The following is a 113,046-nucleotide window of genomic DNA, read 5'->3' as shown; positions in this document are numbered from 1 at the left end:
CTGCGCAAGGACGTCCCGCGCCACATCTTCCAGCAGCTCATTTCCAAGGCGTCGGAAGACGTCCGCCGCCGCCTCGCGAGCGAGCGGCCCGAAATGATGTCGCAGATCCAGAGCTCGGTGACCGACGTCACCGGCGATCTCCAGTCCAAGTTCGGTCCGTCCTCGCGCAGCTATTTCGTCGCCAAGCGCGTGGTGACGACGCAGTACCGCCAGGGCAACCTCAACCAGGACTCGATCTCGAACTATGCGCGCCAGCACCGTTTCGACGAGGTGCAGATCGGCCTGTCGCTGTTGTCGTCGCTTCCGGTCGACGTGATCGAGCGCGCGATGATGGACCGCAATCGCGAGATACTTCTGGTGCTGTGCAAGGCGCTCGACTTCTCGTGGGACACGACCATGTCGCTGCTGTTCCTCGGCGCCAAGGATCATCTGATCACGGCGCGCGAGCTCCATGACAGCGAGCGCGAGTTCGGCAAGCTCAAGATCGAGACGTCGCGCAGCATTCTGAAGTTCTACCAGTCGCGCAAGACCGGCGCGGGTGCCGATACGGGCCGTCAGCCCGAACTCCAGGTGCACTGAGCGAGAGGGGAGTATTTGCAATGTTGCCTCAATTCGGCACCGCAATTCGCAAGAACAAGAGCCTGCCCGTCGATGCCGGCGGTTCGGCTCCCGAGAAGGCTTCCGTCGACGCCGCCTGGCTCGTGCTCGAAGCCGCCAACGATCTCGGCGATCACGCCGCGATCGCGGCCTGCCGCCGCGTCATCGACGCCGAACTCAACGGCACCGTGGCGGGCAGCGCGGATATCGATCTCGTGCTCGGTTATTTCAGGTAGCGACGATCACCCGCGTCTAGTGCGCCATCGCGATTTCGCCGGACACTTGCTCGCGCCTTGCATCGATGCGTAGCAGCACGACTACGACTGCGCCCACCAGCGCGCAACCCGCCAGCAACAGAAGACCTGCGGTAAAACTGCCGGTTAAATCCTTCAGGTAGCCCATTGCGTAAGGACCGGCGAAACCGGAAAGATTTCCAAGCGAGTTGATCGCGGCGATGCCGGCGGCAGCCGATGCTCCCGTTAGAAAGCTCGCCGGCAGCGGCCAAAACATCGGGGGGACCGCGGAGACGCCGATCTGTGCGAAGCAAAGCAATGCCATGACAAGGACGGAGTTGGAAACGAGGCCTGCCACTCCGATCCCCACCGCTGCCATCAACAGTGCCGCGGCGACGTGACCCTTTCGTTCCATGGTCCGATCGGAATGACGACCAAGCAGCACCATGCCCGCGGCCCCGAAAATAAAGGGCAGCGCTGCGAGCAGGCCGGTCTGGGTATCGCTGACGCCAAAACCCTTGATGATGGTTGGCAGGAAGAACGCCACGCCATAACTTGCAGCATTCAGGCAGAAGTACACCAGAGCGCACAACAAAATGCGGTAATCGGTGAGCGCCTGCCCCAATGACAGGTGTTCGACCTTCTCCTTGTTCCGCTTCTCGGTGGCCTGCACGTCTTCCAGCCAGGCAATCTCGTCTTGTTGCAGCCAGCGGGCCTGGCGCGGAAAATCGGTCAGATAGAGCAGGACGCAGATGCCTACCACGACCGAGGGCAGCGCCTCGAGAATGAACAGCCACTGCCAGCCTTCCAATCCCCAACCGGTCACGCCGAGCAGAAGCCCGGAGATGGGCGATCCGATGATGGACGAAATCGGGATCGCCAGCATGAACAGGCTGATGACCCGAGCCCGGTAAACCGCCGGGAACCACAGGGTCAGATAGAAGATGATGCCTGGAAAGAATCCCGCCTCGCAGGCGCCGAGCAGCAAACGAAGAGAGTAGAAGACGCCCGTTGTCGGTAGTCCCGTTGCTGCCGATATCGATGGGATGAATGCGAAGGCCGCCGAGACGATTCCCCACGTAATCATGATGCGGGCGATCCAGACGCGCGCGCCGACTCGTTCCAGGAAGATGTTGGAGGGGACTTCAAACAGGAAATACCCGACGAAGAACAAGCCCGCGCCCAGTCCGAACGCTGCTTCACTTAAACCCAGCGCCTGGTTCATGTGCAGCTTGGCAAAGCCGACATTGACGCGGTCAAGATAGGCCACGAAATAGCAGACGATCAGGAACGGTATAAGCCGCCACATAACCTTGCCAATGACACGCTTCTCGACGTCTTGCATGGCAAGGCCTCCCGTTTGATCACCGGAACCCGCTCAACATCCGGGCGGCGTTGCGAAACAATGACGGGTACGAACGATGAGTGCAAACGGCATTTTGACGTTCAAGCCAAAGTGACAGTCGTGCTGTCATGCTCGAAGCTGGACGAGGGACGAAGCACGCGACACGCTCCATCTAACGCTCGCGGGGCGGCCGAGGCATCGGCCGCCCGCCATGATGATCGCGAACATCATCTTATTTTGCCATCGCAGTCATCGCCAGCTTCTCGACCTCCTGTTGGACGAACACCAAGCGCCGGAATGTCTACGCGTTCGCGCCGCCGTCGACGGTCAAGGTCGAGCCGGTGATGTATTTTGCCTTCGCGCTCGCCAGGAACGCCACCGCGTTCGCGATGTCATCCGTCGCGCCGTACCGGCCGAGCGCCATGAACTGCTTCAATGTCTCGGCGGTCGGGCCGTGCGCCGGATTCATGTCGGTGTCGATCGAGCCCGGTGCCACGAGGTTGACCGTGACGTCCCTCGGGCCAAGCTCCCGCGCCAGCGCCTTCGTGAATGCGGTTAGCGCCGACTTCGACGCCGCGTACACGCCGAGCGCCGGCGAGGGCACGCGGTCCGCGAAATAGCTGCCGATGGTGATGATGCGGCCGCCCTTGCCAAGGTGCGGCAGCGCCGCCTTGCTCGCGGCGATCGGCGAACGCACGTTGACGTTCAGCATCGCGTCGATGTCGGCGAGCGAGATGTCGTTGAGGCCGCCCAATCGCAGAATGCCGGCATTGTTGACCAGGATGTCGAGCCCGCCCAGCTCCTTGACGGTCTTGTCGACCGAAGCCTGAACGGCAGCGACATCGGCGCTGTCGGCCTGGATCGCTACGGCTTTCCGGCCCGTCGCCTTGATCGCGTCCACGACCTTGGCGGCGATCTCCGCCGACTTCTCGTAAGTAATCGCGACATCGGCGCCTTCCGCGGCGAGCGCCTTCGCGATGGCCGCACCGATACCCCTGCTTGCGCCCGTCACCAGGGCCCGTTTTCCTGCCAGTGTCATGTGATCTCTCCAATTCTGTAATGATCGACACAGAATATGTGGAGTCTTGATTGCCGCGGTCAAGTGAATTATGTGTTGATCATTACAGAAAGACGGGCGATGGCAGGTCGGCCACGGGAATTTGATCGCGACGCGGCGTTGGAGGCCGCCATGCTGCTGTTTTGGCGCAAGGGCTTTGCGGCAGCCTCGATGCACGACCTCTGCCACGCCATGGGCGTCAGCTCGCCCAGCCTCTATGCGGCCTTCGAAAGCAAGGAGGCACTCTACCTTGCCGCGATCGAGCATTACGTCGAGACCCAGGGCCAGCCGGTCTGGGACCGGCTTGCGGAAGGCGCGACCGCGCGCGCCGGCATCGAGAATCTGCTGATCGGGGCGGCCGAGACCCTGCCGAAATCCCGGAGAGCGCCGGCCGGCTGCATGGCCGTGCTGGGCGCCGTCAGCGACGAATGGCCGGCCACCATTGCCCGCGAGATCAAGAAGGTCCGGCTCGACATGCTTGGCAATTTGCGCGGGCGGCTGGAGGCTGCGGTCGCGAGCGGCGAACTGCCTGCCGCAACCGACATCGATGCGCTGAGCCGGTTCTACCTCAGCGTCTTCGAAGGCATGGCGATCCAGGCCAAGGACGACGCGACGCCTGAGGAGTTGAGAGGCGTAGCGAAGGCGGCCATGGCGATGTGGCCGGGCGAGCGGTAGCTCGCGGCCTGTACGATGGGTAGAGCGCAGCGAGACCCATCGTTCCATCCAGGCGTGTTGATGGGTTTCGCTCCGCTCTATCCATCGTACGAGCTGGGTCGAGAGATTGATCTATCTCAAGACCGCATCCGAAACGCGGGCCCAGCTTACATTCGGAAGGCAGCGATACGTCCAGACAGGCGGGAGGTGAAGCATGTACCGGCATATTCTCATTCCGACAGATGGGTCGGAGCTAGCGGAGCACGGAGTGGCGCATGGGTTGGCGCTGGCGAAATCCCTTGGAGCCAAGGTATCTCTAATCTTCGTTGTGGAGCCGTTTTCAGAAATGACAGGGCGGTTCCGTGAAGCAGTCGCAACATATGCCGAGCTGCGCAAGGAACAGGCCACGAGCGCGTTGGATCGCGCGGCAAATGCGGCCAAGGAGGCCGGCGTTTCCTGCGAACCGATTCAAGTGGAGAACGGGCAACCCCATCAAGCCATCATCGCAGCAGCCGAGAATAAAGGTTGCGATCTCATCGTGATGTCATCCCATGGCCGCAGCGGACTCTCCATGCTTCTCATCGGTAGCGTGACAAACAAGGTGCTGGCACAGGCGAAAACTCCCGTACTGATTTGTCCGTGAATGTGCGGATCTGCTGACAGAGTTCTCGCTCGCCGCGAGGACTAGAAAACTCAACGGCCGCATAAACCGCCTTGTCTGCTTTCGTCATCTGCGGGCCTTACCTGCCGGTCAGGCCTTGTCGGCCCGGCACCCGGGTAGCCGGTGACAGTGCACTTAACTCGAAGCAGGAGACCCCGTGCGCATCAATTGAATGCACTGTCACCGCAATTGCGGCGACGGCTAGAGCCTGTCGATCCGAAATGCGCGAGTCTCGACCGCGGCGCGAACACGCGCGTTGCACGCAGCTGTGATCGTGGAACCCCGCCGCGGATGTAACGACAGACGCTCCCCTCCGAATAGCCCGTAGCGGACGCTTCGTTCGCCAATAGATGGATGCGCAATCCGGGGAGAAATCGTCGCATGATGGGATTCAACGTCGCGGAGAATGGTGGAGGCTCTTATCGTCCGCTCGCCATTCTGCGCTGGGTCATGGTGGTCATATTCGTATCGTTTGGAATGCAGAAATTCACACTGCAATCCGCACAGGGTATCGCCCAGTTCATCAGCCACAGCCCGTTCATCTCCTGGCTGTCGGTATTCGGCCTGAGGGGCGAGGCCTATGTTCTCGGTGTCGCCGAATTCGTGATCGCGGCGCTGCTCGTGGCAGGCAGCTTCAGTCCGGTCTTGTCGGCGCTGGGTTCGTTCATGGGCACGATGACCTTCGCGATCACGTGGTCGTTCTTCTTCACGACGCCGGGCGTCGTCACATGGAGCCTTTCAACCGATCCGATGGCGTGGAATCTGGCCGGCGAGTTCCTGTTCAAGGACATCGTCCTGCTGTGTGTGTGCGTTGTGCTGTTTCTCGCTTCGTTGCCGCAGTCGGTTGTCCGGCTCCGCACCGGCTGAGCGTAAAGCGGCTTTGCGATAGCCCGTAGGACGGGGAGAGCACAGCGAAACCCATCACGCTTCAACGCGCCCGGAAGCAAGGATGGGTTTCGCTTCGCTCTACCCATCCTGCGAGACGCATCTCACCGCCGAGCGCGGTAAATCACGACATCATTGCCATGACGCGTCGTGCTCTTCTCGAGGATGTAATTGGCCTTCTCCAGCACGCGGCGGGATGCGCCGTTGCTGACATAGACAAGGCCGATGAGAGACGGCAGTTCGTGGTGCGACAGCCCAATGTCCGTCAGCGCGATTGCGACCTCGCTCGCAAATCCGCGGCCCCAGAACTCGCGCTTAAATGCGTAGGCAATCTCGATCTCGTCGATGTCGTCCACGAGGATGTGCCGGATGCCCGCTCGCCCGGCGAAGGCGCCGTCCTTCGTTCGCAGCACCCACAGCCCAAAACCGTGCTGGTCCCAATGCGCCATGTTGGTCGCGAGATAGGTCTTGGTGACCTCGGGTGCACGCACGCCGCCGAGATAGCGGGACACCTCGGCATCGAGATGCAGCGTGACGAGGTCGTCGAGGTGGTCTTCGCGAAGCCTCTCGGCGGTCAATCTGTCGGTGCTGAAGCGGTCCATGGAGACTGATAGCCGCTTTGGAGGCCGGTCGTCGATCGCTTTCGCGATGCGACACCGCACGCGTCAGCAGCGGCTGGACCGCTTGGACTCCATGTCGCGCCCGGGTTCTGCCTTTGCCGCGCTGAGCGCCGCGGCCAGCTCGTCGATATGGTAGGGTTTCGGCAGAATCTGCAGACCGGCCAATTCGGCGTCGTGAACTGCGGCTTCGGAGTATCCGCTGGTCAGAAGCACGGGTATGTCGCTTCGCCTTCTCTTGATCTCCCGCGCCAGCTCGACCCCATTCATGCCACCGGGCATCATGACATCGGAAAAGACGAGGTCGACGGCGCGGCCGTCCGCCAGGGCACCGAGCGCGGCCGCGCCACTCGCCGCGTGCGTGACCTCGTAACCGAGCTGGCCCAGCATCTCGCTCACCAGTGCGGCAACCTCGTCATCGTCCTCGACCAGAAGGATGCGGCCATGATTGCTCTTCTTCGGCCGCACCATGTTGAGATCGATCAGGTGTCGCTCCCTGGAAGGAATGCTGAGCGACCGCGGCAAATAGAGTTCGATGCTGGAGCCTCGGCCGACTTCCGATCGAATGCGGACCGTCCCCCGTGACTGCGTCGCGAATCCATGGACCTGGGCGAGCCCGAGCCCCGAGCCCTTTCCGACCTCCTTGGTCGTGAAGAATGGTTCGAAAACGCGTGACAGGATCTCCGGACTCATGCCGACACCGGTATCGACGACGGACAGGCGCACATAGTCTCCGGCGATCTGCTCGTCATTCAGATTGGGCAGATTTTCCCCGCGCACGAGAATCGTGCCGCCATTGGGCATGGCGTCGCGGGCGTTGACGGCGAGGTTGAGGATCACGAGTTCGAGCTCGCCGGGATCGACCTCCACCGGCCAGAGCGTGTCCGGAAAATCGAACTCGACATGGACGTCGCCTCTCAGGCTTCGATCGAGCAATTCGCGCATGCCGCCCATCTGTGAGGCTACGTCGACAGGCTCCGGCCGGAGCGTCTGCCGGCGGGAGAACGCGAGAAGCTGCCTGGTCAGGCTGGCCCCGCGCTGGGCGGCCTGGACCATCCCGTCCATGAGCCGGCGACGACGGTCCGGATCGGTCTGGCGGTCGAGCATGTCGAGGCCGCCGGAGATCACCATCAGCAGATTGTTGAAGTCGTGCGCCACCCCGCCGGTCAGCTGTCCGATGGCTTCGATCTTCTGGGCTTGCCGAAGCGTCTCCTCGACCCGGGCACGCTCGTCCATCTCGACGCGCAATTGCTCGACGGCTTCCGCAAGGGCCCGCGTGCGCTCGACCACCAGCGTCTCGAGCTCCTGAGCCGCCTGTTCGCGCGCCGCGAACAGAGCCCGGATTTCGTATTGGCGCCGCCGCGCGCGCAGTGCCGATTGAACGGCGCTAGTCAGCGTCATTGGCTGAACCGGCCGCTCGAGCAGCGAGACGTTACGGAGAAGCGCGACAATGCTGCGGCGCCAGGCAAGGACGGCCGGCTGCTCGCGATGGCTGGTCAGGACGACGAAGGGCAGGTCGGACCAGGGCGGTTGGCTCTCGATCCATTGTGCCAGCGGCGAGGTGTCTTTCCCGAACAGAGCTTCCTCGGCAACGAAAACGGCGCCGACGCCGGCTGCCATCTCGCTGACGAGTTCGGGCAGACTGCGGCAGCTGGTCGCTTCCAGGTGCGAACTCCGGAACAGCTCGGCGGAGGCAAGTCCGTCGCGCCCGATCGGAGCAAAGACGAGAACATGGTGATCTCGCTCAACGCTCATTCAACCGACCCTTCGGGCTTAGGTGCCCCGGTATAATGCGGATTGCCGGAAAAGATGCCGCTGAACTCCCTCAGGGGCGGGCCGAGCGTGATGCCGGCGCTGCTAAGCCGAAATTCCCGGATGGTATGCTCGTGTCGGCCGCTGCGCTTCTTGACGACAGACAGAGCGCGCCGCACCGTTCCGCCGACCTCGAAATAGCGCAGCATGACCACGGAATCGCTGAGATAGCTGATGTCGAGAGGCGTATCCATCGGACCGACGAGGCCATGCTGGGCGAGGACCAGGATGGTCAGCACACCCTGCTGCCCCAGGTAGCTCAAGAGTTCGTGCATCTGCAGGATGAGAAATCGCTCGTCGGGCATCGCGGCCAGATAGCCGTTCAGACTGTCGATGATGACGAGGCGGGCATTGTCGGCCTCGACGCTCTTTCGCACGTTTGCGGCGAACTCACCCGGCGACAGCTCGGCGGGATCGATCTGCTGAAACCGGACAAGCCCCGAATCGACGTGTTCTTGCAGGTGCAGGCCAAGTGTCCGGGCGCGCGCTTCGACCGTGCCGCGGCCTTCATCGAACGCGAAGAACACCGCGTGCTCGCCACGTTCGGCCGCCGCGATCGCGTAGGTGAGCGCAACCGATGATTTGCCCACGCCGGCGGCGCCGATGAGCAGCGCATTGGTGCCGCGCTCGAGGCCGCCTCCCAGGAGCTGGTCGAGCTCGGCGTTGCCGCTCGGGGTGAAGTCGCCGACGAAGGTCTTGTGATGTTCGGCCGCCACCAGGCGGGGGAATATCTGCAGGCCGCCTCGCTCGATCGTGAAATCGTGAAACCCGCCGCGAAACCGGATGCCGCGCATCTTGATCACGCGGAGCCGGCGCCGCTCGGCGCCGTAATCGATCGCGACCTGTTCGAGCATCACCACGCCGTGCGCAATGGAATGGAGCTGCAAATCGTCCTGAGATGACGAAAGATCGTCGAGCAGGACCACTGTGCAATTGCGGTTGGTGAAAAAATGTTTCAGGGCCAGCACCTGGCGCCTGTAACGAAGCGGGTTCTGGGCAAGCAGGCGCAGTTCGGACAGGCTGTCGAGCACGACGCGGTTGGGATTGACCCGCTCGACTTCCCTGAAGATCAGGCCGGTCGTCTCGCTCAGCTCCATTTCGGCGGGATGAAACACCGTGAGCTCGCGCTCCGGATCGAGCGTCGTCTCCGGCGGAACCAGTTCGAAGATGTCGATGCCGTCCAGCGTCCAGCCGTGCCGCTGCGCCACGACGTCCAGCTCGCGCTTGGTTTCGGACAGCGAAATATAGAGCACGCGCTCTCCGTCCCGCACCCCCCTCAGCAGGAACTGAAGCGCGATGGTGGTCTTGCCCGTGCCGGGCTGCCCCTCGTAGAGATACATCCGGTTGGCGTCGAAGCCGCCACCCAGGATGTCGTCCAGCCCGGCGCTGCCGGTCGATATTCTGGACAGCTCTCGGGGCGCACTGTCCGTAACAGTGCTGGATGGACTGCTCATTGATCCCCTTTGACGCTTCGAGAGAAGGGCGCCACCGCCCCTGCGCGAGTCCCAGGGCTCGCGCCCGGTTAAGCCGAACGGCCTTGGAACGAACTCTCAGATCGGCGCCGGGTTCCCTGCTGATGGGGTGGCGGTCGGCCCTGATCACGGCGCCGATCCAGCCCGAAGACGGTATCGCATCGCCATTCGCGGGACGGAGAAGGTCGGGAGCCGGATGTCACTGAAGCCGATGATGCCATCGTGCTCCTGTGTTGCCCGACGGGTCAACCGACCCTCAGTTCGCGACCCGGCGCGTCAAGCGTTCGCAGTCAAGTCGCTGCTTGATCTGAATCAAACAGGCGGATGACAGCCGCACCACAACGCGAGTCCAGGGACTGGTGACATGTTGGTGTGCGCAATGAGTCCGACCTGGTACGTCACCTTCGAAGTGCAACGGCGAGGCGTTCTGCCGAGACAACGAAGTCCGCGCGAGACGAAGACCTTCGCGACTGAGCATGAAGCCAAGCTGTTTGCGCGCGCCAAGCGCGATGAGGGACTTTCCGTCTTTGCAGGCACGATCAACCCGCACCTGCCGAAGCGGGTGATCCCATCCTCCGGCATCGGCGCGTGGCTTGCTGACGAACAGGACGGTGCTGGAGCGCACGGCACTTCAAAGACTGACTAAGCACTCTTCTGTGCATAGCGATGGCGTTTGAGTGTTGCCATTTTGGTACGGGCCCAAAATCCCCTCGCGCGTAAACTTCAGGATGTTCGCAAGCTTTATGCACGCCAGCCTGCATTAGGGCTCGCTTCTGACGAAAGAAATTTGAGCAAAGGGGACGAAACGATGAAAAAGCTTTCGATCGCGGCGATCGGCTTCGCGGCGCTGAGCATGGCGGCTCCGGCCATGGCGGCCGATATGGCCGTCAAGGCGCCGCCGCCGGCACCGGTGGTGGCGGTTTACAACTGGACCGGATTTTACATCGGCGCCAACGGAGGCTGGGGGCAGAGCCACGGTTGCGTCGATTTGATAACGCCCGCAGGCAACGTCGCAAGTGGTTGCGCCGATCGCTCCGGAGGCCTCGTCGGTGGACAGATCGGGTATCGCTGGCAGACCAATCAGTTCGTGCTCGGCCTGGAAGCTCAGGGTGATTGGGCCGAGATCAAGAACACACGCGTCAGCGTGATCGATCCGTTTATCTCGACCACGGGCAAGACCGATGCGATCGGGCTGTTCACGGCTCAGCTCGGTTGGGCATGGAACGCCTCACTGCTCTACGTGAAGGGCGGCGCCGCCGTGACGCGCAATCGCTTTGACATCTTCAACAATGTCACCGGCGTCGGCCTCGCCTCGGCAGGTCACACGCGCTGGGGCGGTGCCCTGGGTGTCGGCTGGGAGTATGGCTTCAGCCCGAACTGGACGGTCGGTGTCGAATACGACCACCTCTGGATGGGGCGTGACAACACCTCCTTCGCAGGCGTGGTCACACCCGGTGGGTTCACCCTCACCGGCAGCGGTGTCACCCAGGATATCGACATGGTCACGGTTCGCGTGAACTATCGCTTCGGCGGTTATGGTGCTGGTTATGGTGCTCGCTACTGAGCCTGTGTCTTCCCAGTGACTTCAGGCCCCGGCATGGACCGGGGCCTTTTTCATGGGAAGCGCGAAAACGCGAGGATGTCCGCCGCTTCCGGCGTCAGTTCCGACGGTCGAACCCGGCGAGTTGTTGTCTGTCCAAGAGCACGATGTGACGCTGGTTCTTGTCGATGAAACCGAGGATCCCAAGCGCGCGCAAATGCGAGAGAGATCGCGAGACGGTCTCGAGCGTCATACCGAGATAATCCGCGATGTCACGCCTCGACATCGGCAGCGCGAGGACGCCTGCGGCCGTGAGCCGCCTGTCCATTTCGATCAGAAAGGCAGCAACCCGCTCCAGCGACGTCTTGCGTCCAAGCAGCAGCATGTGGTCCTCGGCATGCCGGAGATTCGTCGTGGTCATATGGAGCAGGCTTCCGGCCAAGGTGCCGTCGCTCCCGGCAACAGCGTCGAGGCTCTCCCGCCTGATCAGCCGCACGGTCGTGTCCGTCACCGCTTCCGTCGTGAAGCGATGGACACCGCCATTCGTCAGCCCGAAGGTGTCGCCGGGAACATGAAACGCATTGATCTGCCGGCGCCCGTCGGACAGCAGCTTGTAGCTTCGTACTGTGCCTGACTTGACCTGGTAGATGTATTCGGCGGGCTCCTTCTCGCCGTAGATCTCGCTGTCGCGCCTGTAGGTGAATTCGCGCAGGCTGACCACCGGATTCGAGGCGGCGGTCATTCCGAGTTCGCTAAGAGAATGCGGGCGGGGAAGGGAGACCGGGGTTGCGTGCATCAGCATTGGACCAACTCCTCAATCTCATAGCGATCGGGTTCGTCAGTCGCGGAGCATGTGCTGAAACGGGGACAGTGTCGCGCGGCTCTTGTTGTTCCTGATATCGAGCTTGTTCGAAAGCGGGACGAGTGACTATCGTCCTAAGGTTCATTGTACCAACGGACAGGACGAGGTTTGGCATGTCGCGATACGCCGCCTTGATCTAGCGCAACGTGAGGCCTCGTAAGGTTTCCATGCTTCGATGGCTGGACTTCACCAGCTCACGGAGACAACTATGGATGCAAGACGACTTACTGCGGCAGCAGCCGCATTCGTGTGTGCGGCCTCGTGCCCCCTGCCTTAGATCCGTTGATTTTCGTTGGGACCGCGCGCGCCCAATTGGGTTTGATGTTCGCAGCCAGAAGGCAGGTTGGCGCGCAGCATCCGACGGAACTTAAATCAGGAGATGAAGATGACCCGCCTGCTTTTCGCAATTCTATCGGTTAGCTCAATTCTGGTGTCGGCAGCCTCGATCTCGTCCGCGGCCGAACGCCAGTATCGCCATGGCAACGTCGCCCCGGGTGTTCCTAATAGCTACTGCTTGCAGGGGCGGATCTGGGGATACCCAGGCAATTGCCAATTCGCGACCTATGAGCAGTGCATGGCAACCGCTTCAGGGATCAGTGCCTATTGCGGCGTCAATCCGAGCTACGCCTTCGCGCATCAGTATGACCCTCGCGGTCAGTGGTATCCGCGCTAGCGGATCTCTATCCCGATCCTGATCCCGGTCTTGGCAATTCTTCGACGATACCATTGTGCCAGTGTTTTGCCCGACGGTGCAACCGGCGCGCATTAGTCCTTGGCCCGGGTGGTTTTTGCAAATGCGTAAGCCATTGATTTCACAACCCACGTCTACTGTGCATGGGGTTGTTTTCGCAGTTTTGGTTTGAGGGGGCCTTATCCCGCCCCTAACGCGACCGCGACGTTGTAGGTCAGGAGGCTCGCGGCATAGGCGAGCACCAGCATGTAGAAGAAGGTCACGGCCATCCAGGTCCAGCTTCCGGTCTCGCGCCGGATCACGGCGAGCGTGGATGCGCATTGCGGGGCGAAGATGTACCAGGCCAGCATCGACAGCGCGGTCGCGAGCGACCATTTCGTCGCCAACACCTGGCCGATCTGCTCGGCCGCTTCCTTGCCGCCTTCGATCGCATAGACGGTGCCGAGGGCTGCGACCGCGACCTCGCGCGCCGCCATGCCCGGGATCAGCGCGACCGCGATCTGCCAGTTGAAGCCGACGGGGGCGAGCAGGGGCTCGAGCGCCTTGCCGATGATCGCGGCCAGGCTGAAGTCGATCGCCGGCTCGGTGGCGCCCGCGGGCGGCTGCGGGAACGAGGCCAGAAACCAGATCAGCACCATCATCGAGAAGATCGTGGTGCCGGCGCGGTGCAGGAACATTTTCGCCCGCGTGTAGACGCCGATCGCGATCGATTTCAGCCGCGGCATCTTGTAGTCCGGCAGCTCCAGCATGAACGGCGCCGGCGCATAGTCGCGCAGCATGAAGAATTTGATCAGGAACGAGACGACCAGCGCGCTGGTGATGCCGGCGGCGTAGAGGCCGAACATCACGAGGCCCTGGAGGTTAATGAAGCCCCAGACGTCCCTGGCCGGAATGAAGGCCGAGATGATCAGCGTATAGACGGGAATGCGCGCCGAGCAGGTCATCAGCGGCGCGATCAGGATCGTGGTCAGCCGGTCGCGCTTGTTGTCGATCACGCGCGTCGCCATGATGCCGGGAATGGCGCAGGCAAAGCTCGACAGCAGCGGAATGAAGGCGCGGCCGTGCAGGCCGGCGCCGCCCATGATGCGGTCCATCAGGAACGCGGCGCGCGCCATGTAGCCGAAGTCTTCCAGCAGCAGGATGAACAGGAAGATGATGATGATCTGCGGCAGGAACACGATGACGCTGCCGACGCCTGAGATCACGCCGTTCTGAAGGAAGCTCTGCAGCAGGCCGGCGGGCAGGGTGGCGTGCACGAATTCGCCGAGCGCGTCGAAGCCGTTGTTGAGCAGGTCCATCAGCGGCTGCGCCCAGGCGAACACCGCCTGGAACATCACGAACAGGATGAGAGCGAGCACGATCAGGCCGCCGACCGGATGCAGCACAACGGCATCGATCCGCGCGGTCCAGGTGTCGGGCCGGCTTGGCAGGCTGACGCAGTCGGCGATGATGCGGTCGGCCTCGCGCTGGGTGGCGCGCAGCTCGGCGACGCTGAGCGCGCGCCAGCTGTTCTCCCGCGGCTCCGCGGCGAGTTTCGCCGAGATCTCGTCCGTCAGCGCCAACAGGTCGGCCGTGCCGCTCTTGCGCACCGCGATCGAGGTGACCACGGGCACGCCGAGCTCCTTGGCGAGCCGCTCCACGTCGACGGTGATGCCGCGCCGGCTCGCGATGTCGAACATGTTGAGCACGAGGATCATCGGCCGGCCGGTGCGCTTCAGCTCCAGCAGCAGGCGGATGGTCAGGCGCAGATTGGTCGAGTCGGCCACGCACAGCACGAGGTCGGGCACGGTCTCGCCGGACGCCTTGCCGAGCACGAAGTCGCGGGTGATCTCCTCGTCCGGGCTGCGGCCGCGCAGCGAGTAGGTGCCGGGGAGGTCGACCACCGAGACCTGGCGTCCCAGGGGCGTAACGAAGAAGCCTTCCTTGCGCTCGACGGTGACGCCGGGATAGTTCGCGACCTTCTGTCGGCTGCCGGTCAGCGCGTTGAACAGCGACGTCTTGCCGCTGTTCGGCGTGCCCACCAGGGCGAGATGCAGCAGAGGAGCTTCCATGGGATCAGATTTCCGGTCGCTATCTAGGCGACAATGATGGCCATGGCTTCACGACGGCGGACCGCGATCGTGATGTTGTCGACACGGACGGCGATCGGGTCGCGCCCGACCAGGCCCTCGTGCAGGACCTCGACCCGGGCGCCCTCGACGAAGCCGAGCTCGATCAGCCGGCTCTCGAGCTCGATGTCCGAGAGCGCCGAGCCGGCATCCCCGGCAGAAAGGTGTTGGATGACGCCGATATAGCCGCGCTGGGCCAGGCCCAGCGGCATCCGCGAACGCGTGTCATTGGTGTCGGTCATGCCCTGTATTTTCAACGCAGGGCAGTGAGGTCAAGCGCGCGGGTCGGCTGAAACTGCACCTTAGAGTGATTTTAAAGTGCAGAACCGTGAGGCGCCGTTGGAGGACGCCCAACGGCTACTGGGCCGGGACCTTTTCCGGCTGGATGGCGGCCATGGCGCGGCTCTTGAAGTAGTCGAGGACGAACAGGCGGATCGCCGAGGACAGATTGCCCTGCTGGCGGTTGCCGTCGATCTCGCCGACCAGCTCGGACAGCGTCATGTTGCGCAGGCCCGAGATCTCCTTCATGCCGTTCCAGAACGCCTCTTCCAGGCTGACGCTGGTCTTGTGGCCGGCGACCACGATCGACCGTTTCACCACGGGCGACTTCATGACTGATCCTCGCGATCGATCTGATGCTGGTCCAGATGCGCCTTCGCCTGGTCCGCGCGCGTCTCCTCCGCCGACCGCTCCGCCTTCGTGCGGCCGAACTTCGCCCGGTTGACGTCCGCCTGCTTCGCCGTGGCTTCCCGCTCGGCGCGCTTCCTGAAACGATTCAGGTTGATGACGTTCCCCATGCCGCGTCTCCATCATCCGCTCCTCTTCTGGCAGGATGAAACATTCAGAAACTGGGTGCCGTGTTGCGCCCTATGAGACTTGATCGCCATTCGCTCGTCCTCGTCAATTGGCCCCTCGGGCCATCAAACGATGAATTAGCCCCGTCAAAGGGCAGAGAGGCCTGCGTAGCACGCCGCCTCGCCACAACATTGACGGTAATCAAATCCCGGCCCTTAGGCCTTATATTTATGAGCCCCAGGGCACCGTATCATTACGGATGACTATCGGAATTCGGAATTCATCCAGGCCGCGTCATTTTCTCCGGCTGCACCAGCCGGTCGAACTCGTCGGCTGAGACGAAGCCGAGCCGCAGCGCCTCCTCCTTCAGCGTGGTGCCGTTGGCATGCGCGGTCTTCGCCACCTTGGCGGCGTTGTCATAGCCGATCTTCGGGGCGAGCGCGGTCACCAGCATCAGCGAGCGCTGCATCAGCTCCCTGATGCGCTTTTCGTCGGCACGGATGCCGCTGACGCAATGTTCGGTGAAGGAGCGCGCGGCGTCCGCCATCAGCCGGATCGAGTGCAGCATGTTGTAGGCGAGCACGGGCTTGTAGACGTTGAGCTCGAAATGGCCCTGGCTGCCGGCGACTGTGATCGCAGTGTGATTGCCGAACACCTGGCAGCACACCATCGTCATCGCTTCGCACTGCGTCGGGTTGACCTTGCCGGGCATGATCGAGGAGCCCGGCTCGTTCTCCGGCAGGATCAGCTCGCCGAGGCCCGAGCGCGGGCCCGATCCGAGCAGGCGGATGTCGTTGGCGATCTTGAACAGGCCTGTCGCGACGGAATTGATGGCGCCGTGCGCCAGCACATAGGCGTCGTTCGAGGCCAGCGCCTCGAATTTGTTGGCGGCGCTGGTGAAGGGCAGCTTCGTAATCCCGGTAACGTGCTTTGCGAACAGTCTTGCGAAGCGCGGCTTGGAGTTGAGGCCGGTGCCGACGGCGGTGCCGCCCTGGGCCAGCGGATAGAGGTCCTTCACCGCGACCTTGAGGCGGGCGATGCCGCTTTCGACCTGCGCGGCGTAGCCGGAAAATTCCTGGCCGAGCGTCAGCGGCGTCGCGTCCTGGGTGTGTGTCCGCCCGATCTTGACGATTTTTGCGAACTCTTTCTCCTTCTTGCGGAGCGCGCGCAACAGCTCGCCGAGGGCAGGGACGAGATCGGCATTGATGCGGCTTGCGGCCGCGATGTGCATCGCGGTCGGGAACGAGTCGTTCGACGACTGGCTCATGTTGACGTGATCGTTGGGATGCACCGGCTTCTTGGCGCCGAGCTCGCCGCCGAGCAGCTCATTGGCGCGGTTGGCGATGACCTCGTTGAGGTTCATGTTGCTCTGCGTGCCCGAGCCGGTCTGCCACACGACCAGCGGGAAATGATCGTCCAGCTTGCCCTCGATCACCTCGCGCGCGGCGCGGATGATGGCATTGGCCCGGCGCTGGTCGAGCAGGCCGAGCGCGAGGTTGGATTGTGCGGCGGCGAGCTTGACGATCCCGAGCGCATGCACGAGCTCGATCGGCATGCGGTCGATGCCGATGCGGAAATTCTGGCGCGAGCGTTCGGTCTGCGCCCCCCAATAGCGATCGGCGGGGACCTCGATGGGACCGAAACTGTCGGTCTCGGTGCGGCTGGCGGGGCGGGCAGTCTTCGAGCGAGCAGTCTTCGAGCGAGCAGTCTTGGCCATGAGCACATCCATTCTGCGGCGCGGAATTCCGCGCAGCCTCTTCATGTGCTCTTCTATATCGGCAGTTTGGCCGGGCGCGACCGTTTCGGGTCCAACCTAGATCATTTCTTGCGGAAACGATCGAGCCGCACCACCTCAGCGCCGCCCTGGTTCGGGGCGGTCGGCTCCTCGGCGCTTTCCGCCGGTTCACTGGCAGGTGCGGGCACCGCGACGGCCGACGGCGCGGGAGCGGCCGGCAATGTCTCGGGCGAGACCTCGGCGACATCGGAGGTGTCGAACTGGAGGCCGAACTTCACGGACGGATCGAGGAAGCTCTTGATCGCGCTGAACGGCACGATCAGCCGCTCCGGAATGCCGCCGAAGGACAGGCCGACCTCGAAGCGGTCCTCAAGCACGGTCAGATCCCAGAACTGGTGCTGGAGGATGATCGTCATCTCTTCCGGATATTGCGCCAGGAGCCGCGACGACAGCTTCACGCCCTCGGCCTTCGACATGAAGGTGATGAAGAAATGGTGCTCGCCCGGCAGTCCATGGGACGCGGCATCGGTCAGCACCTTCCGCAGCACGCCGCGCAGCGCGTCGCGGGCCAGCACATCGTATCGGATATGATCGGTCGCCATGGTGGTCCTGTTGCATTCCAGGAGTTGGGCCCTGCCGGCCCGACTCGCCAAGCCGCAATAGTACCGCGCCTGACGGGTCAGCAGGAGTCCCCGCCGGAAAGGAAATAAGAGGTAAGTGGAGGCTTCTGTTGCCAGGTGCCTCCGAACCCCGCCTAACGGAGCTTAACCCGTTAGGACTTCAGAATGGTCTTTCAAACTGCGTTACGCAGCCTGAGCAACCGGAGCAAAGTTGTCGTTGGCAACTATTGCATAGCCCGATAACGGCGGAACAATACCGAGAAAAAGAACGCCCTTTACGCCCTCGTCGATCCTATTTCGCCCCCGCCAAAGCCCGCTCTGGGTGAGCCCGCTGGTGGGCTTTGGTGGAGGCGCCGGGTACCGCCCCCGGGTCCGAATGGTTTATTGCGACGACCGTTTATTTCCATAGCCGGCGAACCGGCACCCCCAATATAGGGGGCAAAGGTTTCAAATGACAGGTGTTTCGAGCGGCGATCCCACGGTTCCCTTTGGATAGGTCCCGGGCGGGCCTCGGTATGATCTTGGCCCTGGGACGGCCAGCGTTCTAAGCTCCTGACATGTCCACGGATTCAGCACCGGCCGCCCAAGAGCCGGATCAAGAGCCAGATCAAGAGCCGGACCATCCAGCCGCCCACGCTCCTCCGCCCGGCCTCGTCGCGTTGTTCCTGGCCTTCGCCCGGATGTCGTTGGCCGGCTTTGGCGGGGTCCTGGTGTTTGCCCGCCACGCCATTGTCGATCAGCACCGCTGGATGACGGCGGACGAGTTCAACGAGACCTTTGCGCTCTGCCATTTCCTGCCCGGGCCCAACATCGTGAACCTGTCGATGGTGTTCGGGTCGCGGCTGCGCGGCATCGCCGGCGGCGTTGCCGCCTTTACCGGGCTGTTGCTGCCGCCGACGGTGATCATGACCGTGCTTGCGATCATCTACGCCCGGTTCGGCGATGTGGAGGTGCTGCGCCGGATCCTCGCGGGCATCTCCTGCGCGGCGGTCGGGCTGCTGATCGCGGTGGTCTTCCGCATGATGATGCCATTGCTCAAGCGGATGGACGTCGTCGTGCTCATTCTCATGCTCGGCGTGTTCGTTGCGATCGGCGTGCTTCGCCTGCCGCTCCAGGCGGTGCTGCTGGTCGCGATTCCCATCAGTATCGGCGTCACATATTGGGTGCGGCGGAAGGTAGCAGTATGAACAGCGAAAACCCGATCTGGGCGCTGATCTCCACCTTTGGTCTAATGTCGTTGTTCGCAGTCGGCGGCGCTGCGGCGGCGGTGCCGGAGATGCACCGCATCGCAGTCGACGTGCATCACTGGATGACCGAGAAGCAGTTCGCCGACGCCTATGCGATCGCACAGCTCTCGCCAGGTCCGAACGTACTTATCGTCACGTTAATCGGCTATGCCGTCGCCGGCATCCCCGGCGCGCTGGCGGCGACGCTGGCGATGTGCCTGCCGACGGCGCTGCTTGCCTATTATGTCAGCCGTCTGCTGAGCCGGCCCAGCCAATCGCGCTGGCCCGCCTTGATTCAGACTGCACTGGTTCCGCTATCGATTGGATTGATGGCAGCCAGCGCCCTGATCCTGGCCCAGTCGACCGATCGCACCTTTGCTGCGCTGCTTCTGACCGCGGCGGTTGCAGTGCTCGCGTCCGTCTCGCGCATCAATCCACTCTGGCTTCTGCTCGCCGGAGGCCTGATTGGTTTTGCTGGCATTGTGTAATGAAAATCGCTAGGCAGTGATCCGGGCGGGGGATCCTTTTCCAGCCGATTAGAACAACAGTGCTCGTGACTTAGGAGTCGCGGAGGAGACAAGCATGGCCGACACGATGGGCCACTCGGCGACTGCCACCCGAAACACCTCGGTGGCGATCGGCTTCTGCCTGCTGGCGATCGCGCCGCAGATTTTCGAATTCATCTGGTCGATCGGGACGATCTTCGGCTGGGGTGCCGGGCGCGGCCCACTGCAGGTCGTAACCGGCCATGCGACGGCGCTGCTCGCCGGCGCGCCCAGTGCCATATTCGGATCGTTCGGTGCCGGCACCAAGAAGGCATCATCCGATGTGCTGCTGGCCCTGATCTATTCCTATCCACTGTTTGCAGTGGCGATCCTCACGCTGTTCATGACGATCCGGTCGGCGCAGGACTATGTCGGCGGCGTCATCCTGATGGCGCTCGCCCTGTTCGCGCTGTGGGCGTCGAGCGATCTGCAGGGCATGCGCGGCTTCTCCTTCGGCGCCGGCACGGCGCCGCGGATGTTCGGTGGATTGCTGGTGGCCTTGTCGGCCGGCATCGCCTTGACCGGCCTTTTGACCGATGGGCCGGCGATGGCCCATTATTCCTGGCGCGGGCCTCTGTTCGTGATGGTCGCGATCCTGTTTTTCGCGCTGGCGATCCGGCCACTCGGCCTCGTGGTCACGGCCTTCGTGAGCTTCATGATTGCGGCGCTGGGCTCGCATGAGACGCGCTGGCTGGAGGCCGCCATCGTCGGCGCCTGCCTGACGCTCGGCTGCGCAATCCTGTTCCCGTACGTGCTCGGGTTGCCGATGCCGATGTTCCCGCGTTTCCTGGTTCAGTGAGGGTGTAATGGAGCTCTTTGCCAACCTCGCTCACGGTTTTGCCGTCGCGTTCTCTCCGATCAACCTGCTGATGTGCCTGATTGGTGCCCTCGTGGGCACGCTGGTCGGCGTGTTGCCGGGCATCGGCACCATCGCGACGGTCGCGATGCTGCTGCCGATCACTTTCGGCCTGCCGCCGGTCGGCGCGCTGATCATGCTCGCCGGCATCTATTACGGCGCCCAGTATGGCGGCTCGACGACGTCGATCCTGGTCAACATACCCGGTGAGGCGACATCGGTCGTCACCGCCATCGACGGCCACCAGATGGCCAAGCAGGGCCGTGCCGGCCCGGCGCTGGCGATCGCCGCGATCGGCTCGTTCTTCGCCGGCTGCGTTGCGACCGTTTTGATCGCCGTCCTCGGCGCGCCGCTCACGAAGCTCGCGCTGGCGTTCGGTCCGGCCGAGTATTTCTCGCTGATGGTGCTCGGCCTGATCTTCGCGGTGGTGCTGGCCAAAGGCTCGGTGCTGAAGGCGATCGCGATGATCGTGTTCGGCCTGCTGCTCTCGATCGTCGGCTCGGACATCGAGACCGGCGCCTCGCGCATGGCCTTCAACATTCCGGAGCTCGCCGACGGCCTCGGCTTCGCGACGGTAGCGATGGGTGTGTTCGGCTTCGCCGAGATCATCCGTAACCTCGACGCCGGCGCCGAGATGAACCGCGATCTGGTGCAGCAGAAGATCACCGGCCTGATGCCGACCAGGAAAGACCTGGTCGATTCGGCGCCTGCGATCCTGCGCGGCACGGTGCTCGGCTCGATCCTCGGCATCCTGCCCGGCGGCGGCGCGGTCATCGCGTCGTTTGCGGCCTATACGCTCGAGAAGAAGCTCGCCAAGAACCCGTCGCGGTTTGGCCGCGGCGCGATCGAGGGCGTGGCGGGGCCGGAAAGCGCCAACAACGCTGCGGCGCAGACATCGTTCATTCCGCTGCTGACGCTCGGCATCCCGCCGAACGCGGTGATGGCGCTGATGGTCGGCGCGATGACCATCCACGGCATCGTGCCGGGCCCGCAGGTCATGCAGAAGCAGCCGGATCTGGTCTGGGGCATGATCGCCTCGATGTGGATCGGCAATCTGATGCTGATCATCATCAACCTGCCGCTCGTCGGAATCTGGGTGCGGCTGCTGCGCGTGCCTTACCGGCTGATGTTCCCCTCGATCGTGATCTTCTGCGCGATCGGCATTTACTCGGTGAACAACGCACCGGTCGACGTCATTCTCGCGGGCGTCTTCGGTCTGGTCGGCTACTGGCTGATCAAGCACGATTTCGAGCCGGCGCCGCTGCTGCTCGGCATGGTGCTCGGACCGCTGATGGAAGAGAACCTGCGTCGTGCGCTTCTGATCTCGCGCGGCGACTGGAGCGTGTTCCTGACGCGTCCGTTGTCGGCGGTGCTGTTGGCGATCGCGGCGTTTCTGCTGATCCTCACGGTCCTGCCCGTGCTGCGCGCCAAGCGCGACGAGGTGTTCACCGAATCCGAGAACTGACCGCGCCTGCGTCGTCGCGGCGCCCTGCGTCCGCACGCCGCATTCGGAAGTCGAATCGACTTGTGTGACCGCTTCGTGAAATGAAAATGCCGGCCCTGTGGCCGGCATTTTTGTTTTACGTCCGAGGGGATCGAGATGACTTCCATTCGCGCGCTTGCGGGCGCATGTGCCGCAGCGTTCGCATCGTTGTGCGGCTTTGTCGCACCGGCGGAGGCGCAGACCTATCCGACGCGCAGCATCACCATGATCGTGCCGTTCGCGGCCGGCGGACCGACCGACGTGATTTCGCGCATCGTCACCGGGCACATGGCGCAGACGCTCGGACAGAGCATCATCATCGAGAACGTGGTCGGCGCCGGCGGCACCACCGCGACCACGCGCGCTGCGCGCGCGGCCAATGACGGCTATACGCTCATTACCGGGCATATGGGCACGCATGCCGCCTCCGTGCCGCTCTATCCGAAACTCGCCTACCATCCCGAAAAGGATTTTGAGCCGGTCGCGCTGCTCGCGGGCACGCCGATCCTGATCCTGGCGCGCAAGGACTTTCCGCCGAAAGACCTCAAGGAGTTCGTCGCCTACGTGAAAGCGAACGCCGAGAAGGTCAATGCCGCGCATGCCGGCGTCGGCTCGGTCTCGCACGTCTCCTGCGAGCTCCTGCACTCGATCCTCGACATCAAGCCGGTCGGCGTGCCCTTCAACGGCACGGGCCCCGCGATGAATGCGCTGGTGGCCGGACAGGTCGACTACATGTGCGACCAGATCGTCAATGCGGTGCCGCAGATCAATGCCGGCACCATCAAGGCCTATGCGATCGCGACGGCCGAGCGCAATCCGTCGCTGCCGAACGTGCCGACCACGGCGGAGGCCGGCCTGCCTGCGTTCCAGGCCCAGGCCTGGAACGCGATGTTCGCGCCGAAGGGAACTTCGCCCGCGATCATTGCGAGCCTGAATGCCGCCGCCATCAAGGCGCTCGACGACGAGACCGTGAAGAAGCGCCTGCTCGAGCTCGGTAGCGTCATTCCGGGTCCCAAGGACCGGACGCCGGAGGCGCTGGCGACCCTCGTCAAGAACGAGATCGCGAAGTGGACCCCGGTGCTCAAGCCGGCAACTTAACGAGCACTTTCAAGCCGATAGGCGAGGGGCGGGACGCAAGTTCCGCCCCTTGTTGTTTGCACCGGGAACAGTCACTTTTCGGGGTATAATGGGGTTAAACAGCGAATCGCTGCTGTCGTAGCGCGGGGCGCGCCGTTAAGTTCGCCGCCTCCCCAAAGGCTCAATGGCACATGCACCAGTATCAGGACCTGCTCGAGCGGATTCTTTCAGACGGCGCCGAGAAGACCGACCGGACCGGCATCGGCACGCTGTCGGTGTTCGGCCATCAGATGCGCTTCAACCTGTCTGCCGGCTTCCCGATGCTGACCACCAAGCGGCTGCCGCTGAAGGCGATCGTGCATGAGCTGTTGTGGTTCCTGAAGGGCGACACCAACATCAAATATCTGCGCGACAACGGCGTCACCATCTGGGACGAGTGGGCCGATGCCAATGGCGATCTCGGGCCGGTCTATGGCCATCAATGGCGTTCCTGGCCCACGGCCGACGGGCACAGCATCGACCAGATCGCCAATGTCATCGACATGATCAAGCGCACCCCGGATTCTCGCCGGCTGATCGTCACCGCCTGGAATCCCGCCGACGTCGAGAAGATGGCGCTGCCGCCCTGCCACCTGCTTTTCCAGTTCTATGTCGCCAACGGCAAATTGTCGTGCCAGCTCTATCAGCGCTCGGCCGACGTCTTCCTCGGCGTGCCCTTCAATATCGCTTCCTACGCGCTGCTCACCATGATGGTGGCGCAGGTCACGGGATTGAAGCCCGGCGACTTCGTGCATTCGCTCGGCGACACCCATCTTTATTCCAATCACCTGGAGCAGGCGAAGCTCCAGCTCACGCGTGCGCCGCGGACGCTGCCGGTGATGCGGATCAATCCTGATGTGAAGGACATCTTCTCCTTCCGTTACGAGGATTTCGAGCTCGTCGGCTACGATCCGCATCCGCACATCAAGGCGGAAGTCGCGGTCTAGCGCAGATGTCGTTGACCATCCGCCGCGTGCGCGCCGGTGAAGCCGGGCTGGTTCTTGCTCTCATCCGCGAGCTTGCCGAATACGAAAAGCTTTCGCACGAAGTCGAGGCGACCGAGGCGATGATTGCGGAAGCGCTGTTGGGCGAGCGTCCGCAGCTCTATTGCGCGATTGCCGAGTGGAACGGCGAGCCGGTCGGCTTTGCGGTCTGGTTCGTCAATTTCTCCACTTTCAGCGGCCGTCACGGCATCTATCTCGAAGATCTCTATGTGCGGCCGTCGCATCGGGGCAAGGGCCTTGGCAAGGCGCTGCTGGTCTATCTCGCCAGGGAGTGCGTCGACAACGGCTGGTCGCGGCTGCAATGGGCGGTGCTCGACTGGAATGCGCCGTCGATCGCGTTCTACAAATCGCTCGGCGCCGTCATGATGGACGACTGGACGCTGTGCCGCGTCACCGGCCCCGCGCTGACACGACTTGCAGGGAGCGCGTCCTGATGGAGATCATCTTCGTCGTCGCGATCGCGGAGAACGGCGTCATCGGCGCCGGCAACGGGTTCCCGTGGCGATTGAAATCCGACATGGCGCGCTTCAAGGCGCTCACGATCGGCAAGCCCGTGATCATGGGCCGCAAGACCTTCGAAACCCTGCGCCGGCCGCTTCCTGGCCGTACCAACATCGTCATCACGCGCGATGCGGATTATCGCGCCAATGGCGCCATCGTCACGACATCGGCTGCCGATGCGGGCGCGGTTGCGCTTGGCGATGCCCTGCGGCGTTCGGTCGCCGAGATCGCGGTGATCGGTGGCGCCGAGATCTATCGGCAATGGCTCGATCGCGCCGATCGCCTCGAAATCACCGAAGTGCATGCGCGTCCCGAAGGCGACACGCATTTCGACATCGACAAGGCAGAGTGGGATGAGGTTGGGCGCATCCGGCATCCTGCCGGCCCCGACGACAGCGCCGACTACTCCTATGTGACATATCGTCGGCGGGCGGGCAATTAACCGCATTCGTCAATGTTTACATTGACTTTTTCGTGCCCGAGCATAGCTCGAAGGACAGCCCGGGCCGCGTTGTAAGGGACTTGCCTGTCCCCTATAAAGCCGGACCGGACAAAGCGGGCGGGGGCGATTTTCACCCTGCCGAGGAGAGCGTCGAATGCCGTGGAAGAATCAGGGCGGTGGCCCATGGGGCTCGGGTCCGAAGGGACCATGGGGCAACGGCCCGCAACCGGTCGGGCCAAGGCCGCCGGATCTGGAAGACCTTCTGCGGCGCGGCCAGGACCGCCTCCAGCAGATCATGCCGGGCGGCTATTTCTCCGGCATCGGCATCACGCTGATCGTCCTGCTCATCATCGCGTTCTGGCTGCTGTCGGGCTTCTTCCGGGTGCAATCCGAAGAGCTCGGCGTCGTGCTGCGCTTCGGCAAGCATGTCCGCACCGTGCAGCCGGGTCTGAACTATCATCTGCCCTATCCGATCGAAACCGTGCTGCTGCCGAAGGCGTTGCGCGTCAACACGATCTCCATAGGCATGACGCTGATCGACGATCCGGCACGACGCGGCCGCTCCATTCGTGACGTGCCGGAAGAGAGCCTGATGCTGACCGGCGACGAGAATATCGTCGACGTCGACTTCACCGTGCTCTGGCGCATCAAGCCGGACGGCGTCGGCGACTTCCTCTTCAACATCCAGAATCCCGAAGGCACCGTGAAGGCGGTCTCCGAGAGCGCGATGCGCGAGGTGATCGGCCGCTCGCAGATCCAGCCGATCCTGACCGGTGCGCGCAACGTTACCGAACAGGGCGTGCAGGAGTTGATCCAGAGGACCTTGGACAGCTACGGCGCCGGTATTCTCATCAGCCAGGTGCAGATGCAGAAGGTCGACCCGCCGGCGCAGGTGATCGACGCGTTCCGCGACGTCCAGGCGGCGCGCGCCAATCTCGAGCAGTTGCAGAACGAGGCGCAGACCTACGCCAACCAGGTCGTGCCGCAGGCACGCGGACGTGCGGCGCAGATCACGCAGGCCGCCGAAGGCTACAGGGAGCAGACGGTCGCCGAGGCCAAGGGCCAGAGCTCGCGCTTCCTGAAGGTTTACGAGGAATACAAGAAGGCGCCCGACGTGACGCGTGAACGGATCTATCTTGAGACGATGGAGCGCGTGCTCGGCGGCGCCGACAAGCTCGTCTATGACGGCGGCCCCTCGGGCCAGGGCGTTGTGCCCTATCTGCCGCTCAGTGAGTTGACGACCAAGCGGCCGCCTACCACCGGTCAGCAGTCGAGCGGAGGCAACCGATGAGGTCTCCGGTCACAGGTATCGTCACGCTGCTCGCCCTCCTGCTCGTCGTGATCGTCGGCTACATGTCGCTGTTCACGGTGCAACAGACCGAGCAGACCATCGTGCTGCAGTTCGGCCGTCCCGTCGACGTCGTCACCGCGCCCGGCCTGCACTTCAAGGCGCCGTGGAATTCGGTGATCAACATCGACAAGCGGATCCTCGATCTGGAGAACCCGTCGCAGGAAGCGATCGCGTCCGACCAGAAGCGGCTCGTGGTCGACGCCTTCGCGCGTTACCGCATCAAGGACGCGCTGCGCTTCTACCAGAGCGTCGGCTCGATCCAGGCCGCCAACATCCAGCTCACCACGCTCCTGAACGCGGCGCTGCGCCGCGTGCTCGGCGAGGTCACCTTCATCAACGTGGTGCGCGACGACCGCGAGAAGCTGATGCAGCGCATCCGCGACCAGCTCGATCGCGAGGCCGACGGCTACGGTATCCAGGTCGTCGACGTCCGGATCCGCCGCGCCGACCTGCCGGAGCAGAACAGCCAGGCGGTCTACCAGCGCATGAAGACCGAGCGCGAGCGCGAAGCCGCCGAGTTCCGTGCGCAGGGCGGCCAGAAGGCACAGGAGATCCGCTCCAAGGCCGACCGCGAGGCGACCGTGATCGAGGCGGAAGCCAAATCGCAGGCCGAGCAGATCCGCGGCGTCGGCGACGCCGAGCGCAACCGCCTGTTCGCGGAAGCCTACGGCAAGGACGCCGACTTCTTCGCCTTCTACCGGTCGATGACGGCCTATGAGAACGGGCTGCGCGCGAACGACACCCGCTTCCTGCTGCGGCCGGACTCGGATTTCTTCCGGTTCTTTGGTAACCCGTCCGGCAAGACGGCAACCGAGACGCCGGCGAAGCCGTGAGCTAGACAGAGGGCGGCAGTTCTGCCGCCCTTCGTCCAGACAAGAACAGCACTACGGGAGGTTCCATTCCGATGAGGTCCATTGCGTTCGCCGACTTCCTCATCGGCTTAGGCATCCTGTTCGTGCTGGAAGGCTTGATGTTCGCGGCAAGTCCGAACTGGATGCGCAAGGCCATGAAAAGCGCCATCGCCACGCCGGACAATATCCTGCGGGCGGTTGGGATCGGTTCGGCCGTGGCCGGCCTGGTCTTGATCTGGGTTATGCGCCGTCCGATTTAGGCGTCACGCCAACGCCAAAGTGAAGGCGAGAGACTGGTTTTCGCCGTATTATCCGGGTCTTGAGGCCCGTTAAGCTCCGCGCTTGCGCCGTCCCCCCGTTCGAGCGCAGTCTTGGGGGCGAATCCTTGGCGCCTGATCCTTTTCTCTGGAGATACCAATGACCGCTGCCACCATTGCCCCGACCCGCTTGCGCTTAGGGCTGGCCGCGCTCGCCGTCAGTGCATTCAGCGCGTTCGGCACGCCGGCCCTTGCGCGTGGCCCGGACGGGATCGCCGACGTCGCCGAGAAGGTGATCGACGCGGTCGTCAACATCTCGACCTCGCAGACCGTCGAAGCCAAGGGCGGCGGCGGCGGCAGCAACACCATGCCGCAACTGCCGCCCGGCTCGCCCTTCGAGGAGTTCTTCGACGACTTCTTCAAGAACCGCCGCGGCCCCGGCGGCGGCAGCAAGGGCGGCGAGCGCGGTGACAACCCGCCCCGCAAGACCAACTCGCTCGGCTCCGGCTTCATCATCGACACCGCTGGCGTCGTCGTCACCAACAACCACGTCATCGCGGACGCCGACGAGATCAACGTCATCCTCAACGACGGCACCAAGATCAAGGCCGACCTGGTTGGCGTCGACAAGAAGACCGACCTCGCCGTGCTGAAGATCAAGCCGCCGAAGCCGCTGGTGGCGGTAAAGTTCGGCGACTCCGACAAGTTGCGCCTCGGCGACTGGGTGATCGCGATTGGCAATCCGTTCAGCCTCGGCGGCACGGTGACGGCCGGTATCGTCTCGGCCAAGAACCGCGACATCTCCTCGGGGCCGTATGACAGCTATATCCAGACCGACGCTTCCATCAACCGCGGCAATTCCGGCGGTCCGCTGTTCAACCTCGATGGCGACGTCATCGGCGTCAACACGCTGATCATCTCGCCCTCCGGCGGCTCGATCGGCATCGGCTTTGCCGTGCCCTCGAAGACGGTTGTCGCCGTGGTCGATCAGCTCCGCCAGTTCGGCGAACTGCGCCGCGGCTGGCTCGGCGTGCGCATCCAGAGCGTCACCGACGAGATCGCCGAGAGCCTCAACATCAAGCCCGCGCGCGGCGCGCTGGTCGCCGGCGTCGATGACAAGGGCCCGGCCAAGCCCGCCGGCATCGAGCCCGGCGACGTCGTCGTCAAGTTCGACGGCAAGGACGTCAAGGATCCCAAGGATCTCTCCCGCGTCGTCGCCGACACGGCGGTCGGCAAGGAAGTCGATGTCGTCATCATCCGCAAGGGCCAGGAGGAGACCAAGAAGGTCACGCTCGGCCGTCTCCAGGATCCCGACAAGGTGCAGGCCGCGGTCAAGACCGACGAGCCGGCGCCCGAGAAGCCGGTGACGCAGAAGGCGCTCGGTCTCGATCTTGCCGCGCTCAGCAAGGATTTGCGCACGCGCTACAAGATCAAGGACAGCGTCAAGGGCGTGGTCGTCACCAATGTCGACGCCAATTCGGATGCTGCCGAGAAGCGCCTCTCCGCCGGCGACGTCATCGTCGAGGTCGCGCAGGAGGCCGTCTCCAGCGGCGCCGACATCCAGAAGCGGGTCGACCAGCTCAAGAAGGACGGCAAGAAGTCTGTGCTGCTGCTCGTCTCCAACGCCGACGGCGAGCTGCGGTTTGTGGCGTTGAGCGTGCAGTAGTCGCCGCACAATCCAGTAGGGTGGGCAAAGCGAAGCGTGCCCACCATCTTTCCACCATCGCGACAAGAGTGGTGGGCACGGCGCAAGCGCCTTTGCCCACCCTACGGCCGCTGGGCGTGCCGCAAGTGCTGACGACGGGAGAGGCTAAGCCTCCACGAACTCGTCCCGCCGATACCCCTGAGCATAGAGCAGCGCGGTGAGATCGCCATGGTCGATCCGCGCGGCAGCCGCAGCCGCGACCGCTGGCTTGGCGTGATACGCCACGCCCAGGCCCGCCGCCTGGATCATCGCGAGATCGTTGGCGCCATCGCCGACCACGACCGAGTCGATGTCGTCGAGATCGAACGACTCCATCAGATCCACCAGCGTCGCGAGCTTTGCCGCGCGGCCCAAAATCGGCTCCTTGACCTCGCCGGTGAACTTGCCGTCGCGGACGACGAGCTCGTTGGCGCGGTTCTCCTGGAAGCCGATCTTGGCGGCGACCGCGCGCGTGAACAGCGTGAAGCCGCCGGAGACGAGACAGGTATAGGCGCCGTGGGCGCGCATGGTCGCGACCAGTTCGCGGCCGCCCGGCGTCAACGTGATGCGCTTGGCCAGCACCTCGTCGACCACGCTGGCGGGAAGGTCCTTCAGCAGCGCGACGCGCTCGCGCAGCGCTGGCTCGAACTCGATCTCGCCGCGCATCGCGCGTTCCGTAATCGCCGCCACGTGGGCCTTCATTCCGACGAGATCGGCGAGCTCGTCGATGCATTCCTGGCCGATCATGGTGGAATCCATGTCGGCGAGAAAAAGCTTCTTGCGCCGGAAGCCGACTGGCTGCACCACGATGTCGATGGGAAGGTCGCCGCGAAGCTCGCGCAACCGCTGTTCGATGGCGTGACGGTCGCCTTGGAGGTTATCCTGCGCGCCGAAGGGAATGTCGACCGCAACCCCGTCAAACAGCCAGTGCGCAGGTTGCGCCTGGGGCAGCACGGCGCGGGCGCCGTCGACGATGGTGCTGTCGAGCGCGGGATTGTCGGGATTGCAGATCAGCGTGGCGACGAGGGACATTTGAGGTTTTCGTGAGCGAGGGACAAGTCAGCAGAAGACATGTTGGCAAGGCCGTGCTTATCGCAGGCCCGACCGCCAGCGGCAAGTCGGCGCTGGCGCTCGAGCTTGCCCTGAGTACGGGCGGAATCGTCATCAATGCCGATTCCATGCAGGTCTATCGTGACCTCCGCATCATCACCGCGCGCCCCACACATGGCGAGGAAGGACGCGCGCCGCACCGTCTCTACGGCCACGTCGATGCGGCCGTGAATTTCTCGGCCGGCGCATGGGTGGTCGACGCGACGAAGGCGCTGGACGAGGCGAAAGCCGAAGGCCGCCTGCCGATCTTCATCGGCGGCACGGGCCTTTATTTCAAGGCGCTGACGGCGGGCCTCTCCGTGGTGCCGCCTATTCCCGCCGAAATACGTGAGGACGTGCGCGCGCGGCTGGAGCGGAACGGCGTCGAGGCGCTGCATGAGGAACTTGCACGCCGTGATCCGCGCGCCGCCGAACGATTGAACCTGCGCGACCGCACCCGGATCGCGCGCGCGCTCGAAGTGGTCGAAGCGACGGGCCGTTCGCTGCTCGACTGGCACCATGAAGGCCAGCCGCCGCTGCTGCCCAAGGACAGTTTTCGCGCGGTGTTTCTCGCCCCCGAGCGCGACGAGCTCTATGCCCGCATCGATGCCCGTTTCGATGCCATGCTCGGTGCCGGCGCGTTGAGGGAGGTGGAGTGGCTCGCCGCCAGACATCTCGATCCGCTGCTGCCGGCGATGAAAGCCCATGGCGTGCCGGCCCTGATCCGGCATCTGCGCGGTGAGATCGGCCTGGACGAGGCGGCCACGATCGGTCGCGCCGACACCCGCCACTACGCCAAGCGGCAATTCACCTGGTTCCGGCACCAACTGCCCGAGTTCGAATGGGTGAAGCCGGAGGAGGCGAGGGGGTGGCTTGCCGCCATCGTGAATGCGGAGCGGGACCTCCGCTGACGCGCTTTTGTACCCGGGTTCCCGAATTTACCTCTCGCCGAACCCTGGGAACACCGCTACATTGCCAAAATCGCGCGGGAACGGTCGCATTGCCTTGACATCCGGGCTTTGACCGTTATGTTTCGCGCAACCTTTGGGAAGCCGGGCACCTGCCATGCGTAACATTATTACCAAACTCCTTATCGCCGTCGTACCCAGGCACACCGCCGGGGGTGGCTAGCTGCCATCCACAAGACAGGCGGTGTGCATGGGCCCTCTTCGGGGCCTTTTTTATTTCCCGAACCCGACACGAACGAAGCCGCTGACAACAGCGCATCCGGAGCAAGACAATGAGCGACAAGAGCCACGATCCGAACCAGATGACCGGCGCCGCGATGATCGTTCGCGCGCTCATCGATCATGGCGTGACCGACATTTTCGGCTATCCCGGTGGCGCCGTGCTTCCGATCTATGACGAGATCTTCCAGCAGAGCGAGGTCCAGCACATCCTGGTCCGGCACGAGCAGGGCGCGGGCCACGCCGCCGAGGGCTATGCGCGCTCGACCGGCAAGCCGGGCGTTGCGCTGGTGACCTCCGGTCCCGGCGCCACCAACATGGTGACGCCGCTGACCGACGCGCTGATGGACTCGATTCCGCTGGTCTGCATCTCCGGCCAGGTGCCGACGCATCTGATCGGCAACGACGCGTTCCAGGAGTGCGACACGGTCGGCATCACGCGGCCCTGCACCAAGCACAATTGGCTGGTGCGTGACGTCAACGATCTCGCCAAGGTGCTGCACGAGGCCTTCTATGTCGCGACCTCCGGCCGTCCCGGCCCGGTGCTCGTCGACGTGCCCAAGGACGTGCAGTTCGCGACCGGCACCTATCATCCGCCGCGCAAGTCGGACGTGCACCGCTCGTACGCGCCGCGCGTGAAGGGCGACGCGACGCAGATCCGCAAGGCCGTGTCGCTGCTCGCCAATGCCAAGCGCCCGGTGATCTACAGCGGTGGCGGCGTGATCAATTCCGGCCCCGAGGCGACCAAGCTCCTGCGCGAGCTGGTCGAGGTCACCGGCTTCCCGATCACCTCCACGCTGATGGGCCTGGGTGCCTATCCGGCGTCGGGCAAGAACTGGCTCGGCATGCTCGGCATGCACGGCACCTATGAAGCCAACATGACCATGCATGATTGCGACGTCATGCTGTGCGTCGGCGCGCGCTTCGACGACCGCATCACCGGCCGCGTCGATGCGTTCTCGCCGGGCTCGAAGAAGATCCACATCGACATCGATCCGTCCTCGATCAACAAGAACATCCGTGTCGACGTGCCGATCATCGGCGACTGCGGCAACATCCTCGGCGACATCCTCCAGGTGTTCAAGGCGGAAGCGAAGAAGCCCGACATCAAAGCCTGGTGGCAGCAGATCGCGCAGTGGCGCGCCCGCAACTCGCTCTATTACAAGAAGAGCAACGACGTGATCCTGCCGCAGCACGCGATCCAGAGCCTGTTCGAGGCGACACGCGGCAAGGACACTTACATCACGACGGAAGTCGGCCAGCACCAGATGTGGGCGGCGCAGTTCTTCGGCTTCGAGGAGCCGCATCGCTGGATGACGTCCGGTGGTCTCGGCACCATGGGCTACGGCCTGCCGGCCGCGGTCGGCGTGCAGGTTGCCCATCCCGACAGCCTCGTCATCGACATCGCGGGCGATGCCTCGGTGCAGATGACGATGCAGGAGATGTCGACGGCGGTTCAGTACGAATTGCCGATCAAGATCTTCATCCTGAACAACCAGTACATGGGCATGGTGCGGCAATGGCAGCAGCTGCTGCACGGCAACCGGCTATCGCATTCCTATTCGGAGGCGTTGCCGGATTTCGTCAAGCTCGCCGAAGCCTATGGCGGCGTCGGCATCCAGGTGCACAAGCCCTCTGATCTCGACGGCGCCATCCAGGAGATGATCTCGGTCAAGCGTCCGGTGCTGTTCGACTGCCGCGTCGCGGCGCTCGAAAACTGCTTCCCGATGATCCCCTCCGGCAAGGCGCACAACGAGATGCTGTTGCCCGAGCAGGCCAACGACGAAGCCACGGCAAAGGCGTTCGCCGGCGGCAAGGCGCTGGTGTGACGTCATGTTCGACCTGACGGAGCTCGAGCGCGCACATGCGATCGTGGGGCAGGCGGTGCCGGCGACGCCGGCACGCGGCTGGCCGCTGCTCGCCGAGCGCCTCGGGACGCAGGTCATCGTCAAGCACGAGAACCACACGCCGATCGGCGCCTTCAAGGTGCGCGGGGGTCTCGTCTATCTCGAACGGCTGAAGCGCGAGCGGCCGAACATTCCGGGCATCATCTCGGCGACGCGCGGCAATCACGGCCAGAGCCTGGCCTTTGCCGCGAGCCGTCACGGCGTGCCGGCAGTGATTTACGTGCCGCGCGGCAACTCGGTCGAGAAGAACCGCGCGATGAAGGCGTTTGGCGCCGAGCTCGTCGAGCATGGCGAGGACTTTCAGGCGGCCGCCGAAGAGGCGCAGCGGCGCGCCCAATTTACCGGCCTGCACATGGTGCCGTCGTTCCATCCGGATCTCGTGCTCGGCGTCGCCACCTATGCGCTCGAACTGTTCCGGACGGCGCCGGATCTCGATGTTCTCTATGTGCCGATCGGGCAGGGCTCTGGCATCTCCGGCTGCATCATGGCGCGTGACCTGCTCGGCCTGAAGACCGAGATCGTCGGCGTGCAGTCGACCGAAGCGCCGTCCTACGCGCTGTCGTTCGCGGCCGGCAAGGTCGTGACGACGAAGACCAGCAACACGCTGGCCGACGGCATGGCAACGCGCATTCCCGACGCAGACGCGTTCGCGCTGATCCGCAAGGGTGCCGCGCGCATCGTGCAGATTTCCGACGACGAGGTCGCCGCCGCGATCCGCGCCTACTGGACCGACACGCACAATCTCGCCGAAGGCGCCGGCGCCGCCGCGCTCGCCGCGGCGCTTCAGGAAAAGACCAAGCTGTCAGGCAAGCGCGTCGGTCTCGTGCTGTCCGGCGGCAATATCGATTTCGATCTGTTCCGCAGTTGGGTCGGGGCAGAGGCGCCAGCGATGGCGTGACGGAGAGACAAGAGGGGACGACCATGAACCAGCCGGCATCCGCCTATTTCATCGAGGACCGCCACGATCCCAACGAGACGCATACGCTCTCGGTGCTCGTGCAGAACGAGCCGGGCGTGCTCGCGCGCGTCATCGGGCTGTTCTCCGGGCGCGGCTACAACATCGAAAGTCTCACCGTCTCGGAGACCGAGAGCCAGAAGCACCTGTCGCGCATCACCATCGTCACCACGGGCACGCCGATGGTGATCGAGCAGATCAAGCACCAGCTCGACCGCATGATCCCGGTCTATCGTGTCGTCGACATGACCCTGACCAAGCGCTCGATCGAGCGCGAGCTTGCGATGGTGAAGGTGCGCGGGCAGGGCGAGCATCGTGTCGAGGCGCTGCGGCTGGCGGATGCGTTCCGCGCCCGCGTGATCGATGCCACCACCGAGAGCTTTGTGTTCGAGATCACAGGCAATACGGACAAGATCAACCAGTTTATCGACCTGATGCGCCCGCTCGGCCTTGTCGAGGTGTCGCGCACCGGCGTTGCCGCGATTGGCCGCGGGCCTGAGGGGATGTGAGCCATGCTGGCGCGCGACTGGTACTATAACGAGCGCAACCGGATGGGAATCGAGCCCGCAGTGGCCTCGATCTACGACGCCCATGACGATGCCGATCTGCGGGCGCGCGCCGCGCTGAAAATGCTCGGGGTGCAGCGCGGCTGGCGCATCGCGGATATCGGCTGTGGCAACGGCGTGCTCGCGACCGAAGCGGCGCTGATGGGTGCCGAGGTGGACGCCATCGATATCTCGCCGGCGATGCTGGCGCTCGCCGAGATCTACGCCCGCGACCGTAAGGCGCCCGTGCGCACACAGTCCGCCGGCTTGCTCAGCTTCGCCTACCGCCCGGAATCCTACGATCTGATCGTCAGCGAGTTCACGCTGCACCATCTGCCGGATTTCTGGAAGGCGGTGGCGATGTCGCGGATCTACCGTGCATTGAAGCCGGGCGCGAGCTTCTATCTGCGCGACATCGTCTACGCCTCGATGCCCGACGCCATCGAGCGCGACGTCGAGCAATGGGCCGACTTCCATATCAAGAACCACGATTTTTCGCGCGAAAGCGTCGTCACGCACATGCGCGACGAATATTCCACCTTCGGCTGGGTGATGGAGCGGTTGCTGACCGATGTCGGCTTCACGCTGGTCTCGGTCGATTACCACGCGCCCATGCACGGTACTTATCTGCTGCGGAAACCGAAAGCCGGCGAGCAAGGCTAGAACAGAACAACAAACAGGGCTGCACGACAAAGCAGAACCGAGAACAACAATGAAGCCGGCCGATATCCTCATCGCCATTCTGGTGGCGGTCATCTGGGGGCTTGCCTTCGTGGCGAGCCGGATCGCGCTCGACGAACTTTCGCCGGAGCTGATGACGGCGATGCGCTTCACCATTGCCGCGGTGCCGTGCCTGTTCATTCCCAAGCCGAAGATCGCCTGGTCGCTGCTGATCGCGATCAGCTTTACGCTGTTCCTCGGCCAGTTCCTGAGCCAAGCCTATGGCATCGCGCACGGTGTGCCGGTGGGGCTCACCAGCGTCGTCGTGCAGAGCCAGGCGCTGTTCACCATCGGCTTTGCCGCGATCGCATTCGGCGAGCGGCCGACGCCGGTGCAGACCCTTGGCATCGTCGTCGCCGCAGTCGGCCTGCTCTTGATCTGCGGTACCGTCGGTTACGATTTCAGCGTTGGTGCCTTCGCGGTGCTGATGATCGCCCCGATTTGCTTTGCCGTCGGCAATCTCCTGCTGCGCGGCGCCCGTGGCGCGCCGATGTTCGACCTGTTCGCCTGGCTCTGCCTGACCGCCGCCGTGCCGCTGTTCGCGCTGGCGCTGGTCGTCAACGGGCCGGCGCCGACCTTCCAGTCGCTGATCCATATGTCGCCGACTGGCCTCGTCTGCCTGCTGGCGATCGGCGCCATCTCGACCAGCATCGCCTATTGGCTGTGGGGCCGGCTGCTGCGTGACTATCCCGCAGCGCAAGTGGTGCCGTTCGCGCTGCTGGTGCCGTTCGTCGGCTCGGCTGCTTCCAGCATCGTGTTTGGCGAGAAGTTCGGCCCGTTGCGGCTGGCCGGGATGCTGACGGTCATCGGCGGCATCGCGGTGATGGTGCTGGCGAGACGCCCGCAGCCGCTGCCGAAGACCGCGTGAGGTGAGCATGTCCCAGTCGCTGCTCTATGCCTTCATCATCTTCGCCCTCGTGATGTTCTTCACGCCGGGGCCGAACAACATCATGCTGCTGTCGTCGGGACTGACTTACGGGTTCCGCCGCACCATCCCGCATATCGCCGGCATCACGATCGGCTTCGCCTTCATGGTCGGCGCCGTCGGCCTCGGGCTCGGCACGGTGTTTCTGGCCTATCCGATCCTCCAGACCATCCTGAAATATGCCGGCGCCGCCTACTTGATTTACCTCGCCGCGGTGATCGCCTTCTCGGGGCCGGCCAAGCGGGGCGAGGAGGACGGCCGCGGCCCGATGACCTTCTGGGGCGCGGCGATGTTCCAGTGGATCAACGCCAAGGGCTGGGTGATTGTGATCGGCACCATCACCGCCTATGCCGCCATCGCCCAATTCCCCCTGAACATCGCGATCCAGACCCTGATCAGCCTGCTCGTCGGCACGGTCTCGACGGTGGTCTGGGCCCTGTTCGGCACTGCACTACGACCGGTACTGACCTCGGAGCGGCTGGTCCGCGCCTTCAATATCGTGATGGCGCTCCTGCTGCTCGCCTCCCTCTACCCCGTTTTCATGGATGCATGATGTCGCGGATTTCCATGCAGAAACGGGTTTCCCTAGGGGCTGAAAATGCTCTAGACAGCCCCCGAAATCCGCAAATTTCACCCTTCGGACACTGACCTTTGGCCGATTCTGGCCCTGAACGAGGAAACGACTATGCGTGTTTATTACGATCGCGACGCCGACCTGAACCTGATCAAGGGCAAGAAGGTCGCCATCGTCGGCTATGGCAGCCAGGGCCACGCCCATGCGCTCAACCTCAAGGACTCCGGCGTCAAGGACGTCGCCATTGCGCTGCGCAAGGACTCGGGCTCGGTCAAGAAGGCGGAAGCCGCCGGCTTCAAGGTGATGGAAGTCGCCGAAGCCGCCAAATGGGCCGACCTCGTCATGATGCTGACCCCGGACGAGCTCCAGGGCGACATTTATCGCGAGCACCTGCACGACAACATGAAGAAGGGCGCCGCCCTCGTGTTCGCGCACGGCCTCAACGTCCACTTCAACCTGCTCGACCCGCGCGCCGACCTCGACGTGCTCATGATCGCGCCGAAGGGCCCCGGCCACACCGTGCGTTCGGAATATCAGCGCGGCGGCGGCGTGCCCTGCCTGATCGCGATCGCCAAGGACGTCTCGGGCAACGCCCATGACCTCGGCCTCTCCTACGCCTCCGCCGTCGGCGGCGGTCGTGCCGGCATCATCGAGACCACCTTCAAGGAAGAGTGCGAGACCGACCTGTTCGGCGAGCAGGTCGTGCTCTGCGGCGGCCTGGTCGAGCTGATCAAGGCCGGCTACGAGACCCTGGTCGAAGCCGGTTACGCCCCGGAGATGGCCTATTTCGAGTGCCTGCACGAAGTGAAGCTGATCGTCGACCTGATCTATGAAGGCGGCATCGCCAACATGAACTACTCGATCTCCAACACCGCGGAGTACGGCGAGTACGTCACCGGTCCGCGCATCGTCACCGCGGAGACCAAGGCCGAGATGAAGCGCGTTCTCGCCGACATCCAGGGCGGCAAGTTCGCCCGCGACTGGATGCTTGAGAACAAGGTCAACCAGACCTCGTTCAAGGCGACCCGCGCCAAGCTCGCCGCGCATCCGATCGAGGAAGTCGGCGCGAAGCTCCGCGACATGATGCCTTGGATCAAGAAGGGCGCGCTGGTCGACAAGAGCAAGAACTGACGGCTGCGCCGTCATTCCGGGTTCGCGACCTCGTCGCGCCCCGGAATGACGAGCGAAACACAAACTTCGCTCGCCAAACCAAATTTTAAACCTTCTCGACTACATCGGAGCGAGATCGCGAACGGCGGTCTCGCTCCTTTCATCTCGCGCGAAGCATTGCGGCTTCATTCAAATTCTTCGCGAGCTGACATGCCCTCTGAGCGCGAAGAACTGACGCTTAAACCACATTCTTGGTCTCGCGTCGTTTTCATAACTTCTCCAGAAGCTCGCGTTCGCCAAAAGCCCAGCGTCTTCAAGATCGAGGATTCGGATCTTCATCTGCATCTTCAGGGCGCAATCAATCTCATGTCGCGAAGTTCGCGCGCCGCTTCATCTTAAGAATCGACACCCGCGACGTCCCTTTGAGCGTTGGTGGCATTGCGCTGACACATCCTTCTCTCCATGATCGCGGGAACTTGAGGGGGAGGGGTCTATGCGATCTGTCGTCGTCACCGGCGCGTCCACCGGCATCGGCTGGGCCATTGCGAAATTTCTGATCGGGCGCGGCTACCGCGTCTTCGGCAGCGTCCGCAAGCAGGCCGACGCCGACCGGCTCAGGGGTGAGTTCGGCGCGAACTTCACGCCGCTCCTGTTCGACGTTACCGACGAGGCCGCCGTGCTCGCCGCTGCGCGCCAGGTTCGCGAGGCGCTGGCTGGCGACACGCTGGCGGGGCTCGTCAACAATGCCGGCATTGCGGTCGCGGGGCCGGTCCTGGAATTGTCGGTCGACGATTTCCGCCGCCAGATGGACATCAACGTCATCGGCCCGGTCATCGCGACGCAAGCCTTTGGGCCGCTGCTCGGCGCGGACCCATCGCTGAAGGGGCCGAAGGGGCGGATCGTGATGATCAGCTCGGTCGCCGGCAAGAACGGCAATCCGCTGTCGGCGCCTTACTGCACCTCCAAGCACGCCATCGAAGGCCTGTCGGAGAGCCTGCGGCGTGAGCTGATGCTGTTCGGGATCGACGTCATCATCGTCGCCCCAGGCGCAGTGAAGACGCCGATCTGGAGCAAGGCCGAAGAGATCGATCTCTCCGTCTACCAGAACTCGCCCTATCTGCCGGCGCTGAACAAGGTCATGGCGTTCATGATGGACCTCGGTGCGAAGGGCCTGCCGGCCGAGCGGATCGCCGAAATCGTGTTCGAGGCGCTGACCGCCGCGAGCCCCAAGGTGCGCTACCAGATCACGCCGGATCCGTTGCGCCATCTGGTCGGCGCATTGCTGCCGAAACGGACGGTTGATCGCATCATCGCAAAGCGCCTGGGGTTCCTGCCGCAGGGCTGATCGACGTTCAGCTCGCTTCGGCCGTCCGTCGGCGGGGGTGGGCGGCCATCGCGATCAGCCGCAGCGCCATCACGGCGAACAACGGAATGAGGAAGGCGGCATGGAGCGGCATCGCCTGCACGCGCTTGCCGAACGACACCATGAACTGGAACCAGAGGTAATAGCCGCCCACGAGGTGCAGCACGCGCCAGGCCTGCGGTCCGAGCAGCGCGGCGGTGCGGTCGAACGAGGTCGCGCTCATGGCGATGATGAATGCATAGCCGATGCCGCCGAAGATGTAGGACGCGGCCGAAGTCGCCTCCACAAAGCCGGCCGGGTCCATTTTGGCGAAGGCAACGATCGCGCCTGCGTGGATGGCGTGGGAGGCCGCAAAGCTCAAGCCCAGATAGCGACGGTTGCGGCGCTGCCAGCGGGTCCAGGCGTTAGGCCACAGCCGTGCGAGCGCCGCAGCACTGAAGGCAAGGCAGAACAGCAGCAGCGAGCTTCGCGCCGTGAAACGGATCACCATCCGTACGCCCTCGACCTCGAACTGCCGCATCGACGCGATCCACAGGCTGAGCGCGATCAGGCTCAGGGTGAGCACGGCGAGCAGCCGCCAGCCCTCGAACCAGTTTTGGCGTTGTGACATGGCGGTCTCCTCCTTAATGTAAGCATCGATTACATTTCAGGCTGACGAAGTCGTCAACGGTGTAATCGATGCTTACATTCACGTTGAGGTGATGCTAGGAAGCGCCATGCCCGCCCGACAGCCGTCCAAGCCGCGCGCCCGCCGCCAAACGCCAGAAGCCCGGCCCTATCATCACGGTGACCTCCGCCGCGTGCTGATCGATGCTGCGTTGCAACTGGCGGCGGAGGGTGCCGAAGTCTCGGTGCGCGAGGCCGCACGCCGGGCCGCGGTTTCGCCGGGGGCGCCGTTCCGGCACTTCCCCAACCGCGACGCGCTGATGGCGGCGGTGGCCGGGGAGGCGCAGCGGCGCTTTCGCGCCGAGATCGAGGTGGCGCTGGACCAGGCGCCGGCCACCGACCCGCTCGGCCGCTTCCGCGCCTTCGGGCTCGCTTACCTGCGCTGGGCGATGCGCAACCCCGCGCATTTCGAGATCATCTCGACGGGGCGCTACTTCGCTCATGGCAGTTCCGCGGAGCTGACACGCGACAATGCCGAGCTGATCGCCCTGACCGAACGGATGCTGGCAGACGCGGCGGAGCAGGGTCTGCTGCGGTCGGTCGATCTCAAGCGCATCCAGATCGCCGGCCGCGCCCTGGTCTACGGCTTTGCCCGGATGAATCTTGACGGCCACTTTCCGCGCTGGGGGGTGGAGGAGGGCGAGACCGAGCGGATGGCGGAAGGGGTGATCGACCTGTTTATCGCGGGGATCGCGAAGCCGGGCCGCGGCTCCTGAACTGACTGACCCTCATGGCGAGGAGGCGCGTAGCGCCGTCTCGAACCATGCAGGCCCACTCGGGCCTCGCCCTTCGAGACGCCTGCTTCGCAGGCTCCTCGGGGTGAGGGGATGGAGTTGGCCGTGCGGCTGTTCGCCGCCTGCTAACATTAAGCGAAGGTCGGACCGCGACACGCGTTGCTTGTCCGTGACCATTCAATTACAGTTTTATGACACGGTGCAGGCTTCCGGCTGCGCCGAACGCCGCAGGCCGGCCCGACGGCTGGGTATTCATCGCGCCGGACCAGAAGTTGCGTGCCGTCGATGGCGTCCGCGCCGAATCCAGGTCCTTCTGCCACCACCGCCGTGCTGGCGAGCGTTGCCGCGCTCGGCATCTGGCGCCTGCTTGCGGTTGCCGCGCCGCATCTTGCCGCCCTCGCGCTCATGTACGAGACCGAGACCGATTTCGGTTCGCGGCTTTCGTTCGTGCTCGCTTGGGGCATCCTCAATTTCTTCTGGATCACGCTCTTGCGGCGGCCGGCACTGTCGGGTGCGCTGTCGCTGACCATGGTCGTCGTGCTGGTGCTGCTGTCGCGTCTCAAGCACGACGTCGTGCAGATGACGGTCAACTTCATCGACCTGATGATGATCGACCGCGACACCGTGGCGTTCCTGTTCACGATATTCCCGAACCTGCGCTGGTCGGTGATCGGGGCCGGCCTCGTCACGCTGCCGCTGATGTATGCGCTGTGGTGGCTCGATCCGTTTCGCATCCGCCGCCTGCCGGCGTTCGCGTCCACGCTCGCCTGTCTTGCCGCACTGGTCGGCTATTCGCTCTATCATCCGGACGAGGCCTGGCGCGGCTATTACGATGACGGCTATCTCTCGAAATTCTTCCGCTCCGGCGTCAGCGCGGTCTCCGACTTCGCGCAATACGGCTTCATGGAGTCGGCCGCCTCGACCAACGAGCGGCTCAACATGCCGCTGGTGGATGCCTGCCACCCCGCGGGCCGCCGGCCGAACATCATCATGGTCCATGATGAATCGAGCTTCGACATTCGCGCTGCCCAGGGCATCAAGGTGCCGCCGCGCTATGGCGATCATTTCAAATCCTTTGACGGCAAGCAGCGCACGTTCCTGGCCGAGAGCAATGGCGGGCCGAGCTGGTTCACCGAATACAACGTGCTCGCTGGCCTCTCCTCGCGCTCGTTCGGCCGCTTCGCCTATTTCGTGACGCGCATCGCCTCAAACCGCGTCGAGCGCGGCCTGCCGCTGGCGCTGCGCCGCTGCGGCTATGACACGCTATCGCTCTATCCCGCCTATGGCGGCTTCATGGGCGCGCGCAGCTTTCAGGTGACGACCGGCGTCGAACGCTTCCTCGACTCGAAGGATCTCGGCGCCAAGGACGTCGAGCCGGACTCCTTTTTCTACGACAAGGCGCTCCAGCTGATGGGCCAGCAGCCGCCGAACAAGCCGCTGTTCACTTTCATCTATCTCGGCGCCAATCATTTCCCCTGGGAGACGCGCTTCCGCCCCGATCTGCTGCCGAACTGGCGCGCGCCGGGCAATAATGTGGCGTCCATCGACGAATATCTGCGCCGGCAGGCGATGAGCGCCGAGCAGTACAGAGCGTTTGTCGCGGGCCTGAAGAAGAATTTTCCCGGCGAGCCCTTCCTGATCGTGCGCTACGGCGATCATCAGCCCGAGTTTGCACCGAACCTCCTCGAGCCCGGGCTCGACGAGGGCGCCCTCGGCAAGAAGCTCGACGCTTACGATCCGCGTCTCTACGCGACCTATTACGCGATCGACGCCATCAATTTCGAGCCGGTGAAGAGCGAGGCCGTGATGGACACGGTCGACGGCCCCTATCTCCCGCTGGTGATCCAGGAAGCCGCCGGCATTCCGCTCGATCCCTCCTTTGCCGAGCAGAAGCAGATCATGCTCCGCTGCAAAGGCATCTTCTACGGCTGCAAGGACGGCGCCGAGGCGCGGCGGCTCAACCGGCTGCTGATCAATGCCGGGATCATCCGGGGGCTGTAGCGCTGATCGCTACGCAGACCCAGATCGTAGGGTGGGCAAAGCGAAGCGTGCCCACCATCCCGTTGCTCGTGTTGAGAGACGGTGGGCACGGCGCTTACGCGCCTTTGCCCACCCTACGAAATCCGGGCCTACCGCTTGCCCACCTTCTCCCAAAGCCACTTCGCCACCGCATCCGGCGATGAATTCGCGTCGTTGCCGCTGGCGCGTAAATTGGCCTCGCGCATTGTGGCGATGTCGATCTTGCCGAGCAGCGGCCCGAGCGCGGCCCGTAGTCGCTCATCGCCGGCCCGCTTCGGCGCCAGCAGCAGGACCGCGTCGTAGGGCGGGATCGCGTGCCTGGGATCGTCGAGCACGACGAGATCGTACTTTGCAATCAGTCCGTCGCTGGTGTAGCCGGCGATCACGTCGACCTCGCCGCTGGCGACGGCCGCATACATGAAATCCGGCTGCATCTGGCGCTGGGCGCGGAACGAGAGGCCATAGGATTTTTGCAGCGCCGCCCATTCGGGGCGCGAGAAGAACTCGTAGTCGCCGGCGATGGACAGCGCCGGTGCATGCGCGGCGAGATCGGCGATGGTGCGGATGCCGAGCGCCTCGGCGCGCTTCTTCGGCATCACCAGCGCATAGGCGTTCTCGAAGCCGAGCTCGCCGAGCAGGGTGATATGGTCCTTTGCGAGCGCTGTCTTGAGCTCCGCCAACAACTCCGCGCGCGGCTTGATGTCCGTGCGGTGCAGCTGGTTGGCCCACAGCGTGCCGGAATAATCGACATAGAGATCAATGTCGCCGGCCTTGAGCGCCTCGAAGATCACGCTGGAGCCGAGACCCGACCGCGCGGTCGCGGGGAGACCGGCGGCCTGGAGGCGATCCCTCAGCAGGGCCGACAGCACATATTGCTCGGCGAACGTCTTGGCGCCGACGACATAGCTCTGCGACGAGCGTCCCATCGTCGGCACCAGCGTTGCGAGGACCAGCGCCGCGATCCCGATGCCGCCGAGCGCGGCAGGCAGGCGGCTGCGGTGGCGCAAGCCGCTCTCGATCAGGCCGAGCAGCTGATCGACGGCGAGCGCGAGCAGGGCCGAGGCAAAGCAGCCGAACAGCACGAACACCCAGTTCTGGGTCTGAAGCCCGGCAAAAATATAATTGCCGAGGCTGGTCTGCCCGATCGGCGTTGACAGGGTCGCGGTGCCGATCACCCACACCGCCGCGGTGCGGATGCCGGCCATCATCACCGGCAGCGCCAGCGGCAGCTCGACCATGATGAGCGACTGCCGCGCGGTCATGCCGACGCCTTTGGCGGCTTCGATCAGCGCGGGATCGATGCCGTTGAGGCCCGTGATGCCGTTGCGCAGCACCGGCAGCATCGAATAGAGCGCAAGCGCCAGCATCGCCGGCAGGAAGCCGAAAGCCGAGAAGGAGATTCCGAACCAGGCGAGTGTCACGGACGCGACCAGCAGCAGCAGCGGATAGAACAGCGCGAGCAGCGCCAAGCCGGGCACCGTCTGCACGATGCTTGCGAGCGCGAGCAGGATAGCGCGCGGCGCCGGGCGGTTGCGGGTCAGGATCGCCAGCGGCAGGCTGACGGCAAGGCCAAGCGCGAGCGCGGCGAGGCTGACCCGAACATGGTTGCCGAGATAGTCGGGCAGATGCGACAGCGCCTCGCCCCAGCGCGGATCGGCGAACAGGCTCATGCCGCACCGCTTTGTGGCAGCAGCGCGTTCAGCCGCTCGACCTGGCGCCGCGGCGTGCGCAGCAGCTCCAGCACATAGGCGTCGCCGCTCGTCGAGAGCTCCGCGGGCGTGCCCTGCGCCAGCAGCTCTCCGCTGCGCATCACCGCGATGCGGTCGGCGAGCAGGATCGCCTCCGTCATGTCGTGGGTGATCATGACCGTGGTCAGGCCGAGCTTGCGGTGCAGTTCGCGAAAATCCTCGCCGAGCGCATCGCGGGTGAGGGGATCGAGCGCGCCGAACGGCTCGTCCATCAGCACGATGCGGGGCCGTGCCGCGAGCGCCCGCGCCACCCCGACGCGCTGGCGCTGGCCGCCGGAGAGCGCCTCGGGCAGGCGATCGCGATGCGCGCGACGGTCGAGTTGCACGAGCTCGAGCAGCTCGTCGACCCGCGCGGTGATGTCCGCTGCCGGTGCGCCCAGCAGCCTTGGCGTGATCCCGATATTGTCGGCGACGCTCAGGTGCGGAAACAGCCCGCCGCTCTGGAAGACGTAGCCGATCCGGCGCCGCAGCGCGACCGGATCGACGGCTTGCACATCCTCGCCCTCGACCGTGATCGTGCCGGCATCGGCCTCGATCAGCCGGTTGGCGAGCCGCAGCAGCGTGGTCTTGCCGGAGCCGGAGCCGCCGACGATGGCCAGAAATTCGCCCTCGGCGATGTCGAGCGACACATCGTCGACGGCCGTGAGTGAGCCGAAGTTCTTGCTGACGCGGGAATAGCCAATCATCGGCCTGGAAGGCATTGGGCGGGGCTCACTCTCTTACCCTCCCCTGGAGGGGGGAGGGTCGCTTCGCATGTAGCGGCGCGGAGTGCGAAGCGGGGTGGGGTGACCTCTCCACGCGGGGACTGCCTCAAAGGAGAGACTGTCACCCCACCCCGTCTCACATTTCGCTGCGCTCATGCGAGCCGACCCTCCCCCTCCAGGGGAGGGTAAGAGCACGGCAGGACCCATGCGTAGCACGCTTGGCGGCTCGATTGAACTTGGCCGCGCGAGCGGCTAAGGCATCGGGCCAAGTTCGGAGGGAATACATGACGACGCCCACGGCAGTGGCGCTGGAAGACGCCAAAGTCGCGTTCCGGCTGGGGGACGACCGGGTCTATACGGCGGTGGAGAAGGCCCATCTTTCGGTCGCGCAGGGCGAGTTCGTCGCCATCGTCGGGCCGACCGGCTGCGGGAAATCGACCCTGCTCAACGTCGCGGCCGGCCTGCTCAAGCCCGCCGCCGGCAGCATCAAGATTTTCGACCGGCCGCTCGCGGGGCTGAACCGGGACGCCGGCTACCTGTTCCAGGCCGATGCGCTGTTCCCCTGGAAGACCGCGCTCGACAATGTTGCGATCGGGCTCGAGATCGCGGGCACGCCCCGCGCCGAGGCGCTGCAACGCGCGCAAAAATGGCTGACTTCCGTCGGCCTCGGCGCCTTCGCCAACCGTTATCCGCACATGCTCTCGGGCGGCCAGCGCAAGCGCGTGGCGCTGGCACAGGTGCTGATCCGCGACCCAAAGATACTCCTGATGGACGAGCCGTTCGGGCCGCTCGATGCGCAGACCCGCCAGGTGATGGGCAATCTGCTGCTCGACCTCTGGAATGCCGACCGCAAGGCCGTGCTGTTCGTGACCCATGATCTCGAAGAGGCGATCGCGCTCGCCGACCGCGTCGTGATCATGTCGGCGGGGCCGTCCTCGCGCATCATCGGCGACTGGCGCGTGAGCTTGCCGCGCCCGCGCGATATTTTCGAGGTGCGGCTGGATAAGGAGTTCCATGCGCTCCACCGCGAGATCTGGAGCGTGCTCAAGGACGAGGTGATGAAGGGCTACGCGCAATCGACCCAAGCGGCGGAGGCGATCTGATGTCGCGCGTGACGCTGCTTGCGCTGCAGGTCCTGGTCGCGGTCGTCTGCCTCGCACTGTGGCAGCTCTTTGCGACCGTGCCGGTGTTCGGAAAAATCCTGTTGCCGCCGTTCTTCTTCTCCAACCCGGTCGACGTGTTCAGCCAGATCGTCAAATGGTTCTCGTCCGGCGTGATTTGGAAGCATCTCGGCATCACGTTGACGGAATCGATTCTGGCGTTCGTGATCGGATCGCTCGGCGGCGTGCTGGTCGGCTTCTGGTTCGCGCGCCAGCCGCTGGTTGCCGCAGTGTTCGACCCTTACGTCAAGATGGTCAACGCGCTGCCCCGCGTCGTGCTTGCGCCGATCTTCGCGCTGTGGCTGGGCCTCGGCATCTGGTCCAAGGTCGCGCTCGGCGTGACGCTGGTGTTCTTCATCGTGTTCTTCAACGTCTATCAGGGCGTCAAGGAAGTCAGCCGCACCGTGCTCGACAATGGCCGCATGCTCGGCATGAGCGAGCGGCAATTGATGCAGCACGTCTATTGGCCGTCGGCGCTGTCGTGGATGTTCTCCTCGCTGCACACCTCGGTCGGCTTCGCCGTGGTCGGTGCGGTCGTCGGCGAATATCTGGGATCGGCGGCAGGGCTCGGCTATCTGATCCAGCAGGCCGAAGGCATCTTCGACGTCGCGGGCGTGTTCGCCGGCATGTTCGTGTTGTCGGCCTTCGTCATCCTGATCGACTTCGGGGTGACGCTGGTTGAGCGCAGGCTGCTGGTCTGGCGCCCGACCGTGGACGGGCGGGGGTAGTCCGCCTCGTTTGGCTGCTGACGTTTATGTGATTGACCGCCCGGAATAGAACGCGCGGCCATACGTCATACCCCCATGCAACCACCTGCATGGGAGTTCAGGATGCCCCCCTCACAGTTTCGCCGCGCCGTAGCGGCTCTTGCAAGCAGATACCGATGGCCCAGGCCCGGCCTCGGCACGGCGTTCCTTGCCGCGCCAATTCTGGTCGCGTCCGTACTCCCGCTGCTCGTGTTCGCGCATGAAGCCCATCCGGCCGCCCCACCGGCCGCGGTGAGCGCGGAGGAGCGTGCGTTTTTGGAAGAAAACGAAGCGGCGATGACCAAGATGATGAACGACATGGCGGCCAAGCCGACCGGCGACATCGATCGCGACTTCGTCGCGATGATGAACCCGCATCATCAGGGCGCGATCGACATGGCGGTGATCGAGTTGCGTTACGGCAAGAACGAGCAGCTGCGGCGCATCGCCCAGGAAATCATCGTCGACCAGATGCAGGAGATCGCGGCCATGAAGCTCGCGATCGGCGAACCGGCGACTGACACCACGCCCGCCCCGACCCAACCGCCCTCAGCTCCCAACACAATTGTTCATCATCATCCGGGCATGCAGATGGATATGTCCACGGGAATGAAGAAGTAGGAGCCGCAGATGACCACGTCACGAAGCATGATGATGAAGAGCATTTTCCTGGCGGCCACGATGCTTGCGACCGGTTCGGTCGCGTGGGCAGGGCAGGCACCGGGCGCGTTGTCCGCTCCCGATATTCCGGTGAGCCACCACGACCGCGTCTACGCCGCAGAGCAGTTCTCGAATACGGTCTCGGTCACCGATCCCGTCGACAACAAGCTGCTTGGCGTGATCCGGCTGGGCGACCCGCAACCCGGCAATTTCAGCCCGCTCTACAAGGGGCAGGTGCTCGTTCATGGCATGGGCTTCTCGCCCGATCACAAGACGCTCGCCGTGGTGTCGATCGGCTCGAATTCGGTGAGCTTCATCGACACCGCGACCAACGCGGTCAAGCATATCACTTACGTCGGACGATCGCCGCACGAGGCGTTCTTCACGCCGGACGGCAAGGAAGTGTGGGTCACCGTTCGCGGCGAGAACTACATCTCCGTCATCGATCCAATCAGCTTCAAGGAGAAGACCCGCATCACGACCCCGAACGGGCCAGGCATGCAGATTTTCTCGCCCGACGGCAAATACGGCTACATCTGCTCGTCGTTCAATCCCGAGACCGACGTCGTCGCGGTGGCCGAGCACAAGATCGTCGCCACGGTGAAGCAGGAGAGCCCGTTCTGCCCGAACATCGCGGCGACGCCGGATGGAAACCAGGTGTGGTTCACGCTGAAGGACGTCGGCCGGACACAGGTGTTCAACGCCAGGCCACCGTTCAACGCGATCAAGACGATCGATACCGGGCCGATCACCAACCACGTCAACTTCGCGCACACCGCCAAGGGCACGTTCGCCTATGTCACCATTGGCGGCCTGAACGAAGTAAAGGTGTTCCGCACCGACGATTTCTCGCAGGTCGCAACGATCCCGGTCGGCAATCTGCCGCACGGCGTCTGGCCGTCCGGCGATGGCACACGCATCTATGTGGGGCTGGAGAACGCCGACGCGCTCGCGGCCATCGACACGGCGACCAATAAAGTGGTCGGGAACGTTCCGATCGGCCAGGCGCCGCAGGCAATCGCGTATGTTCCAAATGCCGCGCCTAACCCTGATGACCGCCAGAATTTGCAGGCCCTCGGCGTCGCCGGGCAGGTCGCTCATCTCACGCTTGCGTCGAAGGACGGTGCGAAGGACGGCATGGCGCCGACCAGCGTGTCGCTGTTCGATCAGGGCCTGATTCAGATCTTGCAGGCTTCGGTGACGGGACTTCAGCCCAAGCAGAAATATGTGCTTGCCCTGGCGGAGCATGGCGACGGCAGTGGCCCGTTGCAGCCGTTGGCGGCGTTCATGACCAATCCGGCTGGATCTGCCATCGTCAACGTGGCCGGTCCGATCCGGCAGATCGTCGACCAGTCCGCCGCTGAAGCAAGGCGGTACCTGGTGATTGCGGCCGGTGACGCGGCCATGCCTGGTGAGGCGGTCCAGATCGAGGCGCGATGACGCGCCGTCCGACGTCGGCAAAGGGCAGGTGGAGCGCCTCGTGAAGGACATGCTGGTTCAGGTCGAGCCGCTTATCCCCGCGCTCCGCCGCTACGCGCGCGCGCTTTTGCGCGATCGCGTGGCTGCCGATGATCTGGTTCAGGATTGCCTGGAGCGTGCCGTCAGCCATTGGCATCAGCGGCGCGACGGCAGCGTGCGCGCCTGGCTGTTCAGCATCCTCCACAATCTGGCGGTCACGCAATTCCGCCAGGCCACGACGCGGGGCAGGCATATGCCGATCGACGATGCCGGCGAGCGTGAGCTCGTCAGTGCCGCCGCGCAGGAGCACAGGCTGATCTATCAGGATGTCCTGAAAAAGCTTGCGAGATTGCCGGAAGAGCAGCGTGCCGTGTTGTTGCTTGTTGCGGTTGAGGATCTATCCTATGCGGACGCCGCGGGAGTGCTGAAGATCCCGGTCGGGACCGTGATGTCACGCCTGTCGCGCGCGCGGGAGAGGCTATTGCAGGAGATGGAGGGCGTGGCTCCAGGGAACGTCGTGGCATTGCGGGGCGTGAAATGAACCGCCGGCCGATCACCGAGGATGATCTCCACGCCTATGTCGACCAGGCGCTCGAGCCTGAGCGGCGCGCGGAGGTCGCATCCTATCTGGACGATCATCAGGATGTCGCCGCGCGCGTTGCGGCCTTCGCCACCCAGCGGGAGGAGCTGCGCGGGGCATTTGCGTCGATCGCCGACGAGCCGTTGCCGGCCGAGCTGAATCTGTCGCACATCATCGAGAGCCGGAGGCGGTCTCCCATGCGGGCGTGGTGGGCGATCGCTGCGATGTTGCTTCTCGGCATCGGCGGTCTCGGCGGATGGACCATGCGCGGCGTCTTGCAGGAGGGCTCGAACGGACTGTCTGCGCTGGCACAGGAGGCGGCCTATTCGTATGGCGTTTACGCACCGGACCGCGTGCGGCCGGTCGAGATAAGGGCGTCCGACAGTGCCGAGCTCACGCAATGGGTCTCCAGGCGGTTGAAGCAGCCGGTCAAGGTGCCGGATCTCTCTGTATCCGGCTATCGTCTGATGGGCGGTCGCCTGGTTGCGACGTCGCACGGCCCGGCCGCGATGTTCATGTACGATGACGATCGCGGCGACCGGCTTGTCGTGCTGACGCGTCCGATGAGCAACCGCAATCTGGATACGCCGATGATGCCGCAATCGACCGGCGATGTCGCGGGCTTCGTGTGGGCGGATGGCGGCATGGGTTACACGCTCGTCGGCCAGCTTCCGGGAGACACCCTCAAGCCGATCGCGAACGAGATCCGGAAGCAGACGCGCCCGATCTAGCGCCGGGATTCACGGAACGGGCCCGCGCGTTGGCGCGAGCCCCAATATTGCGAAAGCTTAATCCAGCAGCTTGGTGTCATCGGGCGCCTGCGGCGGCGTCTTGATCGCGATGGCCTTGACCTGACCGCTGATCGGCTTGGTGCCGCCATGCGGCGTGCCCTTGGGGATGATGACGAGGTCGCCAGGTTTCACCGTCACCTCCTTGTCGCCGAGCCAGATCGTCCCGGTTCCGTCGAGGATGTACTGGATCTCGTTGGTGTTGGGATGCATGTGCTTGGGCACATTGCCGACCTGGATCGAGATGGTGGCGCCGTCGGCGCTGGCAAACATCTTGGAACGGTAGCCGACATTGTTGGCGGGCCCGAGCGCGTCGCCTTCCATCTCGCCGGTATGGATGATCTGCGCGGTGACGTTCTCCGCGGCCAGCGCCGGCCGGAGCAGTTGGTTTGCGCCGCATCCGGCGGCAAAGGCGGCGGCGATCGACAGCCCGATTGCAAGGCGATTCATGGATGATCCTCCCCATCAAGAATTGTTCTTGTCTGAGCATGTTATTGCGCCGAAAGGCCAATGGCCAGTGCCACTTAAGCGGTGCTTCTCAAGCCAGTCCCGCTGCTCTATGGTGCCGCCGGCCGAACGGAGGAAACCAATGAAGAACACGATTGCCAGGCTCGCCGGCGCGCTGCTCGCGCTCACGCTCACCACCGGTCTTGCCGCGGCGCAAAGCAAGGTCACCATCGCGATCGGCGGCGGCGCCTGCCTGTGCTATCTGCCGACGGTGCTGGCAAAGCAGCTCGGCGAATACGAGAAGGCGGGCCTCAATGTCGAGCTCGTGGACCTCAAGGGCGGCTCGGACGCGCTCAAGGCCGTGCTCGGTGGCAGCGCCGACGTCGTCTCCGGCTATTTCGACCATTGCGTCAATCTCGCCGCCAAGAAGCAGGAGCTTCAAGCCTTCGTGGTCTATGACCGTTATCCCGGCCTCGTGCTGGTGGTCTCGCCGTCGCACACGAACGAAATCAAGTCGATCAAGGATCTCGCCGGCAAGAAGGTCGGCGTCAGCGCACCGGGCTCCTCGACCGACTTCTTCCTCAAATATTTGCTCAAGAAGAACGGGCTCGATCCCGCCGGCACCGCCGTGATCGGCGTCGGCCTCGGCGCCACCGCCGTGGCCGCGATGGAGCAGGGGCAGATTGACGCCGCCGTGATGCTCGATCCCTCCGTCACCGTGCTCCAGGGCAGCCACAAGGATCTGCGCATCCTCAGCGACACCCGGACCCAGAAGGACACGCTCGAGACGTTCGGCGGCGAATATCCGGGCGGCGCGCTGTACTCGACCGTGGCCTGGATCAACGGCCACGAGAAGGAAACGCAGGCGCTCACCAACGCAATGCTGGCCACGATCGGCTGGATCCATTCGCATTCGCCGGAGGAGATCATGGCGAAGATGCCGGAGGAGATGGTCGGCAAGAACAAGGAGCTTTATCTCGCCGCGCTGAAGAACACGATCCCGATGTTCTCCGAAACCGGCAAGATGGACCCGAAGGGCGCGGACGCGGTGCTCGCGGTGTTCAGCGTCGGCTCGCCCGAGGTGGCCGCCGCCAAGATCGACGTCAGCAAGACCTTTACCAACAAGTATGTCGATCAGGCCAAGAAGACCACGGGGAATGCCAAATAACTGACGCGAAGGCATTGTAATCAGCTGTCATGACGTCATTGGTCATTCATCGCGTCACGACGCTTGATCTTGCCGTGCGGCCAATCGCCTGGCCGTTCGCCGAAGAGCGCCGCGCCGAGATTGCGGCGCATTTCGCCGAGAAGCAGCGCGAGCGGCCGAAGATGTGGAACGGCCGCGTCCTGCTCGGGCGCGATGCCGTGTTCACGGACGGCCATCTCGCCGCGACCTATTTCGAGACTGATTTCGCGAGCTTCCTTGCCTGGCGCGACTGGGGCTTTCCCGACAAGGCCGTGTTCAACGGTTTTGGCATGGGCGCGCTGCGCGCCTCCGACGGCGCCTTCATCATGGGCGAGATGGCGCAGCACACCGCCAATGCGGGCCGCATCTATTTCCCCTCGGGCACGCCCGATCTGGACGACGTCAGTGACGGCGCGCTCGACATTCCCGGCAGTGTCATCCGCGAACTCGGGGAAGAGACCGGCTTGACCGCGGCCGACTACCGGACCCAGCCGGACTGGCACTGTGTCGTCACTGGTCCGTCGATTGCAATGATTCAAATTATCAACCTGGACATGCCGGGTGACGTGGCCCGGGCCCGGATCGAGGCCAACCTCGCCCGCGAGGACGATCCGGAGTTGTCGGCCATTCATCTCGTGCGCGGGATGAGTGATCTCACGCCGACCATGCCGCGATTTGTCACGGCCTTTATCGAGCAGCAGTTCGCGTCGCGCTGAAGCGCGAGGCTTGACATCGCTGCCCCCAGCCCATGTGATGGGCCAAAAAGCAAAAGCAAGAAGACTGCAATGCACAATCGTCCAGGGAGGTTTTGATGCGCCTGCGCATGGCTGCCCGCTTGGTACGTGGGCTGTTGGTCGCGATATCAGCGACGGGCTTGATGGCTTCGGCTCAGGCTCAAGAGAAGAAGATCAAGATCGGCGTTGTTTTCGACCTGACCGGGCCTCTCGCGGGCGGTGGATCTGAGCTCGGCTATATCGGCGCAAAAATTATTCTCGACCATTTCGCCAAGACCGGCGTCGAAGGCTACAAGATCGAGGCGGTCTACGCCGACGCGCAGAGCAAGCCCGACATCGCCATCAACGAATCCGTCCGCCTGCTCGAGCAGGAGAAGGTGGACATGGTGCTCGGCTTCTTCTCCTCGGCACAATGCGTGCCGGTCGCCGCCCGCGTCGAGCAGCTCAAGAAGTTCATGTGGATGACGACCTGCATCTCGTCGGCCGTGTTCAACGACAAGGGCTACAAATACGTGTTCCGCCCGCAGGCGAGCGGCGACCAGTTCGGCATGATGACGATGGATTTCATCGCGCAGAATGCCAAGGCGAAGTTCGACAAGGAGCCGAAGGACCTGCGCGTCGCCATCATCCACGAGGATGGCGCCTATGGCGTCGACGTCTCCAGGGGCAACGAGGCCGGCGCGAAGAAGGCGGGCTTCAACGTCGTGATGAAGGAAGGCTATTCGGCGACTGCGCCCGATCTCTCCGCGCTGGTGACCAAGCTGAAGCGTGCCAAGCCAGATGTCATTTTCCACACCGGCTACAACCCTGACATCACGCTGCTGCTGCGCCAGGCCCGCGAGCAGGGGCTGAAGTTCGGCGCGCTGATGGGCCATGGTGCCGGCTACGGCGTCTACGAGAAGCTGAAAGAGGGGATGGGAGCTGACGCCACCTACATCTTCAACACCGACCCGATCTCGATCTGGCTCGCCAACCAGAAGACCATGGATCCGAAGCTCCCGCCCGTGATCAAGATGGTCGGCGAGGAGTTCGACAAGATCAGGCCCGGCGTTGCCATCCGCTCCGCGCATGTCGGCATCGGCGCGTCCAACACTTACGTGTTCATGAGTGATGTGCTGCCGCGCGCGATCAAGAAGTATGGCGGCGTCGATCCCGACGCGCTGCGCAAGGCTGCGCTCGACACCGACATCCCCGAAGGCGGCACGATGCTCGGCTTCGGCGTCAAGTTCTACGGCGAGGGCACGCCGATGGCCGGGCAGAACGAGCGCTCGTTCCCGGTCGTGATCCAGTACATCGACGACAAATCCTCTGTGGTGTGGCCCAAGAGTCAGGCGCAGCGCGAGGCCGTGCTGCCGCTGCCGAAGGGCACCACCTACAGCAACCAGTAGCGGCGGAGCAGGGCGGTGCTGGAAGTCAGCGGGCTGGTGAAGCGGTTTGGTGGCTTCACCGCCGTCAACAACGTGTCGTTTCGGGTTGATCAGGGCGAGATCCTCGGCCTGATCGGCCCCAACGGCTCGGGCAAGAGCACGATCTTCAATATGCTCTCCGGCACGCTGGCGCCGACATCCGGCTCGATCCTGTTCGGCGGCGCCGAGATCGCGGGCCTTGCGCCGCACCGGATCATCAACAGCGGCATCGGCCGCACCTTCCAGATTCCGCGGCCGTTCCGACGCCTGACAATCTTCGAGAATGTCGCGCTGGCCGGGTTCTACGGCCAGGGCCGCCACAGTCGTGCCAGGGCGGAGGAGGCGGCCGAGCGGTCACTTGCGATGGTGGGCTTGCCGACCGATCGCCATGCCAGCGTCGATGGACTCGGGGCGGCCGGCCTGAAGAAGCTCGAATTGGCGAAAGCGCTTGCCACCGCGCCAAAACTGTTGCTCGCCGACGAGAGCCTCGGCGGTCTCGACGAGACCGAGATGGACCAGGCGGCGGACATGCTGCGCAACATCCGTGACGAGCTCGGCATCACCATCATCTGGGTCGAGCACATCATGGGCGTGCTGATGCGCGTCGTCGACCGCGTGATGGTGCTCGACCATGGCGAGAAGATCTCGGAAGGGTTGCCGAGCGCGGTTGCCGGCGACCCGCGCGTCATCGAGGTCTATCTCGGCACCGATGCCGAGACCACGCAGGCCGCGGCGGCGGAAGCGCGCCGCCGCTCGGGAGGCTAGACGATGCTGGAGCTTCGTTCGGTCAGCGCGGGTTACGGCACATTCCAGGCGCTGTTCGACGTCAATCTCGACGTGAAGGCCGGCGAGGCCGTCGGCGTCATCGGTCCGAACGGCGCCGGCAAGACCACCCTGATGCGCGTCATCTCAGGCCTGATCCGTCCCACGCGCGGGTCGATCAGGATGGAGGGCGTCGATGTCGTAGCGACGCCGCCGCACAAGATCGTTAGCCTCGGGATCGCGCATGTGCCGGAGAACCGGCGGCTGTTTCCGCAGCTCACGGTCGACGACAATCTCAAGATGGGCGCCTTCATGAAGGAGGCGCGCGGCCACTATGCCGAGCGGCTGGATGTCGTGTTCGACCTGTTTCCGCGCCTGAAGGAACGCCGCCACCAGATGGCCGGCACCATGTCCGGCGGCGAGCAGCAGATGTGCGCGATCGGCCGCGCGCTGATGTCGAATCCAAAACTCCTGCTGCTCGACGAGCCGTCGGCGGGGCTGGCGCCAGTCGTGGTGCAGCAGGTGTTCGAGCTGGTGAAGCGAATCCGCGCCCGCGGCCTGACGGTGCTGATCGTCGAGCAGAACGTGCAGCAGGTGCTGAAAGTGGTTGATCGCGCTTATCTGATCGAGGCGGGCACGATCCGGGCGTCCGGCACCTCGGCCGAGATGCTGGCGAGTGACACGGTCAAGGAAGCGTATCTCGGGGTATGAGGTTCATGCAGGCATGCAAGCTTTTTTGGGCATTTTCGACATCTATCTGCTGGAGGCCGTGATCAACGGCATCCTGCTCGGCGGCGTGCTGGCACTGCTCGCGCTCGGGCTCAACTTGATCTTTGGCGTCATCGACGTGACCTGGATCTGCTACGCAGAGCTGGTGATGATCGGCATGTACGCCATGTATTTCATCGTGCAGTATTACGGCCTCAGCTACTTCATCGCAGCGCCGTTCACCATTTTGCTCGTCGCGATCCTCGGCGCTGCGCTGCACTACCTCGTGATCGCGCCGCTGCTCACCGCGCCGCCGATCAACCAGCTGCTTGCGACAGGCGGGGTGCTGTTCGTGCTCCAGAGCTTCGCCACCGTCGCCTTCGGCATCGACTTCCGCAATCTCGGCATCCGCCTGCCGGTGCTCGCCTTCGGCGACATGAATTTCAGCTACGCGCGGCTGCTATCCTTTCTGGCCGCGCTGGTCGGCATGGTCGCAGTGTACCTGTTCATGACCCGCACCTTCACCGGCACCGCGATCCGCGCCATCTCCCAGGATCGGCAGATCATGGCGCTGATGGGCGTCGACACGAAGAGAATGTATCTCATCACCTCCGCGCTCGGCGGCGCGCTGGCTGGGCTCGCCGCTTGCCTGCTGGTGCTGCAATATGACGTGCATCCCTTCGTCGGCCTCTCCTTCGGACCGATCACCTTCCTGATCTGCGTGCTCGGGGGGCTCGGCAATTTCATCGGCGGCTTCATCGCCGCCTTTGTGTTCGCCGAGATCATATCGCTCGGCGGCCTGTTCTCCGACCTCGAATGGGGCTACGTGCTCGCCTTCGCCTTCTTCATCGTCATGATGTTCATCCGGCCCGCGGGCCTGCTTGCGAGGCGCCGATGATGGGGCAGGGGCGGCTTGCGGCATGGGCGGTGGGGCTGGCGGCGCTGGTCGCGCTGCCCTTCGTCTATCGCGATCCCTATCATCTGCACATCCTGGTGCTGATCCTGATCTGGTCGTTCGCCTACACGTCCTGGTCGATGATGGGACGGTTCGGTCTGGTCTCGCTCGGCCATGGCGGCTTCATGGGGATCGGCGCCTATGTCACCGCGCTGCTGTGGAATCATCTGGGCTGGTCGCCCTGGATCGGCATTCCAATCAGCATGGTTGCGGCGGGTGCGCTGGCGCTGATCGTCGGTTACCCCTGCTTCCGCTTCCGCATCACCGGACATTATTTCGTGCTGGTGACGCTGGCGCTGTCAGGCATCGTGCTCCAGGTCATCACGGCCACGCGCGACTATACCGGCGGCTCGCTCGGCTATACGCCAAATCGCGCCTCGGGCAACAAGCTGCTGGCGCTGCAATTCGACGACAAGACGACCTGGTATCTGATCGCGCTCGGGGTCTGGCTTTTCGGCATCGTGGTCTGGCACTGGGTCGACCGCAGCATGGCCCGCTACGCGCTCGAGGCGATCTCGGAGGACGAGGATGCCGCGGCCGCCGCCGGCGTCGATGTCACCGCGGAGAAGCTGAAAATCACGCTGCTCAGTGCGGTGATGACGGCGCTCGCCGGCGCAATCTACTGCCAGTACCAGATGTTCATCACCCCCGACACCGTCAGCGGCATCGCGGTGTCGCTCCAGATGGTGTTCGCGGCCATTGTCGGCGGCCTGTTCGTCTCGCTCGGCCCGACCTTTGGCGCTGTCATCACCATTCTGCTGGCGGAAACCCTGCGTATCGGCTTCGGCACCAAGGCGGTCGGCTGGGACAACCTCGTCTATGGCGTGCTGCTGGTCCTTTTCATCATATTCCTTCCCAAGGGCATCCTTGGTAGCCTGCTCGACCGATTGAAGCCGCAACGCAAGGTGCCCCGCGCTCATGAGCAAGAAGCCGTCCAAATCGCTCGCCCAGGAACTTGACAGCTACATCACGCCGTTCCGTTACGACGGATCGGGCAAGTTTCACCTCAAGGATTACAAGACCAACGAGAAGGGCGATCTCGACAAGGAGAAGGCGCAGGAGATTCTCGACGCCAACAAGAAGCGGATGATCGAGTTTCAGGAGAAGCTCTACGCGCAGGACCGCTGGTCGGTGCTGATCGTGCTCCAGGCCATGGACGCCGCCGGCAAGGATTCTGCGATCAAGGCGATCTTCGAGGGCATCAACCCGCAGGGCTGCGAGGTCCATGCTTTCAAGGCGCCGAGCACCAAGGAGCTCGATCACGATTTCCTCTGGCGCCACGCGATCGCGCTGCCCGAGCGCGGCCATATCGGCATCTTCAACCGCTCCCACTACGAGGAGTGCCTGGTCACGCGGGTGCATCCGGAGATTCTTGCCAAGCAGAAGCTGCCGCAAAGGCTCGTGACCAAGAACATCTGGAAGGAGCGGTTCGAGGACATCTCCGCCTTCGAGCGCCACCTCAGCCGCAACGGCACGGTGGTTCTGAAATTCTTCCTCAATCTATCCAAGGAGGAGCAGCGCGAGCGCTTCCTTGAGCGGCTCGAGGAACCGGCCAAGCAGTGGAAGTTCTCGATGGACGACATCAAGGAGCGCGCGCTGTGGCCGCGCTACCAGGCGGTCTATCAGGACATCGTCCGGCATACGGCAACGTCGCACGCGCCCTGGTATGTCGTGCCGGCCGACCACAAATGGTTCGCGCGCGTCGTGATCGGCTCGGCGATCGTCGCGGCGCTCGAAAAGCTGGACCTGCGTTTCCCCCGCGCCGACAAGGCCTCGCTTGGCGAATTCGACGAGGTGCGCAAGGCGCTGGAGCGCGAGGGGAAGGGAGGCAGGAAGCCCGCAAAGTGACCGCCCGTGAGACCAGCAACCAGAAGAACGTCAACTTCGCGCTTCAGGGCGGCGGCGCGCACGGCGCCTTCGTCTGGGGCGTGCTGGACCACGTGCTCGAGGACGGCAGGCTCGCCATCGAGGCGATCAGCGCTACAAGCGCGGGCGCGATGAATGCGGTGGTGCTGGCCTCAGGCATGGCCATCGGCGGAGCCGAGGGGGCGCGGCAGAACCTGCATGCGTTCTGGTACGAGGTCTCGCGGATGGATCAGGTCTATGACCTGTTCTCGCCACTCAACCAGTTGATCCAGGCCCTCAAGCTGCCGCCGGAATATCACCCTGTCCATGCTTTCATCCACACGCTGACGCACACGGTGCCGCCGAACCTGCTCAACCCCCTCCACTTCAATCCGCTCCGGTCGTTGCTGCTACGCGTGGTCGATTTCGATCGGCTCAATTCATCGCCGGACGCACCGCAGCTATTTCTCAACGCCACGAATGTCCGTACCGGCAAGATCAAGGTGTTCCAGACGCCGCTGCTCAGCGCGGAGACCGTGCTCGCCTCGGCCTGTCTGCCGCCATATTTCCAGGCGGTCGAGATCGACGGCGAGCATTATTGGGATGGCGGCTATCTCGGAAATCCCGCGATCTTTCCGCTGATCTATCGAAAAGGTAGCCAAGACGTCATCATCGTGCAGGTGACCGCGATCCGGCGTGACGAACTGCCGGCGAGCGCCGCCGACGTTCTCCATCGCATCAACGAGATCAGCTTCAATTCGTCACTGATGCGTGAGATGCGCGCGATTGCCTTCGCGACCCGGCTGATCGATAATGGCGAGCTCGATCGCAACACGCACAGCCGCATGTTCATGCACTGGATTGGAAACGACCAATTGATGTCGCAGCTCGGAACGGCCACGCAGTTCCATCCCGAATGGAGCCTCTTGTGCCGCCTGCGTGACGAGGGGCGCGAGGCCGCGCGAATCTGGCTGACGCAAAACTTTGACTGGATCGGCAGCGCGTCGACGGTTGATTTGACTGAAATGTTTCTCTGATTTCGAGGTTGTCGTGTACAAGCCTGCTGTCGTCGTTTCCCTGTTCGCCGCGCTCTTGATCGCCGGTTCCGCGCGCGCCCAGACCTATGGGGGCGATGCGCCGGTCTGCCTGCACGTCTTCGGCGAGTTGGAGGGCGAGCGGATGGACTGCATTTTCTCCTCGTTCGCCCAGTGCCAGGCAAGCGCGCAGGGGCGTCCGGCGACATGTCTGACGAATCCGTATTTCGCGCAGGCGCCGTCGGCGAGGACAGGGCGGCGCGTTCGCTAGCGGCGATCCCTAGGGTGGGCAAAGCAAAGCGTGCCCACCAATCTTCATCCGGCGAGAGGTGGTGAGCACGGCGCAAGAGCGCCTTTGCCCACCCTACGATCTCAGCGCGAGCGAAGCTCGTCGCGTCTGAGCAAGCCGACCCTCAATACCCGCGGCCCCACCAGTAGCAGAAGCGCTCGATATTGGCGGGAAGGGCGGTCTCGTAATTCGCCCATTTCTCGTATTTCGGCAGCTTCACTTCCTTCATCGCGGTGTCGAAGCATTTGCCGGCATCGGCGGCCTTCTTCACCTCTGCGGACAGATCTTCCATGTAGGCGATGTCGTCCTCGACGTCCTTCTTGGTGCCGAAGCGCCCGCCGGCATAGGGATGGCCGGGGATCATCCGCTCCCAGTCGAGCGAGGCCAGCTTCTTCAGCGAGGCGATATACTCGATCGGCGAGGCGTTGTCGGGAATGTTGCGGAACTGCACGGACTCGATCGGCGCGAAGTCGACGACGAAGACGATCTTCTCCTTCGGCAGCCGCATCACCAGCGAATTGTCGGAATGGTTGCGGCCGACATAGTTCAGCTCGAGCGTGGTGCCGCCGAGCGTGATGCTCTTCTTGTCGCCGATCACCTGGTCCGGCATCACGACATCGGCGAGCAGCGAATTCTGCTTCTTCAGCTCGAGCAGGCGCTCCTTGGTCCGCCGGTGCGCAATGAAGGTGGCACCGAGGTCCTTGAAGGGCTGGCCGCCGGCGATGTGATCGTAATGGTGGTGGCTGTAGATGACGTATTTGATCGGCTTGTCGGTGACGGCCTTGATGGCGTCGATATAGGGCTTTGCCGGACGCAAATACGAGATCGGGTCGGTCGCGATCACGCCCTGCGGCGTCACGATGAACATCGACTGATGACCGCCATAGCGGAAGACGTAGACGTTCTCGGTGCCGTCGACCTTCTTGGTCGAGGTCTGCGGCGGGGTCTGCGCGAAGGCTGATCCAGTCAGGAGGGCCGCGACAGCGGCGATGCAAAGTAATGCTTTCATGTCTTGCTTTCTGGAAATGGATGGAATGCGGAAGGCGAATGGACTCTCTGACACAAACGCGGCGGGAGGGAATTTATTCCCTGATCCACTGCGATCAATCTATCGCGGTGGAGGGAACACGTCCTCAAATGTGATACCGGCACCATTGATCCTGCTTGACAGTTTTATGTCACGGGAGGAGCATGCTGTTGGTCGCAAACAAGCGACGCGTCGTCCATCTCAGAGCAAGGGGAGGTCTATGACTCCACCTCCGCAGATCCAGCCGCGTTAAGTGCGATGGAGCTCGTTCGGACTATCGCATAGCGGCAGAAACCGCGAACGGCACGCCGGGTAAAGGTTTAGCGGGCTGCATCAGTGAGGCAAAGCCCCTACCTACCCGGCGCTGTATTTTGCATCACACCGATCGTGTCGGATGGCCGTGATGCGGCCGCCATGACAGGCGCTTTGACATCCCGCTTTCTCCTCCTCCTCGCCGTCATTCCGGGCCGACTCCCGGAATGACGGGAGGGTTTTGTCGTGCGCATCGCACTCGGCTGATGTTCGGCCGCGCGGAGCCGACGGTTCCCGTTCCTGCATTGCGGCAAATGCCAAGAGAATGTCGCCTCGTTGGCCAACTTCCGACACAGCGCCGGGGCGAATAGCGTCGATACGACATGACGCAGTGCTTCGGCGGCGACAGTCCCGACTCCGCCGGCGCATGCGCTTTTCCAGGGAATCCTCGTGTCGCACAAGCTTGCCCCGGCGTTCCTCGCCGCTCTCTTCATCGCGATCTCATCTCTTTCCACCGTTCGCGCCGAGCCGCCGGCCGCCAACAGGGCTGCCGCACTGTCGCCGGAGGAAGCCAAGCGGGCGCTGGAGACGCTCCAGGACGACAAAAAACGTGCGCAGATGATCGATACGCTGCGCGTGATCGCGAATGTGCCCGGTCAGCAGCAGCCGGTGCCCGCCGCGCCCGAGCAGAAATCGCCGATCCCGCTCTCGGCCGACGGCCTTGGCGCACAGCTCCTGCTCACGGTGTCGGAAGAGATCGGCGAGATCTCGCGCGAGATCGCCGACGTGGCGCGGACGCTGACGCATTTCCCCGCCTTCTATTACTGGATCGTACGGACCGCCAACGATCCCGTCGCCTACAACCTCCTGATCGAGATCGCGTGGAAGCTCGCGCTGGTGCTCGGCTGCGCCATTGCGGCGGAGTGGGTGATCTTCCGCGCGATCCGCCGACCGGTCGCATTCCTGGAAGGACGCGTTCCGCAAACCGCGCGTCTGCCGGCGCAGGTGCTGCCCATCGCCGATCCGCCGTCATCGGTCGCCGATGTCACGCCCGCGCCCGAACTGCACAAGCGCCGCCACAGTCTCGCACGTGTCTGGCAATTGCTGCTGCGGCTACCCTTCGTGCTCGGACGTCTCCTGCTCGAGCTGCTCCCCGTGTTCGTTTTCATCGGCGTCGCAACCGCACTGCTCGGCACGGAGATCGGCGATCCCGCAACCGTCCGCCTCGTGATCCTCGCCGTCGTCAATGCCTATGCGTTCTCGCGCGGGCTCATCTGCGTCGTCCGCGCGCTGGCGGGGCCGTTTGGCCTGGTTCCGGTTCGGGCAGAAACCGCGGCCTATATCGAGATCTGGGCGCGGCGCATCGTCGGCGTCGGCGTCTCCGGCATCGCCTTCGCCAATGTGGCGCTGCTGCTCGGCCTGCATCGTGCCGGCTATGCCGCGCTGCTGCGCATGGTGTTGCTGGTCGTGCATCTCTTCGTCGTCGTCATCATCCTGCAATGCCGCCGCCAGGTCGCCGAAGCCATCCGCGCGCCGGCGGAGCGGCAGGGGATCGCGGCGCGCCTGCGCAACCGCATTGCCGGCGGCTGGCACTATCTCGCCATCGCGCTCGACCTCGCGCTGTGGGCGGTGTGGGCGCTCAACATCCGCAATGGCTATTCGCTGCTGCTGCAATATTTCGTCGGCACCGTCGTGGTCGCGCTGATCACGCGCGTCGCCATCATGGTGACGCTGAGCCTGATCGACCGCGGCTTCCGCATCAAGCCGGAGATCCTCCAGCGCTTTCCTGGCCTCGAGATCCGCGCCAACCGCTATCTGCCGCTACTGCGCAAGATCGTATCCAGCGTGATCGCGTTCATCGGTTTCGTGGCCGTGCTTGAAGTCTGGGGCGTCGACGCCATCGTCTGGTTCTATGGAGGCCAGATCGGCGGCCGGCTGATTTCGGCGGTGGCGACCATCGGCATCGCCGTGCTCATTGCTGCCGCCATCTGGGAAGCCAGCAACGCGCTGCTGGACCGCCAGATCAATACGCTGTCACGCGACGGGCACTACGCCCGCGCGGCGCGCCTGCGCACCTTCCAGCCGATGCTGCGAACGGCGCTGCTCTGCCTGATCGCCACCGTCGTCGGCCTTACCGCTCTGAGCGAGATCGGCGTCAATGTCGCGCCGCTGCTGGCCGGCGCCGGCATCGTTGGCATCGCCATCGGCTTCGGCTCGCAGAAGCTGGTGCAGGATCTCATCACCGGCCTGTTCCTGCTGCTGGAGAACACGGTCCAGGTCGGCGATAACGTCAGCGTCTCGGGGCTGTCCGGCGTGGTCGAGAACGTCTCGATCCGCACCATTCGTCTGCGCGCAGGCGACGGCGCGGTGCACATCGTGCCGTTCAGCGCGGTCACGACCATCACCAATGCCAGTCGCGGCGCCGGCAATGCATCCGTCAGCGTCAATGTCGCCTACAAGGAAGACACCGACCGCGCCGGCCAGATCCTCAAGGACATCGTCGAGGAGATGCGCCGCGAGCCGGAGTTTCGCGCGGCAATTCGCGGCGACCTCGAGCTGTGGGGCATCGACAAGGTCGATGGTGCCATGGTGTCGATCGTCGGCCAGATCCGCTGCACGGAGGCCGGCCGCTGGCCGGTGCAGCGCGAATTCAACCGCCGCATGAAGCTGCGCTTCCAGCAGAACGGCATCGAGGTCGCATCCCCGGTCCAGACCATCCTGATGCAGATCGCGCCGCCGGCTGATGGCGCCGCCAATCTGGCCCCGCGGCGGGCGGCTGGTTAGCGCTCGGCATAATTTCCAGCTTGCCTCTGCCCGCCCGGCAGCGTTCACTCCGGCCCCAGCCCGCTGACAACATGCGGGCGATGAAAAAGGGTGGATGGAATGCAGGCGCTGTGGGCCGGACTACGCGGTCATGTGATCGTCATTTGCGCATTGATCGGATCCGCGGCGTGGGCCGTACCGGCGGGCGCCCAGCCGTTCCCGTCGCGCCCCATCACCCTCGTGGTGCCGTTCGCGGCGGGTGGCCCAACCGACACGCTGGCGCGGATCCTGTCCGAGCGGATCGCCGCTCAGCTGCACACGACCGTCGTGGTCGAGAACGTGGCCGGTGCCTCCGGCAGCATTGCGGGCGCCCGCGTCGCGCGCGCGACGCCTGACGGCACGACGATCACCATCGGCCATTGGGGCACGCATGTGCTGAACGGCGCGATCTTCAAGCTGCCCTATGATGTGATCGCCGATTTCGAGCCGGTCGCCACGATCGCGATGGGAACGCAGCTGATCGTCGGCCGGAAGTCGCTCGAGGCCAACAATCTGAAAGAGATGATTGCGTGGCTGAAGGCCAGCCCCGGCAAGGCGACTGCTGGCACGGCTGGTGCAGGCACGGGCGCGCACGTCGCAGGCGTCTTCTTCAAGGAGAAGACCGGCACCGATTTCCAGTTCGTGCCCTATCGCGGCGCCGGACCCGCCATGATCGATCTCGTTGCAGGCCAGATCGACATCATGTTCGATCAGGCCTCGAACTCGCTGCCGCAATACAAGAACGGCGCGATCAAGGCGTTCGCAGTGACGTCGCCGACAAGGCTGGCATCCGCGCCCGACATTCCGACCGTCGACGAGGCGGGCCTGCCCGGTCTCTACATCTCCTACTGGCACGGCATCTGGGCACCGAAGAACACGCCGAAGGAGATCGTCACAAAGCTCAACGCGGCCGTCGTCGCCGTGCTTGCCGATCCCATTGTCAAGCAGCGTTTCGCCGAATTGGGGCAGGAGATTCCGCCGGCCGACCAGCAATCGCCTTCGGCGCTCGGCGCATTCCAGAAGGCGGAGACCGAGAAATGGTGGCCGATCGTGAAGGCCGCCGACATCAAGCCCGAGTAGTCCTGCTGCGTTGAGCTCTTCTCGCGCGCAAATGCCGGCTTTTCGCGAAATCTCGCTGCGGTGCGAGATCACAATCGAGCATTGAGTCTCTACGTCCTTGATCTCAGGTGAGCACTGGCCGACAATGCTTGCCCTTCAATAAGAAACTCCCTGGGGGAATTCGTGAATAGACCTGCTCGGGTCAGCGCCCATTCGACATCATCCGACCCCGCTCACGGCATGACGCTGCTGCGCGATCCCTTGCTCAACAAGGGCACCGCCTTCACGGAAGCGGAGCGCGACGCGCTCGGCCTTCGCGGCCTGCTGCCGCCCTGCGTACTGACGATGGAGACCCAGGTCGAGCGCGTACTCACCAATCTGCGCACGCTGCCGACGGACCTTGAAAAATACGTCGCGCTGAATGCGCTGCATGACCGCAACGAGGCGCTGTTCTTCCGCGTCGTCGTCGACAATATCGACGAGATCCAGCCGATCATCTACACCCCGACGGTCGGGCTCGCCTGCCAGAAATACGGCCTGATCTTCCAGCGGCCGCGCGGCATGTTCATCTCATCGCGCGATCGCGGCCAGATCGCCGAGATCCTGGAGAACTGGCCCTATCCGGCCAAGCTGATCGTCGTGACCGATGGCGAACGCATCCTCGGGCTGGGCGATCTCGGCGCCAACGGCATGGGCATCCCGGTCGGAAAGCTCTCGCTCTATTCCGCCTGCGCCGGCGTGCATCCCGAGCATTGCCTGCCGATCGTGCTCGACGTCGGCACCAACAATGAAGAGCTCTTGAACGATCCCTATTATCTCGGTTTGCGCGAGCGGCGGCTCACCGGCGAGGCCTATGATAGCTTCGTCGACGAGTTCATGCAGGCCGCGCGAAAGACGTTTCCGGGCGTGCTGATCCAGTTCGAGGATTTCGCCAATCACTCGGCGTTCAAGCTGCTGCACAAATATCGGGACGAGGCCTGCGTCTTCAACGACGACATCCAGGGCACCGCGGCCGTGGCACTCGCCGGCCTGTTCTCGGCGCTGCGCGTCAATGGCGGCAAGCTCAGGGATCAGCGCATCCTATTCCTCGGTGCAGGCGAGGCGGCAACCGGCATCGCCGATCTCGTCGTCTCCGCCATGATGACGGAGGGAATTTCCGAGGCGGAAGCTCTCCGGCGCAACTGGCTGGTGGATTCCCGCGGCCTCGTCGTCGGCGGCCGTGACGGCCTCTCGGGCCATAAGCTGCGCTATGCCCATGCCGGCCAGGCGCCGATCGCCGATTTCCTCACCGCGATCAAGACGCTGAAGCCGACGGCGATCATCGGTGTGGCCGCGGTCGGCGGCGCCTTCACGCCCGAGGTGCTCAAGGCGATGGCCACGCTCAACGAGCAGCCGATCGTGTTCGCGCTCTCCAACCCGACCTCGAAGGCCGAATGCTCGGCCGAGGATGCCTACCGCTATACCGAGGGCCGCGCACTGTTCGCCTGTGGCAGTCCCTATGATCCGGTGACGCTCAACGGCCGCACCTTCGTGCCGCGCCAGGGCAACAACTCCTACATCTTCCCCGGCGTCGGCCTCGGCGTCATCGCCAGCCGCTCGCGCCTGGTGACGGACGAGATGTTCATGGCGGCCGCCCATACGCTCGCCGATTGCGTCGGCAAGGAGGACCTCGCGCAGGGCAGCCTCTATCCGGCACTCCCTCGCATTCGCGAGGTCTCGGCCCGCATCGCCGTTGCGGTGGCAGACGTCGCCTACCAGCGCGGTCTCGCCGACGGACCCGCACCCAACGACGTGAAGGGCCTGGTCCAGTCCCAGATGTACGAGCCGCAGTACTGACTGCCTCCACATCGTCATGGCCGGGCTTGTCCCGGCCATCCACGCTTTGCCGCGCGGGACGAAGAACGTGGATGCCCGGGACAAGCCCGGGCATGACGGCATAGCAACACCATTTCAGGTGGAATCGCCGTTGCGCGGCGCGGCCGCATATGCGACGATCTGTAGCGTTACAAGAAAACTCAATCCGCAAGGTCAGATGCCATGGACGATCGTTTGCCCGAACTGGGCGACCTCGAGCACGAGGTCATGCAATTGGTTTGGGCCCATGGTCCCGTTACGGCCGAGGTCGTGCGCGAGCGGCTGTCGCGGCGTCTGAAGGAATCCACGGTCCGCACGGTGCTGCGCCGGCTGGAAGAAAAGGGCTATGCTCGGCACACCGTGGACGGACGCACCTATGTCTATCACGCTGCAGAAGAGCGCGCGCGGGTCGCGGCCAAGGCGGTGCAGCGTATCGTCGACTGGTTCTGCAACGGCTCGATGGAGGAAGTCCTCGTCGGCATGGTGGACAATGCGATGCTCGACCAGCAGCAGCTGCGTACACTGGCCGACCAGGTGGCCAAGGCGAAGAAGGCGAGGGGAGTGAAGAAAGAATGATCGCAACTCTGGCTGAGGCGGCGCTACGCTCCTTCGTGCTGGGAGGCGTCGTCTGGTTCGGTCTCAACCTGTTTCGCGTGCGCAATCCGCACGTCCACATGACGGCGTGGGTCGTCGTGCTGCTGGCATCGCTGGCGATGCCCTTCGTGATGCATTGGCCGACGCTGACGATCACCCGGATGCCTCTGCCGGTATCCGTACCGGATGATTTCCTGCCGGCCGACGTCTCGATGCCGGAGGCCCTGCAACCCGCGCTGCCGATTCCGCCGGGCGCTGCTGTCGTGGCGCCGGCAAAAGCTGCTGTATCGATCAATTGGTGGCTGGTCGCCACCATCGTCTATGCCGGCGTCGCCGGCGCGTTGCTGCTGCGGCTGGCCATCGGTCTCTGCCTGACCTGGCGTCTGGCACGCGCGGCAAGGCCGATGAGCGGCCCGCAGCTGATCGACGCCGACGTGCGCGTCAGCCGCGAGGTCGGCGGTCCCGTCACGTTCGGCTCGACCATTCTGGTGCCGCCGCAGTTCTCCGGCTGGGATGCGAAGAAGCGCCTCGCGGTGCTTGCGCATGAGGGCGCGCACGTCGCCAATCGCGATTTCTATGTCCTGCTGCTCGCCTCGCTCAACCGTGCAGTGTTCTGGTTCAGTCCGTTCTCGTGGTGGCAGCTCGCGCGCCTTGCCGAGCTCGCCGAGATTATCAGCGACGCCGAGGCGATCGAAGTCATCGACGACCGGTGGTCCTATGCCGAAATCCTGCTCGATGTCGCAACCAGCGTAAATCCGCGGCCGGTGGAGCTCGCGATGGCGCGGGTATCGACCGTGCGCGCCCGCGTCGAGCGCATCATCGCGGCCGCCGCCATGCCCGTCGCGGTCGGCTGGCGCAAGCGGCTGTGGATCGCGGCCGCGATCATTCCGGCTGTGATCGTGTCCGCCGGCATGATCGCCTATCGCACCCCGGATCCCGTGCCCGTCGCCGCGGATACCGGCGAGGTGCCGGCAGAGCATTACCGCCCCTTCGTCAATTTCTACGCCATGGGTCCTGCCTCGGTGTTCGCCATCTTCCGCGAGGGCGACGACCTCTACGGCCAGCTCACCGGACAGCGCAGGCTGCGCCTGACGGTTGGCAGTGACGGCACCGCGGCCTATGCGGCCTCGTCCGGCGAGATCACGTTCCCGCTCGATGCGGAGCGCCGCTCCTCCGAGCTGACGCTGCGCATGAACGGCCGCGATATCCGCGCGGTTCGCGTCGCCGAGATGCCGACGGCGGCCGTCGATCCTGCATCGCTCGATCAATATGTCGGCTGGTACAGGATCGCGCCGAACCGCGTGCTCACCCTGCGGCGTGACGGCGATCGTCTCTGGTTGCGTGAGACGGGGCAGGGCGCAACGCAGGTCCTCGCCGAGGGCGCTGACGCCTTCTCCTTCCGCGGCGACCATCTCTTGATCTTCCTGCGCGACGAGCAGTCGAAGGTTGCACGCGTGCTGGTGCAGAGCGCGATGTTCGGCGCTCGCCTCGCGCCTCGCGTCGATGCAGCGGTGGCCCAGGCGGTCGAGGCGGATTTCACGCGCCGCCTTGCGGAAGTTCCTGACAGGTTCAGGGAGCAGGTCCCGGTCGCCGGCGGCAAGGAGATGATCTTGCGCGGGATTGAAGACTTACGCCGCGGCACGCCGAACTACGAACGCATGAGCGCGCCGCTCGCAGCCAAGGTCCACCGGCAGCTCGATGAAATGCGGGGGACGTTCCAGGCGCTCGGTGCGGTGGAATCGCTCTTCTTCCGTGGCGTCGGCCCCGGCGGCTACGACATCTATGGCGCGAAGTTCGAGAACGGCACGGCCGAATTCCGCCTGATGCTCGAGCCCGACGGCAAGGCCGGCGACGTGCTGTTCCGGGCCGACGGCAATGACGAACTCGGCGGCATCGTCTCCTGTTCGGAGGAGGCGAGCGTGCGCGGCCGCGCCGGCACCTCGCCGATCAGGATCATGGTCTACAACGAGATGGGCGAGGACCTTCAGGTCTTCAATCTCGACGCCAGCGGCAATCGCAGGATGCAGAGCGTCGTCAGGCCCAACGCGACCTGGGCCTCCACGACCACCGTGAACAATCCCTGGATGATCGCCGACAAGTCGGGGCGCTGCCTTGAGGTTCTGGTGCCGGGCCGGCAGACGCGCTTCCACAACGTCGAGGCGTCAAACCTCGGTGCGCGTCCCGGCCGCGCCGCGCGCCGCGCCGTTCCGATCGCCAATGGTGAGGAGATGCTGCGCCGCTACATCGATAGTGTCGGCAAGGGCCAGCCGGACTACGAGCATATGACGTCGGAAGTGGCGGACATCACGCGCCAGCAGCTTCCGTTCGATCAGGCGATCCTGGCGCGGCTCGGCGCGTTGCGTGCGGTCTCCTTCCGCGGTGTCACGGCGCTCGACAGCGACATCTATGTCGCGCAGTTCGCCAACGGCTCGGCGGAATGGCGCATCGGCGTCAGGAACGGCACGATCACGAAGATCGCGCTCGGACCCAATTTCTAACGGTTCACATCTGCCGCAGGAGTGCCTGTTCAGATTTGTTGTGCTTCTGCGGAGACTGCGGAATGAGACTCGTCGCATCGATGTGGGCGATTCCCGTTGTGCTTTGCCTGTCGGGGACGGCGTTCGCCGATGACCTCGCGACGCCGGGCGATGCGAAAAGCCTGGGGTTCTCGGCCGCGCGTTTGGCGCGGATCGCGCCGTGGTATCAGGCGCGCTTCGATTCTTTCTCGCCGTCGGACGGCCTTCTCCCCGGTGCCGTCGTCGCAATCGCGAAGGGCGGCAAGCTCGCCTATTTGCAGGCCATCGGATTTCAGGACCGCGCCAAGACCGTCCCGATGAAGACGAATTCCATCTTCTGGATCGCCTCGATGTCCAAGCCGGTGGCCAGTGTCGCCGCCATGATTCTGGTGGATGAGGCCAAGCTCGACCTCGACGCGCCCGTCTCGCAATATCTGCCGGAGCTTGCGAACATGCGGGTCGCTTTCCAGAAGGCGGACCCGGCGACAGGCGAAATGGAGTACGGGCTCGGTCTGCCAAAACCAGCAAAACGTGCGATGACGGTTCGCGATCTGTTGCGCCATACGTCTGGCCTGATCTATCCGGAGCTCGATTTTGCCTACCCGGAACCGGGCCTTGCCGACGCAAGCGCCGACTTCGGGATCCGGACGATCCATGGGCTCTACGGCTTGAGGGCCGTGCGGAGACGCGACACGACGTTGGCGGAATTCGTGTCGAGCCTGGCCCGCCTGCCGCTCGCGCACGAGCCCGGCGAGGTCCATGAATATGGCTGGAGCGCCGAAGTGCTGAGCCGGGTCGTTGAAGTGGCGTCCGGTCAGCCCTTCGATCAGTTCCTGGAGAGCCGCATCTTTGGGCCGCTGCATATGGTCGACACCGGCTTCTTTGTACCGAAGGAGAAGCTCGATCGGCTGGTCGATTCTCCCATGCCGGAACGGCCGCCGATCTGGGATGTCACGACGCCGCCAAAGTTGTTTTCCGGCGACGGCGGACTCGTATCGACCGCGCCCGACTATCTCCGCTTTTGCCAGATGCTGCTCAATGGCGGCGAGCTCGATGGCGTGCGCGTGCTCAGCCCGCATGCGGTGAAGCAGATGACGACGAACGCACTGCCATCGGGTGTCACCATCTTCGGAGGTGACGAGGTTGGCGCCCGCGCGGGAACAACCTTCGGGCTTGGCTTCGCCATCCGCGCCGATCCGGTCCAAAGCTGGATCCCGGGAGCGGTCGGGAGCTTTTCCTGGGCTGGACATTGGAGCACGTATTTCTGGATCGATCCGGCGGAGCAATTGATCGGCGTACAGATGGTCCAGGCGACGCCCGGCAGCAAAGCGCGCCAGGCGGTGCTGTATTCGGGGATCAATCACCTCGTCTATGGCGCATTGACAATTCCCGAGTCGACCGCCGTCCCGCCGGCTGAGCCGGTGACCCTGAGCCCGGGATTGCTCGCCGATTATGCCGGAACCTATGACTTCGGCGCCACGGTGAGCTCGCGTGACAGGCAGGGCCTGGCCGATGGCAAGACCGGATGGCTTGGAATCGGGAATTTCGTCGCCATGGAGCAGGAGGGGCTGAGGATCAACAAGCCGAACCCTGGCGGCGGCCCCGCAACCAAGGTCGGTGTGACGGCGGGTGACCTCATCACTGAAATTGACGGCGCGCCGCTGAGAGGCCTCGCGCTCGCCGATGTCCTGGCCAAGCTGCGAGGGCCAGCCAACTCGACGATCAAGATGAAGCTCGTCCATAAGGGGCAAGACGGCGTGAACGACCTCAGTGTCGTGAGAGCCGACCGCCGTGTCAATTCGGTCCGGCTTCAGGTTCGCGTCGCGGAAGGCAAGCTCGTCGCGGAAGCGACGGGGGTCTGGCCGGTCCTCGAATTCGAGAAGGGCAAGGCGACCCCGTTCGTGGCGACATCAAGCAACGAATTCACCGCAGCCGACGAAGATCGTACCCGGATCGCTTTCGTCAGGGACGCCGCGGGCAAAGTCTCTGGGCTCATCTTGAATCCTGGGCCTTGGGAGCAGCACGCGGCGAAGATCGCGCTCGGGCCGAATTTCTAGGCCTCTCACGCGCGTCCGCCGGGCAGCGGATGCGCGCTTGTTCTACCGAGATAGTGCAGCGGCGTTTTCAATCCCGGCTTGCGCAAGCCGATCTCTAGTGTTACGGTCTGTAGCATTACGGTTCGTAGTCCGCACGCGGCAACATCGCGCTGCCGTCGGGTGGCTCGGAGAATTGGGCGTTCGCCATGAGCAATTCTGCAAAGGCTGAAGCGGTGCTGGCGCTTCATCGGTTCGGGATGGGGCCGCGACCGGGATCACTTGCGGCTGTCGGGACCGACCCGCGCGGCGCGTTGATCGCAGAGCTCGATCGGCCGCTCGCATTGAGCGCCGCCGCCAGCCTTCCCACCAGTGCGAAGGCCTATCGCACAGTGGCCGATGCCAATGCACGGCGAGCCGCGCGCGCCAAGCAGGCGCAGCAACAGGCCAAGAAGCAGCAGGTGGCCGCGGTGCCAACTGCTCCGGGTGACCAGGCTCAGGCTCAGGCGCAGACCGAGGGGCAAGCGCCAGCGCAGGGCCAGGAGAAGGATGCTGCCGAGATGGCGGCCAAGCAGGCGGCCGACGCCGTTCCCGATCCCGGCCGTCCGATCTACTTGCAGGAAGCCAAGCTGCGCATCGAAGCCGCGCTCGCCGCCGACATCGGCTTCGCCGAGCGGCTGGTGTGGTTCTGGTCCAATCATTTCTGCATCTCGGCCTACAAGATCCAGAGCATGTCGGGTGCTTACGAGCGCGAGGCCATTCGCGCAAATGCGCTCGGCCACTTCGTCGATCTTCTGCTGGCGGTCGAAGGCCACCCGGCGATGCTGTTCTATCTCGACAATCTGGGCTCGATGGGCGCGAACTCGATCGCCGGCATCAACCGCAGCCGCGGCCTCAACGAAAACATTGCGCGTGAGATCATGGAATTGCACACGCTGGGTGTGCGGACCGGCTACACCCAGGACGACGTGATCAGCTTCGCCAATGTGTTGACGGGATGGACGCTTGTTCCGCCCGGAGACAATCCCGAGCACGGCGGCGAATTCACCTTCAATCCGCGGCTGCACGAGCCCGGCGGGCAGACCGTGCTCGGCAAGCGCTACGAACAGGAGGATGCCGAGCAGGGCCGCGCCGTGCTGCGCGACCTCGCTGCGCATCCGGCGACCGCGACCCATGTCGCAACCAAGCTCGTACGGCATTTCGTGGCCGACGAGCCGCCTCCGCCACTCGTCGAACAAATGGCGAAGACGTTCCGCGACACCGAGGGCGATCTCAAGCAGGTCGCGATCACGATGGTCTCGTCGGACGACGCGTGGCGCGGGTCGCCGTCAAAACTGAAGCGTCCGAGCGAATGGGGCGTTGGCATGGTGCGCGCGACCGGGATTACGGTCGTCGACCCCACGCGTTTCACGGCGGGCCAGGAGCTGCTCGGCGAAGGGCTGTGGCGGCCGTCGGCGCCCAAGGGCTATCCGGATGACGAGGCAAGCTGGATCGACGGCATTGGCCGGCGGCTCGACATCGCCAACAATTTTGCCGAGCGCGTGGCGGCCACTGCTGATCCGCAGGGGATCATCGAGGACGTCTTCGCATCGCAGATCGCGCCCGAAGTGAAGCAGGCGGTCGGCCGCGCCGAGAGCCGCCAGCAGGCGCTGGCGCTGCTGTTCATGTCGGCAGATTTTCAGAGGAGGTGAGCATGGGCTTCGTCAATCATTTGCCCACGCGGCGCGAGCTTCTGGTCGGCTCCGGTGCGCTGTTCGCGTGGAGCCAGATGCCGCGGATCGCACGTGCCGAAGGGCGCGATCCGCGCCTTCTCGTCGTCGTCCTGCGTGGCGCGCTCGACGGTCTCGGTGCGGTCGCGCCGGTCGGCGATCCCGACTGGGTCGGCTTGCGCGGCGATCGCGCGCTGGTGCTGGACGGCAAGCCGCCGGCATTGCCGCTCGATTCCTTCTTCGCGCTCAACCCGGCGATGCCGAACCTGCACCGGCTCTACAAGACCGGCAAGGCCGCAATCGTCCATGCTGCCGCGACGCCCTATCGCGAGCGCTCGCATTTCGATGGCCAGGACGTGCTGGAGAGCGGGTTCACCAAGCCCGGTGCCACCGCATCGGGATGGCTCAACCGCGCGCTGCTCGCGATGGAGTCGGGTGGGCGCGTCGATCCGCGCGGCAGCCGTGCGCTCGGCATCGGCTCGGTGACGCCGCTGGTGGTGCGCGGCTCGGCGCCCGTCATGACATGGGTGCCGCAAAAACTGTTACCGGCGAGCGAGGACACGCAGAACCGCCTGCTCGATCTCTACCAGCACACCGATCCGAAGCTTGCGACCGTGCTCCAGGCACGCATGAAGCTCGCCTCGCTCGGCGGCGCGCCCGGCACGGGCGATCCGATGTCGGACGATCCGACATTGATGCCGCCCGGCATCGCGCGCGTGCGCGCCTACTTCGCCGAAGCCGCCGGCACCGCCGCGCGCTATCTCGCCAAGCCCGACGGCCCGCGCGTCGGCGCCATGGGCTTCGTCGGCTGGGATACGCATATCGCCGAAGGCGCGGCGTTGGGCCAGCTCTACAATCTGCTCGGTGCGCTCGATGGCGCCTTTGCGGCGATCGAGACCAACATGGGCGAGGCGTGGCGGGAGACGGTCGTCGCCGTCGTCACCGAGTTCGGGCGCACCGCGCGTATCAATGGCACGCAGGGCACGGATCACGGCACCGGCACGGTCGCCTTCCTCATTGGCGGCGCGCTCGCCGGCGGCCGCGTGATCGCGGACTGGCCGGGACTGAAGTCCGCGCAACTGTTCGAGGATCGCGACCTCAAGCCGACCACCGATCTCCGCGCTGTGCTGAAGGGCCTGCTCAGGGACCATCTGCGCGTCGAGCAGAAGGTGCTGGCGGATGCGGTCTTCCCCGGCAGTGCTGACGTCAAGCCGATGGGCGGCCTCGTCGGCTGACGGCGCGGCCTGCGCAACCGGATCGGGTCCATGATGTGCACACTGACGCAACGGGAACTCGACTTTCTCGCCAGTCTGAAAACCGGCTGGCGGCGGCTCTATCGGCGCGAGCTGATGCGGCTCCTGAAGGGTGACACCGAGGCGAGCGACGCGCAGCTGGAGACGCGCCCGATCGTCTGGCGTGTTGTATCGGGTTAGTTTTTCGCGAGTCTGGCTCGACTTAGGACACGCCACTGTGGTGGAATCGCCACAGCCGGCGCGAAACGGTCGTGGCCCTAAGCCTGCTTTCCTTCAGCCAAGGTTCTGCCCTCATTGCCCGCCGAAACTCCGGGCAGTTCGGAGGGCGTACCATGTCTCGCATTGCACGTGCCGAAAGTGCCCGAATTTCCCTCGCAAGCTCATGCCGGTTGCTGCTCGCCATCGTCGGTGCCGCATCGCTCGCCGCCTGCGCACAATCGCCGGTCGGCCGCCAGAAGGCCGATCTTGGCACCAATCGGCAGGCTGCAGTCCAGCGGCCCCATAGGGTAGCGGCCTTGCATCCGCGTCCGATCAGCCGGGTACGCGTCCCCGACCGTGACGCAAAGCAAACCGCTTCGCACGGCGTTGCCAGCTTCTATTCGGACACGGAGACCGCGAGCGGCGAGAGGTTCGACAAGAACGAATTGACCGCGGCGCATCCCAGCCTGCCGTTCGGCACCAAGCTGCGCGTCACCGATGTCTCCTCAGGCCGCTTCGTGACCGTCAGGGTCAACGATCGCGGGCCCTATGTTCGTGGGCGCGTGGTCGACATCTCGCCGTCCGCGGCCGAGGCGCTCGGCATGGTCGACAAGGGCATCACCAATGTCCGGCTCGACGTGGTGCGATAGAGATTGATTGACTTGAGCCGCCCCGCTTAACCGAGTGTTAGTCGCCCTGGCGCACCATGAGTGCCCAAACAAGTCGGGGCTCCAATTTGGAGTCCTCGGGGGAGGCGGCGTTTGAACACGATCCAGTATCTCGAAGATCAGGCCGCGCGCGCCGAGCGGCTCGCCAAACGGATCACGGATACGCTGACGATCGAAAAGCTCCTGACCTTCGCCGGCGAACGCCGCCGCGAAATCGAGGTCATCGCCGGCAAGTATCGGCGCGCCTGATAAACCATGCACTGGACGCATTCGCCCTCGCTGCGAGGCGCGGAACTTCTGTTCGTCTCTGGCGTCAAGTCATTGATGAATGTGGAGGAGGAAGTCATGGGTTTTGGACGAGGTGCTTTGCTTTGGCTGCTTGGCGTGCCGCTGCCGATCGTTCTGCTGCTGGCATTGTTCTGGCACCACTAGAGCATGATCCAGAAAGCGTGACGTGTTTTTTCCGATAAGATCACGTATCAAACAATGATGTTGCCACACGAAAAGCGCCGCGGAAGCGGCGCTTTTTTTTGCCTGCGATTTGAGACGTATCAACGAGGACGAGGCGCGGTCAGCTATGGCTCTCGACGAAGTCGCTGAGATAGTCGGGAAGCCGGACGCCATCGATGTCGCAGCGCGCCTTGATCTCGCCGGCGATTTCGGTCGAGATGTCCTTCATCCAGTGTTCGAGCGTGTTGAACGAGATCACCTTGATCGGATCGTTGAAGCAGCCGGCGACGAGCTCGCCGATCGTCGCTTCAAGATCGCTTCGTTCGATGCGGATTTCAGTCGCCTTGTCGCGGCGATCAATCACCACGAACAGGGTCTGGTCTGCGCCATAGGGCACGACCGCGGATGGTACGCCGGCTTCAAGCATCTTGGGGCTCTCGTCTCGACTTCCGATCCCGGTTAACGGGAAAATCCGGTAGAAGGTTCCTGCCTCGTGAAAAGCTTGTCGCGCGCGTGCAGCTTCCGCGTCTGCACGCAATCAGAGAAATTCTCTCAACCGCGATAGCTCGATGACATGCTCGGGCGAGAGGATATCGGTGACCAGCGGCGGCTGCGCAATCGTGTGAATCTCATAGAGATGCCTGGTCGTGGCCGGCTTCTCCATGAAGGCCGATATGCACTGGTCGAGCGTACCTTCGCTCACCTGATAAGAATCCCTGTCCGGTCGGCGCTGGTTCGCAAGCGACGGCCATTTATGCAGGGTTGCAGGCGCTCCGAAATCGACCTTTGAATCCGCAACCACGTCTCCCATCGTCCCTCACGCAACAAAAATTGCCCCAACACGCGGATCTGCGTGCCGGGGCCCACACCTATCACTGCATCTTAATGCCAAGCGCTTAACGCAGCAGCCGGGAAAAGGTTCCCGGCCGCCTTGTCGCAAATCAGCTCGCGGCCGCCGCGATTCTGTGGCCCGGGCTGGCATGATCGTGGCTATCCTCATCGCCGCGGCTGACTTTCGGCGGAAGCCCGGCGAAGCGCCGCAGGGCTTCGGCCATCTGCACCCGACCCGCTACACCGGTGATCACCACGTCGACCATCGCAAAGGACGAGTGGAAATGGCCGCGCGCCCTGAGCTGCTCGACCGGGACGCCGGCGGCCGCCATTGCCTCGGCATAGGCGATGCCCTCGTCGCGCAACGGGTCGAATTCGCAGGTGACGACCAAGGCCGGCGGCAGGCCGGCGACGTTGCCGCGCAGCGGCGAGACGCGCGGATCGGTGCGGTCGGCCGGTGAGCAGTAGAGGTCCCAGAACCAGTACATCAGCGAGCGCGTCAGGAAATAGCCGGTCGCATTGTCGTTGTAGGAGGGCCGGTCGAAGGTGCAGTCGGTGACCGGGCAGACCAGGAGCTGGCCGGCGATCTCAGGCCCGCCGCGATCGCGCGCAAGCTGGCAGGTGACGGCGGCGATGTTGCCGCCGGCGCTCCAGCCTGCGACCAGCACCGGGCCCGGCCTGCCGCCAAGCTCGGTCGCGTGCTCGGCGATCCAGCGCGTTGCCGCATAGCCGTCCTCGGCTGCGGTCGGGAAACGATGCTCGGGCGCGTGGCGATAGCCGACGCTGACGAACATCATGCCGGTCCGCCGCACCAGATCGCGGCAGAGCGGCTCGTCCGATTGCTCGTCGCCGAGCACCCAGCCGCCGCCGTGGAAATAGACCACGACCGGATGGGGCCCCGGCGTTGCCGGCTTGTAGATCCGGTAAGGCAGCGGGCCGTCCGCGCCGGGCAGCGTGCCGTCGACGATTTCGCCGATCGGCCGTCCCGCGGGCCGGCCCTTGTTGAACTCGTTGACGAAGGCGCGTGCGCCGAGCGCGCCCATCGACTCGATCGGCGGCAGGTTCAGCGATGCCAGCAGGTTCAGCACCAGCCGCACATCAGGCTGCAGGCATACCACCTCGCCGTCGTTGCATTGCGCGGCGCCGTTGGGGCCGGTCAGCTTGAAGCCGAGCATGCCGCGGGCCGTGACCTCGTCGCAAATGCTACGATAGGGGCCGACGCCGCCGGTATAAGGCATCAAGCCCTGCACCTTGCCGGGAACGTTAGCGCCCGTGTACCAGGTGTTGGCGAGCCGGTGCAGGGTCACCATCGAACAGTCCGTCATGTGCCGGCCCCAGCCGGCCTGCGCCGTCTCGGTCGGCTCGATCGTGGTGAAGCCGGCGTCGCGCAGCGCAGCGACGCGGTCGACGACCCAGTCGACATGCTGCTCGATCGACACCGCCATGTTCGACAGCACCGACGGGCTGCCGGGCCCGGTGATCATGAAGAAGTTGGGGAACCCTTCGACCGTGACCCCGAGATAGGTCTGCGGCCCCTGCGCCCAGACATCGGTCAGCGACTTGCCGCCGCGTCCGGTGATCGGATGCACGGCGCGGATCGCGCCGGTCATGGCGTCGAAGCCGGTCGCGAACACGATGACGTCGACATCGACGCTGCGCCTGGCCGTCGTGATGCTGTTCGCGGTGATCGCCTTGATCGGCTCCTGGCGCAGATTGACCAGCGTGACGTTCGGCCGGTTGTAGGTCGCGTAGTAATTGGTATCGAGGCAGGGGCGCTTTGCGCCGAAGGGATGGTCGTGCGGCATCAGCGCCGCCGCCGTCTCCGGATCCTTCACGGCAGCGCCGATCTTCTCGCGGATCAGCTCGCCGATCAGCGCATTGCCGTTGAAGTCGACGCCCTGGTCGGCCCAGAGCTGCGTCAGGATGTGGACGAGGTCGCCGGCTGCCCAGGCACGTTCGAACCGCTCTCGACGCTCGGCATCGCTCAATTGCCAGCTCACGACGGTCTGCTGCGGATAGGGCACGCCGGTCATCGACTGTCGCGCCTGCTCGCGATAGGCCGCGCGGTCGCTCTGGAAAATATCCATGCGATCGGATGGCGAGGGGCCGTTATGCGCCGGCAGCGCGAAGTTTGGCGTGCGCTGGAACACGGTCAGATGCGCGGCCTGCTCGGCGATCAGCGGGATCGACTGGATGGCCGACGACCCTGTGCCGATCACGGCGACGCGCTTCCCGGCGAGATCGACGCCGTCATGCGGCCAGCGCCCGGTGAAATAGACTTTGCCCTCGAAATCCTTGACGCCGTCGATCTCCGGCGGCTTCGGTGCGGAGAGGCAGCCTGTGGCCATGATATAGTGGCGGCAGGAGACCGGCGTGCCGCTGCTCGTGGTGAGCTGCCAGCGCTCAGTCGCTTCATCCCATTTGGCTTCCGTGACCTTGGTCTTGAAGCGGATATCGCGGCGCAGATCGTAGCGGTCGGCGACGAAGCCGAGATAGCGCAGGATCTCGGGCTGGGTCGCGTACTTCTCCGACCAGGTCCACGCGTTATCGAGCTCCGGATCGAAAGTGTAGCTGTAGTCGATGGTCTGGATATCGCAGCGGGCGCCGGGATAGCGGTTCCAGTACCAGGTGCCGCCGACATCCCCGGCTTCCTCGAGGGCGACCGCCGTGAGGCCGGATTTGCGCAGGCGATGGAGAAGATAAAGGCCGGCAAATCCGGCACCGACCACGGCAACGTCGACTTGTTGGGCTGTTCCACTCGCCGCTTTGGACTCACGTGCGGCGACCATTGCGTCTGGCATGGTATTCCTCCCGTGTCTTTTGTTTTGCCGGCAGGCTATCGCCGCAGGCTTGGCTTGTCATCAGGACAGGTACAATCTTCGGTAGTCGTTTGCGGCACCATCGTGGCCGCGCGAAGGTTGCGGCGATACACGCACCGCGATGCACAACCGCCGGGATTGTCCGGGCTAATCAGACCACATCCTTCTGTGTATGCTTGCGGTTACAAGCCACGCGTACCAACCGGACGTCATGACAGAGTTGAGCGAGCGGACGAAAGCCAACATGGACGTCGTCCTGGAGCAGACGTGCCGCCAATTGCCGCACGGCGGCGATCACGACAGCCGCAGGTTCATCGCCGAACGCCTGATCGAGGCGGCGCAATCGGGCCATTCCACGCTTGGTGAGCTCGGCATCGTCGCACGCCGCGCGCTGGCGGAGATCGTCGCCAAGGGCGGCTAGACGGACGCCGCCGAGCTTGCCTCATCGCGGGCCGCAGACGTAACCTGTCGGGGAACCTTTTGGCGCATCGAGATCCCCCAGGATGCGGCTCCAGTTTGCCCTCGTTGTGGCGTCTTCACTCCTCTGCTGGGACGGTGCGGCCGTCGCTCAGGCGGTCGGGCAGTTTCCGTTCGCGCTGACGCGTGAAGGACAGATGCTCGGCGCCGTCGAGGGCGAGGTGGCGTCGTTCAAGGGGCTGGCCTACGCGGCGGCTCCGGTCGGCGCACTGCGCTGGCGCCCACCGCAGGTAACGGCCGAGAACCCCGAGATGCGCACCGCCTATGAGTACGGCGCGCCGTGTCTTCAGCCCTCGCTGCCTGATACGAGCGAGGACTGCCTCACGCTCAACGTATTCCGTCCCTTCGGGGTCGACGGCCCGCTGCCGGTGATGGTCTTCATCCATGACGGCGGCTTCGTCAGCGGCACCGCGAACGATCCGCTGTTCGACGGTGCAAAGCTCGCGCAAGCCGGCCTCATCGTGGTCACCGTGAATTATCGTCTCGGCGCGCTCGGCTGGCTCACTCATCCCGCGCTGTCGGAAGGTGGCTCCGGCAATTACGGCCTGATGGACCAGATCGCGGCGCTGCATTGGGTGCACGACAACATCGCAGCCTTCGGCGGCGATCCGAACAATGTCACCTTGTTCGGCAGCGGCGCAGGCGCGACGTCGATCGCGCTGCTGATGCTGTGTGCGCAATCGCGCGATCTGTTCCAGAAAGCCATTCTGCAATCGCTGCCCGGCCGCGCGCGCCTGCGCCCGGTGCAGGAGGCGGAGGCCATGGGCCGGCAATTCGTGGCGGCGCTTGGGCAGCAGGCGGATTTGCGCGTCGCTGCGCCGGCGCGGCTGCTTGCGGCCGAACAAAAACTGCTCGCCAAATCCGAACGCAGCTTCGCGCCCGCGATGGATGGTATCCTGCTGCGCGAAGACGTGGCCACTGGATTTACAGCAGGACATGAAAGCCGCATTCCACTCATGATCGGCTCGAATGACGACGAGACGCGTTTCGACGGCGAGCGGGAGATCAAGGAGACGCTGGCGTCCTCGGGCGAGAGCACCGATGAGCTGCGTCAGCTCTACCCTGACATCGCCAGACCATCGGAGCGCGCAGCCAAATTCTATACCGACAAGGTTTTCTCCGAGCCGGTCAGGCTGCTCGCCCGCCTCCATGCGGCAACCGGTGCGCCTACGTTTCGCTATCGCTTCGCTTACGTGACCGAGGCCCGGCGCACAAATCCCGACGAAGGGCACGGGCGCGAGTTGCAATTCATCTTCGGCGCGGAAGGCGTGCCCGGCGCGGGACTGCTCACATGGGGGGATCGCGAGGTCGCGAACCGCATGCGCGCTTACTGGATCAACTTTGCAAGGAATGGCAATCCCAACGGCCCGGATCTGCCGCATTGGGACGCGGCCGCAGACCGCGATCGCCTGCTGCTGATCACGAACGATCGCATCGCGAGCGGAGACGACCCCTGGTCGGATCGCCTGGACCGGCTTGCAAGTGAGAACAGAAAATGAGTTGGGCTTAGGCCGCGAGCTCGACGCGCGGCGCGGGGCTCAGCCGGTGTTCTTCCAGATGGTCCATCGTGCCGTCCTTCTCGACGGCGTAGAACTGCTGACCTTCCTTGGACCTGTAGGCGGCGCGAACGACGCCGCGGCGGCCCTTGTCACTGTTGACGACGTCCCCCAGCGCAAACTTCTTCATCTCACGTCTCGCTTGTCTTCAGGCCGACTCCTTCGGCCATGGCCGGATTGTGGGTGGCAAATCGTTAACGACTTGCTAACCATACCGGTTTGCCTATGCTCGCCGCCGTTCGCGCGGGCAGCTCGCACGCGCATGTGGTCAACGAGACGAGCCGGCATCCATGACGCGATTTCCAACCCTCTTCCTGTCGCATGGCGGCGGCCCATGGCCCTTCATGGAGGACCGGCGGGTGCAATATGCCAAGACGGCCGCGGAGTTCGGCCGGTTGCCGCAGCTTCTCCCCGAGAAGCCCAAGGCCGTGCTCGTCATCACCGGCCATTGGGAGGCCGAAGCCTTCACCGTGTCGACCTCGGCGCATCCGCCGATGGTGTACGACTATTACGGTTTCCCCGAGCATACCTATCACCTCAAATATCCGGCGCCGGGCAAGCCCGAGCTCGCTGCGGAGGTGAAGGCGCTGCTCAAGCACGCCGGCCTCGATTGCCGGGAGGATCCCAATCAGGGTTTCGATCACGGCACCTTCGTGCCGCTCGGCCTGATGTATCCGAACGCGGACATGCCGATCCTGCTGCTGTCGCTGAAGGCGAGCTACGATGCGGCCGAGCACATCAAGGTCGGGCAGGCGATCGCATCGCTACGCGACGAAGGTATTTTGATCGTCGGCAGCGGGCTCACCTATCACAACATGCGCGGCTTCAACCGGCCGGAGTCGAAGCCCGTCTCGTATGATTTCGAGGCCTATCTGAACGAGGCGATCAGCAACCCGGATGCGGCGCGCCGCAACGCGATGCTGGTCGACTGGGAGAACGCGCCGAGCGCGCGCCTCGCGCATCCCCGCGAGGACCATCTGCTGCCGCTGATGGTCGCGGCAGGCGCCGCCGGCAGCGACGTCGGCAAGCGCGTCTTCGTCGACGAGGTCGCGAACGTCGCGATGGCGTCGTATGTGTTTGGATGAATCGTAGGGTGGATTAGCGCAGCGTAATCCACCATCGAGCCGCAATGAAGGTGGTGGATTACGCTGGCGGACTGCGCTTCGCGCAGCCGCGGGCTAATCCACCCTACGGGGTTCCGACTAAAAATGTCGAAAACAACCCCATGCACAGTAGAACGGCCCAGCAAATAGAATGGCTTAGCAGAGTACTTTTGCCGGGCAGGATACGCGAGCGGTATTTCGACGGGTTTGACACGTCGGGCAAAACAGCGGCAAAATTCGATCATGGCACCGCTCTCGCTCGGCCACACCAAGATCGAAGGCACGGTGCGCTATCTCGGCATCGAGGTTGACGACGTGCTCGCGATTGGCAAACAAGTTGGTGTGAATGACCAGGGCAGAGCGGACATGCTTTGCCCGTCGGCCATCAGCCGCTTCGGGCCAGCAGGCGAGTTCGAAACAAGAGAACCGCCAAACGAACCGGTCTTTAACGAGCGCACATTGGGGATGCTGCCAGTTGCTGACAACCGGGGGCAGCCTGATAGCTGAAGCACAGCGATTCACGGTATTTGCGAGGAGTCCGCTTTGGGTTCGTTGCGCCATTGAAGGTGCGAGTCTCCGCCGCGATCAGGCGGCAGCTGTGGTGTCCGAGGCACAGTTCTCCAACAACTGGCTTCCAATCGGGAGGCTTGTCGATTTTGTCTAGACGGACAGTGCTAGTGCCGGCTTACTCTTGATTGTCCGAGTCTGGAAATACTTCGGTTTCAGGATTATCGACGCCTCTGATGACGCTGCATGTCACGGTCAACGACGCTCAGACTGGCGCCCCTCGCTGTGACGTGAAGGCGGTCATCGCCGTAGTTGGACTTGCGATCGAGGCCAGAATAGCCGGCGCGCCAGCGATGATCGCTGAAGGTGACCGGACCGCCTTTTACTTGCGTGACGCCATCAGACATGGCGCGCGCGGCATTATCAGTTTCGGGGTGTGCGGCGGGCTAGATCCGAAGCTCCGACCAGGTAACATTGTCATCGCCTCGTCGGTATTTGCCGCGAAAGATGAAGCTTATCCAGCTGACCTCCCCTGGGCCGAGGAGCTCCTTCGGATGATCCCGGGTGCCAGCTACTCTGCGATAGCTGGTGTCGCTTCCCCGATGACAAGTCTTGAAGAGAGACGGGATTTCCATGGCATCACCGGGGCGGTTGCCGCCGATATGGAGTCGCAGATCGTCGCTCGAATTGCTTCCGAACTCAGAATTCCCTTTGCCGTCTGTCGTGTTGTTCTAAACCCCGCTCATCGAAAACTTCCGAGGGCCGCGCTCATAGATATCGGGCCAGCAGGTAAGCCTGAACTGCGCAAGATTGGACGTTCGCTTGTTCAAGACCCGGGGCAACTCCCTGGTCTTAGCCGGCTCGCCGTTGACTCCGTCATGGCGGTGATGGCTTTGCGCAGCGCCAAGCGACGGCTCGGAGCTCACTTTGGTTTCCCGCACCTGTGTTCACGAGACCGAGTCCCCATTCCGACGCGTGCACTTGAAACGATAGCCACACGCGCCTGATCCTGCAGCAGCGCGCTCCCGATCTCAGACTCCAGGCTTGTCCAGGTCCGAGATGGTGTTTGAATCTGCACGCCGGCGCAGGAAGACGTTACTCACCGAAAGAGCCGGCGCGGCCAAAATATCCGCCAGCGCGTTCCAGGAAAACGTTGGCCGAGGCGCGCCCGCGTGGCACGAAGTCGGCTCGGCCGCTCGTCCGAAGCAGCCTCGTCGTCTCATAAATCGCCAGGCGAGCGGGTTCCAGTCGCGCCAGACCTGCTCGGCCCTTTGGGATAGCAAGCCCGAGACGATTTCCGGCGCAGGTCCGAAGACCTCAGGCAGTTTGCTCGACAAACTGTTGTCCGACAGAACGTCCCATCTCGAAAATCCGCCCATGATCGGAGATGAAATGGCGAACACCACGCGACCAATCCGCGCCTCCCGTGCCGGGAAAGAACACATTGGGCAAGGTTCGACGATTGAATACAAGGTGCAATCCGGCAAGCGCTTTTGCCTTAGAATCTTCTGGGCCTCTGATAGAGCCACGAGTTCCGCATGTCGGGTCACGTCGCATTCCGATGAAACGTGGTTGGTCGCTTCTGCGATGACCTGTCCTCGAAACGCGATTACGGCGCCGAATGGCAGCTCTCCTTGCTTCACCCCTTGCCGGGCGAGTTCGAGGCATCTTTCCATCATTCGCAGATCTTGGACGTCAGCTTCTGATCTACTCATAGGCGCCCCCTTGGGAACGCGAGATCGGTGTTGAGAATGCGTCTGTCGCTGCCCCTTCATATTACGGCGGCGTCGTAGCGACGAAGAATGTTTCCGGCGCCGCTAACGGAGGCGGCTCCTGCGGCCTGGCATATTGGCAATTAAGCAGCGGGCTACAAACAGTCTGACTTGATCTGGATCAAGGACCGTTACCTTTCAGGTACCGCACGGACCACACGATGATCGATTGTCTATGTCCGCTCCGGGGCCCCTCGAAAACAGACATCCCGGATTTTATGGGTACACGCGCCAATCCGCTCTACGCAGCTTCAACCTCACCCATACCTCAGCTTCATGAACAGGATACCGCCGGCGAGCACCATGGTGATGGCGTTGGCCGCGACCAGCGGGGCGTCGCCAGAGAGCAGGCCGTAGATGAGCCAGAGCGCCAGGCCCAGCACCATGACCAGGAACATGCCGACCGAAATGTCGCGCGCCGAGCGGGTCTTCCAGACCTTGATGAACTGCGGCGCGTAGGCGACGGTGGTGCAGGTTGCGGCGGCAAAGCCGATCAGCTTGATCGCGAAAGGGTCCATGCCGGCTCTATAGCATGGATTCGGTGGTGATCATGAGGTGCGGCGCGCCGTCATCAGATCGCGATAGAGCACGGCATAGTCGCCGGCGCGGTTGCGCCAGGAGACGTCGGTCGCAAGGCCGCTCAATTGCAGCCGGCGCCAGGTCGCCTTGTTGTGGAAGGCGGTGTTGGCCTTGCGCAGCGTGCCGGTGAGGGCCTCTACGGTGACGGGCGCGAACTTGAAGCCGGTCGCGTCGCGGTCCGATGGGTTGGCCTCGCCGATATCGACGATGGTGTCTTCGAGGCCGCCGACGCGCGACACGATCGGGACAGCGCCATAGCGCAGCGCGTAGAGCTGGGTCAGGCCGCACGGCTCGAACCGCGAGGGCACGATGAGCGCGTCCGATCCGGCCTGGATCAGGTGCGCCAAAATCTCGTCATAGCCGATCACGACGCCGATCCGCCCGGGGTTCGCGCGGGCGACGGCCTGATAGCGATCCTGGAGATCGCGATCGCCGCTGCCGAGCAGTGCGAGCTGCATGCCGTCGCCCAAAATGGTCGGAATGGCCTCGAGCAGGAGATCGAGCCCCTTCTGCCAGGACAGGCGGCTGATGACGCCGAGCAACGGCGCCTCGTCCGAGGAATCGAGATTGAACTGTTGCTGAAGCACCGCCTTGTTCGCGGCCCGGAACGTGAGGTCGTCCGCGCCGAAGCGGTAGGCGATGTGCGGATCGGTTTGCGGATTCCACACGTCGGTGTCGATGCCGTTGAGGATGCCGCTCAGCACATCAGCGCGTTCGCGCAGCAGGCCGCCGAGCCCCATGCCGCCTTCGTCGCTCTGGATCTCCTGCGCATAGGTCGGCGAGACCGTGGTGATGCGATCGGCGAGTTGAAGCCCCGCCTTGAGGAAGCTGATGCCGCCGAAATATTCGAGGCCGCGAACGTTGAAGGAGTCCCAGGGCAGACCGATCGAACCGATCAGCTCGGGAGCGAACTTGCCCTGATAGGCCATGTTGTGGATGGTCATCACGGTGCCCGGCCGCGGACGGTTGTCATAGTGCAGATAAGCGGGCGCAAGCCCCGCCTGCCAGTCGTGGGCGTGCACCACATCGGGCACGAACGCGGGGTCGAGGCCGTGGCCGATGTCGGCGGCGATACGTGACAGCGCAGCGAAGCGCAGGCCATTGTCGGGCCAGTCGACGCCCTCGGGAGTGACGTAGGGATTGCCCGGCCGCGCATAGAGATGCGGCACGTCGAGCACGAACAGATCGAGCCCGTGATGCGAGCCGGCGAGCAGGCGTCCTGGGCCGCCGAAATAATCCGGCCAGCGCCGGATTTCGCCGGCTCCCCCCAGCATCCGCATCACGTCGGGATAGCCCGGCATCAGCGTGCGCATCTCGACGCCGTGCGCCTTCAGCGCAAGCGGCAGTGCGCCGGCGACATCCGCGAGGCCGCCGGTCTTGACGATCGGGTAGACTTCGGAGGCGACCGCGAGGACGCGAACAGGCGTCATGTATTGAGCCTGTCGAGCATTGTCTGGGTGATGAGCGAGATGCCCTGCTCGGTGGTGCGGAAGCGCTTGGCGTCGAGCTCCGGGTCCTCGCCGACGACGAGCCCCTCGGGGATTTCGACGCCGCGGTCGATCACGACGTTCTTCAAGCGAGCGCCGCGGGCGACGTTCACGTAGGGCATGATCACGGCGTTCTCGACAGTGGCGTAGGAGTTGACGCGCACGCCGGTGAACAGCAGCGAGCGGCGCAGCGAGGCGCCGGAGATGATGCAGCCGCCCGAGACCAGCGAGCTCACGGCCTGGCCGCGCCGGCTCTCCTCGTCATGGACGAACTTGGCGGGCGGCGTGATCTCCGCATAGGACCAGATCGGCCAGGCGCGGTCGAACAGGTCGAGCTCCGGCACGACGTCGGTGAGGTCGATATTGGCCGCCCAATAGGCATCGACCGTGCCGGCATCGCGCCAGTAGGCGCGGGGATCGCTGCCCGAGCGTACGCACGAGGTCGAGAATTGATGCGCGATGGCGCGGCCGTTCTTGACGATATAGGGGATGATGTCCTTGCCGAAATCGTGACTGGAGTTCGTATCCTCGGCGTCGCGCTTGAGCTGGTCGAACAGGAATTTCGTATCGAACACGTAGATGCCCATGCTGGCGAGCGAGACGTCTGGCTTGCCCGGCATCGGCGGCGGATCGGCCGGCTTCTCCAGGAACTGCTGGATCCAGCCGTTCTCGTCGACATGCATGATGCCGAAGCCGGATGATTCCGCGCGCGGCATCTCGAGGCAGCCGACGGTGACGTCGGCGCCGCTGTCGACATGCTGGCGCAGCATCACCTCGTAGTCCATCTTGTAGATGTGATCGCCGGCGAGCACGACGATGAAGCGTGCGTTGTGCGACTCGATGATGTCGATGTTCTGATAGATCGCATCCGCCGTGCCGACATACCACATGTTCTCCGAGACGCGCTGACTGGCCGGGAGGATGTCAAAGCTCTCGTTGCGTTCGGGGCGGAAGAAGTTCCAGCCCATCTGAAGGTGCCGGATCAGGCTGTGCGCCTTGTACTGGGTCGCGACCGCGATCCGGCGGATGCCGGAATTCACCGCATTGGACAGCGCGAAATCGATGATGCGGGACTTGCCGCCGAAATAGACCGCGGGCTTGGCGCGCCGGTCGGTCAGTTCCAGGAGCCGGCTGCCGCGTCCGCCGGCCAGGACGAACGCCAGCGCCTGACGGGCAAGCGGCTCGGGTCTCGCGGCACTCATGTCATCCTCCCACACCTCTGGCGCTTTGCGAGAAGCCTCCCGGCCGCGCACATTGGAACCGATAGTAACGGTACGAATAGTAAATCGGGAAGGTGCTTGTTGGTTGCGAACGCCCGGGAAGCTTAATGCTTTGCTGTGGCCTGTGGCTCCGTCGCACCGGTGTCATGCCCGTGCGGGCGCTGGCGTTGGCCGGACCACAATCGAGGCATGCGCGGGCATTCTTGTGCGGTGCACGCAATGCAGGCTGTGACTTTCGGAGGCTTTGACTTGGGGCAAGGATGCCCGATCATGGCCTTGCGATCCTTTTCCAAACGAACGTCAGACAGGGAGCAAGACGATGAGTATCTGGAAAACGGCGATTGCCTGTTCGCTGGCGGGCGCGGTGATGGCCGGCCAAATCGAGCAGGCGGCAGCGGCTCCGCTGCCGACCAACGTCGCGACCATGAAGGCCGCCGTTGGTGACGATGTCACCCCGGTGTATTGGCGCGGCCGTGGCTGGGGATGGGGCGCAGGAGGCCTCCTCGCCGGAGCAATCATCGGCGGTGCCATCGCGAGCAGCGCGCCCTACGGTTACTATGGCGGCGGCCCGTATTACGGCGGTTATGGTGGTTATGGTTATGGCTCGGGCTACGGCTATGGCTACGCTCCGTCCTATGGCTATGCGCCGGCCTATTACGGCGGCTACGGGCCGAGCTATGGGTATGGCGGCTACTACGCGCGTCCCCGCTACTACGGCTATCGAGCCTATCGTCCATATTACGGCCCTCGCTACGGCTACTACCGACCGTACCGGGCCTATGATCGCGGATATTGGTAAGGACGCTGCGCGGCTAGAGCGAGAGCCACACGATCAGGCTCATGCAGGCGAGATGCGCGAGCACGATCGCGGCGAGATGCAACGGGCCGGCCTTGAGGCTGGACTTGCGCATCCCGCCGCGCCCCGCGCTAGTTTGACCCCGCGGCCGCGGCCGTAAAGCTGCGGTCGACGGCTTTGCTCACATCGAGCGTCTTCGGCAGGATGCCGTAGCGCGTCGAGCGGTCGGAGGCTTCCTGCACCTCCTTCACCACGTTCTGGTCGATCACGATCGGGCTGGTGCGCTGCGCGGTGTAGGCCGACAGCAGCACGTCCTCCGGCAGTTTGGTCAGCTCGGCCGTGCTCTTGGCGTATTCACTGATGTGATCCAGCGACCACAGCCGCGCCTTGTTCAGCCGCTGCACGAGGTCCTGCACCGCCGCGCGCTTGGTGGCGATGGCGTTGTCGGAGGCCACGATGAAGGTGATGGTGGGTGTCAGGCCTTCACCGTCGGCGATCACGCGGGCCTTGTCCTTCAGCGTCGCGAACGAGACGTAGGGCTCCCACACCGCCCACGCATCGATCGAGCCGGCGACGAGTGCGATCTTGGCGTCGACCGGGCCGAGCGGCGCGAAGGTCGCGTCCTCCAGCTTGATCTGCGCTTTCTCCAGCGTCGCGTCGATCAGGAACTGGCCCCAGCCGCCGCGCGTGCCGGCGAGGCGTTTTCCCTTGAGGTCGGCGGCCGACTTGATCGGCGAATCCTGACGCACGAGGATCGCTTGCGTCTTCGCATCCGACCTGGTGCCGCCGATCGCCTTGATCGGCGCGCCGGCCGCATAGACCGAGAGGAAGGAGAGATCGCCGGTGTAGCCGACGTCGAGCGCGCCGGCGTTCAGCGCTTCCAGGATCGGAGCTGCGGCAGGGAATTCCGACCATTCGATTCTGTAGGGCAGGTCCTTCGCATAGCCGGAGATTTCGAGCAGCGAGCGGTTGCCGCCCTTCTGGTCGCCGACGCGCAGCACGACGGTGTCGGCCGCGAACGAGGCGGCAGCCGTCGACAAGGTGATGGCTGCGGCGAACAGCGATGCTGCGAGCCGGCGTGTGATGGAATGGTCGTCGAAGTTGATGCTCATGTGGCCTGTCTTGTTGCTTTGCCCACGACGCGTGAGCGAGCGATGCAGCGAGACGATCAAGTCTATGACGGCGCGATGCGCAGTCAATGAAATGGCTATCCGTATTGCAGATGCGTTGGGCAATGACGTTTCAGCGTAGCGCCGCATTCGAGAACGCACCGCGTGCGCGGCGGGTGATGCGCAAGAATGATGCAGGCTGCGGAGTCGCGGCGCATCCTTGCAGGATGATGCAGCAACGAAAATCGTTTCATCGCTGTCCCATGCGCTGATGGAGAGAATGACCTCGCTTCGCGCCACATTCGAAATTCCATTTCATTGACGATGCGGCGGGCGCGCCGCATGATTTGCGCATCGCATCAAAGCGGCGCGGGAAGCGCCGGCGAAATTATTCTCTCAACGCGGCTCCACATGGAACATGCGCAACGCGAGACGTTGCGTGAATGGCGGAGCTGTGCCAGCGCAGGAGCGGGGACTGATGGGCAACGACAACAAGGGCAGCGGATCGGGCCTCGACCGGCGTCATTTGCTGCAGGCGGGGCTTGCGGCGGCATTCGCCGCGCCGCTTGGTGCCTTTGGTGCAGCACAGGCCTTCGCGCCACAGGCGATCGCGCCCGGTGTCGATCTCTCTGAGTTTCCGCTGTGCCGGACGGCCGCGGATGGCCCCGTCCTCACCGGCGCGCCGCGCAAGCTGAAACTCTCCTGGAACGCCGGCGCGGTCTGTCTCGCCCCGGTGCCCGTCGCCATCGAGCACGGCTTCTTCCAGAAGCACAATCTCGACATCGAGCTCATCAACTATTCCGGCTCGACCGATCAGCTGCTCGAGGCGATCGCGACGGGAAAGAGCGATGCCGGGCTCGGCATGGCGCTGCGCTGGCTGAAGCCGCTGGAGCAGGGATTTGACGTCAAGATCGCCGCCGGCACCCATGGCGGCTGCATGCGCGTCCTGACCCGCGCAGACTCCAATGTGAGCAAGCTCGCCGACCTCAAGGGCAAGATCGTCGCAGTCGGCGACCTCGGTGGCCCCGACAAGAACTTCTTCTCCATTCAGCTCGCCAAGCTCGGTATCGACCCGGTCAAGGATGTCGACTGGCGCGCCTATCCCGGCAACCTACTCAACGTCGCCGTCGAGAAGGGCGAGGTGCAGGCCTTCCTGTCGTCCGATCCGCTGGGCTATCTCTGGCTCAAGGACAGCCAGTACAAGGAAGTCGCCTCCAATCTCGACGGTGAATATCGCGACAAGAGCTGCTGCATCCTCGGCCTGCGCGGCTCGCTTGTGCGCGAAGAACCTCAAGTCGCGCGCGCCCTGACGCAGGCGCTGCTCGATGCCGCGATGTTCACCGCGCAGAATCCAGTCGTGACGGCAAAATCGTTCCAGCCTTACGCGCCGAAGACGGCGTCGCTCGCCGATATCGAGGGCATGGTGCGCTACCACACCCATCATCATCATCCCGTGGGTGAAGTGCTCAAGCGCGAGCTGAAGTCCTATGCCGACGATTTGAAGAGCGTCCAGGTCTTCAAGCAAAGCACCGATACCACCAAATTCGCGGAGCGCATCTATGTCGACGTATTCGCTGTCTGACGGCCTCGCCTCCGGCGCGCCGCGCCTCTCGCGCGCGCCGGTCCTTGCGAGCTGGGTCCGGGAATCCGGCGTCGGCATTCTCGCCAGCGTCGCGTGGATCGCGTTCGGCCTGTCCTGCCTGTGGTGGGAGGATGTCGGCGACTGGTCGCGGACGCACTCGCTCGGCATCGCCGCCTTCATCGTTGCCGCAATCGCTTTGTTCGGCACCGTCGGCGCCGAATATCTGGGCACTGCGGGTAAGGCGTTGCGCCAGCGCGCGCCCTGGCTCGTGGCGCTCGGCGCATTCCTGACGTTGTGGGAGGTAGCGACCGCAAAGTTTGCATGGTTGCCGCTGCCGTTCTTCCCGCCGCCGCAGTCGATCATCGAGGTCTATACCGACGATTTGCCAAAGCTGCTCGACAGCGTGTTCGCCTCGGTCAAGCTGCAGCTCGGCGGCTACCTGATCGGCGCCACGGTCGGCTTCCTGACCGGCGTCTCGATCGGCTGGTCGCGCGCGGTCGGCTATTGGGTGCATCCGGTGCTGCGCTTCATCGGCCCGCTGCCGGCAACCGCCTGGCTGCCGATCGCCTTCTTCACGTTCCCGTCGAGCTGGAGCGCCTCGACCTTCCTGATCGCGCTCGCGACCGGCTTCCCGGTCACCGTCTTGACCTGGTCCGGCGTCGCGAGCGTCAGCAACGCCTATTACGACGTCGCGCGCACGCTCGGTGCAAAGCCGTCCTTCCTGGTGCTGAAGGTCGCGATCCCCGCGGCACTCCCGCACGTCTTCGTCGGCCTGTTCATGGGGCTCGGCTCGTCCTTCGCCGTGCTCGTCGTGGCCGAGATGATCGGCGTGAAGGCCGGGCTCGGCTGGTACCTGCAATGGGCGCAAGGCTGGGCCGCCTACGCCAACATGTATGCGGCGCTGATCGTGATGTCGCTGCTCTGCTCCGGCGCCATCACGCTGCTGTTCGCCATCCGCGATCGCCTCCTGGTCTGGCAGAAGGGGACCGTGAAATGGTAGCCGCAACCGCACTGGCCGAGGTCACGACCCCGCCGGCCGCCGGCGCCGCGCTCGACATCGAGCAGGTCAGCCACGCCTTCGACATCGATGGCACTGAGCTGCCTGTTCTCAGCGACGTCAGCATCTCCGTTGAGCCGGGCGAGTTCGTCGCGCTGCTCGGCCCCTCCGGCTGCGGGAAGTCGACCTTGCTCCGGCTCGTCGCCGGCCTCGACAAGCCCAAGGCCGGAACGCTCCGCGAGGACGAGGTGCGCATCACCCGCCCGCATCCCTCCCGCGTCGTCGTGTTCCAGGATCCGACCCTTTTTCCCTGGCGGTCGGTCTGGGACAACGTCGCCCTGGGCCTCGAGGCCCAGGGCATTTTGAAGAGCCAGCGGAAGCGTGTCGATGACGCGCTCGATCTCGTTGGGCTGTCGTCGTTCCGCAATGCCTATCCGCATCAGCTCTCCGGCGGCATGGCGCAGCGCGTCGCGCTCGCCCGCGCGCTCGTGAATGATCCAAAAATCCTGATCCTCGACGAGCCGCTCGGCAAGCTCGACTCGCTGACCCGCATCACCATGCAGGCCGAGCTTGTCTCGCTCTGGCAGCGCAAGGGCTTTACCACGCTGCTGGTGACGCACGACGCAGAGGAGGCTTTGGTGCTCGCTAACCGCGTCATCGTATTCAGCGACCGCCCGGCGCGGGTGAGGGCCGACATCCGTGTCGACCGGCCCTATCCGCGCCATCGCGGCGATCCATATCTCGCGGATCTGCGCCGCCAGATCTTAGGTCTCTTGGGATTAGATGCCACATGGTGACTTCTTTAGCCAAAGGGCTCACCGCCCATAGTGAGCCAGACTACATCGCGCGCGCCGAGGCGCTGGCCGAAGGCTTTGCTGCGCGCGCAGCCGAGCATGATCGCGCCGGCAGCTTTCCCTTCGCGAATTTTCGCGAGCTGTCCGAGGCGGGCCTGCTGTCGCTGACGGTGCCGGCCGTTCATGGCGGGGCCGGAGCGGGCGCACGGTACACCGCGCGCGTCATCGGCATCATCGGCAAGGCCGATTCGTCGACCGCGCTGGTGCTGTCGATGCACTACATCAACCATCTGGTGATGGGGCGCAGCCCGACCTGGCCGGCGAAGCTCTCGCGCAAGCTTGCGCGTGAGAGCGTCGAGGGCCTCGCGCTCGTCAACGCGCTCCGCGTCGAGCCCGAACTGGGCTCGCCCGCGCGCGGCGGCCTGCCGGCGACGATCGCACGGCGCACCGAGACCGGCTGGCGCCTGACCGGTCACAAGATCTATTCGACGGGATCGCCGATCCTGAAATGGTATCTGGTCTGGGCGCGGACCGACGAAGCCGAACCGCGCGTCGGGCAGTTCCTGGTGCCGGCTGGACTGCCGGGCACCCGCATCGTCGAGACCTGGGATCATCACGGCCTGCGCGCCAGCGGCAGCCACGACGTCATCTTCGACGACGTCGTGATCCCGCTCGATGCCGAGGTCGATGTCCGCAATCCCCAGGAGTGGCGTGCGCCCGACGTTGCGCAGGCGACGGTCCAAACGGTGTTCGTCGCCGCGATCTATGACGGCATTGCCCGCGCCGCGCGCGACTGGTTCGTCTCGTTCCTGAAGCAGCGCGTCCCCGCCAGCCTCGGCGCGCCGCTTGCGACCTTGCCGCGGGCGCAGGAGATCCTCGGTGCCATCGAGGCCAGGCTCGCAGTCAATGCGCGGCTGATCGAGACGTTCGCCCGCGACTTCGACGACGGTGTCGCTCTCTCCACCGGCGAATCCAACGTCATCAAGCTGACGGTGACCAACAACGCCGTTGCCGTGGTCGAGGATGCACTATCGCTGACCGGAAATCACGGCCTGTCGCGCGCCAATCCGCTGGAGCGGCACTATCGCGATGTCTTGTGCGGCCGTGTGCACACGCCGCAGGACGATGCCACCCGCACCGGCCTAGGCCGCGCCGCATTGGGCCTCTAGCTTTCAGGAAAACAAACAGGGAGACGATCATGTCGATCGAGTTCATCGGCTTCATCAGCAACAACAATTCGTCCGAAACCGTCGTCCGCGAGGGGCCGGTCCTCAACCCCACCCATATCGAGACGGTGGCGAAGGCGCACGAAAATGCCGGCTTCGACCGCGCCCTGCTGGCGTTTCATTCGACGACGCCGGACGCGCTCCAGATTGCCCAGCACGTGCTGGGCGTCACCGACCGCCTCAATGTGCTGATCGCGCAGCGGCCGGGCTTCACCGCGCCGACGCTGCTGGCGCGCCAGTTCGCCGTGCTCGACCAGTTTTCCCGCGGCAGGGTCGCCCTGCACGTCATCACCGGCGGCAATGCGACCGAGCTTCGGCAGGATGGCAACACGCTCGACGACAAGGACGAGCGTTATGCCCGCACCTCCGAGTTCCTCGATGTCCTCAAGCTCGAATGGACCAGCGACAAGCCGTTCACCTACAAGGGCAAGCACTACCAGGTCGAGAACGCATTCTCGCAGGTGAAGCCATATCGTCCCGAGGGCATCCGGATTTATTTCGGCGGCGCTTCGGATGCGGCGATCGAGGTCGCCGGCAAGCATGCCGACACCTTTGCGCTGTGGGGCGAATCCTATGCCCAGGTGCGCGACGTCAGTTCCCGCGTCCACAACGCGGCGGTTCGTCAGGGACGGCCGACGCCGCGTTTCAGCCTCTCGGTGCGGCCGATCATTGCCCCGACCGAGAAGCAGGCCTGGGAGAAGGCGGAAGAGATTCTGGCGCGCGCCACCGCGCTCCAGGACAAGACTGGCTATCGCAAGCCGGCCGACGGCCACGCCACGGCCGGCGCGCGGCGTCTGCTCTCGCTTGCCGACCAGGGCAGCCGCATCGACAAGCGGCTCTGGACCGAGATCGCAAAGCTCACGGGTGCCAACAGCAACACCACCGCGCTGGTCGGTACGCCCGAGCAAGTCGCCGAAGTGTTCGGCGACTATTACGATCTCGGTATCAGCCACTTCCTGATCCGCGGCTTCGATCCTCTGATCGACGCCATCGAATATGGCCGCGAGCTGATCCCGCTGACGCGCGAGCTGGTCGCCAAGCGCCAGGCCGTTCGCGGCGAGGCGGCGGAATGATCCGTCTCATGCTGGCCGGTGCGCTGCTGTTCGGCTCGTTGGAGCTCGTGGCGGCGCAAACCACCTTGCGCGTTGGCGACCAGAAGGGCAATTCGCAGGCCGTGATGGAAGCGGCAGGCGTGCTCAAGGACGTGCCTTACAAGATCGAGTGGAAGGAGTTTCCGGCAGCGGCACCCCTGCTGGAAGCGCTCAGCGCCGGCGCGATCGAGACCGGTATCGTGGGTGATGCGCCGTTCACCTTCGCCGCCGCCTCCGGCGCGCCGGTGAAGGCGATCGCCGCGATCCGTCAGACCCGCGAGGGGCTCGCGATCCTCGTGCCCGAAAATTCGCCGATCAAGAGCTTCGCCGATTTGCGCGGCAAGAAGATCGCGACGGGGCGCGGCTCGATCGGTCATCAATTGATCCTCGCTGCGCTCGAGAAGAACGGCTGGGCTGCGTCCGACGTGCAGATCGCATTCCTGGCGCCGTCCGATGCCAAGATCGCCTATACGCAAGGCTCGGTCGATGCCTGGTCGACCTGGGAGCCGTATGTGAGCCAGGAAGAGGTGCTGTTCAAATCGCGCCGCGTCATCACCTCGGAGGGTCTGACGCCGGGGCTGAGCTTCCAGGTCGCACGGCCCGACGCCATCCGCGACAAGCGCGCGGAGCTGACGGACTTCATCCGGCGCCTCACGGCGGCGCGGGCGTGGTCGCTGAGCAACGTCGACAGCTATGCCGCGACCTGGGGCAAGCTGATGAACATCCCGACCGTCGTGCCGCAGAACTGGCTGTCGCGCGCAAAGATCCGCATCGCGCCGATCGACGACGGCGTGGTCGCGGACGAGCAGAGCACGATCGACCTCTATTTCCGCTGGGGCCTGATCAAGCAGAAGCTCGATGCGGCCGAGATCGTAGACCGCTCGTTTGCGGACGCGATCGCCAAGGCGGGGCTGTAGTGCGCGCTTTCCCTCTCCCCTTGTGGGAGAGGGTGGCTCGCCGCGGAGCGGCGAGACGGGTGAGGGGTCTCTCTCCGCGTACCACCTCTCGCGATGGAGCTCGCGGATAGATACCCCTCATCCGGCGCTTCGCGCCACCTTCTCCCACAAGGGGAGAAGGAAGAACGCTCTCACGGGCGCTTCAAGGGATCGTGAGAAAAGGAGGACGTTTCCAGCGCAATCGCCTTCCTCGAAACATTCCTTCTGCATTTCGAACTGACGACAACAGCCTCATTGCTATTTGTACCGCCTCCCTTGCACCGCGCCGCATCCCCGCAAAAATCATTCAGACGACCACATCGGGAGACCGGCCATGGGCCTGCAAGAAACAAAAATCGAATCGCTTCCCTTCGTCACTGCCGAACTCAACTACCTCGCGCCGGTTTCCGGCAAGCCGCGCACCTATGCTTTCGATCCGCCGCCGGGCGAGCCCAAGAGCACGTCGTTGCCGGAGCCGCATCAGGTCCCGATTTTCGACGCGCGCCTGATCGCGGAGAATTTCTCGCTGGATCGCGAGGGCTTTGCGCTGATGCGTCACCCGACGCAGGTGAAGGATTTTTACAACGACGAGGAAATCCGCGCGGTCTATTACCCCGCCGTCGAGGCGTTCCTGCGCGCGACGCTGAAGGCCGACCGGGTCGTCATCTTCGATCATACCGTGCGCAGGCGTGTCGAGGGGGCGGCGGATATTCGCGACGGCGGCCCGCGCCAGCCTGCGACGCGCGTCCACGTCGACCAGACCGCCGTCTCCGGCGCCAACCGCGTGCGCGAGCATCTGCCCGACGAAGCCGACGCGCTTTTGAAGGGGCGTGTGCAGGTGATCAACCTCTGGCGGCCGATCCGCGGACCCTTGCGCGATTCACCGCTGGCGATGGCCGACGGCACGACGGTTGCGCCCGACGATCTCGTCGCCTCCGATCTGATCTATCCCAATCGCCGCGGCGAGACCTATTCGGTGAAATACAATCCGAACCACCGCTGGTTCTATTTTCCGGAGATGACGCCGGACGAGGCGCTGCTGCTCAAGTGCTACGATTCCGCAACCGACGGCCGCACCCGGTTCGGGCCGCACACCGCCTTCGTCGATCCGACCACGCCGACCGATGCGGCGCCGCGCGAAAGCATCGAGGTCCGCACGCTGGTGTTCCATAAACAGTAACAATGTGTGATGGCACTGCCGGGCGCGCCCGGCAGTGTTCCTGGAACTTACCGGAACAAATCGACGTTTGCAGCGCCGGGCAGGGCAACCGGGAGCGGTGCCGTGCGAACGCAGACGACGCTTTTCTTCAGTCTGGCCACTTTTTCGCTTTCTGCATTTTCTGTCGCGCAAGCCGAAAGCGGGCTTGCCTCATACTACGGTTACGGAAAAGCCGGTAAGGGCGGCGAACTGACCTGCGCTCACCGCACGCGCGCGTTCGGCAGCGTGCTGACGGTGTCCTATGGTGGCCGGTCGATTCAGTGCCGCGTCAATGATCGCGGCCCGTTTATCCGCGGCCGGATCGTCGATCTCTCGGTGCCGGCGGCCAAAGCGCTCGGCATGATGAGCGCCGGCGTGGTGCGGGTCTCGGTGGAATAGGCTGGCCGTCGCGCTATAGTGCCGCCCAACGCAAGGCTAAGGGGGTCGCTATGGCCAGGATTCGGGTGGGGCTTGTCGGCTGCGGCTTCGTGTCGGAGCTGCACATGTATGCGTTCCGCCGCGTCTACGGTGTGGATGTCGAGGTCGCGGCGGTCGCGGCGCGCGGCGATCATGTCGTTGAATTCGCCGGCCGCCATGGCATTCCGCGGGTCTATCGCAGCTTCGCCGAACTGATCGCGGACCGCGAGCTCGATGTCATCGACATCTGCGCCCCGCCCAATCTCCATGCCGACATGATTGTCGCCAGCATGCAGGCCGGCAAGCACGTGATCTGCGAAAAGCCGTTCGCCGGCTATTTCGGCCGGGCAGGCGACGCGCAGCCGATCGGCAAGCATGTGCCGAAGGCGCTGATGTATGAGCGGGTGCTGGAGGAGATGGACGCGACCCGCGCCGCGATCGAGCGCACCGGAAAACTCTTCATGTATGCGGAGGGTTGGGTCTACGCGCCCGCGGTGACCAAGACCGCGGAGATCATCAGGGCGACGAAGGACAAGATCCTGTTCATGAAGGGTGAGGAGAGCCATTCCGGCTCGCACGCCGCGCATGCCGCGCAATGGGCGATGACCGGCGGCGGCTCGCTGATCCGCATGGGCTGCCATCCGCTCTCGGCCGTGCTTTATCTCAAGCAGGTGGAGGCCAAAGCGCGCGGCGAAACCATCCGCGTCGCCAGCGTCACCGGCGACGTCGGCAACGTCACGGCAGTCCTGAAGCCCGAGGAGCGCACTTACATCAAGGCCAATCCGGTCGATGTCGAAGATTGGGGCACGCTGACGGCGACCTTCTCCGACGGCACCAAGGCGACCGTGTTTTCCGGCGACATGATCATGGGCGGCGTGCGCAATCTGATCGAAACCTACACCTCCGGCGGTTCGCTGTTCGCCAACATCACCCCGAACACGCATCTGATGAGCTACCAGACCAGCGAGGAGAAGCTCGCCAGCGTTTACATCACCGAGAAGGTCGACCGCAAAACCGGCTGGCAATATGTCTGCCTCGAGGAGGAGTGGACGCGCGGGTACTTGCAGGAGATCCAGGACTTCATGGAATGCGCCGCGAGCGGACGGCAGCCGCTGTCGGACCTCGCACTGGCGTATGAGACGATCAAGGTGAACTACGCGGGCTACTGGGCCGCGGAGGAGGGACGGCGGGTGATCTTGTAGGCGCTGAAGAGACCGCAGGCACGCTGCTATCCCTTCTCCCCTTGTAGGAGAAGGTGGCGCGAAGCGCCGGATGAGGGGTCTCTCTCCGCGAGTTCGAACGTAAGAGATTTGCTTGCGGAGATAACCCCTCACCCGCCTCGCCGCTACGCGGCGAGCCACCCTCTCCCACAAGGGGCCTGTTGCGTTATCGGCTTTTGAGGCTGAAGACGTCAGGAGAGAAGGCCTTGGTCCTGGCAATGCCTGCGAAGATCTGTAGTTGTTGCCCTCAGCGGGCAGCTCACGCGGCGATCGTGGCCCACCGCCTCATGTTGAAGGCGATTGAGGCGAGCAGAACTTGCCCGGTCGCCTTGATCAGACCGACGTAGCGGATGCAGGTCAGCCGCATGCGGCGTTTGAGAGTAGCGAAGGTGGTCTCGACCTGGGCTCGGCGGCGCGCGATGAGGAGGTTGTAGCGTTTGAGCCTCGGCGGCAACTCCGGGTGATGCCGGTTGGGCCGACGAGCAATGCGGGGTTTCTTGCCCTCCGCCTTCAGCCGGGCCCGTCGGGCATGGGTGTCGTAAGCCGCATCGGCCCACACCGCAGCTTCATCGCCGCGGATCAAAGCGTCCGCCGGTGTCGTGTCGTTGATGTTGGCCGGTGTGGTCAGTACCGTGCGGATCAAGCCGGATCCTTCGTCGACACCGACATGGGCCTTGTAACCGAACGTCGTGCCGCTCTTGCCTTGCCGCTTGGTGAAGCGGGCGTCGGGATCGTTTGAGGGGCGATCCTCCTTCGGAGGAGCCGACACCGCCTGGATCAAGGTCGCATCCAGCATCGTGCCGCGCTTGAGGATGACGCCGGCATTTTCAAGCTGACGATCCAGCTCACCAAACAGCTTCTCCAGCAGGCCTTGTTCGACAAGCTGGTTCCGAAAGCGGTTCAGGACCGTATGGTCGGGCGTCGCATCCTCGAGGCTCAAACCGACGAAGCGCTTGAACGACAACCGGTCGCCCAGCGCTTCCTCGAGTTCGCGCTCCGAAAGACCATACAGCGACTGCAACAGCACAGCACGAAACAGCACCAGCACCGGATAGCCTGGTCGACCGGGGCTCCCTTCATCCCGCAAATGGCCGATCAGCTTCTCGAACCGGTACCACTTGACCAGGCCCGCCAGCCGATCCAGCGCCGCATTGGCGCCGGCCCCCTTCGGCATCAGCGCTTCCACAAAGCTCGGCTGTCCCGTCCGCTTGACCGCCATCGCTACCCTCCAAGGCTTTGCCCTAGGGAATCACAATTGACGAATTACGCAACAGGCCCACAAGGGGAGAGGGGAAGAGACCGTCCGCATCACCTCACGCCCCGTAGGTCGAACCCTTCGGCAGCGGAAACACCGGGTCCTGCGTGCGGATGTTGGTCGGCCACACCACCGAGATGCGCTCGCCGGCGTTCTGCATCACGACCGGCGTCGAGCGTTCGTTCTGGCCGGACAGCGGCGTTCCCGGCGGGAAGAATTTCACGCCGTAGCCCTGGATGGTGCCGCCGGCGGGAATGTCGACGTCGAGCGCGGCCTTGCGGATGGCCTCGGGATCGAAGCTGCCGTATTTCTCCTTGGCGACCGGCAGCACGTTATTGAGCAGCAACCAGGTCTGATTGAAGCCCATCGAGCAGTGTGGCGGCACTTCGGTCGCGCCGGTCTTGGCCTTGTAGCGCGTGACCATGGCGTTGGTCAGATCGCCGATGCCCGGCGCGAGCTTTGCGGGATCGAGCAATTGCGCGGGGACCGGATCGATGTTGCAGAAATTGTCGATGTCGGCGCCGAAGGTGGCGCGCAGCTTGTCGAGCTGGCTGTAGCCGGCGCCGGCGCCGAACAGCATCTTGAAGCGCAATCCGCTCTCGCGCGCCTGGCGCAGGAACAGGGTGATGTCGGGGTTGTAACCGGCATGCGAGATCACGTCGGCCTTGGCGCGCTTGATTTTCGTAACGAGCACCGAGAGGTCGGGCGCCGAGGCGGAGTAGCCCTCGCGCAGCACCACCTGGATGCCGGCCTGCTTGGCGTAGGCCTCGTCGGCCGCCGCGACGCCGACGCCATACGGGCCGTCCTCGTGGATCAGCGCGACCTTGACGTCCTTCGGATCCATACCGAGCTTGCCTTGCGCATGCTCGGCGAGGAAGCTCGCGAAGGCCTGGCCATACTGGTCGGAATGGATCTGCGCGCGAAACACGTATTGCAGATTCTTGTCCTTGAACACGGCGGTCGAGACCGCGGTCGTGATCCAGAGGATCTTCTTCTGCTGCTCGACCTTGGCCGCGAGCGGCACCGCATGCGAGCTCGCATAGACGCCGTTGATGATGTCGATCTTCTCCTGACTGATCAGGCGTTCGGCCTCGTTGATCGCAACGTCGGGTTTGCTCTGGGAATCCGCGGCGACCGGAGCAATCTTGGTCTTGCCGCCGACACCGCCTTTTTCGTTGACGAGATCGATCGCGATCTGCGCGCCGATTGACGAGGCGACCGAGCCGCCCGCCGCGAACGGGCCGGTGAGGTCGTAGATCAGGCCGATGCGCAAATTCTCGGCTTGCGCCTGGGCCCGGGTCCAATCGAGGCTGAGTGCAGCGGCGGCAGCCGCAGTGCTCTTCAGCAGCTGCCTGCGTGAAGTCGGCATCCTATCCTCCCTCAAAACCCGTCTGTTGATTGGTCTTGTTATTTTTTTGCGAATTATGGGGAGCGGGGAGGCGGAAAGTCAACATGGCGAAAGGTCGATAGACGGGTGCTGGCGCAGAACGCAACTGCGAAGGCGAGCCGCATCGAGCGATCTGCCCGACCTCAGTTCGTGTCGGAGCGCATGGCCTCGAATACCGCAAAGCCCGCGCCGTCGAGCAACGGCACCACCCTCGCCAATCGGAATCCGGCCTGCTCCAGCAGGGATCGATATTCGGCGTCGGTGCGCTCCATGCCGGAGACATTGACCAGCATCTCCATGTCGATATGGAGCACGCGCATGGCGTCGCGATGATCTGGCTCGATCCGTCGTTCGATCAGCAGAACCCGAGCATGTCCTGGCATTGCCGCGCGAACATTTCGCAGGATCGCCAGCGATTGATCGTCGTCCCAGTCATGGATGATCTGCTTCAGGATGTAGGCATCTGCGTCTGCCGGAACGGTTTCGAAGAAGCTCCCGCCGATGATCTCACATCGCTTCGTGCCTCCAATCGCCTCCAGAGACGCGCCGGCTACGACATCGGGAAGGTCGAACAGCACGCCTTGCATGGTCGGGTGGTTGGCCAGAATCGTTGTGAGCGTGAAGCCATGTCCGCCGCCTATGTCGACGATGCGGCCGATCCCGTGAAAATCGTAGTGCTTGAGAAGCGCGGTGGCCAACCGGGCGGAGCTGGTTGTCATCGTCGCGTTGAAAATCGCGGAGAGCTCGGCGTCCTCGCGCAAATAGTCGAAGACCCCCGTCCCGTGTGCGTGATCGAAGGCATGCTGGCCGGTCTGTACGGAGTGCAGAAGATGGCTCCAGGATTGCCAGTGCGACTCGCTGAGCCATAGCCGCACCACCGGACAGATCGAAGCCGGGATATCGGCGCGGAGGGTAGACCCAAGAGGTGTCAGCGCAAACTGCTTCGGAGACGTCTCGTCGAGCAGGCCGGCACCGGCCAGGAAGCGAAGCAGCCGGTAAAGCGTCGGAGCATGGCTTCCGGTCGTTGTCGCCAGATCGTCGCAATGGCGCGGGCCTGCCGCCAGGTGATCCGGAATGCCAAGCTCGACGGCAACGCGTAGGGCCTGCGAAATGCGGTACCCACCGATCAGCCTGAATATCTGGGCGAAATCTTGAGGTGCGGGAGATTGTCCGGGAGAGATGCCTGCGTCCATCTGAGATGCTCCGCTTCATCACCGGCGGGGTACATGGCGGAGGTTGCGGCAAAACGTCAACGTGACCCAAGGTCGCTACGGGCCGCCCGCGGCGCAGCATGTTTCCTGAAGGACAAAGATTCTTGAAGAACAAAGAAAAGCCCACCGCTCGCGAACGAGCGGTGGGCCTGATGCCGGGACGAGCCGGTTACTGCGACAGCTTCACGAAGGCGGGAAACTTCAGCTTGCCTTCCGCGATCTTCTCGGGCCAGACCACGACCTGCTTGCTGTCCTGCCACTGGAAGACGAGGCCGGACACGGTCGTGGGACCGGACTTGATGCCGTGGGTGAACTCGTCGTCCTTGCCGTAGAACTGGATGCGGCCGATCGTGCCCTCGTAGTCGGTCTTCTCCAGTTCGGCGACCATCTTGTCGGGATCGGTCGAGCCGGCGCGCTTGATCGCTTCGGTGATGAAGTAGACCTCGTCATAGGCGGTGTAGCCGGTATAGGCCGGCGGCGTGCCGAACTTGGCCTTGAACGCGGCCGCGAACGGCTTCGTCTTGGATGTCACGGCGACGTCGGGCGTCGCCACTGCCAGCGACGGCACGCCGTCGGCGGCGCCATTGGTGTCCTTCCAGAAGGTCGGGCTCAGCGCCTGCGCGCTGATGCCGAACATCGGGATCGGCACCTGCTGGTTCTTCCACTGCACCGTCGGCTGCACGCCGACATGCGAGATGCCGGTGACGATCACGTCAGGCTTCTTACCCTCGATGTTGTTGAAGATCGGCGTGAAGTCGGTGGTATCGGGCGAGAAGCGCACATGCTCCACGACCTTCAGGCCCGCCTTGGGCAGGCAGGCCTCGTAGCCGACGTCGAGCGGCTTGGTCCAGGCCGCGTCCTCGCTCATGATCGCGACGGTCTTGAACTTGAGCTTGTCGACCAGAAGATCCTTGGCGGCGTCGCAGACGAGCTGGGCTTGCGCGGCCGAAGTCAGATAGCCGTGGAAGGTGTACTTGTTCTTCTCGTAGTCGTTGTGGATCGCCTTGGTGATCTCGTTAGAGGCGGCGCCGGGTGTGATCAGCGGCATCTTCAGTCGCGCCGCCCAGGGCTCGAGCGCGAGAACGACTTCGGAGATATAGCTCGCGATCACGGCGGAGACCTTGTCCTCGCTCACCGCGCGCTGGAAGGCGCGCACCGAGTCGGCCGACGAGCTCTTGTTGTCATAGGTGACGATCTCGACCTTGCGGCCGAGAATGCCGCCCTTGGCGTTGATCTCGTCGGCAGCGATCTGCGCGCCGCCCGGGGTCGCAGCGCCCGCGATCGACTGCACTTCGGCGATGACGCCGATCTTGATCGGATCGTTCGACTGCGCATAGGCGGGTGCGGCAAGGCACAGCGCCAGTGCGGAGGTGAGGAGGCTGCTGCCGACGATTGAAGGTCGCATGGTCGTTTCCCTTTCTATGTTTTTATTGATGTTGACGGACTTAAAGAAAATCGGCGCCGGCTTCGCTCGCGAAGCGGCCGGGATCGCCCTCCCAGACGATGCGGGCGTGCTCCAGCACATAGACGCGGTCGGCATGCGGCAGCGCGAAGGTGACGTTCTGCTCGCCGAGCAGCACCGTGATCGCGGTGGTCTGCCGCAGCTTCGTCAGCGCCTTGGACAATTGCTCGAGGATGACGGGAGCGAGGCCCAGCGTCGGCTCGTCCAGGATCAGGATCTGCGGCTGCATCATCAACGCGCGGCCGATCGCGAGCATCTGCTGCTCGCCGCCGGAGAGCGTTTGTGCCATCTGGCCCTGGCGCTCCTTCAGGATCGGGAACAGCTCGAACAGCCAGGCGAGCTGCGCGGCGCGCTTGTCGTCGGAGAGATGCTGGCCGCCGAGATCGAGGTTTTCGCGCACGCTCATCTCGCCGAACAGCTCGCGCGATTCCGGGCATTGCACGAGGCCGCTGCGCGCGATCTTCGCCGGGCTCGTGCCGCGCAGTCTGTCGCCGCCGCGCACGATCTCGCCGCTGTAGGGCAGGAAACCGGAGATGGTGTTGAACAGCGTAGTCTTGCCTGCGCCGTTGAGGCCGACGACGGAGACGAACTCGCCCTCGTGGACGTGGATCGAGACGTTCTCCAGCGCCTGCGCCTTGCCGTAGAACACGCTGACATTCTCGACCTGGAGCAGCGGCACCTTGTCCTTGAAGCTGGTCTCGGGCCGCGCATGGGTCTCGATGGCGCCGCCGAGATAGACCCGGCGCACCGTCTCGTTCTTCATGACGTCGTCGGCCTTGCCCGTGACGATCTCCTCGCCGAGATACATCGCGAGCACGCGGTCGACCAGCGCGGCGACGCTCTTGACGTTGTGGTCGACCAGCATCACGGCGCGGCCCTCGTCGCGAAAGCTGCGGATCAGGTCGGAGAAGACGTCGACCTCCGCGCGCGTCAGCCCGGCAAAGGGCTCGTCCACCAGCACGACCTTTGGGTCACGCGCGATCGCTTTCGCAAGCTCCAGCCGACGCAAATCGGCGAAAGGCAGCGTCGGCGGGCGGCGGTTCATCACGCTGCCCAACCCAACGCGGTCGGCGATCCATTTGGCGCGCTCGACCAGCGCCTTGTCCGGGAACAGCATGAACAGGCTGTCCGGCAGCAGCGCGACCATGATGTTCTCCAGCACCGTCTGCCGGTTCAGCGGCCGCGAGTGCTGGAACACCATGCCAAAGCCTTTGCGCGCGATCTTGTGCGCGGGCAGGCCGGCGACGTTCTCGCCCTCGAAGATGACTTCGCCCGATGTCGGGCGTTCGATGCCCATCACGCTCTTCATCGCGGTCGACTTGCCGGAGCCGTTCGGCCCGATCAGGCCGAAGATCTCGCCGGCGTTCACCTCGAAGCCGAGGTTCTTCACCGCCGTCAATCCGCCAAAGCGTTTTGTCAGGCCGCGGACGTCGAGCACGGGCCGGTTTGCGATCATATCCATCACGAGCGCGCCTCACGCGAGAGGGCCGCTCCGAGGAAGCCGCCGGGGAAGAACAGCACGACGAGCAGCGCGACCGCCGAGACGATGAAGGTCGCGAGCTCGCCGGTCGGCCTTAGGAATTCGCCGGCGACGATCAGGAAGATCGCGCCGAGTGCCGCGCCAAGCACGGTGCGCCGGCCGCCGAGCACGGCCGAGACGATCACGTTCACACCGACCGCGACGTCGACGACGGTGCCGACCGAGGCGGTGCCGAAATAGAACACCAGCAGCGCTCCGGACAAACCAGAGAAGAACGCGCTGACGATGAAGGCAGCAAGCTTGTGCTTGACGATGTTGAAGCCGAGCGCGCCGGCCTGCACCGGATCCTGGCCGCTGGCCTGGAGCACGAGGCCAATCGGCGATTGCGACAGGCCGTAGAGGATCGCTGCCGAGATCGTCATGAAGCCGAGTGCGATCCAGTAATTGGCGCCGGCGTTGATGGTGATGACGTCGGGGATGGTCAGGCCGATCTCGCCGCCGGTGAGATCGGCAAACACCACGATGAAATTCTGCAACATCAGGACCGCGACCAGCGTGGTCAGGCCGAAATACGGCCCGCGCACGCGCAAAGCCGGCAGCGCCAGCACGAGGCCCGCGATGACGGACGCGAGCGCCCCCAGCACGATGCAGAGATAGACCGACCAGCCGAACTGGGCATTCAAAATGCCGGCGGTGTAGGCGCCGACGCCGATCAGGAAGGTGGGTCCGAAATTGACCTCGCCCGCGAAACCGAACAGCAGGTCCCAGGCCATCGCGAACACGCCGAAATAGAACGCGACGGTGAGCAGGCCGAGCACGTAGCCGGAGACGTAGAGCGGCAGCGTCGCCGCGATGATGACGAGCGCGACCGAGATGAAGAACAGGCGGGAGGTGAAGAAGGTGGACATCTCAGCGCCTCCCCAGAAGGCCCTGGGGCCGGATATACATCACGAACACGAGCAGCAGCAGCGCCGGAATGGTGCGGTAGGCCGGCGAGACCAGGTAGGCCGTCAGCGTCTCGAGATAGCCGACCACGAAGGCCGCGATCAGCGAGCCGGAGACGCTGCCGAGACCGCCGAGCACCACGATCGAGAACGCACTCGCCGTCAGCGGTCCGACGCTATAGGAGCTGACCCCCAGGAACATGCCGAGCAGCACGCCGGCGATGCCGGCGAGGATGCCGTAGATCGCCCACACAACGACGTAGATGTTGGTGAGCTCGAGCCCGAGCAGGGTGACGCCGCGCGGGTTCATCGACGCCGCCAGCACCGCCTTGCCGGTGCGGGTGCGGTTCACGAGCAGCCACAGCAGCGCGATGACGAGGCAGCACACGATGGCGGTGAAGACCTCGTTCTTCGGCGTGCGGACGCCGAGGATCTCGACCACGCCCTCGACGATCGGCAGTACGGTCTTGGCGTTGTTGGTGAAGAAATAGGCGATCAGCTCCTGGATCATGATGCCCCAGAGCAGCGTTCCGGTGAGGACGAAGATCTCCTTCTCCTCATTGGGAATGCGCCGGGAGTCCTGAATGGGCTTCACTACGGCGAAATAGGTCGCGAAGGCGGTGAGGAGAGCGACGGCGACCCCGATCAGCGCACCGGCATACGTGCCGACGTTGAGGATGCTGGCAGCGGCCCAGGCCGCCACCGCTGCGGCCACCATGATGGCACCGTGGGAGAGGTTGAGCACGCCGGAGACGCCGAAGATCAGGGTGAAGCCGGTGGCACCGAGAGCGTAGAGAGCGCTGATGGCAAAGCCATCGATCAATATCTGGAAAGCTCGCATCTATGATTGGCCGGGTGGCAGCCGAGCTGCCGCTTTGAGGAAAGGTGCTGCGGAGAGCCGCATGTGGAAGCTCCCGGGAGGTGGTCCCGGGAGCATGTCCTGCTAGTTGCTGAGCTTGATGAAGCTCGGGAACTTGACGTCGACCTTGGCGACGTCCTTGGGCCAGACCGCGCTCTGCTTGCCGTCCTGCCATTGCAGCATCAGCCCGGTGATCAGGCCCTTGCCATATTTGATCGAGTGGGTGAACGGATCGTCCTTGCCGTAGAACTGGACGCGGCCGATCGTGCCTTCCCAGTCGGTCTTCTCCAGCGCGGAGACGAGCTTGTCGGCGTCGGTCGAGCCGGCGCGCTTCACCGCGTCGGCGATGTAGTAGACCTCGTCATAGGCGGTGTAGCCGGCATAGGAGGGATAATTGCCGAACTTCTTCTTGAAGTTCTCCGCGAACGGCACCGATTTCGGCGTCACCGCCACACCGGGCCCGGAGACGCCCTGATAGAGCACGCCTTCCGCCGCCTGGTTGGTGTCCTTGCCGAAGGTCTCGTTGGTTGCCTGCGAGGAGATGCCGAACATCGGGATCGGCACCTGCTGGTTCTTCCACTGCACCGTCGGCTGCACGCCCACATGGGAGATGCCGGTGATGATCACATCGGGCTTGGAGCCCTCGATCTTGTTGAAGATCGGCGTGAAGTCGGTCGTATCGGGCGAGAAGCGGATGTGGTCGAGCACCTTCAGCCCGATCTTGGGCAGGCACTCCTCGTAACCGACGTCGAGCGGCTTGGTCCAGGCGGCGTCCTCGCTCATGATGACCGCGGTCTTCATGTGCATCCTGTCGACGAGCAGGTCCTTGGCGCCGTCGCAGACCGAGAGCGCCAGCGCCGCTGAAGTCAGATAGCCGTGGAAGGTGTATTTGTTCTTCTCGTAATCCGCGTGGACGCTCTTGCTGATCTCATTGGAGGCGGCACCCGGCGTGACGAACGGCGTCTTCAGCCGAGAGGCCCAGGGCTCCAGCGCCAGCACGACCTCGCTGATATAGCTGGCGATGATCGCGTTGACCTTGTCCTCGTTCACCGCGCGCTGGAACGCACGCACTGAATCCGCCGACGAGGAGTGATTGTCGTAGGAGATGATCTCGATCTTGCGGCCGTCGACGCCGCCATTGGCGTTGATCTCGTCGGCGGCAAGCTGCGCCGCCTGTGGAATGGAGGCGCCGGCGATCGCCTGCGCTTCCGCGATCACGCCGATCTTGAGGGGATCGGCTGCAAGTGCCGCGCCTGACGCTGCCATCATCGCGCCTGTCGTGGCCGCACCGAGCGCCATTCGCAATGCAACAGAGAGTCGTTTTTTCATGTTGTTCTCTCCCTTTGAACAGGCCTCTTGTGAGCCATTATGTCGCAACTATAACGGCGAGGGAGGTCTCGGCAAGTGAAACCGCGTTCAGGATTGTGAGAAGGGGACTAAAGTCTAGCGCTGCGCAAATTGCGGGCAGGATAGGTGCGAGACACTCCTGACGCGCGCAGGCATGCAGATTCTGTCGGCGGGCATGCGTGAGCGTCGAAGCCTTGGAGTGGGCGGTAGCCTGGCTCCATCCGGTCTACAAGACGAGCAGCGATGCCGGTTCAGCGCGCTTGCAGCAGTGATGGATCGAGCGGCCTCAATCGGGCCGGATCGAATGGCGACAAGTCTACACGCGTCACATCCTTGGCGATCAGCTGCGCCAGCGCTTCGCCGGTGGCGGGCGCATTGAGGATGCCCCAGACATTGTGCCCGGTCGCAACATAGAGGCCTTCGCTCTGCGGCACCTTGCCGATCAGCGGCAGGCCGTCCTCAGTCACCGGTCGGAAGCAGGCCTGCTGCGCGCTGATCTTTTCTGGACGAAACAGTGGCGACAGCCGTTCGCACATGATTTGCAGGCGCGCGATCGCATCGACGTCCGGCGTCACGGCTGCCGGATCGAGCGGCAGCGGCGCGATGTCCGAGAGTGCGGTGATATGCGTGCTGCCGTCGGCGCGCGGAAACACTTCGATCGACACGGCGCTGCCGTCCTCGTCATACTCAAGGAACAACGCATCGGCCGGCACGTTGGGGCCGATGTCGTACACGATGCTCGGGCTGCGCTGGCCATAGACAGCGGGCAGGCGCATCCATTGCGCGGCGAGCAGCGACCATGGTCCCATCGCGATCACGACAGCGTCCGCCTCAACGAGGCCGCCTTCGACCTCGACACCCTTCGCGGTCGTGCCATTCGCATCGCGCACGATGCCCGTGATGCGGCCGAGGCGAAGCTCGGCGCCTTGCGCGACTGCCGCGTTCATCACGGCCGACGTAAATTTGCGGGGATGAACGATCGCAGTCGTCTCAGTCGTACCGATGCGCTGCGCGATGACGACGCCGTTGGCGAGCCAGCCGAGCGCGGATGGTGCATTCCGGCGCGGATCGCCGCCGGACGCAACAAAGCCGCTATACGCGGTCATCGGGCGATAGCCCCAATCGCCCGCGATCTCCTGCGCCAGCTGCGCATGAAGCGCAAAACTCCGCCGCGCGAGTGCGTCGAGCGGCGAGCCGGTGCACCAGTCACGCGCCAGAAAGCCGCCGGCCTTGCCGGAGGCGGCGGCCGCGACCTCGGTCCGTTCGACCACGATGACCTCGGTGCCGCGGCGACGCAGAAAATAAGCGGTGCAGGCCCCGATCACGCCGCCGCCGCAGATCACAACGCGCATGGCTTGTTCCTTGGATAGTGCTGCGCTGATGTGCGCAACATCGCCTGTTCGGCACGATCATTCAGGCCAAGATTGCCGCTTCGCCGCTAGAGGTGCAATTCTGTCGTATATCGAATGTCGTCACTCAACGATCATGCGAGCGTCATAAAGAATCACAAAAGCGTCATGCCGCAAGCCGCCAATGGAGCAGGCGCTGGGGCGGACACTCTACGGGGAGGGTAAACCATGGCGCTCAGATTCCGCAGCATCGACGGCTCCAACAACAATCGTGCGTATCCCACCTTGAACCAGGCCGGCACCGACTTTGCTCGGCTGGGGCCGGCAAATTTCGTCGATGGGGTCAATGAAATGACGCCAGGTCCGAATCCGCGCGAGATCAGCAACATTGTCGTGGCGCAGACGGATATTGGCGAGGAAGGCCCGCATCTGGTGGATGACGCCGGCGTCGCGCTGTCAGGCATGATGTATGCGTGGGGCCAGTTCATCGATCACGATCTGGATCTGCAGAAGGAGGGCACAGGCACGGATGATATCTCGATCAAGGTCCCCGCTGATGATGAGTTTCTGCCGCCCGGCAGCATGATCCCGTTGACGCGGGTGGCGATCGATCCTGCGACGGGGGTGACCGGGCATCCGGCAGCCGCGATCAATACGGTGACGGGTTGGCTGGACGGATCGCAGATCTATGGTTCCGACGCGGCCACCGCAGCGAGCCTGCGAACGGCCGACGGCCATATGAAGGTGTCGGCGGGAGACAATCTCCCGATCGTCGAGACCGAGCACGGCAACGTCTTTGCGGCCGGTGACGTACGGGCGCAGGAGAATCCCGACCTGACCGCCTTGCAAGTCTTGTTTGTGCGCGAGCACAATTACCAGGTCGATCGACTGCACGAGGACCATCCGAACTGGAGCGGCGACAAGCTATACGAGACGGCCAAGACCATCACCACGGCCGAGATGGTCAACATCACCTACAACGAGTTCCTGCCGCATCTGTTGGGCGAGGACGCCATCAAGCCGTACCAAGGCTATGACCGCACGGCGGACGCGCGGATCACCGAAGAGTTTGCCGGTGCGGCCTTTCGCTTCGGTCACTCCATCGTCTCCGACGAGATCAGTGCGACCAGCAATCTGGGTGCCTTTACGTCGGAGCAGACGCTGGCGCAATCGTTCTTCGAAGACACGGCGACTTTCAAGGCGACTGGTGCGGATGGCCTGTTGCGGCATCTGGCGGGGGACCTGGCCAACCCGCTGGACGCTCACATTGTCGATGGCTTGCGAAACCTCCTGTTCGATCCTCCGGACGGCATGGATCTGGCAGCGATCAATATCCAACGCGGCCATGATCTTGGGCTGGGTACACTGAACCAAACCCGGGAGGCGCTGGGGCTTGCGCCTTACACCAGCTTCGATCAGCTCAGCTCTGATCCGGCGACGGCAGCAGCGTTCGAGAAAGCCTATGGTTCGATCGATGCCGTCGATTTGTGGGCCGGTGGATTGGCTGAGGATCATGCGCCGGGAGCCGTCATCGGGCCCACCTTCGGCATAATCATCGCCGACCAGTTCACCGCTTTGCGCGACGGCGATCGCTACTACTTCGAGAACCAGGGCTTC

The 113,046-nt window shown here is 64.1% G+C and carries 111 protein-coding genes and 1 other RNA gene (2 of these 112 running past the window's edge); 75 read left to right on the top strand and 37 right to left on the bottom strand.

Annotated features, from left to right (window positions below; all coding sequences use genetic code 11):
* Positions 1-579, top strand: partial view of a DUF2336 domain-containing protein gene (locus tag AB7535_RS27160; RefSeq protein WP_085399743.1) — the 3' portion only. The gene continues 540 nt to the left of window position 1, outside the view; 579 of the gene's 1,119 nt are visible here — the last part of the coding sequence; its start codon lies off the left edge, out of view; it ends in the stop codon at positions 577-579.
* 20 nt (positions 580-599) lie between these two features.
* Entirely contained in the window at positions 600-833 is a 234-nt protein-coding gene (locus AB7535_RS27155; protein WP_063981598.1) for a hypothetical protein, read from the top strand.
* 16 nt (positions 834-849) lie between these two features.
* Here the strand turns inward: AB7535_RS27155 and AB7535_RS27150 are convergent, their stop codons facing one another.
* Both AB7535_RS27150 and AB7535_RS27145 read right to left on the bottom strand, forming a co-directional pair.
* On the bottom strand, positions 850-2,175 hold the full coding sequence (locus AB7535_RS27150) for an MFS transporter (RefSeq protein ID WP_085399742.1): 1,326 nt from the start codon (positions 2,173-2,175) through the stop codon (positions 850-852).
* A gap of 301 nt (positions 2,176-2,476) precedes the next feature.
* A complete protein-coding gene (locus AB7535_RS27145) occupies positions 2,477-3,214 on the bottom strand; it encodes a 3-oxoacyl-ACP reductase family protein (RefSeq protein WP_085399741.1) in 738 nt (245 codons plus the stop codon).
* Positions 3,215-3,364: 150 nt separating this feature from the next.
* Between AB7535_RS27145 and AB7535_RS27140 the strand changes: the two genes are divergently transcribed.
* The 3 genes from AB7535_RS27140 to AB7535_RS27130 all read left to right on the top strand — a co-directional run bounded on the left by AB7535_RS27140 (position 3,365) and on the right by AB7535_RS27130 (position 5,414).
* Entirely contained in the window at positions 3,365-3,907 is a 543-nt protein-coding gene (locus AB7535_RS27140; protein WP_244623078.1) for a TetR/AcrR family transcriptional regulator, read from the top strand.
* A gap of 193 nt (positions 3,908-4,100) precedes the next feature.
* Positions 4,101-4,529, top strand: a complete 429-nt coding sequence (locus tag AB7535_RS27135) for a universal stress protein (protein WP_063981602.1) — start codon at positions 4,101-4,103, stop codon at positions 4,527-4,529.
* A 399-nt stretch (positions 4,530-4,928) separates the two neighbouring features.
* On the top strand, positions 4,929-5,414 hold the full coding sequence (locus AB7535_RS27130) for a YkgB family protein (RefSeq protein ID WP_439037382.1): 486 nt from the start codon (positions 4,929-4,931) through the stop codon (positions 5,412-5,414).
* 122 nt (positions 5,415-5,536) lie between these two features.
* Here the strand turns inward: AB7535_RS27130 and AB7535_RS27125 are convergent, their stop codons facing one another.
* The 3 genes from AB7535_RS27125 to AB7535_RS27115 all read right to left on the bottom strand — a co-directional run bounded on the left by AB7535_RS27125 (position 5,537) and on the right by AB7535_RS27115 (position 9,315).
* Positions 5,537-6,034 carry a GNAT family N-acetyltransferase gene (locus tag AB7535_RS27125; protein WP_085399738.1) on the bottom strand — a complete coding sequence of 166 codons (498 nt, stop codon included), beginning with the start codon at positions 6,032-6,034 and terminating at the stop codon, positions 5,537-5,539.
* Positions 6,035-6,097: 63 nt separating this feature from the next.
* Positions 6,098-7,804 (bottom strand): response regulator, encoded by a 1,707-nt coding sequence (locus AB7535_RS27120; RefSeq protein ID WP_085399737.1) that lies wholly within the window; start codon positions 7,802-7,804, stop codon positions 6,098-6,100.
* Positions 7,801-9,315, bottom strand: coding sequence for an ATPase domain-containing protein (locus AB7535_RS27115; protein WP_063981606.1), 1,515 nt, complete (start codon positions 9,313-9,315; stop codon positions 7,801-7,803). Before AB7535_RS27115 ends, AB7535_RS27120 begins: the two co-directional genes overlap by 4 nt.
* A gap of 397 nt (positions 9,316-9,712) precedes the next feature.
* On the opposite strand from AB7535_RS27115, the gene AB7535_RS27110 reads away from it, so the two are divergent.
* Entirely contained in the window at positions 9,713-9,979 is a 267-nt protein-coding gene (locus tag AB7535_RS27110) for a hypothetical protein (RefSeq protein WP_063981607.1), read from the top strand.
* 162 nt (positions 9,980-10,141) lie between these two features.
* Positions 10,142-10,897, top strand: a complete 756-nt coding sequence (locus AB7535_RS27105) for an outer membrane protein (protein ID WP_085399736.1) — start codon at positions 10,142-10,144, stop codon at positions 10,895-10,897.
* A gap of 94 nt (positions 10,898-10,991) precedes the next feature.
* On the opposite strand, the gene AB7535_RS27100 is transcribed toward AB7535_RS27105, so the two are convergent.
* Positions 10,992-11,615, bottom strand: coding sequence for a helix-turn-helix domain-containing protein (locus AB7535_RS27100; protein ID WP_244623079.1), 624 nt, complete (start codon positions 11,613-11,615; stop codon positions 10,992-10,994).
* Between the two features lie 505 nt (positions 11,616-12,120).
* Here AB7535_RS27100 and AB7535_RS27095 point away from each other — a divergent pair.
* Positions 12,121-12,408 (top strand): DUF3551 domain-containing protein, encoded by a 288-nt coding sequence (locus AB7535_RS27095; RefSeq protein WP_080586562.1) that lies wholly within the window; start codon positions 12,121-12,123, stop codon positions 12,406-12,408.
* A 197-nt stretch (positions 12,409-12,605) separates the two neighbouring features.
* On the opposite strand, the gene feoB is transcribed toward AB7535_RS27095, so the two are convergent.
* From feoB to ssrA, 7 genes are all read right to left on the bottom strand, one after another.
* Entirely contained in the window at positions 12,606-14,477 is a 1,872-nt protein-coding gene (gene feoB / locus AB7535_RS27090) for a ferrous iron transporter B (RefSeq protein WP_085399734.1), read from the bottom strand.
* A gap of 23 nt (positions 14,478-14,500) precedes the next feature.
* Positions 14,501-14,776 carry a FeoA family protein gene (locus tag AB7535_RS27085; RefSeq protein WP_014493043.1) on the bottom strand — a complete coding sequence of 92 codons (276 nt, stop codon included), beginning with the start codon at positions 14,774-14,776 and terminating at the stop codon, positions 14,501-14,503.
* Positions 14,777-14,891: 115 nt separating this feature from the next.
* Positions 14,892-15,146 carry a ribbon-helix-helix domain-containing protein gene (locus AB7535_RS27080; RefSeq protein WP_014493044.1) on the bottom strand — a complete coding sequence of 85 codons (255 nt, stop codon included), beginning with the start codon at positions 15,144-15,146 and terminating at the stop codon, positions 14,892-14,894.
* Positions 15,143-15,331: a DUF4169 family protein gene (locus AB7535_RS27075; RefSeq protein WP_063981611.1), complete on the bottom strand. Its 189-nt coding sequence runs from the start codon at positions 15,329-15,331 to the stop codon at positions 15,143-15,145. Before AB7535_RS27075 ends, AB7535_RS27080 begins: the two co-directional genes overlap by 4 nt.
* Before the next feature lie 278 nt (positions 15,332-15,609).
* Entirely contained in the window at positions 15,610-17,058 is a 1,449-nt protein-coding gene (gene fumC / locus AB7535_RS27070; RefSeq protein WP_028156440.1) for a class II fumarate hydratase, read from the bottom strand.
* An 89-nt stretch (positions 17,059-17,147) separates the two neighbouring features.
* Positions 17,148-17,666 (bottom strand): SspB family protein, encoded by a 519-nt coding sequence (locus AB7535_RS27065; protein WP_085399733.1) that lies wholly within the window; start codon positions 17,664-17,666, stop codon positions 17,148-17,150.
* 114 nt (positions 17,667-17,780) lie between these two features.
* Positions 17,781-18,145, bottom strand: a transfer-messenger RNA (tmRNA) gene (gene ssrA / locus AB7535_RS27060).
* 96 nt (positions 18,146-18,241) lie between these two features.
* Here ssrA and AB7535_RS27055 point away from each other — a divergent pair.
* The 12 genes from AB7535_RS27055 (at position 18,242) to AB7535_RS27000 (ending at position 28,982) form a co-directional block, all read left to right on the top strand.
* The gene (locus tag AB7535_RS27055) at positions 18,242-18,871 is read left to right on the top strand and encodes a chromate transporter (protein WP_085399732.1); all 630 of its coding nucleotides are present in this window, start codon (positions 18,242-18,244) and stop codon (positions 18,869-18,871) included.
* A complete protein-coding gene (locus AB7535_RS27050) occupies positions 18,868-19,398 on the top strand; it encodes a chromate transporter (RefSeq protein ID WP_063981614.1) in 531 nt (176 codons plus the stop codon). The genes AB7535_RS27055 and AB7535_RS27050 overlap by 4 nt, the downstream gene beginning before the upstream one ends.
* Positions 19,399-19,492: 94 nt before the next feature.
* Positions 19,493-20,254: a tripartite tricarboxylate transporter TctB family protein gene (locus AB7535_RS27045; RefSeq protein ID WP_063981615.1), complete on the top strand. Its 762-nt coding sequence runs from the start codon at positions 19,493-19,495 to the stop codon at positions 20,252-20,254.
* 7 nt (positions 20,255-20,261) lie between these two features.
* Positions 20,262-21,776 carry a tripartite tricarboxylate transporter permease gene (locus tag AB7535_RS27040; protein WP_085399731.1) on the top strand — a complete coding sequence of 505 codons (1,515 nt, stop codon included), beginning with the start codon at positions 20,262-20,264 and terminating at the stop codon, positions 21,774-21,776.
* A 135-nt stretch (positions 21,777-21,911) separates the two neighbouring features.
* Positions 21,912-22,892, top strand: a complete 981-nt coding sequence (locus AB7535_RS27035; protein ID WP_071910509.1) for a tripartite tricarboxylate transporter substrate binding protein BugD — start codon at positions 21,912-21,914, stop codon at positions 22,890-22,892.
* A gap of 170 nt (positions 22,893-23,062) precedes the next feature.
* A complete protein-coding gene (locus tag AB7535_RS27030; RefSeq protein WP_439037381.1) occupies positions 23,063-23,857 on the top strand; it encodes a thymidylate synthase in 795 nt (264 codons plus the stop codon).
* Positions 23,858-23,862: 5 nt separating this feature from the next.
* On the top strand, positions 23,863-24,348 hold the full coding sequence (locus tag AB7535_RS27025; RefSeq protein WP_085399729.1) for a GNAT family N-acetyltransferase: 486 nt from the start codon (positions 23,863-23,865) through the stop codon (positions 24,346-24,348).
* Positions 24,348-24,857 (top strand): dihydrofolate reductase, encoded by a 510-nt coding sequence (locus tag AB7535_RS27020; protein ID WP_085399728.1) that lies wholly within the window; start codon positions 24,348-24,350, stop codon positions 24,855-24,857. Before AB7535_RS27025 ends, AB7535_RS27020 begins: the two co-directional genes overlap by 1 nt.
* Positions 24,858-25,011: 154 nt before the next feature.
* Positions 25,012-26,148 carry an FtsH protease activity modulator HflK gene (hflK, locus tag AB7535_RS27015; RefSeq protein WP_063981619.1) on the top strand — a complete coding sequence of 379 codons (1,137 nt, stop codon included), beginning with the start codon at positions 25,012-25,014 and terminating at the stop codon, positions 26,146-26,148.
* Entirely contained in the window at positions 26,145-27,041 is an 897-nt protein-coding gene (hflC, locus tag AB7535_RS27010) for a protease modulator HflC (protein WP_063981620.1), read from the top strand. The genes hflK and hflC overlap by 4 nt, the downstream gene beginning before the upstream one ends.
* A 71-nt stretch (positions 27,042-27,112) precedes the next feature.
* Positions 27,113-27,319, top strand: a complete 207-nt coding sequence (locus AB7535_RS27005; RefSeq protein ID WP_025038031.1) for a DUF2065 domain-containing protein — start codon at positions 27,113-27,115, stop codon at positions 27,317-27,319.
* Between the two features lie 157 nt (positions 27,320-27,476).
* Positions 27,477-28,982: a Do family serine endopeptidase gene (locus AB7535_RS27000; RefSeq protein ID WP_071910517.1), complete on the top strand. Its 1,506-nt coding sequence runs from the start codon at positions 27,477-27,479 to the stop codon at positions 28,980-28,982.
* A 144-nt stretch (positions 28,983-29,126) separates the two neighbouring features.
* Here the strand turns inward: AB7535_RS27000 and serB are convergent, their stop codons facing one another.
* Positions 29,127-30,032, bottom strand: coding sequence for a phosphoserine phosphatase SerB (gene serB / locus AB7535_RS26995; protein ID WP_085399727.1), 906 nt, complete (start codon positions 30,030-30,032; stop codon positions 29,127-29,129).
* Between the two features lie 11 nt (positions 30,033-30,043).
* On the opposite strand from serB, the gene miaA reads away from it, so the two are divergent.
* The 9 genes from miaA (at position 30,044) to AB7535_RS26950 (ending at position 39,357) form a co-directional block, all read left to right on the top strand.
* Complete coding sequence (gene miaA, locus AB7535_RS26990) at positions 30,044-31,000, top strand: tRNA (adenosine(37)-N6)-dimethylallyltransferase MiaA (protein WP_085399726.1); 957 nt, start codon at positions 30,044-30,046, stop codon at positions 30,998-31,000.
* A 329-nt stretch (positions 31,001-31,329) separates the two neighbouring features.
* Positions 31,330-33,105, top strand: coding sequence for an acetolactate synthase 3 large subunit (locus AB7535_RS26985; protein WP_063981624.1), 1,776 nt, complete (start codon positions 31,330-31,332; stop codon positions 33,103-33,105).
* Between the two features lie 4 nt (positions 33,106-33,109).
* Positions 33,110-34,081: a threonine dehydratase gene (locus AB7535_RS26980; protein ID WP_085399725.1), complete on the top strand. Its 972-nt coding sequence runs from the start codon at positions 33,110-33,112 to the stop codon at positions 34,079-34,081.
* Between the two features lie 23 nt (positions 34,082-34,104).
* Positions 34,105-34,647, top strand: a complete 543-nt coding sequence (gene ilvN, locus AB7535_RS26975; RefSeq protein ID WP_014493064.1) for an acetolactate synthase small subunit — start codon at positions 34,105-34,107, stop codon at positions 34,645-34,647.
* A 3-nt stretch (positions 34,648-34,650) separates the two neighbouring features.
* Positions 34,651-35,346: a class I SAM-dependent methyltransferase gene (locus AB7535_RS26970; RefSeq protein ID WP_135214120.1), complete on the top strand. Its 696-nt coding sequence runs from the start codon at positions 34,651-34,653 to the stop codon at positions 35,344-35,346.
* Positions 35,347-35,395: 49 nt separating this feature from the next.
* Entirely contained in the window at positions 35,396-36,271 is an 876-nt protein-coding gene (locus tag AB7535_RS26965; protein WP_085399723.1) for an EamA family transporter, read from the top strand.
* Positions 36,272-36,278: 7 nt separating this feature from the next.
* Positions 36,279-36,881 (top strand): LysE family translocator, encoded by a 603-nt coding sequence (locus AB7535_RS26960; RefSeq protein ID WP_085399752.1) that lies wholly within the window; start codon positions 36,279-36,281, stop codon positions 36,879-36,881.
* A 132-nt stretch (positions 36,882-37,013) separates the two neighbouring features.
* Complete coding sequence (gene ilvC, locus AB7535_RS26955) at positions 37,014-38,033, top strand: ketol-acid reductoisomerase (protein ID WP_071910530.1); 1,020 nt, start codon at positions 37,014-37,016, stop codon at positions 38,031-38,033.
* A gap of 472 nt (positions 38,034-38,505) precedes the next feature.
* Positions 38,506-39,357: an SDR family oxidoreductase gene (locus tag AB7535_RS26950; protein WP_085399722.1), complete on the top strand. Its 852-nt coding sequence runs from the start codon at positions 38,506-38,508 to the stop codon at positions 39,355-39,357.
* Positions 39,358-39,364: 7 nt separating this feature from the next.
* Here the strand turns inward: AB7535_RS26950 and AB7535_RS26945 are convergent, their stop codons facing one another.
* Positions 39,365-39,985 (bottom strand): hypothetical protein, encoded by a 621-nt coding sequence (locus tag AB7535_RS26945; protein ID WP_135214121.1) that lies wholly within the window; start codon positions 39,983-39,985, stop codon positions 39,365-39,367.
* Positions 39,986-40,091: 106 nt separating this feature from the next.
* On the opposite strand from AB7535_RS26945, the gene AB7535_RS26940 reads away from it, so the two are divergent.
* Positions 40,092-40,757, top strand: a complete 666-nt coding sequence (locus tag AB7535_RS26940; RefSeq protein WP_085399720.1) for a TetR/AcrR family transcriptional regulator — start codon at positions 40,092-40,094, stop codon at positions 40,755-40,757.
* 303 nt (positions 40,758-41,060) lie between these two features.
* Positions 41,061-42,776, top strand: coding sequence for a sulfatase-like hydrolase/transferase (locus AB7535_RS26935; protein WP_071910536.1), 1,716 nt, complete (start codon positions 41,061-41,063; stop codon positions 42,774-42,776).
* Positions 42,777-42,904: 128 nt separating this feature from the next.
* On the opposite strand, the gene AB7535_RS26930 is transcribed toward AB7535_RS26935, so the two are convergent.
* Both AB7535_RS26930 and AB7535_RS26925 read right to left on the bottom strand, forming a co-directional pair.
* Positions 42,905-44,464, bottom strand: a complete 1,560-nt coding sequence (locus tag AB7535_RS26930; RefSeq protein ID WP_085399719.1) for a glycine betaine ABC transporter substrate-binding protein — start codon at positions 44,462-44,464, stop codon at positions 42,905-42,907.
* Positions 44,461-45,243: an ATP-binding cassette domain-containing protein gene (locus AB7535_RS26925; RefSeq protein WP_085399718.1), complete on the bottom strand. Its 783-nt coding sequence runs from the start codon at positions 45,241-45,243 to the stop codon at positions 44,461-44,463. Before AB7535_RS26925 ends, AB7535_RS26930 begins: the two co-directional genes overlap by 4 nt.
* 287 nt (positions 45,244-45,530) lie before the next feature.
* On the opposite strand from AB7535_RS26925, the gene AB7535_RS26920 reads away from it, so the two are divergent.
* From AB7535_RS26920 to AB7535_RS26895, 6 genes are all read left to right on the top strand, one after another.
* Positions 45,531-46,349, top strand: coding sequence for an ABC transporter ATP-binding protein (locus AB7535_RS26920; protein WP_014493075.1), 819 nt, complete (start codon positions 45,531-45,533; stop codon positions 46,347-46,349).
* On the top strand, positions 46,349-47,134 hold the full coding sequence (locus tag AB7535_RS26915) for an ABC transporter permease (protein WP_063981635.1): 786 nt from the start codon (positions 46,349-46,351) through the stop codon (positions 47,132-47,134). The genes AB7535_RS26920 and AB7535_RS26915 overlap by 1 nt, the downstream gene beginning before the upstream one ends.
* 102 nt (positions 47,135-47,236) lie before the next feature.
* Positions 47,237-47,773 carry a DUF305 domain-containing protein gene (locus AB7535_RS26910; protein WP_354112525.1) on the top strand — a complete coding sequence of 179 codons (537 nt, stop codon included), beginning with the start codon at positions 47,237-47,239 and terminating at the stop codon, positions 47,771-47,773.
* A 9-nt stretch (positions 47,774-47,782) separates the two neighbouring features.
* Positions 47,783-49,252 carry a YncE family protein gene (locus AB7535_RS26905; protein WP_354112526.1) on the top strand — a complete coding sequence of 490 codons (1,470 nt, stop codon included), beginning with the start codon at positions 47,783-47,785 and terminating at the stop codon, positions 49,250-49,252.
* Positions 49,253-49,301: 49 nt separating this feature from the next.
* Positions 49,302-49,811 (top strand): sigma-70 family RNA polymerase sigma factor, encoded by a 510-nt coding sequence (locus AB7535_RS26900; RefSeq protein ID WP_354112649.1) that lies wholly within the window; start codon positions 49,302-49,304, stop codon positions 49,809-49,811.
* The gene (locus AB7535_RS26895) at positions 49,808-50,581 is read left to right on the top strand and encodes an anti-sigma factor family protein (protein WP_354112527.1); all 774 of its coding nucleotides are present in this window, start codon (positions 49,808-49,810) and stop codon (positions 50,579-50,581) included. The genes AB7535_RS26900 and AB7535_RS26895 overlap by 4 nt, the downstream gene beginning before the upstream one ends.
* 57 nt (positions 50,582-50,638) lie before the next feature.
* Here the strand turns inward: AB7535_RS26895 and AB7535_RS26890 are convergent, their stop codons facing one another.
* Positions 50,639-51,088 (bottom strand): cupin domain-containing protein, encoded by a 450-nt coding sequence (locus tag AB7535_RS26890; RefSeq protein ID WP_015684397.1) that lies wholly within the window; start codon positions 51,086-51,088, stop codon positions 50,639-50,641.
* A 139-nt stretch (positions 51,089-51,227) separates the two neighbouring features.
* On the opposite strand from AB7535_RS26890, the gene AB7535_RS26885 reads away from it, so the two are divergent.
* The 10 genes from AB7535_RS26885 (at position 51,228) to AB7535_RS26840 (ending at position 59,986) form a co-directional block, all read left to right on the top strand.
* Positions 51,228-52,253 (top strand): ABC transporter substrate-binding protein, encoded by a 1,026-nt coding sequence (locus tag AB7535_RS26885; protein WP_354112528.1) that lies wholly within the window; start codon positions 51,228-51,230, stop codon positions 52,251-52,253.
* A gap of 29 nt (positions 52,254-52,282) precedes the next feature.
* The gene (locus AB7535_RS26880) at positions 52,283-52,987 is read left to right on the top strand and encodes an NUDIX hydrolase (protein WP_135214124.1); all 705 of its coding nucleotides are present in this window, start codon (positions 52,283-52,285) and stop codon (positions 52,985-52,987) included.
* 95 nt (positions 52,988-53,082) lie between these two features.
* Complete coding sequence (locus tag AB7535_RS26875; protein ID WP_282520626.1) at positions 53,083-54,393, top strand: ABC transporter substrate-binding protein; 1,311 nt, start codon at positions 53,083-53,085, stop codon at positions 54,391-54,393.
* Positions 54,394-54,408: 15 nt separating this feature from the next.
* Positions 54,409-55,176, top strand: coding sequence for an ABC transporter ATP-binding protein (locus AB7535_RS26870; protein ID WP_028150401.1), 768 nt, complete (start codon positions 54,409-54,411; stop codon positions 55,174-55,176).
* 3 nt (positions 55,177-55,179) lie between these two features.
* A complete protein-coding gene (locus tag AB7535_RS26865; protein WP_028150400.1) occupies positions 55,180-55,884 on the top strand; it encodes an ABC transporter ATP-binding protein in 705 nt (234 codons plus the stop codon).
* A 13-nt stretch (positions 55,885-55,897) separates the two neighbouring features.
* Positions 55,898-56,779, top strand: a complete 882-nt coding sequence (locus tag AB7535_RS26860) for a branched-chain amino acid ABC transporter permease (RefSeq protein WP_063981643.1) — start codon at positions 55,898-55,900, stop codon at positions 56,777-56,779.
* Positions 56,776-57,795: a branched-chain amino acid ABC transporter permease gene (locus AB7535_RS26855; RefSeq protein WP_135214126.1), complete on the top strand. Its 1,020-nt coding sequence runs from the start codon at positions 56,776-56,778 to the stop codon at positions 57,793-57,795. Before AB7535_RS26860 ends, AB7535_RS26855 begins: the two co-directional genes overlap by 4 nt.
* Positions 57,755-58,684: a polyphosphate kinase 2 family protein gene (locus AB7535_RS26850; protein ID WP_354112529.1), complete on the top strand. Its 930-nt coding sequence runs from the start codon at positions 57,755-57,757 to the stop codon at positions 58,682-58,684. The genes AB7535_RS26855 and AB7535_RS26850 overlap by 41 nt, the downstream gene beginning before the upstream one ends.
* Positions 58,681-59,718: a patatin-like phospholipase family protein gene (locus AB7535_RS26845; RefSeq protein ID WP_208088109.1), complete on the top strand. Its 1,038-nt coding sequence runs from the start codon at positions 58,681-58,683 to the stop codon at positions 59,716-59,718. Before AB7535_RS26850 ends, AB7535_RS26845 begins: the two co-directional genes overlap by 4 nt.
* A 13-nt stretch (positions 59,719-59,731) precedes the next feature.
* Positions 59,732-59,986: a DUF3551 domain-containing protein gene (locus AB7535_RS26840; protein WP_071910559.1), complete on the top strand. Its 255-nt coding sequence runs from the start codon at positions 59,732-59,734 to the stop codon at positions 59,984-59,986.
* Between the two features lie 142 nt (positions 59,987-60,128).
* Here the strand turns inward: AB7535_RS26840 and AB7535_RS26835 are convergent, their stop codons facing one another.
* On the bottom strand, positions 60,129-61,013 hold the full coding sequence (locus AB7535_RS26835) for an MBL fold metallo-hydrolase (RefSeq protein ID WP_354112530.1): 885 nt from the start codon (positions 61,011-61,013) through the stop codon (positions 60,129-60,131).
* 720 nt (positions 61,014-61,733) lie between these two features.
* On the opposite strand from AB7535_RS26835, the gene AB7535_RS26830 reads away from it, so the two are divergent.
* The 12 genes from AB7535_RS26830 (at position 61,734) to AB7535_RS26775 (ending at position 76,401) form a co-directional block, all read left to right on the top strand.
* Positions 61,734-64,067 (top strand): mechanosensitive ion channel domain-containing protein, encoded by a 2,334-nt coding sequence (locus tag AB7535_RS26830; protein WP_166101560.1) that lies wholly within the window; start codon positions 61,734-61,736, stop codon positions 64,065-64,067.
* 99 nt (positions 64,068-64,166) lie between these two features.
* Entirely contained in the window at positions 64,167-65,165 is a 999-nt protein-coding gene (locus AB7535_RS26825; protein ID WP_354112531.1) for a tripartite tricarboxylate transporter substrate-binding protein, read from the top strand.
* A 219-nt stretch (positions 65,166-65,384) separates the two neighbouring features.
* Positions 65,385-66,980, top strand: a complete 1,596-nt coding sequence (locus tag AB7535_RS26820; RefSeq protein WP_354112650.1) for an NAD-dependent malic enzyme — start codon at positions 65,385-65,387, stop codon at positions 66,978-66,980.
* A gap of 201 nt (positions 66,981-67,181) precedes the next feature.
* Positions 67,182-67,574, top strand: a complete 393-nt coding sequence (locus tag AB7535_RS26815) for a BlaI/MecI/CopY family transcriptional regulator (RefSeq protein WP_014493096.1) — start codon at positions 67,182-67,184, stop codon at positions 67,572-67,574.
* Positions 67,571-70,090: a M56 family metallopeptidase gene (locus AB7535_RS26810; protein ID WP_135214133.1), complete on the top strand. Its 2,520-nt coding sequence runs from the start codon at positions 67,571-67,573 to the stop codon at positions 70,088-70,090. Before AB7535_RS26815 ends, AB7535_RS26810 begins: the two co-directional genes overlap by 4 nt.
* A 62-nt stretch (positions 70,091-70,152) precedes the next feature.
* The gene (locus AB7535_RS26805) at positions 70,153-72,165 is read left to right on the top strand and encodes a serine hydrolase (RefSeq protein WP_244623081.1); all 2,013 of its coding nucleotides are present in this window, start codon (positions 70,153-70,155) and stop codon (positions 72,163-72,165) included.
* 185 nt (positions 72,166-72,350) lie between these two features.
* A complete protein-coding gene (locus tag AB7535_RS26800) occupies positions 72,351-73,832 on the top strand; it encodes a DUF1800 domain-containing protein (RefSeq protein WP_071910568.1) in 1,482 nt (493 codons plus the stop codon).
* Between the two features lie 2 nt (positions 73,833-73,834).
* Complete coding sequence (locus AB7535_RS26795; protein ID WP_135214135.1) at positions 73,835-75,085, top strand: DUF1501 domain-containing protein; 1,251 nt, start codon at positions 73,835-73,837, stop codon at positions 75,083-75,085.
* A 30-nt stretch (positions 75,086-75,115) separates the two neighbouring features.
* Positions 75,116-75,283, top strand: a complete 168-nt coding sequence (locus AB7535_RS26790; protein ID WP_166101541.1) for a hypothetical protein — start codon at positions 75,116-75,118, stop codon at positions 75,281-75,283.
* Positions 75,284-75,435: 152 nt separating this feature from the next.
* Entirely contained in the window at positions 75,436-75,951 is a 516-nt protein-coding gene (locus AB7535_RS26785; RefSeq protein WP_085401556.1) for a septal ring lytic transglycosylase RlpA family protein, read from the top strand.
* Positions 75,952-76,062: 111 nt separating this feature from the next.
* Complete coding sequence (locus tag AB7535_RS26780) at positions 76,063-76,218, top strand: hypothetical protein (protein WP_014493103.1); 156 nt, start codon at positions 76,063-76,065, stop codon at positions 76,216-76,218.
* Positions 76,219-76,224: 6 nt separating this feature from the next.
* The gene (locus tag AB7535_RS26775; RefSeq protein WP_167767957.1) at positions 76,225-76,401 is read left to right on the top strand and encodes a hypothetical protein; all 177 of its coding nucleotides are present in this window, start codon (positions 76,225-76,227) and stop codon (positions 76,399-76,401) included.
* 139 nt (positions 76,402-76,540) lie between these two features.
* On the opposite strand, the gene AB7535_RS26770 is transcribed toward AB7535_RS26775, so the two are convergent.
* The 3 genes from AB7535_RS26770 to AB7535_RS26760 all read right to left on the bottom strand — a co-directional run bounded on the left by AB7535_RS26770 (position 76,541) and on the right by AB7535_RS26760 (position 80,051).
* Positions 76,541-76,846 (bottom strand): hypothetical protein, encoded by a 306-nt coding sequence (locus AB7535_RS26770; RefSeq protein WP_014493104.1) that lies wholly within the window; start codon positions 76,844-76,846, stop codon positions 76,541-76,543.
* 111 nt (positions 76,847-76,957) lie between these two features.
* Positions 76,958-77,230 (bottom strand): hypothetical protein, encoded by a 273-nt coding sequence (locus tag AB7535_RS26765; RefSeq protein WP_063979744.1) that lies wholly within the window; start codon positions 77,228-77,230, stop codon positions 76,958-76,960.
* A 130-nt stretch (positions 77,231-77,360) separates the two neighbouring features.
* Positions 77,361-80,051 (bottom strand): flavin-containing monooxygenase, encoded by a 2,691-nt coding sequence (locus AB7535_RS26760; RefSeq protein ID WP_135214136.1) that lies wholly within the window; start codon positions 80,049-80,051, stop codon positions 77,361-77,363.
* 190 nt (positions 80,052-80,241) lie between these two features.
* Here AB7535_RS26760 and AB7535_RS26755 point away from each other — a divergent pair, with 190 nt between their 5' ends.
* Both AB7535_RS26755 and AB7535_RS26750 read left to right on the top strand, forming a co-directional pair.
* Complete coding sequence (locus AB7535_RS26755; RefSeq protein ID WP_063979742.1) at positions 80,242-80,490, top strand: hypothetical protein; 249 nt, start codon at positions 80,242-80,244, stop codon at positions 80,488-80,490.
* Between the two features lie 82 nt (positions 80,491-80,572).
* Entirely contained in the window at positions 80,573-82,045 is a 1,473-nt protein-coding gene (locus AB7535_RS26750; protein ID WP_135214137.1) for a carboxylesterase/lipase family protein, read from the top strand.
* A 7-nt stretch (positions 82,046-82,052) separates the two neighbouring features.
* On the opposite strand, the gene AB7535_RS26745 is transcribed toward AB7535_RS26750, so the two are convergent.
* Positions 82,053-82,232, bottom strand: a complete 180-nt coding sequence (locus AB7535_RS26745; protein WP_135214138.1) for a hypothetical protein — start codon at positions 82,230-82,232, stop codon at positions 82,053-82,055.
* 160 nt (positions 82,233-82,392) lie between these two features.
* On the opposite strand from AB7535_RS26745, the gene AB7535_RS26740 reads away from it, so the two are divergent.
* The 3 genes from AB7535_RS26740 to AB7535_RS26730 all read left to right on the top strand — a co-directional run bounded on the left by AB7535_RS26740 (position 82,393) and on the right by AB7535_RS26730 (position 84,719).
* Positions 82,393-83,187, top strand: coding sequence for a DODA-type extradiol aromatic ring-opening family dioxygenase (locus AB7535_RS26740; protein WP_354080318.1), 795 nt, complete (start codon positions 82,393-82,395; stop codon positions 83,185-83,187).
* Positions 83,188-83,448: 261 nt separating this feature from the next.
* Complete coding sequence (locus tag AB7535_RS26735; RefSeq protein ID WP_343287533.1) at positions 83,449-83,712, top strand: hypothetical protein; 264 nt, start codon at positions 83,449-83,451, stop codon at positions 83,710-83,712.
* Between the two features lie 236 nt (positions 83,713-83,948).
* Positions 83,949-84,719 (top strand): phosphorylase family protein, encoded by a 771-nt coding sequence (locus tag AB7535_RS26730; RefSeq protein WP_135214140.1) that lies wholly within the window; start codon positions 83,949-83,951, stop codon positions 84,717-84,719.
* 24 nt (positions 84,720-84,743) lie between these two features.
* Here AB7535_RS26730 and AB7535_RS26725 read toward each other — a convergent pair whose 3' ends face one another.
* From AB7535_RS26725 to glgC, 4 genes are all read right to left on the bottom strand, one after another.
* A complete protein-coding gene (locus AB7535_RS26725; protein WP_167767964.1) occupies positions 84,744-85,427 on the bottom strand; it encodes a nucleoside deaminase in 684 nt (227 codons plus the stop codon).
* Positions 85,428-85,741: 314 nt separating this feature from the next.
* Positions 85,742-86,002: a SemiSWEET transporter gene (locus tag AB7535_RS26720; protein WP_135214142.1), complete on the bottom strand. Its 261-nt coding sequence runs from the start codon at positions 86,000-86,002 to the stop codon at positions 85,742-85,744.
* Positions 86,003-86,032: 30 nt separating this feature from the next.
* Positions 86,033-87,493, bottom strand: a complete 1,461-nt coding sequence (gene glgA, locus AB7535_RS26715) for a glycogen synthase GlgA (protein ID WP_354112532.1) — start codon at positions 87,491-87,493, stop codon at positions 86,033-86,035.
* Entirely contained in the window at positions 87,490-88,752 is a 1,263-nt protein-coding gene (gene glgC / locus AB7535_RS26710; RefSeq protein WP_085401567.1) for a glucose-1-phosphate adenylyltransferase, read from the bottom strand. Before glgC ends, glgA begins: the two co-directional genes overlap by 4 nt.
* Before the next feature lie 337 nt (positions 88,753-89,089).
* Here glgC and AB7535_RS26705 point away from each other — a divergent pair, with 337 nt between their 5' ends.
* Positions 89,090-89,569, top strand: coding sequence for a hypothetical protein (locus AB7535_RS26705; RefSeq protein ID WP_135214144.1), 480 nt, complete (start codon positions 89,090-89,092; stop codon positions 89,567-89,569).
* A gap of 128 nt (positions 89,570-89,697) precedes the next feature.
* Here the strand turns inward: AB7535_RS26705 and AB7535_RS26700 are convergent, their stop codons facing one another.
* Positions 89,698-90,678, bottom strand: a complete 981-nt coding sequence (locus AB7535_RS26700) for an ABC transporter substrate-binding protein (protein WP_135214145.1) — start codon at positions 90,676-90,678, stop codon at positions 89,698-89,700.
* A 475-nt stretch (positions 90,679-91,153) separates the two neighbouring features.
* On the opposite strand from AB7535_RS26700, the gene AB7535_RS26695 reads away from it, so the two are divergent.
* From AB7535_RS26695 to AB7535_RS26655, 9 genes are all read left to right on the top strand, one after another.
* On the top strand, positions 91,154-92,257 hold the full coding sequence (locus AB7535_RS26695) for an ABC transporter substrate-binding protein (RefSeq protein WP_135214146.1): 1,104 nt from the start codon (positions 91,154-91,156) through the stop codon (positions 92,255-92,257).
* Positions 92,235-93,257, top strand: coding sequence for an ABC transporter permease (locus AB7535_RS26690; RefSeq protein WP_135214147.1), 1,023 nt, complete (start codon positions 92,235-92,237; stop codon positions 93,255-93,257). Before AB7535_RS26695 ends, AB7535_RS26690 begins: the two co-directional genes overlap by 23 nt.
* Complete coding sequence (locus AB7535_RS26685; RefSeq protein WP_135214148.1) at positions 93,251-94,051, top strand: ABC transporter ATP-binding protein; 801 nt, start codon at positions 93,251-93,253, stop codon at positions 94,049-94,051. Before AB7535_RS26690 ends, AB7535_RS26685 begins: the two co-directional genes overlap by 7 nt.
* Positions 94,045-95,217, top strand: coding sequence for an acyl-CoA dehydrogenase family protein (locus AB7535_RS26680; RefSeq protein WP_439037380.1), 1,173 nt, complete (start codon positions 94,045-94,047; stop codon positions 95,215-95,217). Before AB7535_RS26685 ends, AB7535_RS26680 begins: the two co-directional genes overlap by 7 nt.
* Before the next feature lie 29 nt (positions 95,218-95,246).
* Positions 95,247-96,347, top strand: a complete 1,101-nt coding sequence (locus AB7535_RS26675; protein ID WP_135214150.1) for an LLM class flavin-dependent oxidoreductase — start codon at positions 95,247-95,249, stop codon at positions 96,345-96,347.
* Positions 96,344-97,282, top strand: a complete 939-nt coding sequence (locus AB7535_RS26670) for an ABC transporter substrate-binding protein (RefSeq protein WP_135214151.1) — start codon at positions 96,344-96,346, stop codon at positions 97,280-97,282. Before AB7535_RS26675 ends, AB7535_RS26670 begins: the two co-directional genes overlap by 4 nt.
* A 352-nt stretch (positions 97,283-97,634) precedes the next feature.
* Entirely contained in the window at positions 97,635-98,480 is an 846-nt protein-coding gene (locus AB7535_RS26665; protein ID WP_135214152.1) for a CmcJ/NvfI family oxidoreductase, read from the top strand.
* Between the two features lie 102 nt (positions 98,481-98,582).
* Complete coding sequence (locus AB7535_RS26660; protein WP_071910599.1) at positions 98,583-98,897, top strand: septal ring lytic transglycosylase RlpA family protein; 315 nt, start codon at positions 98,583-98,585, stop codon at positions 98,895-98,897.
* Positions 98,898-98,947: 50 nt separating this feature from the next.
* Positions 98,948-100,117 (top strand): Gfo/Idh/MocA family protein, encoded by a 1,170-nt coding sequence (locus tag AB7535_RS26655; protein WP_439037172.1) that lies wholly within the window; start codon positions 98,948-98,950, stop codon positions 100,115-100,117.
* 277 nt (positions 100,118-100,394) lie between these two features.
* Here AB7535_RS26655 and AB7535_RS26650 read toward each other — a convergent pair whose 3' ends face one another.
* The 9 genes from AB7535_RS26650 to AB7535_RS26610 form a co-directional block, all read right to left on the bottom strand.
* Positions 100,395-101,354 carry an IS5 family transposase gene (locus AB7535_RS26650; protein ID WP_166348444.1) on the bottom strand — a complete coding sequence of 320 codons (960 nt, stop codon included), beginning with the start codon at positions 101,352-101,354 and terminating at the stop codon, positions 100,395-100,397.
* Positions 101,355-101,448: 94 nt separating this feature from the next.
* The gene (locus AB7535_RS26645) at positions 101,449-102,759 is read right to left on the bottom strand and encodes an ABC transporter substrate-binding protein (RefSeq protein ID WP_135214154.1); all 1,311 of its coding nucleotides are present in this window, start codon (positions 102,757-102,759) and stop codon (positions 101,449-101,451) included.
* A gap of 161 nt (positions 102,760-102,920) precedes the next feature.
* Positions 102,921-103,970, bottom strand: coding sequence for a methyltransferase (locus AB7535_RS26640; protein ID WP_135214155.1), 1,050 nt, complete (start codon positions 103,968-103,970; stop codon positions 102,921-102,923).
* A gap of 187 nt (positions 103,971-104,157) precedes the next feature.
* Entirely contained in the window at positions 104,158-105,393 is a 1,236-nt protein-coding gene (locus tag AB7535_RS26635; protein ID WP_135214156.1) for an ABC transporter substrate-binding protein, read from the bottom strand.
* Between the two features lie 40 nt (positions 105,394-105,433).
* The gene (locus tag AB7535_RS26630; RefSeq protein ID WP_014493138.1) at positions 105,434-106,912 is read right to left on the bottom strand and encodes an ATP-binding cassette domain-containing protein; all 1,479 of its coding nucleotides are present in this window, start codon (positions 106,910-106,912) and stop codon (positions 105,434-105,436) included.
* Positions 106,912-107,838 (bottom strand): branched-chain amino acid ABC transporter permease, encoded by a 927-nt coding sequence (locus AB7535_RS26625; protein WP_014493139.1) that lies wholly within the window; start codon positions 107,836-107,838, stop codon positions 106,912-106,914. The genes AB7535_RS26630 and AB7535_RS26625 overlap by 1 nt, the downstream gene beginning before the upstream one ends.
* A 1-nt stretch (position 107,839) precedes the next feature.
* Complete coding sequence (locus AB7535_RS26620; protein ID WP_135214157.1) at positions 107,840-108,715, bottom strand: branched-chain amino acid ABC transporter permease; 876 nt, start codon at positions 108,713-108,715, stop codon at positions 107,840-107,842.
* A gap of 102 nt (positions 108,716-108,817) precedes the next feature.
* Entirely contained in the window at positions 108,818-110,032 is a 1,215-nt protein-coding gene (locus tag AB7535_RS26615; RefSeq protein WP_354077042.1) for an ABC transporter substrate-binding protein, read from the bottom strand.
* Between the two features lie 299 nt (positions 110,033-110,331).
* The gene (locus AB7535_RS26610; protein WP_135214159.1) at positions 110,332-111,432 is read right to left on the bottom strand and encodes an NAD(P)/FAD-dependent oxidoreductase; all 1,101 of its coding nucleotides are present in this window, start codon (positions 111,430-111,432) and stop codon (positions 110,332-110,334) included.
* A 225-nt stretch (positions 111,433-111,657) separates the two neighbouring features.
* On the opposite strand from AB7535_RS26610, the gene AB7535_RS26605 reads away from it, so the two are divergent.
* On the top strand, positions 111,658-113,046 hold the 5' portion of the coding sequence (locus AB7535_RS26605) for a peroxidase family protein (protein WP_439037171.1). It continues 495 nt past the right edge of the window; 1,389 of the gene's 1,884 nt are visible here — the first part of the coding sequence; it begins with the start codon at positions 111,658-111,660; its stop codon lies beyond the right edge, outside the window.

It is taken from the genome of Bradyrhizobium sp. 956_D2_N1_4, from assembly GCF_052076025.1.
Lineage (GTDB): Bacteria > Pseudomonadota > Alphaproteobacteria > Rhizobiales > Xanthobacteraceae > Bradyrhizobium > Bradyrhizobium barranii.
The sequence above is the reverse complement of the archived record's forward strand: the minus strand, read 5'-3'. Positions and strand labels throughout refer to the sequence as shown.

Coding starts and splice junctions, on each gene's coding strand:
- AB7535_RS26745 (WP_135214138.1), bottom strand. CDS start 82,232: ATGAAGAAGTTTGCGCTGGGGGACGTCGTCAACAGTGACAAGGGCCGC.
- AB7535_RS27110 (WP_063981607.1), top strand. CDS start 9,713: ATGAGTCCGACCTGGTACGTCACCTTCGAAGTGCAACGGCGAGGCGTT.
- AB7535_RS26685 (WP_135214148.1), top strand. CDS start 93,251: ATGGTAGCCGCAACCGCACTGGCCGAGGTCACGACCCCGCCGGCCGCC.
- AB7535_RS27155 (WP_063981598.1), top strand. CDS start 600: ATGTTGCCTCAATTCGGCACCGCAATTCGCAAGAACAAGAGCCTGCCC.
- AB7535_RS26915 (WP_063981635.1), top strand. CDS start 46,349: ATGTCGCGCGTGACGCTGCTTGCGCTGCAGGTCCTGGTCGCGGTCGTC.
- AB7535_RS27095 (WP_080586562.1), top strand. CDS start 12,121: ATGACCCGCCTGCTTTTCGCAATTCTATCGGTTAGCTCAATTCTGGTG.
- AB7535_RS26940 (WP_085399720.1), top strand. CDS start 40,092: ATGCCCGCCCGACAGCCGTCCAAGCCGCGCGCCCGCCGCCAAACGCCA.
- AB7535_RS27035 (WP_071910509.1), top strand. CDS start 21,912: ATGACTTCCATTCGCGCGCTTGCGGGCGCATGTGCCGCAGCGTTCGCA.
- AB7535_RS26795 (WP_135214135.1), top strand. CDS start 73,835: ATGGGCTTCGTCAATCATTTGCCCACGCGGCGCGAGCTTCTGGTCGGC.
- AB7535_RS26740 (WP_354080318.1), top strand. CDS start 82,393: ATGACGCGATTTCCAACCCTCTTCCTGTCGCATGGCGGCGGCCCATGG.
- fumC (WP_028156440.1), bottom strand. CDS start 17,058: ATGGATGTGCTCATGGCCAAGACTGCTCGCTCGAAGACTGCTCGCTCG.
- AB7535_RS26900 (WP_354112649.1), top strand. CDS start 49,302: ATGCTGGTTCAGGTCGAGCCGCTTATCCCCGCGCTCCGCCGCTACGCG.
- AB7535_RS27105 (WP_085399736.1), top strand. CDS start 10,142: ATGAAAAAGCTTTCGATCGCGGCGATCGGCTTCGCGGCGCTGAGCATG.
- hflC (WP_063981620.1), top strand. CDS start 26,145: ATGAGGTCTCCGGTCACAGGTATCGTCACGCTGCTCGCCCTCCTGCTC.
- AB7535_RS26935 (WP_071910536.1), top strand. CDS start 41,061: ATGGCGTCCGCGCCGAATCCAGGTCCTTCTGCCACCACCGCCGTGCTG.
- AB7535_RS26970 (WP_135214120.1), top strand. CDS start 34,651: ATGCTGGCGCGCGACTGGTACTATAACGAGCGCAACCGGATGGGAATC.
- AB7535_RS26885 (WP_354112528.1), top strand. CDS start 51,228: ATGAAGAACACGATTGCCAGGCTCGCCGGCGCGCTGCTCGCGCTCACG.
- AB7535_RS26695 (WP_135214146.1), top strand. CDS start 91,154: ATGGGCAACGACAACAAGGGCAGCGGATCGGGCCTCGACCGGCGTCAT.
- AB7535_RS26665 (WP_135214152.1), top strand. CDS start 97,635: ATGGGCCTGCAAGAAACAAAAATCGAATCGCTTCCCTTCGTCACTGCC.
- AB7535_RS26625 (WP_014493139.1), bottom strand. CDS start 107,838: ATGTCCACCTTCTTCACCTCCCGCCTGTTCTTCATCTCGGTCGCGCTC.
- AB7535_RS27050 (WP_063981614.1), top strand. CDS start 18,868: ATGAACAGCGAAAACCCGATCTGGGCGCTGATCTCCACCTTTGGTCTA.
- AB7535_RS27025 (WP_085399729.1), top strand. CDS start 23,863: ATGTCGTTGACCATCCGCCGCGTGCGCGCCGGTGAAGCCGGGCTGGTT.
- AB7535_RS26705 (WP_135214144.1), top strand. CDS start 89,090: ATGAGTATCTGGAAAACGGCGATTGCCTGTTCGCTGGCGGGCGCGGTG.
- AB7535_RS26930 (WP_085399719.1), bottom strand. CDS start 44,464: ATGAGCCTGTTCGCCGATCCGCGCTGGGGCGAGGCGCTGTCGCATCTG.
- AB7535_RS27055 (WP_085399732.1), top strand. CDS start 18,242: ATGTCCACGGATTCAGCACCGGCCGCCCAAGAGCCGGATCAAGAGCCA.
- AB7535_RS26880 (WP_135214124.1), top strand. CDS start 52,283: ATGACGTCATTGGTCATTCATCGCGTCACGACGCTTGATCTTGCCGTG.
- AB7535_RS26925 (WP_085399718.1), bottom strand. CDS start 45,243: ATGCCTTCCAGGCCGATGATTGGCTATTCCCGCGTCAGCAAGAACTTC.
- AB7535_RS26635 (WP_135214156.1), bottom strand. CDS start 105,393: ATGCGACCTTCAATCGTCGGCAGCAGCCTCCTCACCTCCGCACTGGCG.
- glgA (WP_354112532.1), bottom strand. CDS start 87,493: ATGACGCCTGTTCGCGTCCTCGCGGTCGCCTCCGAAGTCTACCCGATC.
- AB7535_RS27040 (WP_085399731.1), top strand. CDS start 20,262: ATGGAGCTCTTTGCCAACCTCGCTCACGGTTTTGCCGTCGCGTTCTCT.
- serB (WP_085399727.1), bottom strand. CDS start 30,032: ATGTCCCTCGTCGCCACGCTGATCTGCAATCCCGACAATCCCGCGCTC.
- AB7535_RS26890 (WP_015684397.1), bottom strand. CDS start 51,088: ATGAATCGCCTTGCAATCGGGCTGTCGATCGCCGCCGCCTTTGCCGCC.
- AB7535_RS26670 (WP_135214151.1), top strand. CDS start 96,344: ATGATCCGTCTCATGCTGGCCGGTGCGCTGCTGTTCGGCTCGTTGGAG.
- AB7535_RS26960 (WP_085399752.1), top strand. CDS start 36,279: ATGTCCCAGTCGCTGCTCTATGCCTTCATCATCTTCGCCCTCGTGATG.
- AB7535_RS26825 (WP_354112531.1), top strand. CDS start 64,167: ATGCAGGCGCTGTGGGCCGGACTACGCGGTCATGTGATCGTCATTTGC.
- AB7535_RS26760 (WP_135214136.1), bottom strand. CDS start 80,051: ATGCCAGACGCAATGGTCGCCGCACGTGAGTCCAAAGCGGCGAGTGGA.
- AB7535_RS26730 (WP_135214140.1), top strand. CDS start 83,949: ATGACGCTGCATGTCACGGTCAACGACGCTCAGACTGGCGCCCCTCGC.
- AB7535_RS26875 (WP_282520626.1), top strand. CDS start 53,083: ATGCGCCTGCGCATGGCTGCCCGCTTGGTACGTGGGCTGTTGGTCGCG.
- AB7535_RS27005 (WP_025038031.1), top strand. CDS start 27,113: ATGAGGTCCATTGCGTTCGCCGACTTCCTCATCGGCTTAGGCATCCTG.
- AB7535_RS26860 (WP_063981643.1), top strand. CDS start 55,898: ATGCAAGCTTTTTTGGGCATTTTCGACATCTATCTGCTGGAGGCCGTG.
- ilvN (WP_014493064.1), top strand. CDS start 34,105: ATGAACCAGCCGGCATCCGCCTATTTCATCGAGGACCGCCACGATCCC.
- AB7535_RS26645 (WP_135214154.1), bottom strand. CDS start 102,759: ATGCCGACTTCACGCAGGCAGCTGCTGAAGAGCACTGCGGCTGCCGCC.
- AB7535_RS26945 (WP_135214121.1), bottom strand. CDS start 39,985: ATGTCACAACGCCAAAACTGGTTCGAGGGCTGGCGGCTGCTCGCCGTG.
- AB7535_RS26820 (WP_354112650.1), top strand. CDS start 65,385: ATGACGCTGCTGCGCGATCCCTTGCTCAACAAGGGCACCGCCTTCACG.
- AB7535_RS26785 (WP_085401556.1), top strand. CDS start 75,436: ATGTCTCGCATTGCACGTGCCGAAAGTGCCCGAATTTCCCTCGCAAGC.
- AB7535_RS26800 (WP_071910568.1), top strand. CDS start 72,351: ATGAGCAATTCTGCAAAGGCTGAAGCGGTGCTGGCGCTTCATCGGTTC.
- AB7535_RS26655 (WP_439037172.1), top strand. CDS start 98,948: ATGGCCAGGATTCGGGTGGGGCTTGTCGGCTGCGGCTTCGTGTCGGAG.
- AB7535_RS27140 (WP_244623078.1), top strand. CDS start 3,365: ATGCTGCTGTTTTGGCGCAAGGGCTTTGCGGCAGCCTCGATGCACGAC.
- AB7535_RS26775 (WP_167767957.1), top strand. CDS start 76,225: ATGCACTGGACGCATTCGCCCTCGCTGCGAGGCGCGGAACTTCTGTTC.
- AB7535_RS27000 (WP_071910517.1), top strand. CDS start 27,477: ATGACCGCTGCCACCATTGCCCCGACCCGCTTGCGCTTAGGGCTGGCC.
- AB7535_RS27045 (WP_063981615.1), top strand. CDS start 19,493: ATGGCCGACACGATGGGCCACTCGGCGACTGCCACCCGAAACACCTCG.
- AB7535_RS26810 (WP_135214133.1), top strand. CDS start 67,571: ATGATCGCAACTCTGGCTGAGGCGGCGCTACGCTCCTTCGTGCTGGGA.
- AB7535_RS27020 (WP_085399728.1), top strand. CDS start 24,348: ATGGAGATCATCTTCGTCGTCGCGATCGCGGAGAACGGCGTCATCGGC.
- AB7535_RS27100 (WP_244623079.1), bottom strand. CDS start 11,615: ATGACCGCCGCCTCGAATCCGGTGGTCAGCCTGCGCGAATTCACCTAC.
- AB7535_RS26610 (WP_135214159.1), bottom strand. CDS start 111,432: ATGCGCGTTGTGATCTGCGGCGGCGGCGTGATCGGGGCCTGCACCGCT.
- AB7535_RS26790 (WP_166101541.1), top strand. CDS start 75,116: ATGATGTGCACACTGACGCAACGGGAACTCGACTTTCTCGCCAGTCTG.
- AB7535_RS26950 (WP_085399722.1), top strand. CDS start 38,506: ATGCGATCTGTCGTCGTCACCGGCGCGTCCACCGGCATCGGCTGGGCC.
- glgC (WP_085401567.1), bottom strand. CDS start 88,752: ATGAGTGCCGCGAGACCCGAGCCGCTTGCCCGTCAGGCGCTGGCGTTC.
- hflK (WP_063981619.1), top strand. CDS start 25,012: ATGCCGTGGAAGAATCAGGGCGGTGGCCCATGGGGCTCGGGTCCGAAG.
- AB7535_RS26805 (WP_244623081.1), top strand. CDS start 70,153: ATGAGACTCGTCGCATCGATGTGGGCGATTCCCGTTGTGCTTTGCCTG.
- feoB (WP_085399734.1), bottom strand. CDS start 14,477: ATGGAAGCTCCTCTGCTGCATCTCGCCCTGGTGGGCACGCCGAACAGC.
- AB7535_RS26650 (WP_166348444.1), bottom strand. CDS start 101,354: ATGGCGGTCAAGCGGACGGGACAGCCGAGCTTTGTGGAAGCGCTGATG.
- AB7535_RS26735 (WP_343287533.1), top strand. CDS start 83,449: ATGGCACCGCTCTCGCTCGGCCACACCAAGATCGAAGGCACGGTGCGC.
- AB7535_RS26865 (WP_028150400.1), top strand. CDS start 55,180: ATGCTGGAGCTTCGTTCGGTCAGCGCGGGTTACGGCACATTCCAGGCG.
- AB7535_RS26640 (WP_135214155.1), bottom strand. CDS start 103,970: ATGGACGCAGGCATCTCTCCCGGACAATCTCCCGCACCTCAAGATTTC.
- AB7535_RS26755 (WP_063979742.1), top strand. CDS start 80,242: ATGCTTGCGGTTACAAGCCACGCGTACCAACCGGACGTCATGACAGAG.
- AB7535_RS26980 (WP_085399725.1), top strand. CDS start 33,110: ATGTTCGACCTGACGGAGCTCGAGCGCGCACATGCGATCGTGGGGCAG.
- AB7535_RS27080 (WP_014493044.1), bottom strand. CDS start 15,146: ATGAAGTCGCCCGTGGTGAAACGGTCGATCGTGGTCGCCGGCCACAAG.
- AB7535_RS26920 (WP_014493075.1), top strand. CDS start 45,531: ATGACGACGCCCACGGCAGTGGCGCTGGAAGACGCCAAAGTCGCGTTC.
- AB7535_RS27065 (WP_085399733.1), bottom strand. CDS start 17,666: ATGGCGACCGATCATATCCGATACGATGTGCTGGCCCGCGACGCGCTG.
- AB7535_RS27075 (WP_063981611.1), bottom strand. CDS start 15,331: ATGGGGAACGTCATCAACCTGAATCGTTTCAGGAAGCGCGCCGAGCGG.
- AB7535_RS26965 (WP_085399723.1), top strand. CDS start 35,396: ATGAAGCCGGCCGATATCCTCATCGCCATTCTGGTGGCGGTCATCTGG.
- AB7535_RS26630 (WP_014493138.1), bottom strand. CDS start 106,912: ATGGATATGATCGCAAACCGGCCCGTGCTCGACGTCCGCGGCCTGACA.
- AB7535_RS26985 (WP_063981624.1), top strand. CDS start 31,330: ATGAGCGACAAGAGCCACGATCCGAACCAGATGACCGGCGCCGCGATG.
- AB7535_RS26835 (WP_354112530.1), bottom strand. CDS start 61,013: ATGAAAGCATTACTTTGCATCGCCGCTGTCGCGGCCCTCCTGACTGGA.
- AB7535_RS26690 (WP_135214147.1), top strand. CDS start 92,235: ATGTCGACGTATTCGCTGTCTGACGGCCTCGCCTCCGGCGCGCCGCGC.
- AB7535_RS26720 (WP_135214142.1), bottom strand. CDS start 86,002: ATGGACCCTTTCGCGATCAAGCTGATCGGCTTTGCCGCCGCAACCTGC.
- AB7535_RS26855 (WP_135214126.1), top strand. CDS start 56,776: ATGATGGGGCAGGGGCGGCTTGCGGCATGGGCGGTGGGGCTGGCGGCG.
- AB7535_RS26750 (WP_135214137.1), top strand. CDS start 80,573: ATGCGGCTCCAGTTTGCCCTCGTTGTGGCGTCTTCACTCCTCTGCTGG.
- AB7535_RS27120 (WP_085399737.1), bottom strand. CDS start 7,804: ATGAGCGTTGAGCGAGATCACCATGTTCTCGTCTTTGCTCCGATCGGG.
- AB7535_RS26815 (WP_014493096.1), top strand. CDS start 67,182: ATGGACGATCGTTTGCCCGAACTGGGCGACCTCGAGCACGAGGTCATG.
- AB7535_RS26910 (WP_354112525.1), top strand. CDS start 47,237: ATGCCCCCCTCACAGTTTCGCCGCGCCGTAGCGGCTCTTGCAAGCAGA.
- AB7535_RS26725 (WP_167767964.1), bottom strand. CDS start 85,427: ATGAGTAGATCAGAAGCTGACGTCCAAGATCTGCGAATGATGGAAAGA.
- ilvC (WP_071910530.1), top strand. CDS start 37,014: ATGCGTGTTTATTACGATCGCGACGCCGACCTGAACCTGATCAAGGGC.
- AB7535_RS27135 (WP_063981602.1), top strand. CDS start 4,101: ATGTACCGGCATATTCTCATTCCGACAGATGGGTCGGAGCTAGCGGAG.
- AB7535_RS27150 (WP_085399742.1), bottom strand. CDS start 2,175: ATGCAAGACGTCGAGAAGCGTGTCATTGGCAAGGTTATGTGGCGGCTT.
- AB7535_RS26700 (WP_135214145.1), bottom strand. CDS start 90,678: ATGAGCATCAACTTCGACGACCATTCCATCACACGCCGGCTCGCAGCA.
- AB7535_RS26680 (WP_439037380.1), top strand. CDS start 94,045: ATGGTGACTTCTTTAGCCAAAGGGCTCACCGCCCATAGTGAGCCAGAC.
- AB7535_RS27130 (WP_439037382.1), top strand. CDS start 4,929: ATGATGGGATTCAACGTCGCGGAGAATGGTGGAGGCTCTTATCGTCCG.
- AB7535_RS26620 (WP_135214157.1), bottom strand. CDS start 108,715: ATGCGAGCTTTCCAGATATTGATCGATGGCTTTGCCATCAGCGCTCTC.
- AB7535_RS27125 (WP_085399738.1), bottom strand. CDS start 6,034: ATGGACCGCTTCAGCACCGACAGATTGACCGCCGAGAGGCTTCGCGAA.
- AB7535_RS27085 (WP_014493043.1), bottom strand. CDS start 14,776: ATGACCGACACCAATGACACGCGTTCGCGGATGCCGCTGGGCCTGGCC.
- AB7535_RS27115 (WP_063981606.1), bottom strand. CDS start 9,315: ATGAGCAGTCCATCCAGCACTGTTACGGACAGTGCGCCCCGAGAGCTG.
- AB7535_RS26615 (WP_354077042.1), bottom strand. CDS start 110,032: ATGGCGCTCGGTGCGGCCACGACAGGCGCGATGATGGCAGCGTCAGGC.
- AB7535_RS26765 (WP_063979744.1), bottom strand. CDS start 77,230: ATGGGAGACGTGGTTGCGGATTCAAAGGTCGATTTCGGAGCGCCTGCA.
- AB7535_RS26905 (WP_354112526.1), top strand. CDS start 47,783: ATGACCACGTCACGAAGCATGATGATGAAGAGCATTTTCCTGGCGGCC.
- AB7535_RS27145 (WP_085399741.1), bottom strand. CDS start 3,214: ATGACACTGGCAGGAAAACGGGCCCTGGTGACGGGCGCAAGCAGGGGT.
- AB7535_RS26770 (WP_014493104.1), bottom strand. CDS start 76,846: ATGCTTGAAGCCGGCGTACCATCCGCGGTCGTGCCCTATGGCGCAGAC.
- AB7535_RS26850 (WP_354112529.1), top strand. CDS start 57,755: ATGAGCAAGAAGCCGTCCAAATCGCTCGCCCAGGAACTTGACAGCTAC.
- AB7535_RS27030 (WP_439037381.1), top strand. CDS start 23,063: ATGCACCAGTATCAGGACCTGCTCGAGCGGATTCTTTCAGACGGCGCC.
- AB7535_RS26675 (WP_135214150.1), top strand. CDS start 95,247: ATGTCGATCGAGTTCATCGGCTTCATCAGCAACAACAATTCGTCCGAA.
- AB7535_RS26895 (WP_354112527.1), top strand. CDS start 49,808: ATGAACCGCCGGCCGATCACCGAGGATGATCTCCACGCCTATGTCGAC.